The following is a 110,180-nucleotide window of genomic DNA, read 5'->3' on the forward strand; positions in this document are numbered from 1 at the left end:
CGAACTGTTCTCCGCACTGTGGGCATTCGAACTCGAATTCGTCTGCTGTTATCCCGGACATCATCAGTCCACCTCTGGAGATTCGAGTGCGTCTTCCATTCCGGTCTCACGGACCGTCGTCGCGATCTCTTCCATCAGTTCGACATCTTCTGCTCGGAGTTCGGTGACGACACTGGCGATGGCGTCTTGCGGTTCGGTCAACGTCGTCTGACCAGTGAGTTCGACGAACAGTTCACCGAAGTTCCGTGTTGGGGAGCGTTGGACGGACATCGGCCTCAGCGCTCCGTACCGTCTTGGCCGCCGTCGGTCGCGACCTGTCGGAAGTCCACCGAGACACCGGTTTCACCGAACGAGAACGAGAGCGTGTCGAATCGGGTCGAGAACTCTCGTGGGTGGTGTGCGGCAGTCTGAATGCGGCGTCCCTCGTCGAGGAGCGACGCCTCGGAGAGTTGTCCGAGTTTGCGGTAGACACTCGACAGTGGAATATCGCACACTTCGGCGCACTCCTGTGCGGTCCGTGGCGCGTCGTCGCACGCGGCGAGGAGACGCCGATTGTCGTCGTCGCTGAGGGCCGAGAGGACGACAGACGTGTCGGCGACGTCTTGGTGCTGAGAGTCGACACCTGGAATTCCGTTTGCGGCGAGGGTACTCGACGTGTTCATACTACAATAGACGGCCGTTAGTCGGAGGTATTCAGCACCGCGCTATCTGGGGTGGTTTAAATAGGTCGCTCGGATGACCTGTCGAAAACGGGTGACTCGCTCAGGAGCTGGTCGGTGCCACCGCGTCGAGTAACACGCCGTCTTGGCCGACGGGTTTTCCAGTCCGAACGTGGTCTTCGAGCCCTTCGAGAACGCCTGCGAGCGTCCGTTCCATTCGCGACTCGGCCATCAGTTTCGCCATGACCCATCCGAGCGGCCCGTATTTGGGGACGAACCGTGAGACCATCTCCACGTCGGTCGTCTCTGCGTCGACTTCGTACACACGAATCGACGCGCGCATCTCTTTCATCGGGAACGAACCAACGTCGACGAAGTCGACGTCGTAGCCGACTCCCGGCTCGTACGAGGTGATTCGTTCCTGAATCGACGCTCCGCCGTAGAAGTCACACTGGCGGGTCGCGCCCTCACCAGTCTCGACGTCGTTCGTGATGAACGACCGCTCGATGCTGGGGTTGTAGTTCGCGACGCCGCCAAAATCGTCGAGGACGGCCCAGACGTCGTCTAGCGGTGCATCGATTGTCCGTCGTTGAGTTACGGTGTGCATATCGTCAGTCGCCGGCTGTGGCGTGTACGAGGGAAGCACGCCCTGAAACAAAATGTGCGCCCAGTCGTGCGTGGGTCACGCCTCGCTGCGAGTGGTCGGCCCACCATCTTCGAGTCGCTCCAGACGCTCACGAACTGCCGCGTTCGTCGTCGGTGCGAGGATGAAGTGACCTGCACCCATGGAGAGACTCTTGAGATACCACCGAACAGCACGTTTGACGGGGCCGTACCGGCCATCGGTCAGGACGACTGCCCCTCGCCAGGCGTTGCGTCGCCCCTCGCGCAGTGTGAAAAACGAGAGCGTCTCGTCGAGTCGGCCAAGTGATTCGTCGACGTCGGCGATTCCGCCGGCGTAACGCTCTGCGATGAGGTCCTGTTCTTCGTCGACGAGGCTGCGCAAGACCCGATTTATCCGCCGGTGGTCGTCGTACTTCGCTCGTCTGTCGGGGTCGATACCGACTTCGGAGAGTGCCAACGCCAAGTCGTAGTTCACGTGTGCGTTGATGCCGAGGAGGATATCTTGGGACACGAGCGCGTCCCCTCGTACCGACGTCTCGAACGAGAGACGCCACGGGTCGGGAACCTCGTCGACGGTGCCGCGCTCGAATGCACAGAAGGCCCGGCGGTAGTGGTCGGCGAACGTGACGAGGTAGTCGGCGACCCACGCCGGGTCGTTGAACGCGTCGCGTGAGAGTCCCTCGTCGACCTCGGCAGTCACGCGCGCGTAGATGGTCAAGAATGCGGCGCGCCGGTCGTCACGCTCGTAGAGGAGCGATTCGAGAGCCGACAGTCGCTCGTGTGCGTCGGCGACGTCACGAAACGGGTCTTCGACGAGGTCCAGAACCGCCGCCGACGACTCGGGGCGGACACCGGACAACGAGGGGTTCGGCGTTCGCACTGCCGTCGTGAGTTTTCGCCCTTCGTCGAACGTCATCCGGCGCATCAGATGAGCTATCGATACGCGCGTTGGCTGCATAATGGTACCGTCGCCGAGATACTCAGAGCGAGCAGAGTGTCAGCCACGTCCGCCGGCTAACTTCGCCGCACCGGGGTGTCTCCGAAGTCGCCACATCGCGAGCGTTCCGACGGCCGGGCCGAGTGCGAGTGGGGCGAACGCCCACTGCCACCCCACGAGGGAGGCGACGATGGGCGTGAGTTGAATCGAGACGACGGTCAGCAGGAACCCGAACGCAGTCTGGAGTGTGAGCGCCGTGCCGAGATAACTCGAGTCCGCGAGTTCGGAGACGGCCGCGGAGAACTGTGCGGAGTCGGCGACGATGACGAATCCCCACCCGAGAACGAACGGAACGACGACGAGTGGGGAGGCGCCGAAGACGAGCCCCACGAGGAGGCTTGCGAGTCCGCTCACGACCAGACTTACCGCGGTGACGGTCGTCCGGCCCCAGATGTCGGCGGCACGTCCGGCGACCAGCGCACCGACGCCACCGATGGCGATGGCACCGAACGCAGTCAACGCGGCCGCTCTGGGCGTCGCCAGCGGGTGTGAGGAGGCGTCGTACGAGAGCGTGAGAAAGACCGGGAGCCACGTCCAAACGGCGTAGAGTTCCCACATGTGACCGAAGTACCCGGTGTTGGCGAGGAGCGTCGGTGGGTCACGGAGGATACGCCGAACTGCCGCCGGGTCGAACGGGGCGGCAGGAGATTGGTACGGGCCGGGACGCACACGGAGTACGACGACAGCACCGACCGTCGCGAGTGCTGCTGCACCGACCAAGACGAGCCGAGGTTGGTCGATACCACCCACAGCACGGAGGAGGTGTGGCAGTGCAGACCCGACGGTGAGAGCTCCGATGAGCGTCCCGATGGCCAATCCACGCTCTTCGCGGAACCACCCGGCGACGAGTTTCATCCCCGGCGGATAGACCCCCGCGAGGGCGACACCAGTGAGGAACCGGAGTCCAAGCGCGACGGTCGGTGACTGGACGACGGTGCCGAGAAGCACCGTCGCGGCAGCGCCGACGAGCGCCGACCCGGCAAAGAGGTAGCGTGGTTGGACGAGGTCAGAGAGCGTGAGTGCGGCAGATGCGAGCGCACCGACGACGAAGCCGAGTTGGACGGCAGTCGTCAACCACGCGGCTTGTTCGAGTGAGAGTCCCCACGCGACGGCGAGTTGGGGCGCGACGGCGCTGGCGCTGAACCACAACGACATCGCGAACAACTCCGCCACGGCGACGATTCCGAGGACCCGCCACTTCGAGGTCTTCACGGATGAACTGACGGGAGAGGAGACAAAAGTGGAATCGCGGCCGTGCATTCGAGTTGCGCAGGCGCGATACTCACGAACCCCGGCGCTTGAGACCAGACCGGTGGTCGATACGGAGTTCCCACCCGAGCATGTCCTGCATCGGTTCGGTCTCCGAGAAGAGACTCGGATACCACGCGTTGTCCTCGAGCGTCTCGTTCACGCGCGGCCACTCCTCGTCGGCGATGGGCAAGAGTTCGCCGTCGACCACGACGCTCTTCCACTCGTAGCGCGACGGGGAGTCCCAGACCGCGAAACTCGCCCGAACCGTCCGTTCGGCGAAATCTTCCTTCCGTGACAGCTCGCCGGGCCGGAGGAAGATGAAATAGAGGCGCCCCAGTTCGGCGTCGTACCCGAAGGAAATGGGAATTCCGTACGCGACACCGTCGTCCGCGAGCGAGAGGACGCCAACTCCTTGCTCTCGGAGGAGATTGTCTACCTCCTCATCAGACATCCCAACTCGATTACTTTCCGGGTATTCAGGGGCCATGGTATAGATACGCACGGGAAGAGCATAAGCCTGCCAGCGAACCGGAATATTCCGCCATCCACGACGCGGGTCTTATACCCGACGGCCACGAATCGCGTGCCGACACCCGGATGACGGTGAACACACTCCACCGGCCGACGCACCGCGACGCGCTCGTCCACCTCGAAGCGGCCTTCGAGCGCGACGACATGATTACCGTGTTCGGACGGTGTACCGTGGACTACGACGGCCGCGCGACGAGCGAACTCGGCCCCGGCGACCGACTGGTGATTCTGAAACCAGACGGCACCATCCTCGTCCACACCGACGAAAAACGGACGCCAGTCAACTGGCAACCACCGGGGTGTACGCACTCCGCGAGCGTCCGAGACGGCCGCTTGCGCATCCGCAGCACGCGGTCGAACCCGGACGAACGACTCGACGTCCACTTCGAGCGCGTCGAACAGTGTTCTGCCTACGGCGTGAACGACCGAAGTGACCTCGAACTCACCGGCAGCGAAGAGGACCTTCGACAGCACATCCTCTCGAACCCCTCGACGCTCGAATCCGGGTTCGACCCACTCGAAACGGAGCGCCAGAGCGACGCCGGGCCAATCGACATCTTCGGAGAGGACGCCGACGGCGTTCCCGTCGTCGTAGAGTTGAAGCGGCGGCGCGTCGGTCCCGCTGCAGCGAGTCAACTCCGCCGATACGTCGATGCACTCCGTCGGGAGTTCGGCGACGACGAACCGGTTCGCGGTATCCTCGTCGCACCCTCGGTCACCGACAGAGCAGCAGACTTGCTCGAACGGGAGGGATTAGAGTTCGTCGCCCTCGACCCCGAGACGGGAGCACCGCCGGTCGAAGACGAGGCCAACGAAGACGACACTGACGAGAAACCTGACGGCGAAACCGGTGACGAAGCGGACGGCGAAACCCGCGACGAGTAATCAGTCGAGCCCGGCGAGAGCAGCGAAGTTCTCGACGGTGTTCACGGCCGTCACGTCGTCGAAGTCGCGGTCCGAATCGTCCTCCGGCCACCCGAAGTCGTCGGCGATGCGGTCGAACAACGCCGCGGTGAACTCGGGATGGTACTGGACCGTCCAGACGGGTGCAGACTCGTGACGGGTCGCGAGATGGTCGTAGTAGTCGGCCGAGGCAATCGTCTCCATTCGCTTCCCCGGTTCGACCACGTAGTCACCGTGGACCATCGGAATCGTGCTGGCTATCCCCTCGAACACTGGGTCGTCGGCGAGGTCGACGTCGACGAGACCACGTTTCTGGTCGCCTGCTTCGACAGTTCCGCCGAGTGCGTCGTTGACGAGTTGGTGACCGAAGCAGACGCCGAGAGTTGGAATCTCTCGTGCGACGAGTTCGCGGACGAGACGCCGGCCATCGTCTATCCACGGCCGCTCGTCGGCCTCGTAGACGCCCGCGGTACTCCCGGTGACGACGACGGCGTCGACGTCCGAGAGCGACGGGAGGCCGTCACTGGGAAGCGAGTGGACGACCCCGTCACGGCCATCGAGGGCGAGGTCGGCAAGTGCGTCAGTGAAGTACGACGGCCCATCTAGGGCCATCGTATCGCAGACGAGCAACATCGTCTATGCTGAGGTGAAGGCATCTCATAAGGATGTTCATCGATACCGAAACCCACGCTTCTGCGGTATCCAACGGTGCTGGTCGTGTGAGTGGCACACACACGCAGTTTGCCGAGTGAAGCTTCGAAGCGTTTTTAGCCCGCCTGACCCTTCGGTTTCACAAGTAACCATGTCAGACAAACCCGCCTCTATGTACCGGGAAATCAAGAACCCGGCGTACACGCGACGCGAGTACATCACGGGAATTCCCGGTTCCAAGATCGCACAGCACAACATGGGCGACCTGCAGGCGGACCCCGAGGACTACCCTGTCCAGATCTCCCTGAAGGTCGAAGAAGACGTTCAGATTCGACACGGTTCGCTCGAATCCGCACGTCTCTCTGCTAACCGCCTGATGCTCAAGAACGCAGGCGAGAAGCAGTACAAGATGATTCTGCGCAAGTTCCCGCACCACGTCATCCGCGAGAACAAGCAGGCAACCGGTGCAGGTGCAGACCGTGTTTCTGACGGAATGCGCCAGTCCTTCGGGAAGGTCGTCGGGACCGCAGCACGCATCCCCCGTGGCGAGACCGTCTTCACCATCTACTGCGACGTCGAAGACGCAGCGATTGCGAAGGACGCCTTCCGCCGCGCCTACAACAAGATGTCGCCGCCGTGCCGCATCGTCGTCGAACGCGGCGAAGAACTGCTCGTCGCGTAAATTCGCACGAGTTTCCGCGAACCACCCCACTTTTGACCACACACATCGCCTCGTAGCGTATGCTCCGTCTGGCGGTGACGACCAACAGCGAGACGTTCGAGCGGATGCGCGAGCCGCTCGCCGCGCGTGGCATCGACGTCGGACACCTCCGCGCCAAAGAGTTCGCACTCGACCTCTCGACGCCGCCGAGTGACGAGTTCGACGTCGGATTCGTCTACCCCACTCGGCCGATGGAGGGAGGCGTCGTCGCGGCGAGATACGACATCCCGTGGGTGAACACGCGCGACGACGTCCTGACCTCGCGAAACAAGGCGGGTGTCATCGCAGCACTCTCGCGAGCGAACATCCCCGTCCTCCGAAGCGTCTACGTCTCGAACCCGACTACCGACGCGTCGCTCATGGAGGCCATCGACCGGGCGAACTTCGACTACCCCGTCGTCGTCAAGCCGAACTCGACGACCCGCGGTGTCGGCATCGCAAAAGCCCACGACCCCGACTCGCTGTCGGGCCTCGTCGACCACCTGAACCTCGTCCACGACTACCGAGCGACCGGCGACAAATCGTATCTCGTCCAAGAGTGGCTTCCGGACGCTCGTGATTACCGCGCGATGGTCGTCGACGGAACAGTGGTCGGTGCAGTCGAACGTCGTCTACCCGAGCGCGCACGCGCAGACGGGCGATGGAAACACAACGTCCACCGCGGGGCCGACGCAGTCGGCGTCGACCTCCCCGAAACACACCGACGCCTCGCGGAGTCGGTCGCCGAGGAACTGGGCATCCGCTATCTCGGTGTCGACCTCCTCGAGTCGGGAGACCGTCTCGTCGTCTCGGAGACGAACGCGCGGCCAACCATCGACGACGACACGAAGTACGACGACGACTTCTTCGACCGACTGGCAGCGCTGGTCGAACAGGTTGCGAAAAACTCGTAATGCTGCCGTCTCGGTCGCCGATTACTCGACGTCGATAGCGGCAGAATCCTCAGCGCGGTCGAACGTGACCTGCAGGACGCCGTTGTTGAAGGTGGCTTTCGCGGAGTGTTCGTCGACGCGTGCCGGGAGGCGGATGCGTTCGTCGAACTCGCGGCGGTCACCGGCGGCACTAATCGTCAGCGTTTCGCCATCGCACTTGAGGTCGATTGCGTCTTTGTCGACGCCTGGGAGGTCCGCGACGAGTCGAAGTGTAGAACCCTCATCATATACGTCGATGTGGGTTTCGGAGGCGAATCCAGCGTCCCCTCCGGTCATGTCATTCATCATCCGTTCGATTTCATCGAAGATGTTGTCGAACGGGTCGTCACGGTCGTCTCTGACCATGGGGGCCGCTATGAAATCGGAGGATAAAACGTTTCTGCCTGTGACAGTCACTTGGCAACGAATCGCCACAAATTCGCCGTGTGACGGCCTCTCCCCACCGCCTCGCTTCTCGACAATCCCGTGCGATATTGACCGGTTGTGATTGTTTGTGTAGCTATTATGACCGAGTATGAAAGGTAACGTTCGATTTGGTCGGATTTACCGAAACAGATATACTGCTTGCACAGTGATTTGGAGGTAGGAACTACTCAAATATGAGTGAAAAATCCTACCTCAGCGCGGGCGAGAACGTGGACGAGTCGGACGTGGTGCGGGTGGCACTCAACGGCTTCGGCCGAATCGGTCGGAACATCTTCCGTGCCGTCCTCGACAACCCGACGGTCGAACTGGTCGCAATCAACGACGTCATGGACTTCGACGACATGGCGTACCTCGCAAAGTACGACTCCGTCATGGGTCGTCTCGATGGCGTCAAGCGTGAAGGCGACTCCCTGACCATCGGCGGCACGTCGGTTGGACTCTACAACGTTCAGTCCCCAGCAGAACTGCCGTGGGGCGAACTCGACGTCGACGTCGCCCTCGAATGTACCGGCATCTTCCGTACGAAGGAAGACGCCTCGTCCCACCTCGAAGCAGGTGCAGACAAGGTCGTCATCTCGGCACCGCCGAAGGGTGACGAGCCAGTCAAGCAGCTCGTCTACGGTGTCAACCACGACGAGTACGACGGCGAAGACATCGTCTCCAACGCCTCCTGTACGACGAACTCCGTCACGCCGGTCGCGAAGGTTCTCGACGACGAGTTCGGCATCGAGAACGGTCTCATGACGACCGTCCACGCCTACACGGGGAGCCAGAACCTCATCGACGGCCCACACGGCAAGCAGCGCCGTGGCCGTGCTGCCGCCGAGAACATCGTCCCGACGACGACGGGCGCCGCACAGGCCGCCACCGAGATTCTGCCCCAGCTCGACGGCAAACTCGACGGCATGGCGATTCGCGTCCCCGTCCCGAACGGCTCGCTCACCGAACTCGTCGTGAGCCTCGAAGAGAAGCCGTCGGTCGAAGAAATCAACGACGCCTTCCGCGCGGCTGCTGACTCCGGCCCGCTCGCCGGTGTCCTCGGCTACACCGACGACGAAGTCACCTCCCGCGACATCCTCGGTCTGCCGTTCTCCAGCACCGTCGACCTCAACACGACCAACCAGGTCAACGACGGTGGCCTCTACAAGATTCTGACGTGGTACGACAACGAGTACGGCTTCTCCAACCGGATGCTCGACATGGCGTCGTTCATCAAGCCCGAGTAACCGACACACTCGCTTCGCCCCCTCTTCGCCTCTCTTCGTTTTTGGGCCGGCTAGCCTGTTGGCTACGTCGCGCCGTCGTTTCCTCACCGTCGACCGACGGCCAGCGCAAGAACGATACAACAGGCGCATGACGTCCACGTGATGCGCCGCCGACAGTTCCTCCCCGCACTTGTTGCGACGGTCGTTCCCCTCGCTGGGTGTGCCGCGCCGACGACGTCGACGCCGACGCCGCTCTCTGACCCCGGAGAAGGAGACATTCGTGGCCAGTCGTCTCTCGTCTACCGCCGCGACGGGGAGCGCCTCGTCGAGTTCAGCGTCAACGCATTCGATACCGGCGACGACGTCTCCGTGAACGACGTGGCTCCGTTCGACGTCTACGTCGAACGTGGCGAGCGGGTTTCGTTCGACTCGGTTCGGTACGCGTTTACCACGAGTTCCCCCGGCATGCACCCCGTCGTGTACGTGCAGAAAACCGGGACGACCGAATTCCCGCCGTTCACGTTCGTCGAGTCCGGACAGAGGAACGCGACGATTCTCCAGATAGACGAGTTCGACGAGGTCGACTTCGCCCAGTTCCCCTTGCACTTTCTCTTGTCAGACGACGAGTTGCCGACGGAACTGACGGTCGCGGCCCGAATCGTCGTGGCCGAACGCGACGGCGGTCGTCGATACGTCGCCGAACCGACCGTGACGGTCGAACTCGACTAGCGGGGCGGCCCTCGTCCGTTTTGCCCACGACTAAGTGACTCGCCTACGTTCCCTCGCGTGATGACCTTCAAGACGCTCGACGACCTCGAACCCGGCCAGCGTGTCCTCGTCCGCCTCGACCTCAACTCCCCCGTCGAGGACGGCGAAGTACAGGACAACCGCCGGTTCGACCGACACGCGACGACGGTGAAGGAACTCGCCGAACGTGGCGACGAAGTCGTCCTCATGGCACATCAGGGCCGACCCGGTGGCGACGACTTCGTCTCGCTCGAACAGCACGCCGACATCCTCGCTGGTCACGTCGGGAAGGATGTCGAGTTCGTCGCCGACACCTACGGTGACGACGCTATCGACGCCATCGAGTCGCTCGAATCGGGCGAGATTCTGCTCCTCGAAAACACACGGATGTGTGACGAGGAACTCCCCGAAGAAGACCCCGAAGTCAAAGCAGACACCGAGTTCGTCCAGACGCTCGCACCACACTTCGACGCGTACATCAACGACGCCTACTCTGCTGCACACCGCTCGCACGCCTCCCTCGTCGGATTCGCGCTCGAACTGCCCGCGTACGCGGGGCGCGTGATGGAGACCGAGTACGAGGCGAACTCCTCCATCGCAACCCGTGAGTTCGAGGGGCAGGTCACGATGGTCGTCGGTGGCACGAAAGCGACCGACGTCATCAACGTGATGAACAACCTCGGCGACAAGGTCGACCAGTTCTTGCTGGGCGGCATCGCGGGTGAACTGTTCCTCCGCGCCGCCGGCAACGACGTCGGATTCGACCTCGAAGGCATGGACTTCTTCGACGACCAGTGGGAGGCAAACCGCGAGACCATCGAGTCGCTCCTCGACGAGCGTGGCGACCAAATCAAACTCGCCGTCGACCTCGCCTACGAGGACGATACCGACGAACGCGCCGAAATCGCAGTCGCCGACATCGACGAGAAAGACCGCGCCTACCTCGACGTCGGGTCGATGACTGTCGACGAGTACGACCCCATCATCCGCGACTCCGAGGCCGTCTTCGTGAAGGGCGCACTCGGACTGTTCGAAGACGAGCGCTTCTCGGTCGGCACTGTCGGCGTCCTCCGCGCCATCTCCGAGACCGACTGCTTCTCGGTCGTCGGCGGCGGCGACACCTCGCGCGCCATCGAGATGTACGGCATGGACGAAGCTGACTTCGGCCACGTCTCCATCGCCGGTGGCGCGTACATCCGTGCGCTCACGGGTGCGCCACTGGCCGGCGTGGAAGTGCTGAAGCAGGACTAAGCACCGACTGTTGCGTTTTTTCGGTGACGACACTGGCGGAGAGACACAGCTCTCGTCTGCGCCGAGCGTGATAGCACACAAACAGTAATGAGGGGGCGACCTGAGCACGGTACTATGCAGGATGCGTATCTCGTGGACGCCGTCCGGACCCCGTTTGGAAAGCGAAAGGGGGCGTTCAGTGACGTGCACCCACAGGACCTCGCTGCGGAACCACTGCTCGCGCTGGAGGAACGTGTCGGGTTCGCGGGCGACGAAGACCCAGAGGACGTCATCTACGGGTGTGTCACCCCCATCGGCGAACAGGGGATGAACATCGGCCGCTTGGCACCGATGGTCGCTGGGTGGGGAGACCGCATCCCCGGAGTGCAGCTCAACCGAATGTGTGGCTCCGGCCAACAGGCCATCAACTTCGCGGCGGGACAGATCCGGGGTGGGATGCACGACGTGCTCGTCGCCGGTGGGGTCGAACACATGACACGAGTCCCGATGGCGTCGGACTCCGCCGTCGACCGACTGACGTTCGCCGACCCAGCGAACGTGTCTGAGACGTACTTCGACCACTTCGACGAACTCACCTCGCAAGGAGAAGGTGCCGAACGAATCGCAACGCAGTGGGAACTCTCACGAGAAGCCGTCGACCAGATTGCCGTGGACTCGCAGTCACGCTGGGGACGTGCCGCAGCGGCCGGAAAGTACGACGAACAGGTCGTCCCGGTCGAAGTGGAAACAGACGGCGAGACACGCGTCGTCACCGAGGATGAACATCCACGACCGAACACAGACATGGAGACGCTCGGAACCCTCCCGCTCGCGTTCCGTGAGGAAGGCGATGGCGTCATCCATCCCGGGAACGCCTCCGGTATCGTCGATGGCGCGGCGGCCACGCTCGTCGCATCCGGAAACGCGTGCGAAGAATACGGCTGGGAGCCGATGGCGCGAATCGTCGATACACACGTCGTCGGCGTCGACCCGAAGACGATGCTGACGGGTCCGATACCCGCGACGAACGAGATACTCGCCGATAACGGCCTCGAAATAGACGACATCGACCGATTCGAAGTGAACGAGGCGTTCGCCTCCGTCATCGGTGCGTGGCTCGAAGAAACCGGCGCGGACTGGGAGAAAACGAACGTCTGGGGTGGCGCAATCGCTCACGGACATCCGCTCGGTGCCACCGGTGCGGCGCTTCTCGGAAAACTCGCGTATCAACTCGAAGACTGTGGAGGGCAGTACGGCCTCTGTACGATGTGTATCGGCTTCGGACAGGGAATCGCGACGATTATCGAACGGGTCTGAGGACGACTCTCCCGTCCGAATCGGTATCGACCAAGTTTGAAACCCGATGCCGACGAATCGTGAGCCATGAAACTCGGCGTCGTCTCGGACACACACGACAACCTCGACTATGTCGAAGCAGCAGTCTCACACTTCGAAGCAGAAGGCGTGGACGTCGTCGTCCACTGCGGCGACATCGTCGCGCCCTTCTCGGCAACACCGTTCGACGCTGACTTCGAGTTCCACGCCGTCCGCGGCAACAACGACGGCGAGTGGAAACTCCGCGAGATAGTCGAATCGTTCGGAACCTACCACGACGACTTCGCGCACCTCACTCTCGACGGGCAGGATATCGCGGTCTACCACGGAACCGAAGCGGGCCTCGTCGACGCTCTCGTCGACTCGGCGACCTACGACTACGTCCTCCGCGGACACACCCACGAGAAGACGCTCGACGACCGCGGTGGGACGACACACATCAACCCCGGTGGACTGCCGATTCCGGGCGCAGACGAGGCGTTCCACGTCGCCGTCGTGGACCTCGGTACTGGAAACGTCTCGTTCGAGTCACTCTAACGCGGTGAATCGAGAGAGGGGGAACGAAAAAGTGGGGGTGAACAGACGATTCGCCGATTAGTCGTCGGCGAACTCCGCACGCGCCTGCTCAGAGAACCCAGAAGGGTCGCCAGAGATGCCGACACCGATTTTGCGGTCGGTGAGTTCCATACTCGTCTTCTGGTCTTCGAGTTCGAACATCGCGCGAATCGCGTCGACGTTCTCGGGGATGACGTCGGACTCCTGGTGGATGGCCTGGAACAAGTAGAGGTCACGGCCGTTCACGCCGATAGACTCGCCCCAGACACAGTTCTCCCAGAGGTCACCACGCGGGCGTTCGGCGTCGAGTGCGAGGTCCTTGAGTTTGCCAGCGCCGTCGATACCGAGGCCTTCCGGAATGACGTAGATTCGGTTTTCGCCTTCGAGCAGTTGGCGGACGTGGGCACCCGTCACGTCGTCTTCGAGGGTGACGTTGAGGGCGTGGACGTGCATCAGGGTCGCCGGCACCTTCAGCCCGAGCGTGTCGATTTCGAGGTCGGGGAAGATGGTCTTCACGTCGGGACCGTGGTGCGATGGTACCTTGATTGGGTCCGGGAGGATGTCGTTGATTGGTCCCCGAGAGTTCTGGCCGGGGTCGCCACCGCGGCGGACGAGCGTCGCGCGGACCTTCTCGACACCGTACTCCTCTTCGAGGGGAGCGATGATGCGGGAGAGGCCGGTCGTGTTACACGAGACGACGCGGACGTAGTCGGCGTCGCGGGCGGCGTCGTAGTTCGAACGTGCGTTGAAACTCACTTCGGCGACATCAGCGTCTTCGCCGCCTTGGAAGATTGCAGGCGTGTGGTGGGTCTCGTACAGTTCTCGGTTCTTCGCACCGATGCCAGACGGCGTACAGTCGACGATGACGTCCGCTTCGGCGACGAGTTCGTCTACTTCACCGGCGAGTTCGATGCCGGCCTCGCCAAACAGCGGTGCACGCTTGGGAATTGCTGCGTACATCGGGTACCCGCGTTTGACGGCAGTGTGCGCTTCGAAGTTGGGTTGCGTCTTGGCCACGCCGATAATTTCCATATCGGGTTGCGCCTCGACCGCGTCGGCGACGCGCTTCCCGATTGTACCGTAGCCGTTGACACCCACTCGTATCATAGATTACAGACGACTGTCGTCAACCATAGTTATTTCGATGGTTAATCGGCAGAAATTAACTCTCGGGCGAGTGAGTCACGGGATTATCTCTGAGGCGAGTGAAGTTGCTGAGACTGTAGTACGCGAACGCGAGTAAACCAATAACTGGCCGGTGGCGTCGAGATGGGAACGCCTAACCCACACGGTATCGCAGAAAACCACATGACGACGGACGACTCCGACCTCCGTGCCGCCAGCGAGACAGCAGTTCTCCAGTGTCTCGAACTCGACGCCGACGAATCGCTGCTCGTCGTCACCGACGACAAGCGCCAGCGCATCGGTGAGGCGCTCTACGAGGTTGCGTGCGAGGTGACCGACGACGTGTCGATTATCCGCTACCCGCCGGGGAACCAACACGGCGAAGAACCGCCAGCACCCGTCGCCGCGGCCATGGCCGAAGCTGACGCCTTCCTCGCGCCGACGACGAAGAGTCTCAGTCACACTCGCGCACGCGGTACCGCCTGCGACGCCGGCGCTCGTGGGGCGACGCTCCCCGGCATCACCGAAGACGTGTTCGTCACCGGCCTCGACGCCGACTACGACCTCATCTACGACCACAGCAAGGCGATGTTGGAAGCCGTCGGCGACGCCGACGAGGTTCGTGTGACCACCGAGAAGGGCACGGACATCACGTTCGTCCGCGGCGACCGCGAGTGGCTTGCAGACACGGGTGACATCTCCGAGTCCGGGTCGTTCTCGAATCTCCCCGCAGGCGAAATCTTCCTCAGCCCTGAATCCGCCACCGGCACGTACGTCGTCGACGGGACGATGATGCCTCACGGCCTCCTCGACGAGGGGCAAGACCTTCGCTTCGAAGTCAAAGACGGCTACGTCACCGAGATTTCGGACGACGACATCCGCGAACAGGTCGAGGCCGCCGCCGAGGAAGTCGGTCGAGACGCGTTCAACCTCGCCGAGATCGGCATCGGAACCAACGTCGGTGTGACCGACCTCGTCGGGTCTGTCCTCTTAGACGAGAAGGCCGCCGGCACGGTCCACATCGCCATCGGCGACGACGCGGGCATCGGTGGCGACACCGACGCACCGCTCCACCTCGACGGCATCATCCAGAACCCGACGGTGTACGCCGACGGCGAGGAAGTCGAACTGCCGCAACCGTAGACTGTCACTCGAGCACCGACCGCTTCGTTCTTTCTTCACCTACCGAAACAGCGCCCGCCCACCGAGAACCCACACGACTCGAAACACACCAACTCCCCACGACCCAGCGCGAGGTAGGCCGCGCCATCGACCACCGCCAACCCAGCAGTGTCAGGTGAGCCCGGAATCCGCCCTGAGCCGCGGACGCGTCCAGTCGAACGGTCCAGCACGTAGAGATAGTTTGGTGACCCAGATTCGGTCGTGCGCTCGGCGACGAAGTAGACGTTCGACCCGGCGACGATGGGCGTCCAACTGAGCGAGACGACCGGAGTCGGACCGAACGACCAGACGAGTTCGCCGGTGTCGAGCCGTCGCGCCACGAGCAGTCTATCGGCGCAGTAGTAGACGAGTTCACCAGCGACTGCGACCGCCGATTCGGTTCGTCTGGTCGCCGGTTTTCGCCAGACGATGTCGTGAGTGCGCCGGTCGAGGGCCACGATGGATTCGGAGTCGCCGCCGAGTGGCACGAGCAACGTGTCACCGGCGACCGTCACGGGCCCATCGACTGGAAGCGAAAGCGCCCACTCCTGTGCTCCAGTTTCGATGTCGAGCGCGACGAGACCCGCATCACCGTCCAGAAACGGAGCGTACACGGTCCCATCGGCGGCCGAGAGTGTCCACGGCACCTTCCGAGAGTTGAACCCCGCTCGCCACCGGGGCCTACCGTTCTCGGCATCGACAGCGACGACGCCCGCAGGTGGAGTTCTGTCGCCGTACGTCGCCGTCACGGCCATGTCACGGGAGATGACCGGTGGCGCGACGACAGGGTACGATTGTTCCGTCGTCGGAACTGGGTGCGACCACAACACCTCGCCGCCGGTCGACAGTGTGTGGAGTCCTTCGAAAGTTCGCGCGTAGAGGAAGTCGCCGGAGACCACCAGTGAGTCGTGGTGATACGCAATCTGGTCGACAGCGGTGGTCGAAATGGTCGTCTGCCACGCTTCTTCGCCGGTTGCAGCGTCGAACGCCGAGACGGCTGTCTCGTGTTGCCCGTCCTGCCCACCGCGTGTGTGGAGGGAGTAGACGACACCGTCGGTGACGACTGGCGAACTCGTCGGAAACGCGTCGAACACCGGCGCACGCCACGCGACGGTGGGGTCTCCAGTCGGACCCATCACCGGCGAGAATCCGGTTCGAGCGTCGTCGAATCCGCGGCGCGACCACGTGCCTTCGTATGTTGGTTGGTCACCGCTGCCGACGCACCCGGCAGTCGCCGCGAGGGCAGTCGTTCCGACTGCGGCGAGGAACTGGCGACGACTCGAAGTGGGCACGGCAAAGAAGTACGCTGGCTACGAGCAAAAGCGTCTGCCGTGGGTTAGCCGACCAGACAGTGGTCGAGGACGCCGGCAGTGCAGTCTTCGAGGCAGATGAGTTCGTCGTAGGTGTGAGAGATACATCGACCAGGTGTCTCGGCTTCGCGTGTACAGCATCCTCGTCACCACACCCCGACACCGACTCTCACGCGGACGAAGAGAAAGGCGGCTTTTTACCGCCTGACGGGTTACCGAGGCGTATGAGCCTACCCGACGCCGGTGAACGCGTCCCGCTCCCTTGTCCGTCGTGTTCACCCGACGAACCTACCGTCCACGAGGTGCTGAAGCCCGGCGGTCACTCGACCGTCCGCTGCACCGAGTGCGGTCAAGTCCACAAAGAGAAAGTAGAGATTCCCGACGAAATCGACATGGACGTCGTCGTCTCGCAGGACGGGTCCTCCGTCTCGACGACCGTCTCGGCCCCCAAAGAGGCAGACATCGCGCTCGGCGAGGAGTTCATCGTCGACACCCCCGAAGCGATTCAACTCGTCCGCATCACGGGCATCGAAGTTGGCCCCGACGAGCGAGTCGACGAAGCAGTCGTAAACGACGTCCAGACCGTCTGGACCCGCGTTGTCGACAACGTCGCGGTGAACGTCACCGTACACCCGAAAGACGGCAAGCGCGAAGACACGCGCAGTATCACCGTCAACGTCCCCGGTGACTACGAGTTCGTCGTCGGCGAGACCGAGTCCTTCGGCGACGAAGAGGTCAAAATCGAGGGCCTCGTCGTTCGCGCCGACGCCCCCGAGTACCGTCACGGGAAACTCGACCACCCCGGCGACATGGTGTACGCCAAAGACGCAAAGCGCGTCTACGCCCGCGACCAGACCTCCACCGCGTGGTCTGCCTGGTAGTCGAATCCAGCGAGACACGCTAAGAACACGACAGACGCGGAACACGACGCACACGGAACGAACTTTTCTTCTCGTATCCCGTCGGTGCTGCTATGCCTACCCGCGACCGGTCGCAGTTCTCGGTCGAATCGCTCGCACTCCTCTGGGCCGCCCGCGAGAGCGGCGTCATCGACGCACTCACGACCACCGCTGGCACCGCCAAGGACGTCGCCGACGTTGCCGACATCGACCCCCGTGCAGCGCGAATCACCGTCGAAGCGCTGGCGTCGATGGGGTTCATCAAACGCGTGGGCAGTGAGTACGAGATAACGAACCGGGCGCTCGGCTTTCTCGCAAAGCGTGACGTTCGGTCCATCGGCCGTCTCCCACACACTCTCGATTTCTTCTCGTTGTACACGGAGCTCCCGGAGACGATGGCGAACGGCGACGCCCCTTCCCGCCCCGACGAGTGGGTCCGCAACCGACTCGGGGCACACGACGCCACCGACGAGTCGGTCGTCCGGGCTTGCGTGACCGCGGCAGTCCGCGAAGCACCCGATTCGACCCACGTCCTCGACCTCGCGGGTGGGTCGGGTGTCTTCGCTCGTGAGTTCGTCGAACGCGGGTACGACGTGACGTTCGTCGAGGTCCCCGAGACGGTCGACGTGGTCCGACCACTGCTCTCGCGGGCGGGTGTCGACCTCGTCGCTGCCGACCCGACGAATCCACCAGTCGATGGCTTCGACCTCGTCTTCGTGGGCGATGCCTTCGCGGGACGAAACGCTGAGGAAGCGGTCTCGTTGGTCCAAGGAGCATACGACGCCCTCGAACCGGGCGGAACTGCCGTCTTCGTCGACGCACTGCACGGGCAGTGTTCGACGGCCACGACGACGCAACGAGCAGTCGATGCGCTCGCACTCGGACGCGGCGACCTGTACGGCGAAGCGACGGTCCTCTCGTGGACCGAATCGGCCGGATTCTCGCGTCAGATGACCCACGACATCCCCGGAACCGACCTACGGGCAGTTGTCGCCGAACGTGCGGTTGATTAGTGACCATCTCTGAGTTCCCCTATGGACAACTCGGTGCTGCGCCACGACATGGTCGATGGATTAGAGGAATCCCTCGACCGGTTCCCCGACGCCGTCAGCGTCGCGATGCGCAGCGTCCCGCGACACGAGTTCGTCACCGACGGACCGTACCAAAATCGCCCGACTGAGCACCGGAAGACGAACACGACGATTCTCGCACCAACGGCAGTTGGCCGGCTCCTGTCGGCACTCGCCGTCGAACCGGACCACGACGTGCTCGTCGTTGGCGCTGGCGTGGGCTACACGGCCGCCGTCATCGCCGAAATCGTCGGCGACTCGAACGTCCACGCCGTGGACATCACCCGGACGCTCGTCTACGAGGCCCGCGAGAACCTCCAGCGAGCAGGGTATGAAGGCGTACTCGTGGACTGCCGCGACGGCGCCGACGGTCTCCCCGAGTACGCACCGTTCGACCGCATCCTCGTCGAAGCTTCGGCGGTCAAGCCACCGCGTCGCCTCCTCGCACAACTCGCAGACGGTGGCCGACTCGTCATGCCGATGGGCGTGGGCGAGCAGACGCTCGTCGCCATCGAAGACGGCGACGTGGCCGAGAAGTTCGGCCCACTCTCGTTTAAACCGTTGCTCGTCGACGGCGAACAGACGGGGAGCATCGTCCGCAACCGGACGAAACGCGAGGACCCGGAGTACGAAGGCCGTGGATGGCACGCCGGCCACGGATGGGAACAAGACTGGATCGACTGGGAAGCGCACCACTGACTCGAAACGGCGTTGCTGGGACGCAGGTCTACCCCTACTGGATTTTACCTTCGAGATAGCCGACCCGGAGCGCCTGAAGCACCGTCACGAGCGTCCAAACTGCGAGTGCAGCGAATGCCGACCCGAGCAGAAGTCCTGCTGAAGAGAAGCCAGTCGCGACGAGGTAGATGACCAGCGTGAGTGTGAGAAATCGACCGATTGGCTCGTCTTCGCCGGGGAGGACGTAGGAAACGCGGGACATACGCTATTTGTCAGGTCCGTCCGTGATAATTGTGTTGTCGAAGACACATGTTCTGTCGGCGGATAGTCACGGTTCCTTCACGGCGAGAAGCGCCTGCACGGCCTATCCCGGTGTGACACCTATTTTCACACGGTGTACCACTCATGGAGAAGAACGTCGGCGGATACGACCGCATCGCTCGATTCATCGTCGGACCAGTACTCATCGTCCTCGGCGCAGCAGCGCTCGCTGGTGTCCTGACGATTGCAACAGGCACGCTCGGACTCGTCGTCGCGGGAGTTGCACTCCTGCTCGGAGCAATCCTGACGACCACTGCAGTGACGCAGAAATGCCCGCTCAACAGGGCACTCGGCTTCAACACCTACAAGGGCACCACGAAGACCGACCCAGAGACGATGGGCAACGCCCGAGCGCAGTAACTACTTTTTCAGACTTCAGGTCTTGAGTCCACTGCCAGTCAGCGGAACGACCACGTCGTCGTCTTCGTCGACGACGCCGGAGATGCGCAGTTCACGAAGTGCGGCGGGTGCGACTGCGCAGGTCGGTTCGGTGTAGAACCCGTGGCGGTGGAGTCTGTCGAGTTCGTCTTCCACCGCGTCGGCAGAGAGCGCGATGGCGTCGCCACCCGTCTCGTCGAGTGCCTCGTGAATCTCCGACTCGCGGACGGGGGAGAGAATCTGGATGCCGTCGGCGACGTCGTTCGTCTCGTCTGCGGCGGTGTAGTGGCGGGCCTCGGCAATCGGGGCGTAGCCAGCGGCCTGTGCGCCGTACAGACGCGGGATGCTGTCTATCCACCCTGCTTCGTAGAGGGCGGTGAATCCGCGGTACGCACCGAGGAAGAGCGTGCCGTGCCCGAGTGGTGTGACGACGGCGTCGGGCACGTCCCAGTCTCGTTGCGCGGCGACTTCGTAGGCGAACGTTGCTGTCCCAGCGAAGAACGCCGGGTTCCACGCGTGACTCGCGTACCACGCGTCGTCGGCTTCGACGGCCTCGACACAGGCGTCGGTCACGGCCTGTCTGTCCCCTTCGATGCGAACGGGTTTCGCTCCGGCGCGTTCGATGGCACGAAGTTTCGAGGGCTTGACCGACGCGGGAACGTATATTTCGGCGTCGATACCGGCGCGAGCGGCGTAGGTGGCGATTGCGGCACCGGCGTTTCCAGAGGAGTCTTCGACGACACGTTCGACGCCGAGTTCACGTGCCACCGAGAGTGTGGTCGTCGCCCCGCGGTCTTTGAACGAGCCGGTCGGAAAGACGTACTCCAGTTTGAACGACGCGTCCCACTCGTCTGCATCCACGAGTGGGGTCATTCCCTCACCGAGCGTGGCGAGCGGGTCGGTCGGGAGGAAGTCCTCGAACGCCCAGAGGCCGCGTCGGTAGTCGAGTGCGGCGTCTTCGGGAGTCGTGGCCGAGGGAACGAAGTCGGCCGCGAAGTCGAGCGGTTCGCCGCAAGTACACCGCCAGCGCCAGACGTCGAACGTCGACCCGCACTCGTCGCACGCGAGACGGAGGTGAGACGGGAGAGTGTTCGGTGTCATCGTCAGTTAGTACGTATCGATGTCGATGCCGACCGAACAGACGTATTCGCCGCTGGCGACCTGTGGAAGTCGTCGGGAGCGCCAGAAGATGCCGGCGTGGTCGGCGGTGACGCGGGCTTTGAGCGTGCCGAAGACGTCGGTGACTTCGAAGAGAACGTCACCGGACGACACTTCGTCGCCGAGGTCACACTTGAAGCGAACGAGGCCGCCGACTGGCGACCCGTACTGGTCGAATCCACGAGCGCGAGTCTGTGCTTCGAGTTCGGCCTCGCCGTCGACGAAGCCGTAGCCTCTGAGGACGTTGTGGACGCCTTGGACACCCTTCTGGATGCTCTCTTCGTCCCAGCCGACGCACCCACCGAGTTCCGGGTCGATAGTCGGGATTCCCGCGTCCGGGCCAGCGCGAGCGAGTTGGCCGTCGGGACCCTTCTGGTCGAGGACGTACCCGCATCCGAACGTCTTGGCGAGACGCAGGCACTTGGCGTGCATCCGGTGGTGGCGACCACAGCGGACGCGAACCTCGTTTATCATCCGACTGGTCGACCCCTGATGGAGGTCCAAGATGAGGTCGGCGCGACGGGCGGCCTCGAACGTCGCGGCCGCGATGCGCTCCGACGACGTTCCTCGTTCGTCGCCGGGGTACGCGCGGTTCATCTTCGTATCGTCGATGGGGTTGCGGTGCTGTGCGACCTGGTACGCGTAGTAGTTGACGATGCCGACGACGAGAATCGTGCCGGAGAGTTCGGCCGGGTCGATCTGCGGGACCACTCGTTGGATAACGCCGACGCCGTTGAGTTCGTCACCGTCTGAGGCGGCCTGTATGTAGAGCGTCTTGCCGGGAGACGCGCCGTTGATGACGGCGACAGGCAGACCGACGGACCCGCCGTCGCGGGACTCACCCACCTCCAGGCGGCCCACGTCCATCTCCCCGGGGGCCGCGCTTGCCGTTCCCAAGGTAATCATATCGCGAAACTCGGACCCACTTCCCTTTAGGGGTTCGGTCCGGCGAGAACCACCGCCACCGCGGTGGGTATCGAGTGGGTACCGAACGCGAACCGATGTCCACCCACCACAGCACCCAGAACGACATCGAACTGCCACGAAAAGCGGTGCCGCTTTGGTCTCCGGGTCGTAACGTCGGATTGTGACAGACGACGTTCCCGACCGCCCGCCGGCAGGCGGTCTCGTACAGGCACTCGACGTGCCACGAAACGCCGCAATCGGTGCCGTCGTCGGCCTTGGACTCGCCGTCGTGGCCTACCTGTTCCGGGTCCTCGAACTGTTCGGTCCGTTCGCGGGCACGCGTGAGTACCCGGTCCTCGGCGCAGAAGGATGGTTCCTCATCCTCGCGTTCGTCCTCGCGTCTTCGACGGCACTCCTCGTGGCGACGGTGCTCACGCTCGTGTCGGCGTATCGGCTGAGCCAAACGCTCTGATTACTCGTCGAACTCGCGTTCGTCGCCGACGAGTTCACCGAGTCGCTCAGCGCCCGCGCGCGTCCCCTTCGCGATGATGAGGTCGCGGCCGTGCAGTCGGGTGTTCGACCCGGGCGAGACGACCCATTCCTTGTTTCCGGCGCGGCGAACCGCGATGACGCGCATCCCGGTCTCGGTCTTGACACGCCGGTCACCGAGCGTGGAGTCTGCGAGCAGACTTCCGGGCGCGACGCGCAGACGAATGATGACCTCGTCGGACTCTTTGACGGCTGCAGCGACGACGGGGTGAGCGTCGATACCCCGGAGGACGCCCTCTGCGATTTCGAGGGCGGCGTCGCTTATCGTCTCGGTCGCACTGGCGAGTTGGACGAGACCGCGGAGGGAGACCGGGTCTTCGACACGACTCGCCGCACGAAGCGTCCACGCCTCGAACCGTGACTTCAGGGCGTCCACCTCGGCTTCGAGTTCTTCGACCTCTTCGGCGACACCTTCGCTGTCGAACAGCACCGCCCCGTACGCGAGGTCGACCGCGAGTTCGCTCATATCCTTCATCAGGACGATGGAGTCGACGGCGCGTTCGAGGTCTTCGATGGTCGACTCTTCGACCTCCGGTGGGTCGTACCGGATGCCAGTCGCTGCTTCGTGGACGGTTCGGAGGCCGTCGTCGCGGCCGCGGAGGAGGAGCACGTCGCCTGCACGGAGCGTCGTCTCGTGGTCGGGGTTCGTCACCCACTCACCCGCGCGGTGGATGGCGACGACCCTGACACCCGTCTCCGTCTCCATGTTGATTGACCCGAGTGACTGACCGGCGTAGGGTGACGTGGGCGTGAGTTCACACCGAATCGTCGTCTCGACGGCCTCGGGGAGCGCCGCGCGGATGGCGTCGGGGAGGCCGATATCTTCGATGACGACCTTGGCGATGTCGCCTGCGGCGTCGGAAATCTTCTCTGCGGCACCGACGACTCCGAGGACCGGTGCGAGTTCTTCTGCGTCCTCGGGACTCCGGGCAGCCATCATCAGACTCATGCGCGCCTGCAGTTGCAGGATGTCCATCCGCTCTTCGAGGTCAAGCACCTCGGCCGCGAGTTCCTCGTTCGCGTGGAGGACAGACGAGTACGAGAGGTCGATGAGTAGCTCTGCCGTATCTTTCATCTCTGCGAGTACGGCTTTCACGCTCACCGGTTCGTACTCGACGTCCTCCGGATTCATGCGCCCGCCTTCACGACGTGACGGGAAAAGACTTGCCAGGAATATCGGTGCCACCGTTTCTCGACTAGACCTACGACGCCATTGCATATGACATAGGTGGGCGACCGAACTGCACGCCACACAGAGCCACGACTGCGGGCGCGACGACAGTGGCGTATATAATGGACACCGTATGTCGACAGTTGTCGATGTATTGTGTCGACGCTCCATCAGAGAAGAATCGCATGACAGCGTTCGTATCCTATGTGTATGTCGGTCGATAACATATGCAGGGAAACGATAACGCTTTTTTGATATGGTAAGCAACCTTCTGGGTATGTCAGGCGAACTGAAGCGGGGGCTGGAAGGTGTGCTGGTCACCGAGTCGGAGCTCAGCTTTATCGACGGCGACGCTGGACAACTCATCTATCGCGGGTACGATATCGACGACCTCGCACGCGACGCGAGTTACGAGGAAGTACTCTATCTCCTGTGGCACGGGAAACTTCCGAATCGCGAGGAACTCGACGACTTCTCGGCAGAACTGGCGGCGCACCGTGACCTCGGCGACGGGATTCTCGACGTGGCACGCGAACTCGCCGAGCAGGACGAGTCGCCGATGGCGGCACTCCGAACGCTCGTCTCGGCGATGTCGGCGTTCGACGAGAACGCGGACTTCGAAGACGTGACCAACCGCGAGGTCAACCTCGAAAAGGCAAAGCGCATCACGGCGAAGATGCCGTCGGTACTCGCGGCCTACGCGCGATTCCGACGTGGCGACGACTACGTCGCACCCAACGAGGACCTCGACCACGCTGCAAACTTCCTCTACATGCTCAACGGCGAAGAGCCGAACGACGTTCTCGCCGAGACGTTCGACATGGCGCTCGTCCTGCACGCGGACCACGGTCTGAACGCCTCGACGTTCTCTGCGATGGTGACGGCGTCCACGCTCTCGGACATGTACAGTGCAGTGACCTCGGCAGTGGGCACGCTCTCGGGGTCGCTCCACGGTGGCGCCAACGCGAACGTCATGCGGATGCTGAAAGATGTCGACGACAGCGACATGGACCCCACCCAGTGGGTCAAAGACGCCCTCGAGCGCGGCGAGCGTGTCGCCGGGTTCGGCCACCGCGTCTACAACGTCAAAGACCCACGCGCGAACATTCTCGGCGAGAAGTCCGAAGCGCTCGGTGAGGCCGCCGGCGACATGAAGTGGTACGAGATGTCGGTCGCCATCGAGGAGTACATCGGTGAGGAGAAAGGCCTCGCACCCAACGTCGACTTCTACTCTGCGTCGACGTACTACCAGATGGGAATCCCGATCGACCTCTACACTCCCATCTTCGCCGTCTCGCGCGTCGGCGGGTGGATTGCACACATCCTCGAACAGTACGACGACAACCGCCTCATCCGCCCCCGTGCCCGCTACGTCGGTGACAAGGGTCTGGAGTTCCCGGGTCTCGACGACCGGTAACGACGGCGAACCACCCGTTCTTTTTCATACGCGCTGACACCAACACCGGCTGGTCAACGTCCCAGAGAGTTTACGTTAGTTTATCGACACTGGCACGACACCTGAATGACGAGCGTCATACGCCGCGATTAGGTCGCCGCTGTCTTGCGATTTCACTTTCACTGCGGGTGGGAGACGTTTATATACCTAGGGGTCAGAAAAACAGTTGCACGTCACACGCGTGCATTCCCCCTTTCCCCCACATTCACATCGAAGAGCGACGGCTCCTCGCAGTCGCCGTGTGAGTTGACAACACGGGGGTGATTGGAATCTATCCCGAACGATTAAACACGAATGGCAGTGATTCGTGACCATGCTCTCTCTTTCCGACGTTCAAGACGCCCGCGAGCGCGTCGAAGCGGTCGCTCGACGGACACCGCTCGAATACTCGCACACGTTCTCTGATATGACTGGCGCAGAGGTCCACCTGAAGTTGGAGAACTTCCAGCGGACCGGCTCGTTCAAGATTCGTGGGGCGATGAACCGCATCACGACGCTCTCGGAGGAGGAACAACGCGCAGGCGTGGTGACGGCGAGTGCCGGCAACCACGCACAGGGTGTCGCACTCGCGGCGACACGGGCGGGCGTGGACTCGAAAATCGTGATGCCGGAGTACGCCCCCATCACGAAGGTAAAAGCGACAGAGCGCTACGGCGGTGACGTCGTCCTCCACGGCGCCGACTACGACGAAGCCCAAACGAAAGCCCACGAACTCGAAGCAGCAGAAGGACGCACCTACGTCCACGCCTTCGACGACGAGTACGTGATGGCTGGACAGGGAACGATTGGTCTCGAAATCGTCGAAGACTGTCCTGACCTCGATACCGTCGTCGTTCCAATCGGTGGGGGCGGCCTCATCTCCGGCATCGCCACCGCCATCAAAGAACAGCACCCCGACGTTCGCGTCGTCGGTGTGCAGGCAGAACAGGCGTCCAGCGCTGCCGACTCGCTCACCAAAGGCTCCGTACAGGAGATCGACGAAGTAGACACCATCGCCGACGGTATCGCAGTTCGCCGGATGGGTGACAAGACGTTCGAGGTCATCCAAGAGCGTGTCGACGAGGTCGTCACCGTCTCTGACGAGGAAATCGCCGTCGCGCTCATGTACTTACTCGAACGCTCGAAGACGTTGGTCGAAGGCGCCGGTGCGGTGGCACTGGCGGCACTCATCTTCGAGAAATTCGACTACGAAGCAGACGAGGTTATCGTCCCGGCGCTGTGCGGTGGCAACATAGACATGAACACGCTCACAACCGTCGTGATGCGTGGTCTCGTCGAGACGGGGCGGTACCTGAAGATTCGCACCGAACTCAAAGACCGCCCGGGGTCGCTCGAACAACTCATTCAAATCATCGCCGAGAAGAAGGCGAACATCTACGCCGTCCGGCACGACCGGACCTCCCGGAAGATTGCACTGAACGCGACGGAAGTCGAAATCGACCTCGAGATGCGTGGCCCCGAGCACGTCGATACGCTCCTCGCTGCACTCCGCGGCGAAGGCTACGAAGTCGAAGTCCTCGACTGAGGTCACGGGCGCGTCGTCGGACAACCTGAACGGAAAGCAGAACGTCGCCCCGACGCGACTGCCCCGACTGTTCCCGCCTATTTTATCACGTCGTGGCGAAACTTGCCGGGTATGAAGCGCGTCATCTCGACAGACGAAGCGCCGGCTGCAGTCGGTGCGTACAGTCAAGCAACGACGAACGGGTCCCTCCTCTACACTGCCGGCCAGATTCCCCTGACGCCGGACGGTGAACTCCTCGACGACGAGGACATCGCCACCCAGACCAAGCAGTCTCTCGACAACGTGATAGCCATCCTCGACGAGGCGGGCGCAGACGCAGGCGACGTGCTGAAGACGACCGTCTTCCTCGCCGACATCGACGACTTCGACGAGATGAACGAGACGTACGCGACGTACTTCGACGACGAACCACCGGCACGGTCGGCCGTCGAGGTGGGTAACCTCCCGAAGGGCGTCGGCGTCGAAATCGAAGCGGTCGCCGTCCTCGACGAGGAGTGAACCGTCGGGTTCGGTCGGCCCTCGCGTGGGGTGCAGTGAGCCTCCTCCTCGTGGGCGTTCTCGCGCAGGGTGCGACCCTCTTCGGCCTCGGTATCGAGGCGTCGTTTTGGGCGGTGGCAGCAGTGGCACTCACCGCAGGCATCGTCGTCACGTCTGTGACATACGTCACCGAGCCACGGCTCGAACGGAAAGGAAGGGCTTAAATTATCGAGGCAGAAACGTTGCGTTGTAAGCCAGCCAGGATGGCCGAGCGGTAAGGCGCACGCCTGGAAAGCGTGTTCCCTCTGGGATCGGGGGTTCAAATCCCTCTCCTGGCGCTTCTCTGAAAACTACACCTCCGAGCGATGCGTCTGGGCGCATCGCAGACAGCCGTTTTCGTGAAGCGCCCCAGTGGGATTCGAACAAGCGAGCGAACGAACGTGAGCGAGTGAGGTTCAAACCCCTCTCGTGGCGGACTGACTCCGCTTTTCCCCTGAAGTCTCGCTTCTCAGTTGGCCGCGCTAGTACACACGGAGGCGGCAAAACACCGCTCGTGTTTTCTCGCTCCCCGGGAATCCCGAGTGGCGTATATTCTCACCGCAGTGCAACTGTCACTCACAGGCGACACGGCTACGTCGCCGGTTTCGGGAGCGTCGTCAGTCGGAGTTCGACGGCTCCTGTATCAGCATAGCGTCCAAAACATTCATCACCATGCGAAACAATACCACGTTTGACAATGCCTGACACCAAAAGCGGCCGTGAGAAGAAGGGCCTCAACAAGCGGACCCAGCTTACCGAACGGCTGTACGAACGAGAGTTAGCGGTGTTAGACGGCGAAGACGACGAGCCCGAGCTCGACGATCTCTCCGGGGAGTTCATCGCGGAGGAGCTTCCAGACGAAACCTGACGACTCGGTCTGTATCGAATATCTCGGCGACTCGAATTTTTTCGGCGGTATCGAACTCGGTGAGCGTGCCACACCGTGGGACTACCCGTGTGTATCGGTGCGCACCGCCACCCGGCGGACGTATTCTCCCTCGACTGGGTAGACGACAGCGGCGATTCGGTTGCCGTCCGGTAGTGACTGTGCTACTGAAACGGCAGGTGAAATACAGTATATAAACTATGTCGAAACAACACCGATTGTGCCATATGGTGTCGTGGACCATGGCCGGTTGAAACCCGGGGAAGGTCGGTGCAGTCTCTCGATTCTGTGCAATTGCTGTGTCGCTGATGCAAATTTCTCTCCGACACGTCGGCGACAGGTTTTTATAGAATCACAAACAATCAGGCGATGACTATGAGCCAGCGAATGCAACAGGGTCAGCCGATGATCATTCTCGGTGAAGACTCCCAGCGCGTCAAAGACCGCGACGCGCAGGCGTACAACATCCGCGCCGCACGAGCGGTCGCCGAAGCAGTACGCTCCACACTCGGTCCGAAAGGGATGGACAAGATGCTCGTCGATTCGATGGGCGACGTCACCATCACGAACGACGGTGTCACCATCCTCAAAGAGATGGACATCGACAACCCGACGGCCGAGATGATCGTCGAAGTCGCCGAAACGCAGGAAGACGAAGCCGGCGACGGGACGACGACCGCAGTCGCGATTGCGGGTGAACTCCTGAAGAACGCCGAGGACCTCCTCGAACAGGACATCCACCCGACGGCCATCATTCGTGGCTTCAACCTCGCCTCGGAGAAGGCCCGTGCGGAGATTGACGACATCGCAGAGCACGTCGAACCCGACGACGAAGAACTGCTGAAGAAGGTCGCCGAGACCTCGATGACCGGCAAGAGCTCCGAACTCAACAAGGAGCTTCTCGCAGAGCTCATCGTCGGTGCCGTCAAGCAGGTCACCGTCGAAGCTGACGACGGTTCCTACGTCGTCGACCTCGAGAACATCGCCATCGAGACGCAGACCGGCCGCTCCGCGTCCGAGTCCGAACTGCTCACCGGCGCTGTCATCGACAAGGACCCCGTCCACGACGACATGCCGGTCCAGTTCGACGAGGCCGACGTCCTCCTCCTCAACGAGCCTGTCGAGGTCGAAGAGACGGACATCGACACGAACGTCTCCATCGAGAGCCCCGACCAGCTCCAGAAGTTCCTCGACCAGGAAGAGGCGCAGCTGAAGAAGAAGGTCGACCAGATCGTCGACTCCGGCGCAGACGTCGTCTTCTGCCAGAAGGGCATCGACGACCTCGCCCAGCACTTCCTCGCGAAGAAGGGCATCCTCGCGGTCCGCCGCACGAAGAAGTCCGACATCAAGTTCCTCAAGAACATCACGGGCGCGTCCATCGTCTCGGACCTCGACTCCATCGAGTCCGCCGACCTCGGCACGGCCTCCATCCGCCGTGACGACGACGACGAACTGTTCTACGTCGAAGGCATCGGCGAAGACGTCCACGGTGTCACGCTCCTCCTCCGTGGCTCGACCGACCACGTCGTCGACGAACTCGAACGCGGCGTGCAGGACGCCCTCGACGTCGTCGCCTCGACGGTCGCCGACGGCCGCGTTCTCGCTGGCGGCGGTGCCATCGAAGTCGAACTCGCCTCGCGCCTCCGCGACTACGCTGACTCCGTCTCCGGCCGCGAGCAACTCGCCGTCGAAGCGTTCGCCGACGCGCTCGAACTCGTTCCGCGCGTCCTCGCAGAGAACGCTGGTCTCGACTCCATCGACACGCTCGTCGACCTCCGCTCGGCCCACGAGAACGGTCAGGTCCGCGCTGGCCTGAACGTCTTCACTGGCGACGTCGAAGACGCGTTCGAAGCTGGCGTCGTCGAGACGGCCCACGCGAAGGAGCAGGCAATCGCCTCCGCCTCCGAAGCTGCGAACCTCGTCCTCAAGATTGACGACATCATCGCTGCTGGTGACCTCTCCACCGGCGGCAACGACGACGAGGAAGGCGGCGCACCCGGCGGCATGGGTGGCATGGGCGGTATGGGCGGCATGGGCGGTGCGATGTAAGTCGCGCCCAGTTAGGCCACCATACACCCCATCCGACGCCTGCACCGCACGACAGACCGATTCTTTTTCGACAGACTGAGTCGACCTGAGTAGCGACAGCACCGCGTCTCACACCCTACCGAGTCAATCAGTCACATTCCGAACAACTTGGATGATTCTCTCACTTTCAGAGTAAGACTTGGATTTGCATCCAGAAATAGAACAAACTAAGTAGGTGCTACGGGAACGTGGCCCCATGCGCAAGACGCTGCTGCTGAACAAAGACGACGTCCACGAGAACGTCCAGATGCCGGAACTCATCTCGGCCATCGAGGACGCCTTCGCCGCCTACGAGTCTGGCGACGCCCAGATGCCACCGAAGTCGTACATCGACCTTCCCCAGTACAACGGTGACTTCCGGTCGATGCCCGCATACCTCGACGCAGGCGACTGGGACGCAGCAGGCATCAAGTGGGTCAACGTCCACCCCGACAACGGCGACAAGTTCGACCTTCCCACCGTCATGGGAACGATGATTTACTCCGACCCCGAGACCGCGTTCCCCCTCGCACTCCTCGACGGGACGGAACTGACGATGCTCCGCACGGGTGCGGCCGCGGCCGTCGCCACCGACTACCTCGCCGTCGAAGACGCCTCGTCGATGGGTATCGTCGGCGCCGGTGTCCAGTCGTACACGCAACTTCGCGCCATCAGCGAGGTCCGCGACATCGAGGAAGTCGTCATCTCCGACCTCGACGAAGAGCGCGTCGCCGACTTCATCGACGCCTTCGAGGACGACTTCGACATCCGCGCAGGCTCTATCGAAGAGGCCGCCCAGTGTGACGTCCTCTCGACGGTGACGCCCGTCGAATCACCCATCGTCCCGCGCGACGCCGTCGGCGAGCACACCCACATCAACGCGATGGGTGCCGACGCCGAAGGCAAACACGAACTCGCCGACGAGGTGCTCCTCGACGCGAAACTCGTCATCGACGACCACGCCCAGACGACCCACTCCGGCGAAATCAACGTCCCGTACCACGAGGGCGTCCTCTCTGACGACGACATCTACGGCGCAATCGGCGAAATCGTCGTTGGTGACAAAGACAGCCGAACCGAGGCAGACGGCCTCACCGTCTTCGACTCGACCGGACTCGCGATTCAGGACGTCGCGGCCGCTCACGTCGCCTACGAACACGCTATCGAAAACGACAACGGCTACGCCTTCGACCTGCTCGGCCTCGCCGACGAGTAACGACGGCGAACCCCTGGCATTCTCTTTACTCTTCTGTCCCGCGTTCTGGCGTGACGTACTCGAACACCTTGGACACCACGTACACGATAGCGATGAACGGCAGGAGTGGAATGAAGAGCATCACGAGGATGAGAAACATGACCCACCCGATAGAGTCCATCTCCATGTCGGGCCGCATGCCTGTCCGCGGTGTGACGGTTCGGTAGGCCTTCTGTGGCAGGGAGAGTGACTCCTCTTCGCTCATAGGTTCCTGTACGTTCGCCGAAAGGATAAGATGACCGGCGAGCAGGGACTCGCGGTTATTCGAGGTGGACTGCGGGGCGGAACGGAATCGCCTTCGACGCGCGGTCGGCCGGGTCGACGATGTCCGCGTCGTCTTCGACGTACACCTCGACGTCGGCGTCGAACTCACGCGCGAGGAAGTCGGCAGCACGCTCGTAGGTCGCCGCCTCGTCGAGGTCGATCTGGGCGCGAAGCGCCGACTCGTCTCGGCCACGCGTCTGACTCACGAGGTCCTGTACGAGGTCGTTGACGGCGTTCCCTTTCTCGCGGAGGTCGGGGTCCTGCATGACCTGTCCCATGATTGCGCCGACGTTGTCGCCGTTGTCGACGACCGTCTCGAACACGTCGCGCTTCCAGTCAGCGGCGACGTAGACACGGAGCGTCTCGGGGTCCGAGTCAGTAACGTCGATGATGTCACGGATGTCTTCGGTCAGGCGTTCGACCTGCTGTTCTTCGAGTTCGACGGTCTCGTCGTCGAACTCCGCGTCCGGTTCTGGCCACGGTGCGTCCTCGGCCGGCGTGCCGGTCAACTGCTCGTGGAGTTCGTTCGTCATGAACGGGATGAACGGTGCGAGCAGGCGCAGACGTGTCTCGAGGACGGTTCGAAGCGTCCACTTCGCGGCGGGGCGGTCGAGGTCGGTCCGACGGCGGTACCAGCGCAGGTCCTCTTCGAAGTTGTAGAAGGCGGCCTGACTGGCCGACCGGGTCTCGGATTCGTCCATCGCCTCGGTCACGTCACGGACCGTGTCCTGAAGCTTCGACAGGAGCCATCGGTCGATGGTCTCCAGTTCGGGTCGGTCTTCTGGACCGGGGTCGGCGATAATCTCCTGTGCGCGGTTCCAGAAGCGTTCGAGCTGGTTGTGGACCGACCCGACGAGGTCGTCGCGCCAGTCGTAATCCTGCCACGGTTCGGCGGAGTTGAGCAGGAAGAAGCGCACGGTGTCCGCACCGTACGTGCTGATGGCCTCGCCGGGGAGGACGACGTGGCCCTTCGAGGACGACATCTTCTCGCCTTCGAGCAGGCCCATACCCATGATGACGATGCCCTGTGGCCACTGTGGCTGGTCGAACAGTTCTCCGTGGTGGAACTGGTAGAACGTCAGGTGGTTCGTGATGAGGTCGTTCGCGGAGAACCGGTAGTCCACTGGGTACCAGTAGTCCCACTCTTCACGCAGTTCGAGGGCGCGCTCGTCGGCCTCGTCGGCCGCTTCGGGGCCGTAGAACAGCGTGTCGAAGAAGTCCTGCGTGAGTTCTTCGGTCGGGATGTCCTGCAGGCGGTGGGCGATGGTGTAGTACGCCATGTAGATCGTCGAGTCCGAAAGCGGCTCGATGACGAACTGGTCGTCCCACGGCAGGCGAGTGCCCAGACCGTAGTTGCGGATACACGGCCACCCGTTCAGCCAGTCGATGGTGTGGTGGTACTCGTCGCGAGTGTTCGACGGGATAGCGTCGAGGCCGTCGGCCACGTCGTGTGCAATCTGCTTCCAGTCTTCGTCGTCGTACGACAGGAACCACGTGTCCTGTTCGGCGACGACGACGTCGCCACCACAGCGGCAGACGACTTCCTCGGAGAACTCCTGCATCACGTCGAACTGGCCGGCGTCGACGCCGTCGGCCTTGAACTCGTCGCGAACTTCCTCGACGAGGCCGCCGGCATAGTCGCCGTAGAACTCTTTCAGGCGACCAGCGTGGAACTCCTTGTTGTAGAGGTCCTTCGTCGCCTTCTCCAGTGCGGGGTCGTCAGACGACTCGATGCCGCGGTTCTCGACTGCCGACTTCGCGGGAATCTCGCCGTACTCGTCGTCCTCGGAGTCGATGTCGAGGATTGGAATCGGCTCGATGTCGGCCACGTCGGCGGCGTCGATGCCGAACGATTCGAGGTAGTCCGTGTCGGCTTTCGCCTCTTGCAGGGCGACGTAGTCGTCGGGGCTGTGTGCCGGGACGGACATGACGACACCCGTCGCGTTGTCGGCGTCGACGAACTCTGCGGGCAGGACGAGTACCTCGTCACCAGTGACGGGGTTCTCGACGAACTGGCCGACGAGTTCGGAGCCTTCGACAGTGTCCAGAATCTCGACGTCGCGGGCCTGGTACTCCAGTTTCGCCGCTCCGTACTCGGAGAGGAACCACGTCTCGCCTTCCACGTCGGCGAAGACGTAGGTCGCTTCGGGGTCGATGTAGGCGTTCGTCACACCGTGGACCGTCTCGGGGCGCAGCGTCGCCATCGGGACGACGACGGACTCGCCGTCGCGCTCCCAACCGAAGCGGACGAGCGTGTACTCCTGGAACTCCGCCTCTTCGCCTTCGAGCAGGTCGTGGGTCGTAACTGGCTGTTCTTCGTTCGTACAGAACTTGACGGGGTGGAGGCCTTTCTCCAGTCGGCCGCGCTCGCGCAGTGTCCGGTACTGCCACTCGATGAACTTCGAGTAGCGCTCGTCGTTCGTCGTGAACTCACGACGCCAGTCGACAGAGAGACCGAGCGACTGCATCCCCTTCTTGTAGTGCTCTTCGATGAAGTAGCGTGCCCACCCCATCGGCGTCTCCAGGTCAGAAAGCGTGTCTTCCGAGACGTTGTAGGTGTCTTTGAGGACGGACAGCTGCTTCTCTTCGCCCTTCTTCAGTCGCTCGACCGCGCCGATAATCGGCGTGCCGGTGACGTGCCAGGCGATGGGGAACAACACGTTGTCGCCCTGCTGACGCCGGTATCGAGCGTACACGTCGGGAACCGTGTAGGTTCGTGCGTGCCCGATGTGCATCCCTCCGCTCGGATACGGATACGGAACTGTGACGAACGTCGCGTCGTCGGCATCTGCGTCCGGGTCGGCCTCGTATCGGCCGGACTCGGACCAGCGCTCCCGCCAACGCGCTTCGAGTTCCTGCGGGTCGTAGTCCATATCCGTGGTAGTGGTACGCCGACCTAAAATAACTCCTATACTCGACTTCCCGCTCTGTCTGATTGCGGCACATATTGCCACAAGTTAGCACGTGTGAAAGGGCATGAATACTTCGCAGTGAAACGTCGAGCGTCGGCCAGCGAGCGTCAAACATCGGTGTGACGAGAGAAGCGTGACGACAGAACAGCGACGACAGCGTCGAAAAGAACAGAGACGACAGTCTCAGAAAATTGAACCCCCGTTCGGCGCGTCCCAACCTGAACGAGCAGAACGACCCACCTCGTCTCAGTCGATGTCGATGCGGTGGGAGTCGTCGGGCGTCACGTCCATCTTTGGAAGCTCGACGGTGAGGACGCCGTTGTGGTACGAGGCCGAAGCGTTCTCTTCGTCGACCATCTCGGGGAGACGGAGCGTGCGTCGAGCGGACTGCTGGCGGCGTTCGCGGCGGAGGTATTCGCCCTCACCACGTTCTTCGGTCACTTCGCGCTTCGCGTCGATGGTCAGCGTGCGGTTGGCGATCGAGAGAGAGATGTCCTCTTTCTCGTAGCCGGGGAGGTCAGCAGAGAGCACGAGTTTGTCGTCGTAGTCCGAGATATCGACGGCCATGTCGTGCATGCGTGGGGTGGGCATCATGCCCGAGCGGTCGAACTGGTGGCCCATCTCGTCGAATTGGCGAGAGAGTCGTTCGAACAGTTCTTCGATGTCTTCGAATGGGTTAGTGCGGCGCATCATCGGTAATTCACCGAGAGATAGTGACGCCATCTGAGGAGATAACCATTTCCGGAAATAGTATAGCAAATAGCACGCTCAGCACCGCTACCCCTCGTTTTCAGAAAAACAGCGTCGTTATTCGATGTCGATGCTGCGCGAGTCGTCGGCATCCGGTTCCGCCTTCGGCAGTGTGACGGTGAGAACGCCGTTTCGGTACGAGGCGGTGACCTCGTCGCGCTTGACTTCTGCCGGAAGGGTGAGCGACCGGGAAACCGACCGCTGGGTTCGCTCGTGTCGGATGTAGTTTTCTTCGTCCACGTCGGTGGATGCCTCGCGTTCGGCGGCGATAGAGAGCTGTCGGCCGCGCACGCTCACGTTGAGGTCGTCTTTTTCGAATCCGGGTAGGTCGGCGACGACTTCGATGGTCTCGTCGGCGTCGAGGACGTCGATGGAGATGTCTTGGAATCGGGTGAGGCCGGAGTCCTCGAAGGAGCGGCCCATCCGGTCGAACAGGTCTTCTATCTCGTCGAATGGATTTCGTTGCATACGTCTCAGTGTACGGCTGGGACGGCAAAGAAAGATGTGGCCACCCTCACATGTTGGAGGCAAGCCAACGGATTGGGGAGACCACGCCACGGGAGCGAACACCGCGAGCGATATCGGTCGCGTGTCAGTACAGGACGTGCCGCGTATCGTACGACCCGAGGACGCGAACCCACCCGTTCCGGGCGATACCTTCGACTTCCTCGACTGCCTTCTGCAGTCGTTCTTCGTAGAGCCCGGCGTCGGCGTCGATGTGGAAGAGATAGTCACCGAGACGGTTGCCGCTCGGCCGTGACTCGATTCGCGAGAGGTTGATATCTCGCTCGGCGAACGCTTCGAGGAGTTCGAGGAGCAAGCCGGGGTAGTTGGCGTTCGGGTAGACCACGAGCGACGTCTTCCCACCGGCGTCGGACCGTGCGGACTCGGGGGCGACGACGAGGAAGCGCGTCGCGTTCGACGACCGGTCCTGGATGTCTTCTGCGATAATCTTCAGGTCGTCGCCAGCATTATCAGGGTGGCCGATACCCGCGACCGTCGGGTCGGCACGTGCGCGTTCGACGCCACGAGCGGTACTCGCGACTGCTTCGAGCGTCACGTTGGGGTAGTTCTCGTCGAGGTAGGTGCGACACTGGGCGAGTGCCTGCGAGTGACTCGCGACGACGTCGAAGTCATCGCCCTGCGCCAAGAGCGCGTGGCGAATGGGCGTCACAATCTCTTGGACGACACTCACGTCGGAGTTTGCGACAGCGTCCAGACTCTCGGTGACACTGCCTTCGATACTGTTCTCGATGGGGACGACGCCTCGCTCGAACGAGCCATCGGCGACTGCATCGACGATGGAGGTGACCGATTCGCGGAAGGCGACGTCGTCGGCGACGGCGCGGGCGGCGCGGTGAGAGTAGGTGCCCGCCGGGCCGAGCGTGACTGCCTGCATGGTGCCACCTTCACGCACGGACGACAAAAGGCCGTCGGGGGAGGCAGATTCGACCGACGGCCCTCACAAAAGGCAGATTCGACCTATCGGTCGGCGCAGAACTCGACGAAGTTGCGGAGGATAGTCAGTCCGGTCTCACCGGACTTCTCGGGGTGGAACTGGGTCCCGAAGACCGTCCCTTCCTCGTTGGCGACGACGGCCGGGAACTCGACGCCGTAATCTGTCGTGGCGACGATGGCGTTCTCGTCGTCCGGGTCGGCGTAGTAGGAGTGGACGAAGTACGCGTACTCGCCATCCACGCCCTCGACGATGGGGTGGTCGCGCTGAACGTTCAGTTCGTTCCATCCCATGTGCGGTACCTTCTGGCCTTCGGCGAAGCGGACGTTCCGGCCGGGGATGAAGTCGAGGCCTTCGACTTCGCCCTCGCCCGCGTGGTCTGCTTCCTCAGAAGAGGTGAGGAGCATCTGCATCCCGAGACAGATGCCGAATATCGGCGTACCAGCGTCGGCGGCCGCCGCGAGCGGTTCGCGGAACGGACCTGCGTTTTCCATCCCTTCAGAGAAGGCACCGACGCCGGGGAGAACGATACCGTCTGCGTCTTCGAAGTCGGCCGGGTCGTCCGAGATGACGACGTTCGCGCCCGCACGTTCGAGGCCGCGCATGGCGCTTCGGAGGTTGCCGAGGCCGTAGTCGACCATCACCACGTCGGCGAGGGTCTCCTCAGACGCCTGTGTCGTGCTCATACTCGTCTTTCGGAGGGCGTGGGCAAGTGAGTTTCCGTCTCGGCGACCGTCGCGGATTCGGCAGAATCGACCGACAGTTCTCTGTTTTCTTAGAGAGCAAGCGCTAGAATGTTGTATTTACATATTTATACGTAGAAAAAATAGGAAGACTTAACCTCAAACTAACTGAGTTTCATCACGAACAACATGTCTTCACGGCGAAATTTCCTCAAGAAGGCTGGTGCCGCAGGGGCACTCGGCATGGCGGGGCTCAGTGGGTGTATCGGAAGCATCGGTGGCGGAGAAGACTCTGTGACGTTCCTTCTGACGCCATCAGAGTCGGACGTCGACATCAAACAACAGTACCAACCGCTCTTCGAGTACCTCGAAAGTGAGGCGAGCGTCACGGTCGAATCCGAAGTCGCCGCCGACTACGCCGCCGTCTATCAGGCGTTCAAGTCCGGACAGGCAGACCTCGCGGACTCGTCGCCGACGATTGCTATTCAGGGCGGAAACGAAGGCGTGACCGAGGTCATGGGCATCCGCGTCGCATACGGTGCGGCGAAGTACTTCTCGCTCATGACGACGACACCCGACAGCGGCATCGAAGAACTCACCGACCTCGAAGGAGAGACAGTCGCGTTCGCAGACCGACTCTCGACGAGTGGGTCGCTCTTCCCGCTGTACATGCTCAAGGAAGCGGGTCTGGACACGGGCAGCGCACCCGACGGCGAACCGGTCGACTTCACCGGCCAGTGGTCCGACCACTCCACTGCACGCGAGACGCTCGTCAACCGCGACGAAGTCGTCGCAGCGGGTACCGGCGCGTTCTCCGTCGCCCCACACGTCCCCGAAGACCAGTTCCCACAGCAGTTCCTCGACATCTCCGCCGAAAACGACGGCGACCTGGGGACTGCCGAACCGCAACTCGACCTGCTCGCGGCATCTGACCCGATTCCACGCGCACCCATAATCGTCCGCTCGGAACTCGAATCGGGGATGAAGTCGACCCTCACAGACGCCCTCACGAGCGTCACGCAGGACGACCTCATCAACGAGGATCTCGGCGAGGACCAGCAGCTCTGGTTCACCGGCGTCGAGCCTGGCACGGTCGAAGACTACGAACCGATTCAGAACGTCATCGACACGCTGGGCATCACGCTCGGACAGTAGTCAACAGACCAGAAATTCAATTGCAGTATTATTTTGGCGACTCCCCACCCACGATGGGAGAACGCGGGAAGTCCGCCGGCACACCATGAGTACCATCGAAGTACGTAACCTCACGAAAGCGTTCGGCGACGTCCGAGCGTTGGACGACGTCTCCTTCACGATCGAGGACGGCGAATTCGCCGTGCTCCTCGGTCAGTCCGGGGCAGGGAAGTCCACGCTTCTTCGTTGTCTGAACGGGATAACAAAGCCCACGTCGGGCGAAATCCGAATCGACGGTGAACCAGTCTCTGGCCCACGCAACGACGTTGCGATGATTTTCCAGCAACACTACGTCCTCGGGCAACTGAGCGCGTACGGAAACGCGCTCACTGGCGCACTCAACCGCACCTCGTTCCTGCGCAGTCTCGTCGGGTGGCACTCCCGACCCGACAAACTAGAAGCGCTCAACGCACTGGAGACGGTTGGACTGCTGGACAAGGCCAACCAGCGAACTCGAAACATGAGCGGTGGACAACAACAGCGCGTCGGCATCGCCCGTGCGCTCGTCCAACGACCGAGTCTCCTCCTCGCAGACGAACCCGTCGCCAGTCTCGACCCAGCGAGCGCCGAGACAGTGATGGGCTACATCCGAAGCGCTGCCAAAGAGCGTGACCTCTCGACGCTCGCGAGTCTCCATCAGGTCAACCTCGCCCGCGAGTTCGGCGAACGGTTCCTCGCCCTCCGTGACGGGAAACTCGTCTTCGACGGCTACCGAGAAGACCTGACGGTCGACATCATCGACCGCATCTACGGCGACGTCCAGACACAGGACATCCGAGAAGGCACGGAGGCACACGTATGAGCGACCGAGACACCACCAACTCGGGCGCTCGAACCGATGGCGGAACTGCGACGAGCAGACTCGACAGCGCACTTCGAAACATCACACTCACGAAGCGCATCAAGTGGGGGATGGCGTTCGTCCTCTCGCTCGTCTTTGGGTTCTTCTTCTTCCAAGCGCTCGCCGAGGTCGGGTTTTCGATCGCAGAGATCATCTACTACTGGCCGGAGTTCCAGGAAGCACTCGGCGAGTTCTTCCCGCGAACGTCGCTGTTCGGCGTGCTCCCGTTCGTCGACTTCGGTTCGTACTGGCAGTTCATCCAAGAGCGCAACCTGTTCGGCGCGGCCATCGTCACGCTGGCGATGGGCTTTGCCGGCACGATTCTCGGCATTCCCGGCGCACTCCTCCTCGGCGTGCTCGGGTCTGAACGCGTGACACCCTACCCGTTCAACTTCATCTTCCGCGGGACGATGAGCGTCATCCGCGCCATCCCGGCACTCGTCTGGGCGCTCATCTACATCCCACTCGGCGGTGTCTCGCCGTTCACGGCGACGCTCGCCATCGGCACCGACACGATGGGGAACCTCGGGCGACTGTTCACTGACGCGCTCGAAGAGGTGGAAGACGGCCCCATCGAAGCAATCGAATCGACCGGTGCGAACCGCCGACAGACCGTCGTCTTCGGGATGCTCTCGCAGGTGTTCACGCCCTTCATCGCGTGGACGATGTACATCCTCGAAATCAACACCCGGATTGCGGTCACGATGGGTCTCATCGGCGGTGGCGGTATCGGCTACATCCTGCAGACCCAGCGGAGTCTGTTCAAATACACGAACATGATGGCGACGATTCTCGTCATCTTCCTGCTCGTGGTCTCCGTCGAGTTCGTGAGCCAGCGCGTCCGCTCGTACATCCGCGGTGAAGAAGAAGGAACGAGTTTCCTCAAACTCGTCGTGGAGTTCCCACAGCGGATGGCCCGTTCGCTCTGGGAGTAACCTCGCACGACGAGAATCACCTCCCATCTCGCGGTACAGTTTTTTCGTCGTTGCGTACGTCACCGAGCGTATGTCGTGGTCACCACGTGCTGTCTCGTCGCCACTCGCACTCGCGGCGTTGGTGGCCGCAAACGTCGTTCCGCTCGTTGGCGTCGTCTGGTTCGACTGGAGTCTCAAGGCGCTCTTGGTCGCCTACTGGCTCGAAAGCGGCGTCGTCGGACTGCTGAACGTCCCGAAGATTCTCGCCGCCAGCGGGTCCGGCGAAGGCGGGTCATCGATAACTGCGACTATCAACGGGCGACAGGTGGACCTCTCGCCGCCCGAGAACCCCAGAGACGAACTTCACTTCTACGTCTCGAACGCTCCCATCGCGGGCTTCTTCGCCATGCACTACGGCGTCTTCTGGGTCGTCCACGGCGTGTTCGTCTGGACGTTCGACGCCTTCGCCGTCGGCGACGTGGGCGGTGTTCCGCTCGTTCCCGTCGGCATCGCCGCGGGTGCGACGCTCCTCAGCCACGGCGGGTCGTTCGTCGTCAACTTCGTCGGTCACGAGGAGTACCGGACTATCTCACCCGGGGCACAGATGTCCGAACCGTACCGCCGCGTCATCGTCCTCCACCTGACGATTATCCTCGGCGCGTTTCTCGTTGCCGCCTCCGGCGCACCCGCGGCGGCGCTCGTCGTCATGGTCGTCGTCAAGACAGCACTCGACGTTGGGGCACACCTCAGAGAGCATGCTCGGGCGAACAAACGGGCGGAGAAGCGAGAACGAGGTGGGACGCCGACCGACCGGGACGCACGCGACGCGTCGGCGTGAGACTGGGGTCCGAAGAAGTGAACGTTCTCAGAAGTCGTCGAGACTGGCCTGTCCGTCTGTTGAATCCGCGAGACCAGAAAGGTCGGCAGCGCGGGCGATGGTCTCGAAGAAGCCTTCGCGTTGACTCCGGTCGTAGAGCGTCGCGGCCGGGTGAACAGACAGGAGTACGCGGTACGATTCGTCGCCGAGGCGGGCATCGACGATGGACCCTGCCTCGTTCGTGATGGCGACGTTCCGGTCGAGTAGATGCTGTGAGGGGACCTTCCCGAGCGTGACGACGAGTTCGGGGTCGACGAGTTCGAACTCTCGGGCGAGGTAGCCACGGCAGTTGGCCAACTCCTCCGTCTTCGGGTCGCGGTTGTCCGGCGGGCGGCAGCGAACGCAGTTGGTGATACGAACGTCGGCGCGGGCGAGGCCTGCCTCGCGGAGCGCATCGTCGAGGACAGAGCCAGACCGCCCCACGAACGGTTCGCCGCCTTCGTCTTCTTTCGCGCCGGGTGCTTCGCCGAGGAAGAGCAGGTCGGCGTCGTCGGGGCCGACCCCGTTGACGATGCGACTTCGTGACTCGACCAGTTCGGGACACTGCTCGCAGTCGGTCACGCAGAGGCCCTCCATGTGTTCCATACCCGCTTCGAGGAGGGCGACGGCTTAATTCCCAACGAACTGCCGCGCGGCACGGGCAGCCATCCGCGCTACACGAATCGGTTCGGGACGGCCCCCGGTCGGTGTGAACGCGCGAAGTACTCGAACCGCCTCGTCGTCGTCACACCCAGCGGCCCGCACGAAGAGCCGCTCGCCGTTTACCTCGACGGCATGCCGGGGTGGCGCATCGCGATAGACGTCGAGGCGGTGCGTGAGCGCGTCGCCGGAGAAGTGTTCCGAAAGCGCAGGTTCGAGGCCCTCACTCGCTTCGAACGAGACGGAGAGAACAGGCCTGTCGAGTTCGTCCGCGAGACGACCGATGTCGACGAGGTTGAACCACGCCGGTGCGATGCCCGAGACGAGGAGGTACCGAACGTCTTCGCGGCCGAGCGACGTGTACAGCGAGGCGATAGCGTCGGTTGCGTCGACACCGCCGACAGTGCACGTCTCGAAGGCCAGTCCGTCGACGACGCGGTCAGCGCGGACGACGGCACCGCAGAGGATGCTCTCTGGCGGTGAATCTCCCGAAAAATGAGTCGAGTCAGTCGGTCCGTCTGTTGGTACACGCGCCGTCCCCGGGTACGACTCTGCAATCCCGAGCGCGCGAGTCCCAGACTTCACTCGTCTTTGATTTCCTGCAGGCGGTCGAGTAACTCGTCGTTCGATGCGCCAATCTCGAAGTCGACTTCGCCCTCGTGTTTCTCTTTACTCGTCTCTACGCCGTCCTCTTCGTCGAAATCGACGTTCTGGTCGCCCTGCTCAGACTCGTCGTAGCTCCCGAATCCCATACATTCACTACTACACGACCGAGACTGAAAAATGGTTTGCCGCACGAATTCCGGCGTTCGTGCGTCGTTACGCTGTAACAACGTGGAGTTCGTCCTCCAGAACCGGTCGTCTCTCCACTCGAAGGGTCGTCGCTCGCGTCGGCGTCCGTCTCTCTCCCCTCCGGTTTTTTTCGTTCGGACACGTACTGTGGCGCATGGAAGTCATCTCTGTCACCGAAGACGCCGACGTCTTCACCTGTAACGCCTATCTCGTCCTCGGCGACCGGACCGTCCTCGTCGACGCCGGGACGATGGACGGCGTCGAAGCTGTCGTCGCCGAACACACAGACCATCTCGATGCCGTGGTCCTCACACACCAACACTCCGACCACGTCGGGGAGTTAGCTGCAGTCGTCGAGGAGTTCGACCCGGACGTGTACGCCTACGCGGACCATCCGTTGCGGACCCACGAAATCGAAGACGGCGACGAAGTCGCCATGGGTGACGAGACGTTCGAAGTGGTCTACACGCCGGGGCACGCCGCCGACCACGTCTCGCTCGTGAGTGGTCGTTCGCTGTTCTCGGGCGACGTCGTCGTGTACAACGACGGCGCGTTCGACGACGGGAGTTTCGGCCGGACCGATCTCCCGGGACAGTCTCGCGAGCGCCTCATCACGAGCCTGCAGACGCTCCTCGACAGACTCCCGGAGACCGTCGAATCGATGTACGCAGGACACGGTGACGTGTTCGAGAACGAGACGGGCGGAGACACCGTCCGCGACGTCGTCGCGCGGGCCCTCGAACGGGCCGAGCGACGGAAACCAAAGTACCCGGAGGACTGAGATGGCGACATCGGCCGCGCGACCCGACCTGACGCGACTCGATTACCTCGGTGTCGTGCTCGCAGCCATCACCGGCCTCCTCCACCTCGTCCTCGGTGCAGTCGCCCTCTCGTCGAACCTCGCCGACCCGTTCGGTCTCGCCTTCATCGCGGCGGCTGCAGGATTCGCAGCAGGAATCGTCACCGTCCTCCGCGGGTCCGAACAGACCCGTCGGCGAGCGATTCTTCTCGGGATTCCGTTTACTGCCGGGCAAATCGTCCTCTACGTCGCGCTGAACTGGCCAAACATCTTCGGCGTCACTGGCGTCGTCGACAAACTCGTCCAGCTCGCGCTGGTCGCAGTGCTCGTCGTGCTATACCGGCGAGAATCGTAGAAGAAAACGGGCGATTTTACGCAGCGCGGCGCTCTTTCGACTTCGGTCGAAGGTGCTTGTATCCGCACTTGCGGCACGATTTTGCTTTCTTCGGGTTTCGCGCGTTGCAGCGCATGCAAATCTGCTTCTCGAGCGTCCGCTTCGTCGCAGCGTCACTAGCCATGCATACGAGTCCCGTCTACGCCTGTATAACGCTTGCGAGACACATCGCTGCCGCTCACGGTCGATACGGTTCGGTCGAAGAAACGCAGTAGGAGTGTGCTTACGCGCCTGCCTGCTTCAGCGCTGCTTCGATGTCGTCACGCTGGGTCACGCCCACGAATCGGTCGACGATTCCGTCGTCGTTCTCGATGATGAGCGTGGGAAGCGAACGCACCTGGTACTGGTTGGCCACGTCTTGTTCTTCGTCGACGTCGACCTTCTCGAACTCGACACTCTCGTAGTCGCCTTCGAGGTCGTCGAGGATTGGGTCCTGCGTCTTACACGGGCCGCACCAGTCTGCGTAAAAGTCCAAGAGTCGAACAGTCATCGTATCCCGACGCACCTTGCTTGCCCCCGCGCATAAGGATTACTCATGCGGCGGACGACCCGTGGATTTCCCTGCTCCAAACGGACGCCATACACGTCGCTGCTGGGTACGAGCCGAAACGTTTAGGCGGCGGACGCACAGACGGTGGGGTATGAGCAAGGGCCAGAACAGTGGCGGTCTGATGTCGAGCGCAGGTCTCGTCCGCTACTTCGACGCGGAAGACCGCAATGCAATTCGAGTCGACCCGAAGACCGTCGTCGCGTTGGGAACGCTGTTCGGCATCGGTATCTTGGTGCTGAACGCCCTCGCGTTCTGACGACAGCGCACCGAACGAACGGTCGATTTTTCTTCTCGCATTCCCGAGACTCGTCTATGGATACGCTACGCGCCGGTGTCATCGCCGTACAGGGTGACGTCACCGAGCACGCCGACGCCATCGAACGGGCCGCCGACGCCCACGGCGTCGCCGCGGAAATCGTCGAAATTCGACAGGCTGGACTCGTCCCCGACTGCGACGTGCTTCTCATGCCCGGCGGCGAGTCGACGACGATTTCGCGCCTCCTCAAACGTGAGGGTATCGACGACGAAATCAAGGCACACGTCGACGCTGGAAAACCGGTTCTCGCCACCTGTGCCGGCCTCATCGTCGCATCCAGTGACGCAAAAGACGAACGTGTCGAGACGCTCGACCTCGTCGACGTAACTGTCGACCGCAACGCCTTCGGCCGGCAAGTCGACAGTTTCGAAGCCCCACTCGACGTGGCAGGCCTCGACTCGCCGTTCCCGTCGGTGTTCATCCGCGCACCACTCATCGACGAGGTTGGCGGCGGTGTCGAGGTTCTCGCCGAGTGGGATGGCAACCCGGTCGCGGTCCGCGATGGCCCCGTCGTCGGAACGTCGTTCCACCCCGAACTGACCGCAGACAGTCGAATCCACGACCTCGCGTTCTTCAGCGAACTGGAAGTCGAGGTCTGAGGCGTCTCGAACCAGCACGACGAATCGGCACGGCACCCGCGACGGCCGCCGGAATCAGAGGGTCTTTTTCCGTTCCCGTCCGTCGTCCGACCATGGACGCGGACACGCCGACCGACGAGGTTCTCGACGAACTCTTTTCGACCATCGAGTCCCGGAAAGCCGAGCTGCCCGAGGACTCCTACACGACGACGCTGTTCACCCACGAGAAAGGCGAGAACTACGCTCTCGAAAAACTCGGTGAGGAAGTGACAGAGACCATCCTCGCCGCGAAAGACGACGACCGAGAGGAACTCCTCTACGAGAGCGCGGACCTCGTCTACCACTTGCTCGTCGTGCTCGCGATGAACGACGCGTCGCTCGACGACTTGCGCGACGAACTGAAAAACCGATTCTGAGCGGCGAGCGCGGGCGAGCGCGCTACTCGGCGGCCTACTGGAACCGGACGCCGAGGTCGTTCAAGCCCTCGTTGTTGTTCGCGACGTTGATGAGAAGCGGCGTGAGCGCCTCGATTTCGGCCGCGTTTGCGAGGCCACCGCCATCGAGCGCACGGAGTCCGTCGATTCCCTCGGCGAGGAGGCGGACCGTCTCTTTGGCGTCGGGGTCGTCGGCGACGAGGAGGGTGTCGACACCGAGTTCTGCGTCGAGGTCGGCGAGGCGACCGGCCGCGAGGTTGTGGAAGGCACCGACGATCGGGATATCCTCGGGTGCCGCCTCGGTGACGAGCGCCGTCACACTGCCAGCCTTCGGCGGGTGGTAGTGGAACCCGTCGTCGTCGCGTTTGATACCGGTCGCGGGGGTGACGAGGATGTCCCCCTCGTCCAACGAGTCGGCGACGGCTTCGATGGTGTCGGCGACGTGGTACGGCGGCACGGCGAGGACGACGACCGAGGCGCGGTCGGCGGCCATCTCGTTCGTGAATCCGTTTACCTTGACGTCACGTCCGCGACTGGAGAGTTCGGTCTCGTACTCTTCTGCCTTCGCGCGAGCCTTCTCGGGGTCGCGCGAACCGATGATGACCTCGTGGTCGGTGTGGTAAGCCCAGCGGAGGGCGAGTCCTTCGCCGATGTCACCAGTCCCACCGAGGAGTGCGATTCGCATACTCACATGTGCGAACTGCGGTGACGTAAAGGGTTACGCGACCGGTGGGTTCTGCCTACTATCCAACGACAGTGGCGCGCTTCACTCGTCGTCGGGTTCGAAGAGGTTCTGGACCTTCACGAACCCGTCGAGGTAGACGAGCCACCACGCCACGGCCGGCGCGAGCAACAGCGCGGGACCGACCAAGAGGAGTTGCGTGAACGGGTCCGGCGGGGCGAAGACCGACCCGACGACGAACACGACGGCATCGAGCGCGAGCAGCGTGACGATGAACGCGCGGAAGTCACCCATCAGCGACCCTCCATCAGTCGAGCAGTCCCGGCACGTCGTTGACGTCTTCGACGACCGCCGAGGCACCGATTTCGGCGAACTTCTGTCGTCCGTCGTCGCCGGTCAAGCCACCCGAGAGGACGCCGATACCGTAGTAGACGCGGTCTGGGTCGGCCGCGTCGGCGTTCAGCGCCGTCTTCACGTCGTCGAGCGTGTCGCCGACGAAGACGATGGACCGAGCGTCGAGTCGTTCGGCGACGGTCACGAGTGCCGCTGGGTGCGGCTTTCCTTCGTCCCAGTCGTCCATCGTAAAGCGGTGGTCGTCGTCGACCTCGAGTGCGACGCGGTCGAGCGCGATGTCCGCCTCCGCCGACGGTCGGCCGGTGACGACGCCGATTTCACGGTCGCCAACTGCGTCGAGTGTCTCGGGACGGAGGATGACGGGTTCGTCGTGGATGTAGCCCGACGCCTCGAACGGCGGGTCGCCACCTTCGAGGTCACGGTAGAGGTCAGAGCCGAGGTAGAGTGCCTGAAACGTCTCTCGAAGCTGTTCGGGGTTCCACTGGTCGAAGACGACAGCAGGGTCGTCGAGCGTGGCTTCGACCACGGCCTCGGCCGCGTCGAGGCCGCCGCCGCGTTCGGCAATCTCGTCTGTGAACTCGCCGAGCGAGAGGTCGGCCTCACGGGCGGCGAGAACGTACAGTGCCGCCGCGTAGGTCAGTTCCCAGTCGTTGTTGAACCCGCCGGCGTCCTTGAACTGCTGGACGTCGTCACGGGAGATGGTCGTGCCGTAGGTTCGGTCGACCGACTCGACGATGGCGCGCCGATAGGAGTCGGCGACGTCTACGAGTACCCCGTCGATGTCGAAGACGACAGCGTCCGCGTGCATACGTGAACGGTGTAACGGGGAGGCAAGTGCCTTACTCTTATCGACGGGAACCCGGTCCATCCTCGGCGACGAAGACCGTATCTCCGGGAAGCGACTCGCGACGGACCGGAATCGACGGTTCGTCGTACCCGAGTGTCGTAAAACAGAACGCTGCACCGGCACGGCGTGCGACTTTGGCTGCCGAGCTGTGCAGTTCGACCGGAAAATTCAGTGCATAGACGGCATCGACACCCTCGTAGGGACCGAGGTCGGGTGCGTCCGACCGAGCGACGACGTCGTCACGAACGAACCGTACCCCGTCGGGAACTGGAACGTCGTAGACGTCGACAGCGACCACGTCGACGCCACGGGCGGCGAGTTCTGCGGCGACGTCAGTTTCCCGACCGATTCCGACTTCGACCACTCGGTCGTAACCCGTCAATCGAGTTACGAGAGCGTCGCGCAACGAACCTCTCACGTCGGGATATTTATGAAGCGCCACCGCTTAATCCCTCGCATGCTTGTCGATATCGTGCCTATCGGGGATATCTCTGCTGCAGTTAAGCGAGAGGCGTCCGCGGGGCTGCGGTCCGTCTACGATTGCGACGTGACCGTGCAGTCGAATCAGGCCATCCCGGAAGGTGCGTTCGATAGAAGCCGAAATCAGTACCGCGCTGAACAATTTATCGAACTCACGAGTCGGGTCGGGCGCGGCGAAAAGAACATCGGCATCACGGCGCAGGACCTCTACTACCGCCGCCGAAACTACGTCTTTGGTCTCGCCTACCTCAACGGGAACGGCTCTGTCATCTCGACGTACCGACTCCAAACGTCCACCGACGGTGGCATCACGAACAAACCCGCCGACGAAGTGCTCTCCGACCGCGTGCGAAAGGAAGTCGTCCACGAGATCGGGCACACACTCGGCCTCGAACACTGTGACAACAACAAGTGCGTGATGTCGTTCTCGCCGACGGTGCGAGAAGTCGACGTCAAAGAAGAGAACCTCTGCGGAACCTGTAGCCGACTCATCCACTAATTCTCCCGGCACGATAGCCGTCTCCTCCCTTTTTCTCGTCACGGCACGTGTATTCGTACATGAACTTTGTCGTTGCAGTAGATGGGTCTGAGGCCGCTGGTCGCGCACTCGACTACGCACTCACTATGCTCGAACCACTGGGCGCGACGGTCACCATCGTGCACTCTGTGGAACCACACGTCGTCGTGGAAGGAGGGACCGAACCGGTGACTGGAATCGGTGACACGGGTGACCGACTCACCGCCGAGAGTCTCGAAGATGCAGAAGCACGCGGCGAACGTATCCTCGAAGAGGCGCTCGAACACGTCACGTCGGCCGGCATCGAGGCGACGACGGAACTCCTCTACGGCGACCCCGTCGAAGCACTTCCCGAGTACGCTACGGACGTCGGTGCAGATGGCCTCTTCGTCGGACACCGAGGTATCTCGAAGCGCTACGAGGGCCTCGTCGGCAGCGTCGCCAAAGAAATCGTCGAGCGGGCAACCTGCCCAGTCACCGTCGTCCGCTGAATGCTCCACCTCGACGGGGGCGCAGGCGGCGGCCAACTCATTCGAACGGCACTCTCACTCTCGCTCGTGACTGGCGAGGCGTTCGAGATGAAGAACATCCGCGGGAACCGTTCGACGCCGGGACTCAAAGCACAACACGTCGCGTGTGTCTCCGTCGCCGAGTCAGTCGCCGACGCCGACGTGGACGGCGGGGTCGAAGGCGCGTCGACACTGCAGTTCGACCCCGGACCGGTGACGAGTGACCCCGTCGACGTGGCGGTCGGAACGGCCGGGAGCACGACACTCGTCAGCGAGACGCTTCTCCCCGTCGCCGTCGCCCTCGACGACTCGCTCACGCTCACCGTCACCGGCGGGACCGACGTTCGGTGGTCACCGCCCGCAGACTACCTCCGATACGTGAAACGCCCACTGTGCGCGACGTTCGGCGTCTCGTTCGACGTCGACGTGAATCGCCGCGGGTTCTACCCCGCAGGTGGTGGACGACTGGCGGTTCGCATCGACCCTGCAGACCCGAACCCAGTCGAGTTCCTCAGTCGGCCGCCGCTCGATAGCCTCGACGTCTACTCCGTCGCCGGAAAGGCACTCGCCGACGCGTCGGTCGCCGACCGACAGGTCGAAGGCGTCCGCGACGGTCTCGCGACGGCAGGCATCGACGTTCCGATTCGGACGTCTGCGACCTACGCCGAGAGCACCTCTCCGGGCACGGCCGTCGTCCTCGTTGCCCGATGTGGTGAGATTGTCGCGGGGTTCGACGCATACGGGGAACGTGGCGTACGCGCAGAAGCAGTCGGGGCACAGGCCGCCGAGGCGTTCACCGACTGGTGCCGCAGTGATGCGCCCGTCGACCGCCACATGGCCGACCAACTGCTCGTCTGGGTGGCCCTCGCCGGGGGCCGTGTCCGGATTCCGGCGGTGACAGAACACGTCCAGACCAACCTCGACGTGATTCGAGCCTTCGGCTACGATATCGACGTGCGAGAACGCGACGACGGTTCCGTCGTCGAGCGAATCGACTAGGTCACCCGACCGCTTCTTGCGCGAACAGTTGATAAATGTTAACACTACACACGACCAAGAGAACATCGTAGACGCTCGTCGACACCGAGTCGAGAAGCAGTGCTGAGTTGGGCAAGGTGGTCAGGGTGGGATACGTCACAACGAGCGATATCGGTGAGTTGGTCGAGAGTCCTCCCTCGAACCGGTGGCAAGTTCTCGTGGTTCTCTCTGCCGGCGTCCTGCTCGCGATGTCGCTGTGGTTCAGTGCGACCGCTGTCGCACCCGAACTCGCCGCGGAGTGGAATCTCACCGCATCTGAAACAGCGTGGTTGACGACGGCGGTACAGTTCGGTTTCGTTACTGGGGCACTGCTGTCGGCGATTTTCACCGTTGCGGACGTGGTTCGGCCACGGCACCTATTTGCGGGATCCGCAGTCGCCGGGGCCATCGCAACGAGCCTGATTGCCGTTGCTGTCGACTCGTTCGTCCCCGCGGTCTTCCTCAGGTTCGTCACCGGGATGGCGATGGCTGGTGTGTACCCACCCGGAATGAAGCTCCTTGCGGGGTGGTTCAAAGAAGACCGTGGGCTAGCGATTGGGATACTCGCGGGGGCAATTGCCGTCGGGTCAGCCTTGCCCCACCTGATTCGTATCGGTGGTGGAATTGGCCGTCCCAGACTCGTCCTCATCGCAGCATCCACGATTGCAGTCCTCGGCGGACTCCTCGTCATCCGTGTCGACGAGGGGCCGTATCAGTCACCTGTCGCGCCATTCGACCCGGGAGCAGTGCGGCGAATCCTGCGCGACCGTGGAACACTGCTCGCGAATCTCGGCTATTTCGGACACATGTGGGAACTGTTCGGTGTCTGGACGTGGATTCCCCTCTATCTCGTCGCGAGCCTTCAGCTCTCAGGAACCGTTGAATTCCCGGCGGCCGCAGCGGGTATCCTCACGTTCGGAACGATTGCAATCGGTGGTGTGGGGTCAGCGGTTGCAGGCTTCGGTTCCGACCGCTGGGGGCGAACGACGGTGACGAGCCTCAGTTTGATAGTCAGTGGCCTCTGTTGTCTCGCTGCTGGGTTCGTCTTCGGTGCGTCGCCACTCCTGTTAGTTCCGTTCTGTCTCATCTGGGGATTCGCAATCGTCGCCGACTCGGCCCAGTTCTCCACGTGTGTCACGGAACTCGCCGAGGTGAGTTACGTGGGAACCGCGCTGACGCTCCAGACCGCCCTCGGATTCCTCCTCACGACGGTTTCGATTCAACTCGTCCCCATCCTCGTCGATACCGTCGGGTGGCGGTGGGCGTTCGCACCCCTCGCAATCGGACCAGTGGTCGGAACACTCGCGATGCTCCGACTTCGCTCACTTCCTGAATCCCAAAAACTCGCTGGGGGACGGGGATAATCGTCAGTCGCCGCGACGGGGAAACCGGTCGTGCGCATCCTAGAAGCGTTTTTACGGCGCGTACGTCCCAGTCAGTCGTGTCTCCGCGACGACGTGCCCGTCGATGAACCGTTCGAGGTGGGCTTTCGTCGCGCCCGGTTCGAGGTCGAGTTCCGTGTCGAGTGCGTACAGCGCGAATCGGTAGGTGTGTTCACCGTCCGGTGGGTTCGGACCGCCGTACCCACGTGACCCGTAACTGTTCGTCCCTTCGACGGCACCGGCAGGCACGTCTCCGTCGGCGATATCGGTCGTGTCGGGGTCGATGTTCCAGACGACCCAGTGGTCCCACACCTTCCCCGCCGGTTTCATCGCGTCGGGGTCGTCCATCACGAGCGCCAGCGACGCGGCGTCCGCCGGGACGCCACTTATTTCGAGTGGAGGACTCCGATTCTGCTTCGTGTAGCCGTACTGTCGTGGAATCTCCGTTCCGTCGTCGAACGCCGGACTCCGGAGAGCGAACTCGTCCGACGCGTCGCGCTGTTCGTCGGGTGCCATACACAGTACTTGGTAGAGTAGTGACAAAACGATTCGTTCAGGTGACGCGACTGGTTTCGCGCTCAGTTACGCCGCGACAGTCACGTGAATCTCGATTCCGTCGGGGTCAGAGACGACGAGCGTGTCGCCCGACGCCTCGACGGTGTGACCGGCCTGTTCCAGCGAGTCGCGGACGCCATCGAGTGTGTCGGTGTCGGGGACGACGACTTCGAACGACTCGATGCCGCGGCTCTTGCCGGCCGGTGCGGTTCGCTCGTTCCAGCGGTTCAGTCCGACGTGATGGTGGTACTCGCCCGCGGCGACGAATGTAGCGCCGGGATAGCCGTCGTCACGGAGGTTCATCCCGAGCGCATCGGTGTAGAAGTCGACAGAGCGAGCGAGGTCAGCCGATTCGAGGTGGACGTGCCCGAGGTCGGTTCCTGCTGGCGCGTGGTCGTCACCGTGAGCGGCGATGAGGAGTGGTTCGAGGTCTAGATGGAGCGTGTCCATCGCTACGCGACCATCGTGTTTTCGTGGCCACTCTTCGCGCGGTCGGTCGCGATAGATTTCGACGCCGTTGCCTTCTGGGTCGCGGAGGTACAGCGCCTCACTGACGAGGTGGTCCGACGCTCCGGAGAGCGACGCGCCGTCTCGGATTCGGGTGAGCGCGTCACCGAGTGCACCCCGGTCGGGGACGCGGATGGCGAGGTGAAACAACCCGGCCTGCTCTCGTGTCCGACGAGGGGCGTCCGGGTCTTCGTCGAGGACGACGAGTGGGTCGCCACCGGCAGAACAGACTGCTCGTGACCCATCACGGTCGACGCTGAGTCCGACGATATCGCGATAGAACGGGACGACACTGTCGAGTGAGCCAACGCGGAGCGTGACGCGTCCGAGGTGTGTCGCATCCGAGAGCGCCGCCGTCTCGGAGGATGTGTCAGTCATCGTCTTCACTTCGAGCGTGAGCGTCAAAATGGTCGTAGTATCACCGGTGTAACCAATCGCATGCGTCGGTGGCGAGCGAGGCAGAGACGTGTCGGTGACGCCCGAGGTGTGAGAAAAGGACGGAAACGCGAGGGTTGTCTACTCGGCGTAGTAGTACTCGCCGGAACGCTTCTGTTCGCGGTCGAGTTGCGAATCAGGCTTGTTGATGCGCGGGCGCTGGGTGCGCTCGTCGCGGCGGAACGTGATGTCGAGGTCCGACAGGAAGTCGTTCATGCCGTCGCGCATCTCCTGTGGTTTCGAGGCGTGACCCTCGATGGAGGGTTCGCCGTCGAACACCATCAGGCGGTCTGCGAGCAGGTCCATCATGTAGATATCGTGGTCGATGACCATGACCGTCGCGTCGTGGTTCTCGGCGTAGCGGCGAATCGCCGACGTGGCCTGCACACGCTGTTCGACGTCGAGGTGGGCCGACGGTTCGTCCAGCAGGTAGAGGTCGGCGTCCTGCGAGAGACACGCCGCGATGGCGACGCGCTGGCGCTCACCGCCGGAGAGGTCGGTGAGGTTGCGCTCCATGATGCGGTTGAGTTGCAGCGGGTTCGCAATCTCGGTGTTCCAGTACGACGACCCGAACTGGTCGGTGATGGACGACAAGAATGCGTCCACACGCATCGGTTGGTCGATATCGATGTACTGGGGCTTGTACGAGATGTCGAGTGCGAAGTCGAGTTCGCCCGTGTCGGGCGTCAGGTCGCCCGTGAAAAGCTGAGCGAGCGTGGATTTACCAATCCCGTTCGGACCGACGATACCGAGCACTTCGCCGTTGTAGATGGTCCCCGCGTCCACGTCGAGGGAGAACTCACCCTCGCCGTAGGACTTCCGAATCTCGGGGTACTCGATGAGCGGTTCGGCCTTCGACGTCTCACGAGGTGCGTGTTCCTCGAAGGTGATCGCCCCCGGACGGATACGCATGTTCTCGTTCGTGAGGTACCCTTTCAGGTACTCGTTGATGCCGTTCCTGACGGATTTGGGGTCGGTGACGACACCGTACGCCCCGGGTTCACCGTACGCGACGTGGAGCGTGTCGGCGAGTAAGTCGAGAATCGCAAGGTCGTGTTCGACCACGAGGACCGCTCGGTCCTCTTCTTCGGCGAGTTCGCGGATGAGACGCGCCGCGGTGACGCGCTGACCGATGTCGAGGTACGGCGAAATCTCGTCGAGGAAGTAGAAGTCGCGGTCACGAGCGAGCGTCGCTGCGAGCGCGACGCGCTGGAGTTCACCGCCGGAGAGCGTGTCGATGTCGTTGTCGACGACGGGTCCGATGTCGAGGCGGTCGATGTAGGAGTCGAGTGCGCCGCGTTCGTCGGTGGCCTCCAGCAGTTCGCGCGCCTTCCCGTCGAACTGCTTGGGAATCTGGTCGACGTACTGCGGTTTCCGTGCGATAGAAACGTCGCCCGTTTGCACGCGCTCGATGTAGTTCTGAAGTTCGGTGCCGCGGAATCGGTCGAGGACGGCTTCCCACGATGGTTCGTCCTCGTAGTTGCCGAGGTTCGGCACCATCTCGCCAGCGAGGGCGCGGACGGCCGTCGTCTTCCCGATACCGTTCGGTCCGAGGATACCGGTGACAGCCCCGGGTTCGGGGACTGGAAGTCCGTACAGCGAGAAGGCGTTCTCACCGTACCGGTGGGTCGGGTCTTCGTTGAGCTCAGACGGGAGGTTGATGATTTCGATGGCGTCGAACGGACATTTCTCGACGCAGATACCACAGGTCTCACCGAGACAGATCTCCTCGGAGATACGGACCTGGTCGGGGCCCCCCTGTTCGGCGTCCTCGCCGCGGAGCGTGATGCACTCTTTTCCCGTCCGGTTCGGCGGACAGAAGTTCGAGCACTCGTAGCTACAGCGGTCCGGAGAACACCGGTCTAAGTCGACGACTGCGATACTATCGTCCGCCATGATTAGAGCTGAACACCCGAGGTCAGCAGGATCGCGTACGAGATGAACCAGAGCGCGAACGTCATGAAGACGACGTAGAGGTAGTCTTTCGCCCCGGAGATGTCGATGCCGATGACGCTGAGCACCGGGAACTGGACGAGGACGAACGCGCCGAGGATACCCACGGCCAACTGATTGGTCGCGGCCTCGACCGTCGTCCCCACCACCACACCGGAGATCATCGCCGCGGCGATGCCGGAGAGGCAGGCGAGTGTCGTGACCGTCACTCCGCGAAGGTGGCCGGAGAGTTCGGTCTGCGTTTCCGTGGCCATGTGTCTCCCTGCGATAGCCGGCATCAAAAGGCGTTCGTTCCTCCGGCAGCGCCTGGCGATAAAGCGTTGTCGGCTAATCACAGCCAACAAGGTTTATGCTGGTCGCGCGTCTCGATTCGTAACGATGGCTGGAACAGAAGAGGAGAGTCTAGACGACCTCCCACCGAGTGCGAAGCTCGTTTTCAAAGTACTCGAATACAACGGCCCACTCACCCAGAAAGGCATCGTGCAAGAGTCTATGCTCTCTGCGCGAACCGTTCGGTACGCGCTCGAACGACTGGAGGGCATCGGAATTGTCGACGAAGACGTCTACTTTGCTGACGCTCGACAGAATCTCTATCAGTTGACGGACCTTGCGCCCCAGCAAGCGCAGGCGAAAGCCGACGGCGGAAAAGAGAAAGCCTGCTGCGCCGAGTAGGGACGAACCGCACACTGCTTCGCAGTTGGTCTTTTCAAAAGCCCCGTTGCGACGTGTCGAAACAGTCGAACCCCCGGGACGGTTCAGTCGCGCGCCAACGTCAGGCCGGGACGACCGTGATTTGCTGCTTTTTGTCGATCGCGTTCTCGAGTTCCTCAGCGATTGCGCTCCCGCGTGAGACCTGAATGTCGCCGCCGCGGCTGACGGTCGCCGTGAACAGATACTCGTCGTTCGCTCGGACTTCGACCGTCTCGCCGACGTGGCCGTCCATCCGGACGACGACGTGCCGAGAGGTCACTTCGGGCGTGACGACGACACCCTCTTTGGACTGACCGCCAGCAGACTGTCCACCGGAGGACTGTCCAGTTGCCCCGCCTTGCGACGGTTTCTCGTCGTGGGTTCGCACGTCGATGTCGATGCCGAGGCGGTCTTCGACGTCCGAGATACGACCGCCGCCTTTCCCGATGACGTACGAGATGTCGTCTTCTTCGACGTAGACGACCGCGCGGTTCTGCCCCTTGAGGTCGACGTCGACGTGGCCACGGGCGATGGAACGAATCTCGCGCTCGATTTCCTGTTTGGCGAGACGGGAGACGCCGCTTTCTTTCTTGTCGCGTTCCTTGCCGAGCGGAACCGTGACGACCTGCCGGTTGAACGTGTAAATCTCGTACTTCGGCGTACCGGTCTCGAAGTCGCGAATCTGGATGACCGGGCGGGCGAGGTCCTCGGCGAAGAGACCCTCGGGGACCTTCACCTCGGTACTCACGTCGTACACCGTGTGAACCGCACCGTCTTCGATGTAGACGACGGTGTCGACCACCTGCGGAATCATCCCGAGTTCGACGCGGCCGACGAGACGCTGGAGTGCGTCGATAGCACGAGTCGCGTGGACGACGCCGACCATACCGACGCCGGCGAGGCGCATGTCGGAGAAGACGGAGAAGTCCGCGGTCTTTCTGACCTCGTCGTAGATGGTGTAGTCGGGGCGGACGAGCAGGAGCGAGTCGGCCGTCTTGGCCATGTCGCCACCGAGTGCCGTGTACTGCGTAATCTCCGGACCGACCTGCAAGTCACGCGGTTTCTCCATCGTCTTGACCGCGTAGTCGCTGTCGTTGAGGAACTCGGCGACGGCCTGCGCGAACGTGGACTTCCCAGCACCGGGCGACCCGGCGATGAGAACACCGCGCTGGCGCTCGGCGAGGCGGTCACGGAGTTCGTCGGCGAACTCGTAGTCGTCGAGTTCGGTCTTGACGATGGGCCGAACGGCCGTGATTTCGATGCCGTCGGCGAACGGCGGGCGAGCGACGGCGATACGGTAGTCGCGGAACTGGACGATGTTCATCCCGGGCTCCGAGAGTTCGATGAAGCCGTCGGACGACGCGCGAGCGGAGTTGACGATGTCGTCGGCCCACTCTTTCATCGTCGCCTCGTCTGTCACCTCGTCGTCGATAATCTGGTAGTGCATCTCGCCGACTGCGCCCCGTTTGGCCTTCGGCTTGGTGTCCGTCTTGAGGTGGACGGACATCGTCTCGTCGTCGAAGAACTGCTCGATGATGAGGCCGCCGGACCCACGGATGGCGGGTTCGACGTACTCGACGGAGAGGCCCTTCGCCTTGGCCACTTCGGCTTGGACGACGTCGCTCGTGAGGAGCGTCGCCGAGCGTTCGGCAGCGATGTCGCGGATGAGCGCGTCGATGTCGCCCTCGTGGGCGCCTTTCGTCTCGCCGGAACTCGGCCGGCGACCGATGTATCTGAGTTCGATGACGCCGTCGTCGGCAAACTCGGCGAGACGCTGGAGTTCGGAGAGTCCCTCCCACCCCGTATCGCGGCCATCGTTGGCCTGCGATTCGAGTTCGCTCACGACTGCTTCGGGGACGAGTACGTCGGCACCGTCGTAGGTGCCGTCGTCGACTCGCTCGGACACACGGCCGTCGATGACCGCGCTCGTGTCCGGCACTATCTTCATGCGCGGATTTTCGCAGTGGGGACGGATAAGGATATAGATGGAGAGGGTCGCTCGGGATGCGAATTAGTGGCACGTCGGGGCGCCCGTGACCGGGAGACGTGCGCTCCGTGGCACGAGCCGAGGGCTATAGTTAATAGAATGACACGAATATAATACAGTATGTCAGGCGAACGCTCCAGTCGGGCCATCCGACACGCAGCCGAAGTGTACGGCTTTACCCTCGACGATGAGGGGGTCGAACGATACGTGGCGGAACTCGAAGCGACGGCCGATGCACTCGGTATGCTCGACGCAACCGACCCCACCGACGAACCGGCGGTCGACGTAGCGGAGGCAGACGACGCGTACAACGCCCTCCTGTACACGTTCTCCATCCCCGGAAACGACACAGCTGGCGGGGCGCTCTCGGGGTACCGACTCGGCGTGAAGGACAACCTCGCCGTCGCTGGCGTTCCGATGACCTGCGGGTCTGCGGCGCTGTCGTACACTCCCGAGTTCCACGCGACGGTCGTCCAGCGTCTCGTCGACGCCGGCGGCGACGTCAGCGCGACGACCAACATGGACGAGTTCGCGTACTTCACGACTGGTGAAACCTGCGCACACGGGCCCATCAGGAACCCCGCCGTCGATGGAGCGGTTCCCGGCGGGTCGTCGAGCGGCAGTGGTGCGGCCGTCGCCGCGGGAACCCTCGACGCTGCGCTCGGCAGCGACACAGGCGGGAGCGTCCGCATCCCCGCGTCGTACTGCGGCGTCGTTGGTCTGAAACCAACTCATCGGTCCGTCCCCCGGTTCGGATTCGTCGACCTCGCACCTTCGCTCGACCACGTCGGCGTCCTGTCGAAATCGGTCGCACTTGCAGGAGAGGTATTCGAGACGATTGCCGGGCCAGACCCCAGAGACCCCTCGACGCTGGGGATGCCAACGCCAGACGTCACCGTCGCGGATACCGTCGATGGTCTTCAGGTAGGCGTCGTCGAAGAGGCGATGGACGACGCCGACGAAGGCGTTCGGGAACAGGTAGACGCCACCATAGAGGCACTCGCAGACGCTGGCGTGGCCGTCGAGCGTGTCTCACTCCCGACGTTCAGAGTCACACCGTTAGCGCTCCTGGCGACCTCTAACGTCGAATTCGCCCGCCTCATCGCTGACGACGGACAGGTGTACGGGACCGGAACTGGGTACAGTGAGGGCCTCCGGACGGCACTGAGTGACCTCGACCCCACCCGACTCGGTGACAACGCGGCTGGTCAACTTCTCGTGGGAGGTGGACTGCTCGAAACGACGGGCGGAAACCACTACGTGGCCGCCCAGCGTATCCGCGAGGCATTCACCCGAGAGGTCGACGAAGCACTCGCGACGTACGACGCGCTCGTGCTCCCGACGACACCGACGACCGCGCCGTCGTTCGGAACCGTGACTGACCAAGAGGCGTTCGTCCGAACGATTTCGCACACAGCACCGTTCAACTTCACGGGGAATCCCGCGCTGTCGGTCCCCTGCGGAAAGGCGGACGGCCGGCCCGTCGGGTGTCAGTTCGTGACCGCCCGCCACGACGAGTCGACCGCGCTCACGCTCGGATCGGCCGTCGAGCAGTCATCGTAACAGCTGCGGTCTCCACCAACGACTGGTTCAGAAAGTCAGTCGTCGGCTGGCGCTGTGTGCATCGCGTCTTCGTCGATGACTTCGAACGACCCGACGAGGTCCTCCAAATTCGCCGCCCGCGACGAGAGAATCGTGGCCTGTTCTGAGAGATCTCCGATAGACGCTGACTGAGTGTTTGCTGTCTCGACGACCGTCTGTGACTGGCCAGCGGTCTCTTCGGAGATGTTGGCAACGTCGTCGACTCGGACGGCGATGTCCTGTGCCGACTGCGCTTGTTGGTCCGTCGCGTCGCTCACTTCGGCCACGCTCGCGTCGATGTCGGTCACCATGTCGACGATGGTCTCGAACTCCTCGATTGCCTCGCTGACGGTGTCGAGACTGTCGGTGACTTGCTGGTTCATGTTCCGGACGTCGGCCAGCGTCTCCTCGGAGTGGTCGGTGATGTCGGCGATGAGCGTCGACACTTCGTCGGCCGAATCCCGAGTCTCCTCGGCGAGCGACTTGACTTCCTCTGCGACGACGCCGAATCCGTCGCCTGCCTCACCGGCGTGGGCCGCTTCGATGGCCGCGTTGATGGCCAACAGGTCTGTCTGCGACCCGACGTGGTCGATGAAGGCAGCAATCTCGTCAATCTCCTCGATTCCATCTGCGAGTTCTGCGACCGCTGCTGCGGTGTCGTCGATACGCTCTTCGACGGCGTCTAACGCTTCCATCGCTGCCGTGGCAGCGTCTCGTCCGACTTCGCCGCGTTTGGAGGCCGTCTCCGCCGTTCGGGCAACTTCGTCGGCGGACGCAGCAATCTCTTCGACCGTCGCCGAGAGCGTGTTGAGTTCGGTGGCGACCGTCTGGAGGTGGGCCGTCTGCGTGCTCGCGCCGTCGGAGATCTCGGTGACAGAGGCGGCGACTTCTTCGCTTGCCGCGTTCGCCTGTTCGACGTGTTCTTGCGCAGATGCGCTCATCTGTGAGACTTCCTCGGCGAACCGCTGCACCTCTCCGAGCGTCGTCGAGAGCGTGTAGACGAGGTCGTTGTACGTCTCGGCGACCGCCTCGTAGCGCTCGTCGTCGACGCCCCACTCGCTCGTGTCGATGGTCGCAGTGAGGTCACCACTCTGTGCTTGTGCGGTCGCCTCGGCGAACGCGTCGACCAAGTGTTGGAGGTTACGCGTGTAGTCAGCGAGGTCCCGCTGCATCCGATCTAAGGCGTCACCGAACTCGCCCGGGAGTTCTTCGTCGAACGAGTGGTGGTCGAAGTTCTGGTCGGCGAGTGCCGTCGCCTGCGAGGCGACGGTACAGAGGTGGTCGTGCATCGAACCGAAGTCCCCGGCGAGTCGTGCGACTTCGTCGTCGCCGTCGACGGTCGGTGGTGTCGCAGAGAGGTCTCCTGCGGCGACGCCAGCGGCCGACGTAGAGAGTCGCTCGATTGGTTCGACGATGTCTGTGCGAGTGATGAGAACGGTGTTCACGAACGCGAGGGTCGCGCCGAGGAACAGGGCGCCCGACAGAACGAGGCGCGTGGTTCCGGTCGCAACCCACGGTAACGCGGCCTGCCCGAGTGACACCACGAACTGGATGCCGACCGCCGCGACGATTTTTCGTTCGACTGAGTCCGAGACACCGAGTACGTCCATGCTTCTCCAGAGCAACCGTTGGTACGCCGAGACGAGTCGCATACACGAACGTTCACAGAATCTGGTATAGTCCTGGTACTGTATTCCCGAGAGCTGAGAACAAAGTTGTCGAATCAGTGGAATGTGACCGCCTCGTCGCCCGTCGTCACGATACACGCTTTTCTAGTGGTACCGTGACAGGGCGTCATGAACGAACTCGACCTGCTGACGGCTGACCTCGTCTCGATTCCTAGCCACGAGGACGAAACCGCCGCTGGCGACTTCATCGAGGCGTGGCTTCGCGACCAGACTGACGCAGACGTGACCAGAGACGACGTAGGAAACGTGCTCGCCCGTGTCAACGCCGGCGTCGGTGAATCACTCGCACTCGTCGGCCACCACGACGTCGTCCCGCCAGCACCCCGACAACTGACCGACGACGGCGAATACATCGTCGAGACGGCGGATGGCCGCCTCTACGGGCGCGGGAGCGCAGACATGAAAGGTGCGGTCGCTGCGTCGATGCTGGCCTTCAGAGACGCCGCGGAATCAGCATCGCAGGAAGTCGTCTTCGCCTCGTTCGTCGACGAAGAACTCGGAGGGAATGGTGTCCGTTCAGCACTCGAAGAAGGACTCTCGCTCGATTACGCCGTCGTCGCCGAAGGGTCGACCAACTACTCGGGCCCCGACCGAACTGACGTCGTCGTCGCCCACCGTGGTCGTCGCGCGAGCGTCCTCGAAGTCTCTGGAACTGCGTGCCACGCCAGCGAACCTGAGCGGGGTGAAAACGCAGTGTATCGCGCGTGCGACGCGGTGGACGTGGTGCGCGAACTGACGTTCCCCGAAACTGAGGTGCTGGGACACACCGTCTCGGGAAGCATCGCAGTCACCGAGATTGACGGCGGGAGCGCGTGGAACGTCATTCCCGACTACTGTGAAGTGACCATCGACGAGCGAACCGTCCCCGGTGGGTACGCCGACCTCGCCCAGACTGAATCCATCGACGGCGTCGAGTGGGTTGTCGAACAGGACCTTCCGCCGATGGCCTGTGACGACGCCGACTTCGCCGAGCGAGTGTTCGAGGCGGCCCAGCGAGTTCACGAGGACCGCGGTGACGACGCGCCCGAACAGGTGACGAAACCACACGCTACCGACGCAGGGTGGCTTGCTCAGGAGGGAACGACCTGTATCGTCTACGGTCCATCAGAGCCCGGCGAGGCCCACACGAAGAACGAGAGCGTCTCACTCGACGTGCTGGAGCGGTGTTACGAGACGTACCGTGACCTCGTGGAGGGGTGGTAACGAGAGACCTGAAAGAGCGTCCGTCTCGAAGACGAGAGTGGTGGGAGGAAGTAGAGTCTTCTTCTCTGTCCTGTCCGGGTTTGACTCGTCAGAAATCCCACCGAAATCACCGTCTCCTGCGATTTAATACGCACCCGACCCGACCCGACATCATATGGCACAATCCTCCACAGAAGAGGCATCGGCGTACGACCGACTACTCGCGAAGTACAAGCGAATCGCCAACGTCGAAAACGCCGGTGGCATCCTCTCGTGGGACCAGCAGGTCATGATGCCCGACGAGGGGACGCCCGCGCGGTCCCAACAGATGTCGGCGCTCTCGGCGCTCAGTCACGAACTGCTCACCGACGACGAGTTCGGTGAACTCCTCGAAGCGGCGGAAGCGGACGACCCGACCGACGAACAGGCCGACGTGCTCCGCGAACTTCGGCGTGACTACGAACGTGCCGTACGCGTCCCGAACGACCTCGTCGAGCAGATTTCGGCGGCGGCGTCCGAGGCGATTCCCGCGTGGAAGCAGGCCAAGGCCGAAGACGACTTCGAGACGTTCGCCCCGCATCTGGAGAAACACGTCGAACTGAAGCGGCAGTACGCCGAGCACATCGACCCGGACCGCGACCCCTACGAAGTGCTGTTCGAAGACTACGAACCGTGCCTGCCGCTCGAACAGGCCGAAGAGATTCTCGACGAAGTTCGCGAGGTCCTCGTCGAGATGATTGCAGACATCCGCGAATCGGAGACCGAACTCGCCGTCGACGCCTTCGAAGGCGAGTTCCCGGCCGACGACCAGGAAGCACTCGTCCGCGACGCGCTGTCGACGCTCGGCTATCCGTGGGAACGTGGCCGTCTCGACACCGCACCACACCCGTTCTCGTCGGGGACGCAGTTCGACGCTCGCGTGACCACCCGCTACGACGAGTCCGACCCACTCGGGTCGCTCTTTTCGACCATCCACGAGTTCGGTCACGCGCTCTACACGCTCGGCCTGCCGGACGAACACTACGCGACGCCGCTCGGTGAGGACCGAAACCTCTCCGTCCACGAGTCGCAGTCCCGTCTCTGGGAGAACCACGTCGGCCGTTCGCGTGCCTTCTGGCAGCACTTCCTTCCCACGTTCACCGAACACTTCTCGGACGTCGATGCGACCGTCGAGGAGGCGTACGAGGCAGCGAATCAGGTGTACGAGGACAACCTCATCCGCGTCGAAGCGGACGAACTGACCTACCACCTGCACATCGTCATCCGGTTCGAACTCGAACGCGCGCTCATCTCGGGTGACCTCGACGTCGAAGACGTGCCGGAGGCGTGGAACGACAAGTACGAAGAGTACCTCGGCATCCGCCCGGAGACCGACTCCGAAGGCTGTCTGCAGGACATCCACTGGGCCTACGGCAACTTCGGCTACTTCCCGACGTACTCTCTCGGGTCGATTATGTCCGCGCAGTTGTTCGACGCGGCCGACGACGACATCGAGAACCTCGACGAGAAGATTGCTGACGGTGAGTTCGCCGACCTGCGCGAGTGGCTCCGCGAGAACGTCCACCAGTACGGCCGTCGCTACGAGACGAACGACCTAGTCAAACGCGCCACCGGGAAGGACTTCGCCGCCGACGACTTCCTCGACTACGTCGAAGCGAAGTACACCGAGCTGTACGACCTGTAAGTTCACGAGAGAGTCTGAATCCCCTGTTCTCAGGGATTCGCAAGCGCCGCAGGAACTAAATACAGCCATGGCATAGCATACCATGTATGGCCTCAGCACCCAGTGACGACTTGTTCGACCAGTTCTTGGCCGACCGCGGTCACGAGACAGAACCGGCACGCTGGGATCGATCCTATAACAAACTGCAGTGCCCCGATTGTGGGGCGTTGCACGACATGGGCGCGGCGACATGCTCCGTCTGTGGGTGGTCGCCGGAGGCCTAACGCGTCCGTAACGTACTGACCAAGCCACAGCACCTGTTCTCGACGCACCCACACAGGAGGGTGCGCCCGCGAACGCCCGGCACGTCGAATCGACTCCGGGCGCGTTCGCCCTCGTCGGAAGCACGTCGCTTATCACAGAGAAGGCCGTGAACGTCCACAATGAGCGAATCCGACGTGACCGTCACCCGCCTATTTGGGGGTCCGGGTAGCGGGAAGACCACGGCCTTACTCAACAAGGTCGAGGAAATTCTCGAACAAGACGACGTCAGTATCCGCGATATCCTCGTTGTCTCGTACACTCGTGCCGCAGCGGCAGAGATTCGGGACCGACTCGCTGACCGACTCGACATCAATCCGCGTTCGTTGAAAGGCAACGTCTCGACGATGCACGCGAAGGCGTACGAACTACTCAGCCTCTCGCGCAACGACGTCGTCGGCGAGAAGGACAAACAGGAGTTCTGTGAAGAGTACGGACTGGAGTTCCAAGACGAGTACAGCGGCGCCGGCCGTCGAACGGCCCGTTCGACCACCATCGGGAACAAGGTTATCGCTACGAGTCAGTGGCTTCAGCGGACCCGCCGCGATGTCGCCGACTGGTACGACGTCCCGTTCCAGTGGAACGTCGAAGAGGTTCGTCTTCCGCCAGAAATCGACCCCAACGCACAGGAAGGCAACAAGTACACGCCGACGTGGCCCTCTGACGACGACCGAATCGACATCCCCGAAGCCATCCGCGCGTGGCGCGCCTACAAGGGAGAAAACGGACTCGTCGGATTCGCAGACATGCTCGAACGAGTCAAGCAGCGCGCTCTCGTCCCGAACGTCGACTACCTCGTCATCGACGAGTTCCAGGACATCACCACACTCCAGTACGACGTGTACGAAGAGTGGAAACCGCACATGACGGGCGTCCTCATCGCCGGCGACGACGACCAGGTCGTCTACGCGTGGCAGGGTGCAGACCCGAACCTGCTCCTCGACGCCGAGCGTGACCACGACGAGGTTCTGCCGAACTCCTACCGTCTCCCGTCGAACGTCCTCAACGTCGTCAACCGTGAGATTCGACACATCGACAAGCGGCAGGAGAAGGACCTCAAACCCCGCAAAGAAGGTGGGTCCGTCGAAGCAGTCGAGAGTCCGTCGATGCTCGAACTCGCCCGGAACGTTCGCTACACCGTCGAACAAGACGACGGGACCATCATGGTGCTGTTCCGTGCCCGGTACCAGATGTTCCAGTTCATCGACGAGTTCCTCCCCTCGGGCATCCCGTTCTCGACGCTCACTGACCAGCGCATGTGGACCGACCGCCTCACGCAGTACGTCCGCGCCGTCGAGGCGATGGAGGCCGACGAACCCGTCGATGGGTTGCAGGCTCGCCGCCTCGCCGACATGCTTCAGGACTCGGCGTTCGGGACCAACGACCGCGACGACCTGTTCGACGCGATCGACGAGCGGAAAGAAGAACAGGGTGCCGAGGACATCACGGAACTCGAGTTCACCCCGAAGGAGATCAAGAACTTCGCCCCGTTCGCGCCGAACGGAAGCGCCGCTTCGGACATGGTCCGCAAAGTGACCAGTTTCCAGCGCAAGTCCGTCGACGCGTACTTCTCCGGCGACTACGCCGGCATGGACCCGAGTCGCGTCCGCGTCGGAACCATCCACTCTGCGAAGGGTCGTGAAGCAGACCACGTGTTCATGGCGACCGACCTGACCGAGAAGGTCGTCGAGCAGATGGCCGCCTCCGTCTCCGAAGAGGAACTCGAAGCCCGCGGCATCGACGAGTTCACCTCGGCGACGAGTCCGGTCCCGCTCATCACGGACAACGAGCGCCGTGTCTTCTACGTCGGGATGTCCCGTGCGCGTGAGCGCCTCATCATCCTCGAAAACCTCGTCAACGGAGCACCGACGCTCCCAATCAGCGTCCTCCTCCACAACGAGATTCGCGACGAAGACACCCAAGCACTCGTCGAGGCAGCCCAAGAACCACCCGCGCCCGAACCCGAGGCGTAATCCGCCCGTGCCGTCCGGTCCCCGCGGCGGTTCGGCCATCGACGCCGCCATCGACGAGAGAACTGCGGTCGGATTCGTCGCCATCTGCCGCGCTGACGACCCACTCGGCAGGTATCTGACCGGCCGCGACCTCGGTGTCGATGTCGTGTACGTCCGCGTCGCCGGCGAGACGCATCTTCGCGTTCCCTCGACGGTCGACGTTCCAGAGGTTCCAAACGCGTCTGTCCGCGTGGACGACAGACCAGCAGGCCAAGCCGCCGCGGCGATTCTGGCCGACCACGCACCCGATGGAACGGTGCTGGCACCGCGAACGATTCCCCACGACACCGCACTCCACCTCGAATCGGCGGGCTACGAACTATCGTCGACGACAGCAGTGCGAGACGCTCGGGCAATCAAGGACACCGAAGAAATCGATGCTATCGAAGGGGTTCAGCGGGCCGCAAAGCGCGGCATCACCGCCGCCGCCGTCATCCTTGCCGATGCGCACGTCGAAGACGAGACGCTCGTCTGGGGCGACGCACCCCTCTCGACGGAGCGTATTCGGCGGCAAGTGAACGCGACACTCGCCGTCGAAGGTGTCGACTCGGTGGGAGCGACGACAGTGACGACAGGCACTCGCGGCGGACGAGACGCGGCGGTCGAACTCGTGCCGGGCGAACCAATCGTTGTCTCGGTGTCGCCGCGTGGTCCCGCAGGATACCGCGGGGCGCTCGCGCGAACCTTCGTCGTCGACGCGGACGGCGGATGGGAACGACGGGCTCACGTGGCCTGTGACGCCGCCCGAGACGTTTCGCTCGTGGAGGCGAACGCCGGTGCCGATGCCGGCTTCGTCGGGAGCGAGATTCGCGCCGAGACGGCCGCGTTCGGCTTCTCGATGAACGACGAAGTGACGAGAGACGTCGGGGGCGGCATCGGACTGGCCGCCCGAGAAGCCCCACAACTAGACGGAGACACCGAACTCGTCGAAGGAAACGTCGTCAGAGTTCGTGCTGCAATCTCCCACGCAGACAACGGCCGGGTAGAACTGACCGACGTGCTCGTCGTCGGTGAAGACGGCCCACGGATGCTCGGTGACGCGCCGACCGGTCTCGACCCGTCTCGCTGGAGCGAGTGACGCCGCAGACCGGGTCGCTACTCTTCTTCGTCTGGCTCTTTTGCGATGCCGCCCATGACTTTCTCGGCCGCGAGCATCGGAATGTCCTGCGGCGTGGTGAGATACTTCGGAAGCGCGACCATGAGGACGGCGAGGAAGACCATCGCGCCGCCGAAGACGGTCCGACCGTCCATCAGGAGTGTGAGACCGAAGACGCCGAGCGGAATAGCGAAGATGAGCGACGCTCCGAGTCCGATCATTTCTAAGATTCCGAGTCGCATCGAGCGCGGATAGTCTTCGGGTGGACAAAAGCGTCGCGGCATCGTCGGTGAGGCGCGTCGAGAGAGGTGCCCCACCGACAGTGAGTTCGTCGTGCTCTCGCCGACGTGACAATCAGCCAAGGAACCATTAAGCCGTCTCCGAATCGACGTGCCCTATGGTCGCGGTTACGCCCGGCATGCTCGTCGTCTTCGCCCTCGTGGTGGTCACGATGACGTTGTTCGTGACAGAGGCGGCACCGCCAGACGTGACTGCAATCGGCGTCATCGTCGCACTCATCGTCCTCGAACCGTGGACACAGGTCGACCTCCAGACCGGTCTCTCGGGGTTCTCGAACGCTGCGACCATCACGATTCTCGCGATGTACGCGCTCAGCGAAGGAGTCAGACAGACCGGCGCGATTCGCGTCCTCGGAGACGCACTCGCCCGATTCACCCATGGGAGTGAGAGTCGACTGCTCGGCTCGATTGTCGGACTCACGGGGCCGATTGCCGGCGTCATCAACAACACACCGGTCGTCGCGGTGTTCATCCCGATGGTCTCCGACCTCGCAGACCAGACGAACGTTTCGCCGTCGAAACTCCTCATCCCGCTCTCGTACGCGTCGATGCTCGGGGGGACGCTCACGCTCATCGGAACCGCCACGAACCTCGTCGCGAGTGAAGCCTACGCCACCGCCACGGGCAACCCTCCCTTTTCGATGTTCGTGTTCACACCCCTCGGAATCATCGTGTTCGGCGTCGGCGCGGTCTACCTGTTGACGATTGCCCCCCGACTCCTCCCCGAACGAATCGAAGCGGGGAACCGGACGGCTAACTACGGTGTCCAACCGTTCCTCGCCCGTGTGTTAGTCCCCTCGCGGTCCCCCCTCGTCGGCAACCCGGCGCGAGAAGTCGCTGACGACGCCCACCGGGACCTCAACATCGACATCCTCGACGTCCTCCGTGGGGGCGAACACTTCGTCGCGGCCGACACAGACCGCGACATCAAAGGCCGTGACCTCCTCACGATTCGCGGCGACCCGGCGACGATTCGGCAGTTCTGCGACCTCGTCGACCTCCGGTATCTCCCACGAACGGCCCTCACGGACATCGAACTCGACCAGCCAGACCGCGTGGCACTCCTCGAAATCGTCGTCCCACGCGAGTCGGGACTCATCGGCGACACCATCGGCGAGACGCGACTGCGAGAACGGTACGACGCGACAGTCCTCGCTGTTCGCCGCCGTGGTGGTGGACTCATCCGCGAACACTTCCGCGACGTCGACCTTCGCGCCGGTGACTCGCTCCTCCTCCAGACGACCTACGAGACGGCCCAGTATCTCAAGGAGACGGGTGACTTCATCGTGACGAGCGAGGTTTCCGAGAGGGTGATGAAGCGAAACGGCGGGCTGTCGCCGACGGCGTTTCGGGCGTTCGCCATCATCGCAGCGGTCATCGGATTAGCCGCACTCGGCGTCGTCCCAATCGCCGTCGCCGCCCTCGGTGGCGTCGTCGCCATGGTTGTGACGGACTGCCTCTCGGTGAGTGACGCCTACGACGCCGTGAGTTGGAACGTCATCTTCCTCCTCGCAGGCGTGATTCCGCTGGGTCGCGCACTCCAACTGACCGGAGGTGTCGCGCTCATCGGAGACCTCGTCGGTGAGGCCACCGTGTTTCTTCCACTCGTCGCCGTGCTCGCTGCGTTCTACCTCTTGACGGGGCTCTTGGCGAACGTCATCACGCCCGTCGCGAGCGTCGTCCTCATCTTACCCATCGCTATCGACACGGCACAGCGACTCGGGGCAGACCCGTTCGGATTCGCCATCGCCGTCACGTTCGCGGGGAGCACGGCCTTCATGACGCCCATCGGCTACCAGACGAACCTCATGGTGTACGGCCCGGGCGGCTACCGCTTTTCTGACTATCTTCGGGTGGGCGGGCCACTCCAACTACTCTTGGCCGTCGTCACGACGTTCGGAATCGTGTTGCTGTGGGGCCTCTGACGAGGCGGCCATCCCGGGCTGAAAACGCACTCAGTTCGAGCTTTGTTCGTGTTCGCCGCGAGTGTCGACATCCGTGTTCGTCTGGGCGCCATCGACACCGTTTGCGGGGTCGTAGCCTGCCGGACCAGACGGCAACGTTTCGGGGTCGTTCACGCTCAACCCCGTGGTGACGAGGAGACGCAGCCCGCGACGAACCGGCATGTCGAGTTCGCGGATTTCGTCCGGCGAGAGCATGACGAGTGCGCCGGCAGTCGGATTGGGACTGTTGGGGACGAACACCGTGTACAGGTCGTCGTCGGTCGCTTTCGACACCGATTCGGGCGCCTCGTTGGTGACGAACCCGATAGAAAACAGTCCCTCACGAGGGAACTCGACGAGAACGACACGGTCGTACCCAGCAGTGGGTTCTGTGAGCGACTCGGAAACTTGCCGGACGCCGAAGTAGATGGTTCGGACGAGCGGGAGGAGTTCGACGCCGCGCTCGAAACTTCCGAAGAGGCGCTGACCGAGACTCATCGATGCGAGATAGCCGACGAGTGCGATGGTCACCGCGATGATGAGCGCCGCCAGGAGTTGTGAGATGAGCACGATATCGCCCGAGTAGTTGAGCGCGTCCGCGAGGAAGGGGGTTATCTCTCGAACTAACGGGCGGAGCGCTGCCGTGATGCGGTTGAAGAGAAACTGGAGGACGAACACGGTCACGGCGAGCGGTGCGACGAGAATGAGACCCGTGACGAAACTACTTCGAAGCCGAGCGAGCACGTCCATACGGCTTTTGAGTCCGACGGCGACTAAATTGTATGGGCGACGGAAATCATCACGAAATCGTGATGGTGACCACAAACGATAGCCATTAAGGCCCACCTCCCGAAGCCGTCGGTATGTTCACAGGAATCGTGGAGGGGCCGGGCGAAATCGTCGGTGTGACCGACACCGCGAGTGGTTTCTCCGCAGGAGAGATTACGTCGGATGACTCATCCGACGGTGGTCGCCGCCTTCGAATCAGAACCGACCTCGAGTTCGACGACCTCCACCACGGCCAATCTATCGCCGTCTCTGGCGTCTGTCTGACGGTCGAGGAGTTCGGCGACGACTGGTTCGAAGTCTTCCTCGCCGCAGAGACGGTCGAGAAGACCTACCTCGGCGAGGTCGGTGAAGGCGACCGAGTCAACCTCGAACGCGCGCTCGCGGCGAGTGACCGCTTCGACGGACACATCGTACAGGGTCACGTCGACGGGACGACCACGGTCAGCAACGTCGAACAAGTCGGTGACGACTGGTTCTTCGAGTTCGACCTGCCCGAGTCGCTCGCGAAGTACGTCGTCCAGAAAGGCTCTGTCTGTCTCGACGGCATCAGTCTCACCGTGGCCGACCGCCGTGACGACTCGTTCGCCGTGGCAATCATCCCGACGACCTACGACCTGACAACGCTCTCGGAGAAAGACCCCGGCGACCCGATTCACGTCGAGGTCGACGTGGTTGCAAAGTACGTCGAGTCGATGCTCGACGGCTACGTCGACGGGTTGCGCGCGGAGTAGAAAACGACTCGTTCTGCGCCCCGACGCGCCTCAGTCTTCGAACTCAGTCACTTCCGACGTGAACGACGACGCGGGCTGGCTTGGTTCGTATGCCGCGTGGTACGCCTGACTGTAGCGACGAATCTTCCGGATGAGGTAGAGGCCGAAGATACCGTCGTAGATGAGTACGTACACGAGGAACGACGGGAGGGAACCCAGTCCCGTCAGCGACGCGATGGCGAACGACCCGATGCCGACCGTCGAGTTGTACGTTGCGTGGACGACCGACGCGAGGATGAGGCCCTTGACGACGATTGGGCCGGCGTTTTCTTTGTTGAACTTCGCGAGGCCAAGGTAGTAGCCTGCGATAGCAGAGTAGATGACGTGACCCGGGCCGGCGAGTGCGCGAACCGCCGTGATGGTGCTGCCAGCACCGATGATCGCGGCGCCATCGGCGACACCGACGTCGAGTCCCGACATCATGATGTTGCGAGTGATGTAGAGGGCGTTCTCGATGGTGGCGAAGCCGAGACCAGCCATCGCGCCGTAGACTGCGCCGTCGACGACGGAGTTGAAACTACTGTTGGAGTACGCGTACAGACGAACCGCGAGCAACTTCACCGTCTCTTCGACGGGGCCGACGACGAGGAAGAAGAAGATAATCGACCCGAAGAACCCGATGCTGAGCGATAGTTCGGTCGCAATCGTCTGCCCGACGTTGCCCAAGAGCGAGTTGAGAACGGCCGCAAACGTGGCCGTCAGAACGCCGAGGAGGAACGTGACCACGAGAACCGAGAGTGGTTCGTTATCGGTCACGTCGGTGTAGTAGACGTACCCTGCGAGGCCGAGTGCCGGCAACGCCGACAGCAACGTGAGTGCGCCAATCTGTGGGTCGGTAATCGCTGTGAGTCCACCGATACCGACGAGAATGAGGAGCGCGGTGAGGATGACGATTGCGCGGGTAGACGCGACCAACAGTCGGTAGAGTGCGACGGCTAATCCGTCGACGGACGTCCGTTCCTCCCACGTCGCGATGTCGTAGAGGTCCGCCTTTCCATCGGACCCACGTTCGACCGGGTCTCGGCTCTGGTCCATCACCTGACGAATAGAGGGCGTGGGGCGTAATTCCTTCGGCGAGGGCTGTTGCTGTGCCCGACCGAGTGAAGTTAAACCCTCCACGCCGAAGGGCCGATATGCATTTCGACCCACGCGAACAGGCGGCGCTCCGCGAGGTCGGTCTCGACACTGACGACCTCCGTGAAGCGTCCGAGCACGTCAGCGCGGCCGTCGACGCAGACGCCGACCGTCTCGCAGCGTTCTTCGGCGACGGCGGAACGTTCTATTCGGATATGGAGATGGCACACAGTGCCAGCGACGTACAGGAACACACGGTCGACCACATCGACCTCTACACGCACGGGGCGTCACTCCGTGGCTACCTCAAGTTCGACTCGTGGGGCGTTCCCATCGAGGGTGGACGCATCCTCTCTGAGGAGACGGTCGAACTCTCGCTCGGCCCGACCGTCGACGCGCGCGTGAAGTTCGCCCGCGACCCCGACGACCTATGAACGTCCGCGTTCGCGGCATCTACACCACGGCACTGACGCGGTTGTTCCTCGAATCCGGACACGACGTGGTGCAGGCGTCCGGCCCGATTCGAGACCGGTTCGACGCCGAGTTCGAGTCTGCCGACCACGACGTCGCCATCGAGACGACGCGCGACCGACAGGGTGTCGGCGTGGCCGGAACGCCCAGCGCAGTCGAAGCGGCCACCGAACACCTGGTCGACCTCGGTCTGGACACGTTCGACTGGGACGACCCCGCCCCGACGGGCGCGGTGTTCGACGCTCGCGTGACCGAGACACTCGGCGGCGGTGCAATCTGCGACCTCGGTGAGACTGACGGCTACCTCTCGTACGGCGACATCGACGGTCGAGTCGAAGTCGGCGACGAGGTCAGAGTCCAAGTCTCCGAGTCGTCTCCACCGTGGGCGGACCGACGCCCCGACCTGACGGGGGAGATTCGCGCCATCGCCGGCCTCGCCACACTCGAACCGGGTGCAGAGGGCGTCCGTGTGGACACCAGAGACGAGGCGGCCGCTCGCGAACTCGCCGGGATGACCGACCTCCTCGGCGGCGACCCACCAGACGGGTGGGGCATTCGCTGGCACCGAGACGCCGTCGACGCCGACATGAGCGCACTGAACGACGCTCTCGACCGAGCGGCGGATATCGCCGCCGAACTCGACGGGGTCCTCGACGAACCGGTCGACGCACCGCGGGCAGTCGCATCACCGACGGCGACGACGTGGGTCTGGTTCGGGCGCGAGACACGCTTCGAACTCGACGAACACCGTCGTGCTGTCGAGACGACGATGCCCGGCCACCACCGGACGAAAGCAGCATCACCGAAAGCATCCGCGGGTGTGGACCTCGCAGAAGCGCTCTGTTCGTCGGCCGAAGACGGCGAGTTCCCCTTCGACGTGGTGACCGCACAGTTCGGCCCGCTCGAAGGCGACGACGTGGGTATCGGCCACGGGAAACCCGACGGCCGACTCATCGAACTCGGGTCGGGTGAAGTCTCAGAACGAGACCCGGATGGGACCATCGAGGTTCGCCGACAGATGAGCGGCGGCGGCACCTACGACGCCCTCGGCGTCGAACGCGATTCGGGCGACGTCGCAGTCACAAAATTCCGCGAAGGCCGCTGGTGGTACCCGACGGTCTACCGCGATTCCGAAGGACAGGTCAAAGGCACCTACGTCAACATCTGCACGCCGGTCGAGTGTTTCCCGGACCAGATTCGCTACGTGGACTTGCACGTCGACGTGGTGAAACACGCAGACGGGACGGTCGAACGCGTCGACGACGACGAGTTAGACGAGGCGGTCGACGCGGGGAACATCTCTGAAGAACTCGCCGAGAAAGCGCGGTCGGTTGCGTCGAGTCTGGAGTCGGCGCTGTCGAATTAAATCAGAGTCACTGCCGCGGTACGAGGTCACTGACCGAACCGAGCGAAGCGAGGTTCGGAACTTTTTGGTCCAGCTTTTTCGAGGATGGTTCCCGCAGGACAGCGAAGCTGTCCGAGGAAACCGGACGACGAAAAAGGTGGTTTTAGAAGTGCCCCGGACCTTCGTCGCCGAACTGCAACTCGCCGCCGCGACCGCCTTCGACGGTGCTGCTCCCGTGGTCGCCGGAACTGGGGACTTTCACCTGCACGTCTTCGATTTCGTCGAACGTCATGATGAGGTCCGACTGGATGTTCTGGGCGGTGATGTTGCTGATGCCGCACCCTGCGCAGGCCCCACCGAGTTCGACGACGACTTCCCCCGATTCGGCATCGGCCTTGCGCACGACGCTGTTGCCACCGTGCATCTGGATGATGGGCATCTGCCCGACCATCCACGTCTCGACGCGCTCTTTGAGGCTCTCCGACTCGTCGCTCATACTCCGACGGTTCGGGACCCACGGATTAGAATGAAACGGTTCTCCCCACGCATCGACGGGCGAGAGAAAGGCTGTTTCGGTCGTTCGTGACAGATTCATCGCGCCACCACGTGGTGGCGGGTCACTCCCGCTGAGCGCGACGACGGTACCACCAACCGGCGGCACCGAGGGCGGCGGCACCGGTGCCGATTCCGAATCCCGGAACGTCGCTCCGGGAGACGCCGTCTGTCGATGGTGTCTCGGCCGTCCGCGCAGTCGAATCGGTCTGCGTCGGCGTGTTGACGAGCGATTCAGTCGTCGTCTCGGGACCGAGTGTCGGCGGGTTCAGTTGGTCGCCGCTGTGGTCCGGGAAGGTGTAGAGCGCACCAGAAACGTCGTCGAAGCCCCAACTCGACGCGACGAAGACGCCCTCGTCGGCGAATGGGTAGGCGTACTGCGCGCTCCAGAAGTTGGTCCGTCCGGGGTCGCGCCACCACGCGAGTTCGACCGGGTCAGCCGGGTCCGAGATGTCGTGTCGTTTGACGCCACCGCGGTACCACGACGTGTAGAGGCGGCCGTCGTGGAAGTCGAAGTTGTGCGCGGTGGTCCAGACGCCGCCGACCGTCGGGTCGGGACTGGCTGGTGGGTCGATGGTCGAGAGGTGTGTCGGATTCGAGAGGTCTGAGATGTCCCACAGTTCGACGCCGCTCGGTCCGCCGACGAGTTCTGTCGTCTCGTCGTCGCGCTCGACTTCGACTGCCCACGACTCGATACCGATACCGAGGAGGTCACCAGAGTCATCCGTCGCGGCGGAGTGGTGGTTCCCCGGCGCTGTCCGTCCTGTAGTGCGACGTTCTCCCCCCGAGAGCGCGGCGAGTTCGTCGGGGTCACCGGGTCCGATAGAGGCGAGTACCGACGGGGCTTGCGGGTCGGTGAAGTCGACAATCCACGTCCCGCCATCCCACATCGAGATGTAGGCGACACCGTCTCGAACGAACACGTCGTGGACGGCCCGAAGCGACGAGTGGACCTCCGCCCACTGCTCGTCCACCGAGACGAGCGACCAGCGGCCGAGTTCTGTCCCTGTCTCGGTGTCGAGGACGACGAGCGGGTTTTGGTCGCCGTCGTTGGCGGTCAGATACGCGCGTCCGTCGGCGGCGAAGCAGTTGTGGATGGGGTACTCGGTTTCGTGAAAGGTGACTTCTGTCGGTGACGCGGGGTCGGAGACGTCGACGACGAGGACACCGGCGGGGGTACCTGGAAGTGGGTTCGCCGGGCCGACGACGAGGAGCGTCTCGCCGTCCAGTTTTGCGTCGTAGACGTTCCGAAACGGACCGTCTTCGTGGTCAGACAGGAGGTTGCGCCGTTCTGCGAGGACGCGCGGCCGGTCGGGTGACGAAACGTCGACGGTGGCGTATCCACTCGTCGCGGCGACGAACGCCGTCTGTCCGTCGGGAGAGACGACAACCTCCTTCGCACCCTCGATATCGACCCGACCGAGTGGTTCGAAGGGACCGGGATGGGCAGCAGCGACACGAGTCGTGCCAGCGACACCTGCGAGAACGGTGCCACCGGTCACACGGAGGAACTGGCGACGGTCCACGGTTCTAGTCAGGGTGGAGAGGACAAAAGTCGGACGGCGCTTCGCGTCCTCGGGTCGGTGATATCGCGTGAGAATCGAAGTGACGCCGACGTGGGGAATTCGGGTGGGTGGGGTGGGTGGGAGATTCCCCATCGGCGTCGACGGACGAAAGTCCGTCTACCCGCCGAAGAGACTTCGGCGAGGTCGATCGGTCGGTAGTGTGGTGGGGGGGTACCGACCAGTTCCCGTTCGTCGCTTCCGGTGGAACGCCCGTGCACCGACTGAGTCGACGCGAACGGGAGGCGTCGACCGACGTGCCCACGAGGTGGGCACCGCCGGGTGCACGTCATCGGATTTTCTGAGGACCACTATAAGAGTACGCAACCGAATATCATGCGAGATAACCAAGTAGTCACGACAGTCAGTTCGCAGTGCAGTCTTTCGAAGTAAAATCAGGATTCGAGTATCTGATTTGCGAATCGTCGTCAGTATCGACGGTGCAGTGACCGTCGAATCGTCTACGGACAGAAAGCCGAGACTGGTCGCCGGTTCCAGAAACGCCGAAACTGGTGAATCCTCGCGACCTTACAGTCGCGACCGGTCACCAGTTCCGGCGGTCATCGCACTCGCGAGCGCACCCTCGACGACGACTTCGTCGCCGAGCGTGGTGAGTTGAATCTCGGGAATGTTCGACATCACCATGTCACTCATCTGCTCGCGGATTGGTTCTAAAATCAGTTCGGGGTTGTTGAGAGCGACGGCGCCGCCGACGTAGATGATGAGCGGCGCGTACGCGTGGACGATGTTGGCGACACCCATCGCGTTCCAGTGGCCCAGTTGGGCGATGACGTGGTCGGCGAACTCGTCGTCGCCGGCGTGTTCGAACACGTCGACCGCCGAGAAGTCAGCGTCGTCGATGGGGAGTGCAGTCTCGACGGGGTCTTCTTCGTGGAGTTCACGGGCGTACTTCGGGATGTTGTTCCCCGAGCAGTAGCCTTCCCAATGACCGTCGTGGCCACACCCACACGTCATGAATCCGTTCGGGTCGAGCGTCATGTGACCGACTTCACCGGCGTTACCGTCCCATCCGGAGATGACGTGCCCATCGACACAGACGCCCGCACCGACACCCGACGAGATGGTGAGATAGACCATGTCGTCGGGGTTCCGGTCGGAGTGGAACCGCTCGCCGATGACACCGGCGTTCGTGTCGTTGTGGAGGTACACGTTGTCCGTGTCCAAGAGGACCGAAATCGGACCAGTCAGTGGAATGCGGTCGATGGTGTCCGGAAGGTTCGCCGGATTCTCGACTGCACCCTCGGCTAGGTCCAACGGTCCAATCGCGCCGATACCTGCCGCAGTTGCGTCGCTCGGTTCGATACCCGCCTCCTCACATGCCCGCCTGACGACGCCGAGAACCGCCTCGGTGACCGCGATACCGGTCGGCCCGCGGGGTGTACCATCCCGGGCCTGTCCGAGGATTTCTCCCTCGTCGTCGGCGACGACCGAGCGGACGTTCGTCGCCCCAAGGTCGACACCCACGTAGTACGCCATTGTCACCATAGGGATTCGCACGCCACTTAACTAAGCGGGATTTGGTGCTGATTTACTCGCTCGGCGGTAGCGATTCCCACGCTCACTGGGGCGAGTTCGTCGTCGGGAGTTTGGGGATGAGCCACGACAGGAACGAGTCCATACTCCGAGACTGTAGCCAGACGGTTCCCGGTCCCGTGAACGTGCAGACGAGTCCTTCACCACTGAACAGCGTCGATTTGAGTCCGCCCACGCGCTCGACGGTGAAGTCGGTCGTCCCGTCGAAGGCGACGATGTGGCCAGTGTCGACCGTGTAGCGCTCGCCTTCGGTGAGTTCGACTTCGTGGATAGCCCCGTAACTCGACAGGAAACTGTCGCCGGTCCCCTCCAGTTTCAAGAGAAAGAGCCCTTCACTGCCGAAGAACGTCTTGGCGCCGCCGAAGGAAGTGTCGAGGTCGAGGTCGACGGCGGATGCGAGGTACGACCCGGATTGGACGTACATCGTCTCGTCGTCGAGAGAGTGGTGGACGATGTCGCCCGGGAGGGGTGGTGCAAACGAAACCTCACCCGCTTCTCTCGCGTTGAACGTGTTCTGGAAGAACGACTCGCCACCGAGGACGCTCCGTTTGAGCGACCCGAAGATGCCACCCCGTGCGGTCGTCTCGATGTCGATACCGTCGGCGTAACTCACCATGGCGCCAGCCTCAGAACGTATCGACTCACCTTGGTCGAGAGAGACGGTGAGGAGGGCAAACGACGGGCGATATTCGATGGTGTGGTCCATACCGGCTAGAACAACTCACGGCAGTATGAACATATTCCACAGAGAACAGTTCGCACACGCTCGTTACTTCGTGTCGGCACGAACGAACGTCACAGGGCACGGCGATTCGAGCATGACTTCTTGGGCGAGACTCCCGAAGACGGCCTTCCCGGCCGGCGAGCGCTTGCGCCCACCGACGATGAGACGGTCGGCATCGACCTCGTTCGTGAGTTCGACGAGTTTCTTTCCGTGGTCGCCGACGGGGCCGCGGACCTCGTACGTGAGGCCTGCCGCGTCGAACTTCTGGGCGAGTTCGCGGACCGACGCGTGTCGGCGCGCGACGTCGTCGCCTGATACCTCTTCGGCCTCGATGTCGAAGTCGAGGTTGTCGAGCGCGTCGGTGTACTCGTCTTTGGTGAAGACGTGACCGATGACGACGGTCGCACCAGTCGGTCCGGCGACGTCGATCGTCTCTTCGGCGAGTCGGTCGAGTCGGTCGGCGTCACCCGCGCCAACGGCGAGTAAGATGGTTTCGATGGCCATAGCAGGCCGTTCGGCCCGACGACACTTAACGATGGTGGAAGATTTACTCAATTTCGAAAAAATATTTCTGCAGTATCGAACGCTGTCGCTCGTGTGTCGTGACACGCGTTGCCACATTCGCTCCGCCGAAATCGCGGGTGTCCAGGGAAGCATGCACGACGAAACGGCCGAGCGCCCCGCTCTGCGTGTGGTGGGTACACGAGAAAAAGCCGAACTGCGATGCTGACGCTCTAGTAGTCGGGTGCGTCGTCTTCGACTGCGCGCTTCATCGAGTCACGGCGCGACTTCGCGTCGCGGCCCGTCGCTTCGAGCAGGAAGTCGTTTTTCGCGCTGACGGCCTCACCGGCCGCTTCGAGGTCTTCAGGTGCGAGGTCCGTCGGGTCGGCCTCTTCGAAGTTGACCGCGAGACGGTCCTTCTTCCCGCTGTACTTGACAGCGCCGACGACGACGCGCTTGAACACCGGGTTCTTCGGTTCGCCGACCACGAAGAGGTCGCTCCCCTTGAAGTCCTCGGTGCCCGTGATGGGTCCGAAGTACTCTTCGACGGTCGCTTCCATGTCTGGTATTCGCTCTTCGAGCGTCTCCCCACGACGCATCTTGTACTCCTTCATGCGGGCACTTTCGATAGGGGATGGTTTACCTGTTTCGCGACTCTACCACGCCTGTGATGGCGTGACGCGGTTAGGCTTCGCGCTCTGCGATGTATCCCTTTTTACACTCGGGGCAGATGTCGCCCGCCCGCATCGACGAGGAGGACGCACCGCGCGAGTGCCCGCAGTTCGGGCAGTAGTACTCGATGGCTTCGTCGGGCGCCTCGCTTCCGAGGTTCGCCTCGTCGGCACGAACGAAGTCGTCTGCGTCGTCCGCTTCGATATATTCGCCATTCGCCGCCGCGTTCACAGACCCGTTCGACTCGGGCGTCAGTCCGCCACCGAACGAGACGGAGGCCGGTTCACCGTCGTCAGGCTTGGCATCCCATCCGTGGTCTTCGCCGGGGGCCTCGGGCCATGCACCGTGTTCGCGCGCTGGCTTGGATTCGCTCTCAGTGCCGGCCGCCGCGTCGGCGTCGATGAACTCCGCGTCGTCGGCGTCGCCGGTCGGGGCGGGTGCCGGGTCTTCCGTGTCGACGTCGGAGACGTCGTCGGGCCACTGCGTCCGGTCACGCGGGGCGTCGTCGTCCGCATCGTCTTCGAGGATGATGCCGTCGTCGGTGACGGCGGGTTCGGGTTCGAGTTCCTCGTCGGCGTCGTCAGTGGCCGGGTGGTCGGGCGCCGGTTGTGCATCCGAGGCGGCCTCGGTCTGCGGGTCCGGAGCCGTCTCGATGTCGGGCGCGGCCTCGGCATCTGGTGCTGGTTCCGCCTCGACAACTGACTCGTCAGAGTCGGTCGCACCCGGTTTCGGGTCGGCGGGTTCGAATCCGGCCGCGGCCGTCTCGACTTCGCCTTCCGTCATCCCGACTTCTTCGGGCGTCCGGATGGCCGTCACTTCCTTGTTCTCGCTGATTACCTGCTCGTGCCCGCATCGGCTACACACTTGCAGTTCTCTAATCGACACAACCACCTCGTCACCGCGTTCCTCGCGCTCCCGTTCCGTCTCGGGGTCACTGTACGAGTGCCCGAGAAGACGGCAAGTAAGTCCCATTACGCGAGGATTCCGGGATTCTGCACCAAAAAGCTACCCCCTGACCGTCGGACGTCTGTCAGACGGGCGGTACAGGTAAACGGGAGGCGAACGATGTATCGACTATGAGAGCGAGGCGGGAGTTTCGGAATCGCCGCGACATCGAAGTCGCGGTACTCGACGCGCTCGTCGACCGCCACGACGAAGGGATGACGGTATTCGAACTCCGTGCTGCCGTCGACGCCGACATCGACACCATCGAAGACGCCCTCTCGGTGTTGAAGTCGGAAGACCTCATCGTGGTCGAAGAGGCGCAACGGCGCGTCCTCATCCACCCAGACGAGCGAGTCGTTCCAGATCCGAGTGAAGAGATGAAGCCCGATGCAACGTTGATAGACCGTCTTCGCAAACGCCTCGGACTGTAGCCAGACCACCGAGTGAATCGCGGAAGCGTGACCGCGGAGTGTGAGGGTTTTACCCGCTGAGGCCAAACGGGGAGTTATGACACTCGTCGCCGACATCCACGAGGCCCACGGTGCGACGTTCGAGACGCGCGGTGGAGTCGAGGTTGTGAGCCACTACGGCCGACCGGACCGGACGCACCGCGCCGTCCGCAACGGTGTCGGAGTCATCGAACACGGCTACGGCGTCGTCGCCGTCGAAGGCGAGGACCGAATCGAGTACGTCGACAACGCGGTGACGAACAACGTCCCTGCAGACGACGGACACGGCGTCTACGCCTTCCTCCTCGACCCCGATGGCCGTATCGAGACCGACATGTACATCTACAACGCTGGCGAGCGACTGCTCCTCTTCACGCCGCGCGACCGTGCAGAACCGCTCGTCGAAGAGTGGCGCTCGAAGACGTTCCTCCAGCGCGTCCGCATCCGCGACGCCTCCGAAGAGTTCGCCGTCTTCGGTGTCCACGGGTCGAAGTCGACTGAAAAAGTCGCGAGCATCCTCTCGGGGGCGGGCGCGCCCGAACCCGAACTCACCTTCGTCCGTGGCTCTATCGGCGGCGAGTACGGTGTGACGGTCATCGCGTCGGACAACCCAACTGGTGAGGAAGGCTACGACCTCATCTGCCGGGCCAAAGACGCCGAAGACGTGTTCGAGGCGCTCTTGTTCTACGGGAACCCCGCGATACCCGTCGGCTACCAGACGTGGGACAGCCTCACCGCCGAGGCCGGAACACCACTGTTCGAGACCGAACTGCGCGGGAACATCCCGAACGTCGTCGGCGCACGCAACGCACTCGACTTCGACAAAGGCTGTTTCGTCGGGCAGGAAGTCGTCTCGAAGGTCGAAAACCGCGGACGTCCGTCGCGTCGCCTCGTCGGCTTCCGTGCCGACTCAATCCCCGACGCGGGTGTGGACGCGTTTGGCGACTCCGAGGTCCGCGCGGACGGTGACGCCGTCGGAACGGTAACGCGCGCTGTCGAGAGTCCCCTCGTCGAGTCACCCATCGGGTTCGCACTCGTGAACTACGACCTCGGAGCCGACGAGCTCACCGTCGCCGTCGACGGAGAACAGATTTCGGCCACCGTCGAGTCACTCCCGTTCGTGGACGGAACTGCTCGCTCGGCACGGATTCCGTCGTACCCAGAGTAAGGAGTGACGAGCACGGTCGTTGGACCGTACTCCCGGTCAGAACAGTTTCTTCAGGTGTTCGCGCGAGAAGAACGAGCTCGGCTTGTCCATGTGGACACCAATCTCACCGGAAAGCGACCGGAGGCCGACGTGCTGGAGCCACTCGGGGAACGAGTAGCACTTGCGGACGAGATGCCCGAGTCGAATCTCCGTCGAGAGTTCGTCACGCCACGCAGACTCGTACTCCGAGAGGCTCTCGGGGTCGTCGGGGTCGATAGTCTCGGCCGCGATGTCCGCGGCGGTCATTCCGTAGAGGATGCCGCCACCGGTGAACGGCTTCGTCTGCGCGGCGGCGTCACCGACGAGGAACGCGCGTCGCGTCGTCGTGCGCGCCGGTGGACCGATTGGAATCGCCCCAGAGCAGAAGTGCTCGGTCTCCACGTCGTAGGTGTCGGTGAGCGCGTCGAACATCTCGTTGACTTCCGCACCCGGTGGGGCCGCAAGTCCGTACTCGACACCTGCATCGCCGCGCGGGATACGCCAGGCGAAGAACCGCGGGACTGTGAGGTGAACGTCCACGAAGTCACCGTGGTCAGGTTCCGGGTCGAACGCGAGGACGCCGTGGAGCGTCTCTGACGGTTCCGGGAGGTCGAGTGAGCGGCGGACCCGTGAGGTTGGGCCGTCGCACCCGGCGACCATCTTGGCGTCGAACGAGACGGTTCCAGACTCGCCCGCGACACTCACGGTCAGTTCCACTCGGTCGTCGAGTTCCTCGATTGCCGTGACCGTGTGGCCTTCGCGGACGTCCGCGCCGGCCTCGCGCGCGCAGTCGGCGAGCGTTCGGTCGAGTTCGACACGGTCGATGACGTTCGAGACTTCCGTCTGTTTGTAGAACGGATACGCCTTCGAGTTCGGGCCGCCGACGTGGAAGTCTGCGCCGTAGATACGGTTCTGGAAGAGGTGGTCACGTGCCTCGTCGGGGACGTACTCCCAGATGTCGGTACTCACGTGCCCAGAGCACGCGAGCGGCGTTCCGACTGTCCCCTTTTCGAGGGCGAGCACGTCGTATCCCGCTTCGGCCGCACGACGGGCGAACCGCGCGCCGGCAGGACCAACGCCGACGACGGCGAAATCGTACATACTCGGGCGTTGACGCGACGGCCAATGAATCTTCTCGCTTCGGTCGAACGGGCCGGAACCAGACCGGGGTTACCCGACGACGGCGAGTCCTGCTGCGGTTCGCCGCGCTTCACCCCACGGGATATCGAGTTTGGTCCACGAGTCGCCGAAGTCGGCCGTTCGGAAGAGCCCGTGGTCGTTGACTGCGTAGCACTCGCCACCAACCAGGCCGGATGCCAAGACGGCGCGCGTCGCACCCGCTCCCGTCGGCAGGCCGATGTCGTCGAGGCGCTCCCACGGGTCACCGTCGCGTGAGCGGTACAGGTAGCTCTCCGCAGCCCCAACGTTGTGGGCCCGCATCGGACTCCGTGCGGAAGTCAAGAGGACCGACCCGGGGTCTGCCGGGTCGACGACGACGCTCCAGCAGTACCCGTGGCCGAGTCCCTCGGTCGGTGTCGTCCACGACGTACCGCCGTCGTCGCTCTCGGCGTAGCCGTCGCCAGCGGCGTCCCAGACGTGTCCCGGTCGGTCGGGGTGCGTCGCCATCGAGTGGGTGTCTCGTTTGCTCCTGGGGACGCGGTCCTGCCACGTCCCGCCGCCGTCGAGCGAACGAACGAGCGCGCCCGCCTCAATGGCGACGAAGAGTCGGTCCGGGTCCACGGGGTCGACTTCTATCCAGCGAACGTGGTGGGTGTGTGGCCGCGGCGGGAACGCCCACGACGACGCAGAAGGGAGGTCCGTCAGCGACGGGAGTTCGGCCCACGTCTCTCCGCCGTCAGTCGACCGAAACACCGTCGACGGTTCCGTGCCGGCGTAGACCACGTCCGGGTCGGCGGGTGAGATTGCGAGACTCGTCACGGAGTCGATGACCGTCTCAGCCCCACTCTCGTGCCACGTCTCACCGCCGTCTGTCGTCCGGAAGAGACCAGCGTCGAAGGTGCCACAGAAGGCACGCGCTGGGACACGCGGGTCGCCCGCGACACACTCGATTCGGTGGTCGCCGAGGCGACGACGAGTCCGAAGGTCATCCGGTGGGCCAGTGACGGCGAGTACTGCGCCGTCTGCTGCTGCGTAGAGATGCATAGGGAAACTACGGCCTCCACACGCAAAAGGACGACAGCGCGTCGTAGGGCGCGTCGTGACTCCAACGGGGCGAAGAGGCCTACGACAGGTCGCGGCGCTCGAACACCTCGGCGGCGAGCACCACGAGGACACACGCAGTGACGAAGAGGACGGCCACGCCACCCCAGTCGACGTCGCCAGCAACGAGGAGTTCGCCGGGGTCGATGTAGCGCGTGAGCGAGAGCGACCCGAGGAACTCGTAGTCGGTGTCCGTCGTCAGCGAGTCGAGGAGGAACGTTCCGAAGATGACGCCGATGGCGGCGCCTTGGGCCCGGCGGACTCGTTGGAAGAACGCCGATGCGAGCAGGCCGACGGCGACGCAGTCCACGAGGTAGAGCGCGCCAACCGCGTGGACCAAGACGAGCCGAGACACCCGAATCTCCTCGTCGATGAGGCCAGCACCGAGGATAACGGATGCGAAGACGACGATATTGACGAGTGCGATTGCCGGGAGCATCGCGAGGAACTTGCCGATGACGAACCGGGTTCGAGAGATGGGGCGGACGAGGACGAACTCGATCGACTTGCGGTCGACCTCACCGGCGATGAGCGACCCTGCGGCGTAGGCGAAGTAACTCCCGACGATGAGCAACCAGACGAGTTGGTAGAGTTCGATGACGAGGTAGCCTTCGAGCGACGAGATGTCGGTGACGCTCCCGACGAACGCCGTTCTGAACTCTTCGGGATACGACTCCAGCAGTTCGTTGAAATCGACGTCTGCCTCCCCGAACGAGGGGAACACGGCGATGGTGAGACCGACTGTCGCGACGAGTAGCGCGGTGACGATGAGAATCCCGCGCCGGCGCTGGTCGAACTCGAACAACGCGATGTCGAGTTCACGCATCGGCGACCTCTTCGGGCAGGTCTGTCTCTCCAGCCTCCTCGCTCTCGTCCTCGTCGGCGTCGTAGAAGTGCATGAACACGTCTTCGATGGCCGTCTCGCGCACTTCGAGGTCGTCGATACGATAGGCTTCGAGTGCGTCCACGAGGCCGTCGTAGTTCCCCGAGATGACGAGGCGAAGTGAGCCGTCGGGTTCGAGTCTCGCGTCGATGGTCTCGTCGAAGTCGAAGTCGGCGAGGTCGATGGCGTCGGGCGACTGGAGCGTGACGACCTTCCCACTCCGTTCGAGGAGGTCGTCGATGTGTTCGACGGCGACGAGTCGGCCGTTTCTGATGATGCCGACCTGGTCGCACACCTGCCGAACCTCGCTGAGGATGTGGGTCGAAAAGAACACCGAGACACCCCGGTCACGCTCCTCGCGGAGGAAGTCGTAGAACTCCTGTTGGACCAGCGGGTCCAACCCGGACGTGGGTTCGTCCATCACGACGAGGCGCGGTTCGTGCATGAACGCCTGGACGATGGCGAGTTTCTGTCGGTTCCCTCGTGAGTAGCCTCGAACTGGGCGGTCGAGTGGAACCGGAAAGCGTTCGAGGAGTTCGTCGCGTCGTTCGTCACCGGAGAGACTCGCAAGGTAGTCGAGGGTCTTCCGGCCCGTCACGTCGTCGTAGAACTGGGGGTCTCCGGGGATGTGCCCAATCTGGTCACGAACGCCGAGGAAGGCGTCCCGGTCGTCGATTGGGACGCCGAGAATGCTCGCGGTTCCAGCAGTCGGCGTGAGAAATCCCAAGAGAAGTCGGATCGTCGTCGACTTCCCGGCCCCGTTCGGCCCGAGAAAGCCGAACAGCTCGCCCTCGGGAACCGTGAGGTCGAGTTCTTCGATGCCGCGAACGTCCCCGTAAAATTTGGTCAACCCTTCGATGTTGATGGCGGGGACAGTCATGCTACGAGGTAGGCGTGCCGCCAACCTATCCCTTGCGTGCAATTACCAACTGATGAGAGTTGGAGCGGCGGTTAATATTACAGCCGACTAATATGAATTGACCGAGCGAGGTACCGCCCCGCCGGTTGGTACCTACCATGATTCGACGTACTCGGCGACTGAGCGCTGCACTCCTCGCGACACTGCTCGTGCTGTCGGCTCTCCTCGGAGCGACAGGGAGCGCAGCGACCGCAACACGCGTCTCAGGGAGTCCCGACCTCACGCTCGTCGCACCGGAGAACCGCCTCGTTGCCGGCAGCGAGACGGTCGTCGAGGTGTTCGTCGTCAATACAGGGACCGTCACTGACGACGGTCCCGAGCAGTACGAAGCGCTCGTCCAGACTGCGCGGGCGCTGACGTTCGAAGCGGAGTCGGAAGGACCGATAACGGTCGCCAGTGGTGAGATACCAGTCGGAACCGTCCCCGAGGGCGTCTCCGGGCCGGTGTCACTCAGACTCCGGGTCGCAGAAGGTGCCAAACCGGGAACCTACGAAATCCCAGTCAAGTTCTCCTACGACTACACGTCGTCTGTCTTCATCGATGGCGAGTCTGTCCAGACGACACACCGAAGTCGGACCATCACGCGAGACCTCGAAGTCGTCGTCGAGCGCCGCCCCGCGTTCGACGTCGAGGCGGTCGACTCCGAACTCGCCGTCGGCGACACCGGAACCATCGCGCTCAACGTGACGAACGTCGGCCCCGTCGATGCCGAAGACGCCACCGTGACGGTCACCTCGACCGACCCAGAGATTTCCTTCGGAGATGGCGTGCCGACCGCCGAGAGTTTCGTCGGGGACTGGGAAGCCGGAGAGACCCAGCGCGTCGAGTTCCGGACCCGCGTCGCCGACGACGCCATCGTCCGGAACTACTCGGTGGACGTGACGGTGACGTACCGAGACGAAGACGGACAAGAACGGACCTCTCGTACGCTCGTCGCAGGCGTCAGTCCGACTCGTGGCGCAACCTTCGAACTCGTAGACGTCGATGCGGCCGTCGCCGTCGGAGATACCGGAACACTGACACTCGAACTCCAGAACGTCGGCGACGCGACGGCCACAGGAACCACCGTCGGCATCGAATCGACGGACTCCGAGATTACGTTCGGTGCCGGTGCACCCGCCGCAGAGGCGTACGTCGGCGCGTGGGAACCCGGCGAGACGAAGCGCGTGAGTTTCCGGACGCGTGTCGCCGACGACGCCCTCGACCGTCCCTACTCGCTCGACGTGGGTGTCACGTTCCGCAATCCCGGCGGCGACCGAAAGACCGAGTCGCTCGTCGCCGGCCTCGACCCCGGCGCTGGGCCAGCGTTCAGCATCACCGTCGAAGAGAGTGACCTCCGCGTCGGCGGCGTCGGCCGTGTCTCCGGAACTGTCCAGAACGTCGGTGAGAGCGAGGCCCGTGACGTGGTGCTTCGCCTCGACGCGAACGGAACGGGGATGACACCGACCGACCTCGAAGTCACCCTCGGCACGCTCGGCCCGGGTGAGTCAGCCGAGTACGAGTACGCGATCGCACTCGCCGAAGGGACGACACCCGGACCACGGCGACTCCCGTTCGTCGTCGAGTACCGACCGCCGGGCGACGAGATGCGGGCGTTCGACCGAACCGACGTCCTCGCCACGGTGAGCGCGCGCAATCCCGCGATTGCAGTCGAACCGCGAGATGCGGTGTTCGAAGTCGACTCGAACGGCCGTCTCGTCCTCGCGGTGACGAACACCGAAGACACACCGCAGACTGACGTGACGGTCCGACTCGCCGCCGAAGAACCACTCTCCAGCGAGGACGCCGTGGCGTTCATCCCGCGGATGGAAGCGGGCGAGACGAGACTCGTCGTCTTCGACCTCGAAGTGAGCGACAACGCCGTTCCGAAGACACAGGCCGTCGTCGTCAACGTGAGTTATCAGGACGACGCTGGCCGGCAACTGACAACCGGACCCCAACAGGTCGCTGTCGAAATAATCGAACCGTCGACGACGTTCCCCATCATTCCGGCCGCCGTCGCCATTCTCGCACTCGCCGGCGTTGGCTACTGGTGGTACCGACGGCGGTAATCGGCGTCTCGACTGGTGGTACCGACGGCGGTAACCGGTGTCTCGAACGTTCTGGTCAGGTGTGAATTCGAGCTATTGTCATGGGGTGAGTGTGTCTATCATGGATCTCCCAAGAACGATAACGAGTCCAGTCACCGGTGGACGGCGCGAGTTTCTGAAACTCCCGGAGGAAACAGACGGCGCGTATCTGCAGTTCGAGACGACGTTGCAAGCGCAGACACCAGGTCCGCCGATGCACTATCACCCGACGGCGACAGAGCAGTTCGAGATTCGAGCAGGGTCACTGTACGTCACCATCGACGGCGACGACGACGTTCTCGGGAGGGGTAAGACAGTCGTCGTTCCTGCACGAACACCGCACACGTTTCGCATCGGCCCTCTCGGCGTGCGAATCATCGTGACGGTCACCCCGCCGGGTCGATTCGCGGAGTTCCTCGTGAGTGAGTACGCGCTGATGCACGCCGGGAAACTCGAGAACTGGAGCGATGGTGACATCCTCGCCGTCGCACCGTGGCTCCACGAGTTTCGAGACGTGACGCGACCAGCCAGTCCGATACAGTACGTCATCTGGATGCTCGCACCAGTCGGACGCGCGTTCGGGAACCCGCCGGTACCAGCGTATCCGGTCGGCGACGAGAGAGAAACAGGGGAGACAGCCGAAACAGCGGAGTGAGAAACGAACGGCTCAGTCGTCGTTCGGCACTTTCGCCGGTTTGCGACGGTCCGAGCGCGGTCCCTCTTTGTCAATGTCCGGGAGATAGTCGCGGAGGTACCGACCCGTGTGTGAGTCGGGGTTCGTCGCAATCTCCTCTGGCGTTCCGCTGGCGACGATGGTCCCACCGTTTTCGCCGCCCTCGGGGCCGAGGTCGATGATGCGGTCTGCGTTCTTCACGAGGTCGAGTTCGTGTTCGACCACGAGGACCGTGTTGCCGTTATCGACCAGGCGCTGGAGCACGTCGATGAGTTTCCGCTCGTCCTCTTTGTGGAGTCCCGTCGTCGGTTCGTCCAGCAGGTAGAGCGTGTCGCCGGTCTGTTTCTTGCCGAGTTCCTCTGCGAGTTTGACACGCTGGGCCTCGCCACCGGAGAGCGTCGTCGATGGCTGCCCGAGTTGCATGTAGCCGAGGCCGACGTCGTGGAGCAGTTGGAGGCGACGGCGAATCTGCGAGTTCGCCTCGAAGAATTCGAGCGCCTCGTCGACTTCCATCTGGAGCACGTCCGCGATGGTCTTGTCCTTGTAGCGAACGTCGAGCGTCTCGGCGTTGTAGCGGGCGCCGTTACACTCCTCACAGGGGACGTACACGTCCGAGAGGAAGTTCATCTCGATTTTGACGTTCCCTTGTCCCTTACAGGCCGCACAGCGGCCGCCCTTGACGTTGAACGAGAAGCGACCCTTCTCGTAGCCACGTTGCTTGGAGAGTTTCGTCTGGGCGAACAGTTCGCGGACGTAGTCGAAGACGCCGGTGTACGTCGCGGGGTTCGACCGTGGCGTGCGACCGATGGGTGACTGGTCGATGAGGCGGACCGTCTCGATTTGGTCGTAGCCGTCGATTGCGTCGTGTTCGCCGGGGTCCACGGAGGTGTTGTCGTTCATCCGGCGGGCGAGTCCCTTGTAGAGAATCTCGTGCATCAAGGTGGACTTGCCCGACCCGGAGACACCGGTGATGGCGGTGAACGTCCCCAGTGGGATGGGTACGTCGAGGTCTTTGAGGTTGTGCTGGCGCGCGCCGCGGACGACGAGTTCGCCGTCGCCCTCGCGTCGCGTCTCGGGCACGTCGATGTCTTTGCGACCGGAGAGGTAGTCGGCTGTGATGGAGTTGTCCGCCGCGACGATGTCGTCGAAGTCACCCTGTGCGACGACTTCACCACCGCGCTTGCCCGGACCGGGACCCATGTCGATAATCTCGTCTGCCCGGCGCATCGTCTCCTCGTCGTGTTCGACGACGATGAGCGTGTTTCCGAGGTCGCGCAGGCCTTCGAGCGTGTTGAGGAGTTTGTCGTTGTCGCGCTGGTGGAGGCCAATCGAGGGTTCGTCGAGGACGTAGAGGACGCCCACGAGACCCGACCCGACCTGCGTGGCGAGACGGATACGCTGTGACTCGCCGCCGGAGAGGGTCGCCGCTTCGCGGTCCAGCGTGAGGTACTCCAGCCCGACTTCGGTCATGAACCCGAGGCGGGCGCGAATCTCTTTGAGAATCTCCTGTGCGATGGTTCGCTCGCGGTCCGTAAGTTCGGCTTCGAGACCCTCGAAGTGCGAGAGCGCGTCGGCGATGCTCAGACGGTTCACTTCGGGGAGCGTCGTCCCGCCGACGCGGACGTGGCGAGACTGCTCTTTGAGGCGCGACCCGTTACACGCCGGACAGGTCGTGACGGCCATGTACTCCTCGATGTGGTCGCGCGTCCGGTCGGAGTCGGTCTCCACGTGCCGTCGTTCGAGGTTCTCGACGACACCCTCGAACGGGTGTTCTTTGTGTCGCGTCCCGTTCTTCGTCGTCCACTCGAACACCACGTCTTCGGTGGTCCCGAAGAGGAAGGCGTGCTGGACCTCCTCGTCGAGGTCTTCGAACGGCGTACTCACGCTGACGCCGAAGTGGTCGGCGACGCAGTCGATTTGTCTTCGGTAGTACGTTCGGTTGTAGCTCCACGGTTCGAAGACGTGTTTGAGCGGTTTCGACGGCTCCGTGACGACGAGGTCTGGGTCGACCTCTTTGGCCTTCCCGAGGCCCTCACACTCCGGACAGGCCCCGTGGGGACTGTTGAAGGAGAACGACCGCGTCTCGATTTCGGAGAAGCGGAACGAGGAGTTCGGGTTGCCGAGTTCTTCCGAGAACTCGACGACGAGTCGGTCGTCTTCCTCACCCGCGAGCGACCCCGTCGAGCGCGTGTTGGACGCGAAGGGGAGGTCCTTCGGTGGGTCGGGGACGATGAGTTTGAGGACACCGCCCGCCTCTTCGAGTGCCGTCTCGACGGAGTCGGCGATGCGAGAGCGCGCTTCGGTCGAGACTTTCACCCGGTCGACGACGACGTCGATGGTGTGGTCGTAGTTCTTGTCGAGTTCGGGGGTCTCGAACGAGAGGTCGTACTCCTCGCCGTCGACTTCGACCCGGGCGTAGCCGTCGGAGACGAGGTCCGAAAACAGGTCTTTGAACTCGCCTTTCTGGTCGCGGACGACCGGGGCGACGATTTTCGCTTTCGTCCCTTCGGGGAGTTCGAGAATCTGTTCGACCATGTCCTGTGCAGACTGCTCACCAACTTCTTCGCCCGTGATGGGGTCGTACTGCGTGCCGACCCGCGCGTACAGGAGGCGGAGGTAGTCGTGGAGTTCGGTGACCGTCCCGACGGTCGAACGCGGGTTGTTCGCCCCGTTCTTCTGGTCGATGGAGATTGCCGGAGACAGACCCTCGACGGCCTCGACTTTCGGCTTGTCCATCTGGCCGAGGAAGTTCCGGGCGTACGCCGACAGCGACTCGATATAGCGGCGTTGGCCCTCCGCGTAGATGGTGTCGAACGCGAGGGAGGACTTACCCGACCCCGACAGGCCGGTGACGACAGTGAACGTCTCGCGAGGGATGCGGACGTCGAGGTCCTTGAGGTTGTGCTCTTCGGCACCGCGAACCTCGATGTGGTCCTTGCTCATTCGGACGTCTCTAGGGACGAGGGGACCGAATAGGCATCGGTTCGGGCCATCCGAACCGCATGTTGCGGGCCTCCCACCCGCAGTGAAAATTCGGCGTTAGGAGTTGAGTTTCGAACGTGCGACCGAGACGTTCGTCGGAGTGATGATAATCTGGTCGTCACCCTTCTGGACGATGTCGCCGTCGACTTCTCGTGCGACCTGTCGAAGGTCGTCGATGATGTGTTCCATCGTGCTGTCCGACGTCGTGTGTCGAGTGATGTCTGCGATGACCATGTCACCGTCGTAGACGGCGTCTTTGATCGCGATGACGTCCTGTTGGCCACCGATATCCGCGATGTGGACCGAAATGCCGGCCGTCCCGCGGGCGGTATCGAAGTCGTCGAGGTCGAGTTCGACGTAGTCCTCGGTCGTTCTCGAGCCACCACCACCGAGAATCTTGCTCATGATGCCCATAGGACGTAGAGAGGTCACGACAGGGTTAGTTCTTACGTCAGACGACTATCAGGCATCAGATACATTCTCGGCGGTGAGACTCCCCTGAGCGCCCCGACAACCGGCGTTCCCGGCCGATTCCGTCGGGTGTTTTTACTGCGCTTACCCTGTGACACACCATGACCTTCAGCATCTGCGTCCACGAAGCGTACACCGACAGCGACGGGACAGACCAGCATCGCTTCGGTGTCGCCGTGACGACCCGACTGCCCGGCGTCGGCGCACTCTGCCCGTTCGCGAGCGAACACGGTGCCATCGCGACACAGGCGCTGACGAACGTCGAACTCGGCCGAGCGGGAACCTCGTATCTGGCAGACGGGCTCGCGATCAACGACGCCTTGCAGGCGCTCTTGAACGCCGACGACGGGCGCACACAGCGACAACTCCACGGCGTCGACGCCGACGGAACCTTCGCCTTCACGGGCGACGACTGCCACGACTGGGCGGGACACCGTACAGGTGCCGACTTCACTGTCGCGGGGAACTTGCTCACGGGTGAGTCAGTCGTCGACGCCGTCGCCACGTCCTACGAGAAGAGTGGCCGCGACGACCCGTTGGCCAAGCGCCTCATCGACGCACTGGGCGCGGGACACGCCGAGGGCGGCGACAAACGCGACGACCTGACGGTCCAGAGTGCGGCAGTCGTCGTCGCGACGACCGAAGACAGGGAGATGGACCCCTACTACAACGATCTCCGCGTTGACGCGACGGAGACGCCGCTCCGGGACCTCCGCGAGACGTTCGCACTGGCACGTGAGGGCTACGAAGCAGCCATCGAAAAGTACGCAGACGCGTGAGTTAGACCGAGAAGTTGAACAGGTCGTCGCCGACGTGGTGGATGGATTCGACGACTTTCCCGGAGTCGCCGACGAGGTCGACACCGTCTTCGAGCGCGCGCCCGATTGCGAGGATTTTGCCGTGGTTCTCTTCTGCGATTGCGACGAGGTCACCGGCGGCGATGCTCTCGTCCGCTTCGGTGATGCCGGGGCGCATGACGTCGGCACCACTGGAGACGAAGGAGACCGCACCCGCGTCGACGGTGACGACGTTCTTCGTCGGTGGGAACTGGTTCGCACCCTTGACGGTCAGGAACGGTTCGCCTTCGACGTAGAGGACTGCCGGTTCGCCGTCGACGAGGACGACCTCGTAGTCCGCGTCAGCGAACTCGACGCCCTCGAACGCGTCGCCGTCGATTTCGACGCCGAGGAGCGACTCGATGGACTCTTTGACCGCTCGGATTTCGTCGTTCCGGAGATGGTGACGAGATTTGACCTTCATATCGGTTCGTGGACGCTCACGGCCGATAAATCGACCGCTCCACGTCGAACGATTGCACCACATCGGCGACGGGTGGGTCGTCCACACCGAGCGATAGCGGGTCGACCATACCGAGCGACCGAGGCCACCTCGGCGGGTCGTACGACGCGCGTCGCACAGAACCGGAACAACAGATAAGTACGGTTGGGTCCACCTCATCCATATGTGGCGCTCCCGGACCAACCGGGACCGGAAGTCGGTCGTGTGCATCGCGTGCGGCGACTCAGTGCTCCGGTCGGCGGCGCGTGAGTACGACAAAGAGGGGAACCGCTGGGAACGACACGGAAAGCGGTTCGAACACCTCTGTAAGGAGTGTTACCGAGACCTCTGTCACCAACCACGCGAAGAACTCGAAGGCCTCCTCGTCGACATCGAAGAACACGGCATCTCACAAGAGGAGTTCCTCATTCGGTACTTCGACGCCGTCGCCGAACGGTACGAGTCGCCGGGAGAGCGCGGACGGTAGTCGACGAGTCGCTGACTCCACTGCACGCGGCCGACCAGTGACTTCGTTTTGCAGTCTCGACGCCGCGTCCCCGACACGCATTTCTCCCTGCCCCGTTTAGACGGGTCCATGTCAGACGACGCGCAGGCGTACGCCGGAACTGCCGAAGGGCAAGGCCCGGTCGAAATCGACGCCGAACTCGCGCGACACCTCCAGAACAAGCGCGAGGAACTGTTCGAGGAGTTCGAGATTCGCGACAAATTCCCACCGGAAGTTCTCTCGGAGGCACGCGCCCGCACCGAGGGTGTCCACGAGGAGATCGAAGACGAGCTCGAACACCGTCAGGACCTTCGGGACCTGACGACGTGGACGACCGACCCTGTGGACGCACAGGACTTCGACGACGCCATCAGCATCCGCGAGAACGACGAGACGTACACGCTGTGGGTCCACATCGCCGACGTGACCCACTACGTCCACCCCGGCTCAGAGATGTGGGCCGAGGCCGTCAAGCGCGGGAACACCGTCTATCTCCCCGCCTACACGATTCACATGCTCCCGCCGGTCCTCGCCGAGACGGTCTGTTCGCTCGTCCCGAACGAGGACAGACTGGCACACACCGTAGAGATGGAAATCAAGAAGGACACGCTCTCGTTCGAATCTATCGACATCTACAAGTCCGTTATCCACTCCGACGAGCGCCTCACCTACACGCAGTGTGAGAACCGCCTCGACGACGAGGACGCGCCGCTGCACGACGAGAACGCACTCGTCTACGACCTCGCAGACCAACTGCACGAACAGCGCAAAGAAGACGGCTCGCTCGTCCTCAACCCGAGTCGCGACCGCGCACACACCATCATCGAAGAGTGCATGCTGAAGGCCAACAAGGCGGTCACGCACGAACTCATGTGGAGCCGTGGTGTCGAAGCGATGTACCGCGTCCACCCGCAGCCGACGCCCGACCAGTGGGACAAGGCGCTCCGCGAGATTACCGAACTCGACGGCGTGAGCATCAAGTCCACGTCGTGGGACGAACCCCGCAAGGCCGTCAATGACGCCCTCGAGAGTGCGAACTCCCGAACCCTGAACAAGATTCAGCGCGCCGTGCTGAAGGTCATGCCTCGCGCGAAGTACATGAACGACCCCTTCGGCGGCCACTACGCGCTCAACTTCGACATCTACGGGCACTTCACCTCGCCCATCCGCCGTCTCTCGGACCTCATCAACCACTGGATCGTCCACGAGAACGACGTCCCAGAGGACCTCGTGGAACTCTGTGACCGTGCCTCTGACCGCCAGAAGGACGCCGAGACGGCCGAGCGACTCTACAAGCAGTTCCTGCAAGAAGTCGGCCTCGACCCCTACGCAGTGAACAACCGCGGTATCGTCACCATCGACGACGATGGCGACGTCATCGACGAGAACGGCCTCCCGCCGCGCGAGTAGACGCGCTACCTCGCTTACATTTTTCGTCACGCGCAGCGTCGTGGACGTATGAACAGAGTCCAAACGACCGTCGTAGACGGTCTCTTCGCGTTCCTCGTTGGATTCCTCGTCGGCACGGCGACGAGCGGCTGGAGAACAGGGCTTCGTGCGGGCACGACGGCCGCCATCGCCTCGGCAGTCGTGACGTGGGTCGTCTACGGTGTCCTCGAAGTGGAGACGCTCGTCGAAGAGACGACTATCGACACCGAGCGAATCGTCGGCGAGTGACCGCCTTGCGTCGGTCCGTGAGCAGCGTCGCTACTGCTTGTGCGTGAACAGCAGGATGTCGTTGTCGTGTGCGGTCACACAGAGGTCGAGCATCATGCTCAGTTCGAGACTGTTGTAGTCGTCTTCGCAGACCACCAGGTCGTCGAACGGTTCCTTACAGGCCGGACAGGCGATGGCAACGGTGTTCTGGTAGGTGGTGACGCCGCCGCTGGACTCGTAGGGAGTGAGTGACGACCGAAGTTCGTCGAGTTCCTCGTCGTTCATGAGAGTGTTGTGTGTAGGGCGAGCGTATAATTCTTCACGGTTGGACATCCGTCACGTTCGAACTCGGTCGTCGCCGTCCAGTCCACACGCCCAGCGGAAGTGTGGGTGAATCCACGCCAACTCTGCGACGTTCCGCTCGACCCACGTCGCCGGGTCGCTCAGTCGACGTGAGAGCACTTCGGCGTCGTCCTCGTGTGTGCCGTCACGGTCGAACGGAACCGATTCCAGCGTCTGCGAGGCCGGGTTGAAGAACACTGCTCGTTCGCTGTCCTCACCGAGTGCGACCAACCGCGACCCGCTGGCGTCCTTCTGGAGGAGCGCCTGCGCCATACGGTGTTGGTAGACCCCACGACGCGTCTCACGGAGCGTCGAGACGACGTCTCGAAACAGCGCGGTTGGGTCCGACGGTGGGACGCCGTGTCCTGTTTCCATACCCCTGTCGTCGGAGTGGAGTGTAAAGAGGGTCCGCCAAGGGCGGAGTGAAAGTGGTTGGTTTAGCGAAAGTGGAATCGAGGGACTACGAGTCGGTGCCGGGAACGTACCGTCTGAAGAGCGGAACGAACGGTTTGAGGAGGAGGACAGCGACGCCGACGAAGACGTACAGCGTCCACGCTGCAGGCATCCCGAGTTCACGGAGTGTAAGCGTGAGACCGAGTACGAGGAGAACGTAGACCCAGAACACGAGGACGACAGGGACGTACCCGTGAGTGGGCGATGGGGTCTCGAACACAGTCTCCCTTCGGGTCGAAGCGACGAAATCCTTCTGGGGCGACCACGGAGCGTGTGCGCTCAGACTGGTACGGAGTCAGTCACCCAGTCGTCACGCTCGTCAGTCACCCAGTCGTCACGCTCGTCAGTCTCAGTCGCCGCCGAGTTGCTCGAGTTTTACCCGCGCGTGGTCGACGAGGAGTTCGGCGAACTCCTGGTCGTACTCGTCGAACGCGCCGACGTCGCTTGACACCGCTTGGAACGTTCCGAACGTCCCGATGGGGACGGTCATCGCCGACCGATAGTCTGTGTCTGCCGGCGTGATGTCGGACTCTCGAAGGTCGTCGACGATACTCGTCTCCTGACTGTTGTACGCTCGCACCGCGAACGTGTCGTTCGAGTCGAGCGACGTTCGCTCGTAGTAGCCGCTGTCGTCGTCTTTGAGCTTCCACGCTTCCTGAACGAGGTAGCCGTCCTGTTCGATGTCGACCGCGACGAGGTCGAAGTTCAGCACGTTCTCGGCCGTCTCGACGAGCGTCTCGTAGACGGTCTGTTCGTCGCTCGACTGCTCCATCGTTTGCGCAGCGCTGTGAAGTGCGGTCAGTGTCTGTTCACGCTCTTTCCGCCTCGTTATGTCGACGGCAGCGCCGGCCGTGGCAAATGGCTCTCCATCGTCGTCGAACAACGGTGTGATTCTCGCGAGATAGACGCGCGTACCGTACGTCGTCTCGAGTGTTTCTTCGACTTCGACTGGTTCACCCACCGACAGCGCGTGCTTGTCGTGCGCTTTGAACAGTTCGGCGATATCCGCACCGAGCAGGTCGTCAACCGGCGTGCCAGCGACGTCGAGGTCGCTGTCGATATCGAACAACTCCCGGTAGTTCTGATTCATCAGCATGAACCGGTGGTCCGTGTCGCGCATCCAGAGTGCTGCCTGCACGCTATCGAGGATTCCCTGCAGTTGTCTGGTTCGCGTCTGGAGTTGTCGTTCTCGGCGTTTTCGCTCTGTAACGTCGGTGAAGTAGACGTAGATGCTCTCGTCGGTTTTCGCCGGGAAGATTCGTTCTTCGATCCACCGAGTTGGCTTGATGTCGGACTTGGCTTCGATTATGCGTGGTTCGCCCGTCTCGATGACCTCCTTGTACCCCTCGACAGACGCGTTCGAGTCGTCGACGGCCATGAGTCGCTGATAGTTCATCCCGACGAGTTTCTCACGCGAGAGTCCCGTCAGTTCGACCGTCTGTTCGTTGACGTCCGTGACCGTGAGGTCGGCATCCATCTCGACGAATCCGTCGGTGATTCGCATGAGCGTCTGGCGACGCCGGTGGTTGGCACGTTCCGAGCGACGGCGAGCGCGGTCCTGCGCGACGCTGTTCGTGATTCGGTTCGCGAGAACGGTGTACTGGCTGGTGCCGGTCTCTTTCTGGATGTACTCGGTCGCACCGGCCGAAATTGCATCGGCCGCGATTTCCTCTGAGCCCTTCCCGGTGAAGAGGATGAACGGGAGTTCGGGGTGCGTCTCGCGGACCGCCTCCAGAAACTCGATGCCCGTCTGGTCGGGCATGTCGTAGTCGCTGACGATGCAGTCGACGTCGGTCTCGGACAGTCGAGCGAGGCCGTCTTCAGCACGCGTGGCCGACACGACGCTGAGATGTTCGTTCGTGCGTTCGAGATAGGCTGCCGTCAGCTCCGTGAAATACGGGTCGTCGTCGACGTGCAATACTCGAATCGTGCCAGCCATGTGTCTGCTGTTCTGGATTGGCTGTTATAGTCATTCTGCTCTACCTGTCCGGGTGTTGGCCTTTCGTCGCAGCGTTTGCGTCGTCCGAAAAAGCAGTTCTACCGCCGAATATTTCGGTCTGAGCGTGGTTCCAATGGGCTGCCACACAAGACACTTATTATTAGTATGACACGTTTGGAGTGGCCATGCCCTCCAACTGGCGAGCGCTCTTCGTGATTGGTGTCGTGCTCCTTGCGGGGTGTAATGGGAGTTGAGCTCATTCCCAGATTCAAATCCCCCACTCGGACATTCACGACTTGACACCGAAGTGTTGAGACGGAGTCTTGACGGACTCACGTCTCTGTGGGTAGCGTCGCGAAAATGGTAGTGGACTCGCGGGGTCCCCGTGAACGAAGTGAACGGGGGCAAGCGAGTCCATCGACTAAGGGAGTGAAACGACCGAAGGAGATGGACTCGCGGGGATTTGAACCCCGGGCCTCTTCCTTGCGAAGGAAGCGATCTGCCACTGATCTACGAGCCCTCATTCCCACGGAGTCGTGGGATACACTTATACCCTATGTTTCGCTGGTCACTGGGCGTGCGATAACAGCCCGTTCCGTCTGGCGATTATGGGCGTGTGTGTCGGCGTGTCGAATCGAAGTGAGATGACACGCGCCTTAGCGCTGATACCAGCTCGGAGGCAGAGTCCTCCGGACGCGCGCCTCGACAGCCGCGAATGTGACGGAATGCGTCACGAACGGTGTGTCCGAAGTGGACAGACCGTGTGGGTTAGTCTTCGAGGACGATCTCGATGCTGACGTCGTTAGGGACCTGGACGCGCATCAGCTGGCGCAGCGCGCGTTCGTCAGCGTCGAGGTCAATCAGACGCTTGTGGACGCGCATCTCCCAGTGCTCCCACGTCGCCGTCCCTTCGCCATCAGGCGATTTGCGGGCCGGGATTTCGAGCGTCTTCGTGGGCAGCGGGATCGGCCCGCTGAGGTTGACGCCCGTCTTGTTCGCGATTTCGCGGACGTCGTCGCAGATTTCGTCGAGGTCTTCCGGACTCGTGCCGGCGAGCCGAACGCGTGCCTGTTGCATCGTTATCGCTCGTTGACTTCGAGCACCTTGCCGGCCGCGATGGTCTGACCCATGTCACGGACAGCGAAGCTGCCGAGTTCGGCGATCTCGGAGGACGGCTCGATGCTGAGCGGCTTCTGCGGACGGACCGTCACGATAGCAGCGTCGCCGGACTTGATGAAGTCCGGGTTCTCCTCAGCAACCTCACCCGACGCGGGGTCGAGCTTCTGGTTGATCTCGGTGATGGTACACGCGACCTGCGCCGTGTGGGCGTGGAAGACCGGCGTGTAGCCAGCGGTGATGACCGAGGGGTGCTGCATGACGACGACCTGAGCCTTGAACGTCTCGGCGACCTTCGGCGGGTCGTCAGCCGGGCCACAGACGTCGCCACGGCGGATGTCGTCCTTGCCGACGCCACGGACGTTGAACCCGACGTTGTCACCGGGGCCCGCGCTGTCGACTTCTTCGTGGTGCATCTCGACCGTCTTCACTTCGCCGCCAACGTCAGACGGCTGGAAGGAGACGTTGTCGCCGGGGTTGAGGGTACCCGTCTCGATACGTCCAACAGGGACGGTACCGATGCCGGAGATGGTGTAGACGTCCTGGATGGGGAGACGGAGCGGAGCGTCCGTCGGTGGGGACGGTGCCGGCAGGTTGTTGAGTGCTTCGAGGAGGATGTCGCCATCGTACCACGACGTGTTGTCGGAGCGCTCGGCGATGTTGTCGCCCTCGAAGGCGGAGATCGGCACGTAGGTCGCGTCGTCGGAGTTGAAGCGGACCTGCTTGAGGAGCTTGCCGACCTGCTCCTTGACTTCCTTGTACGTGTCTTCGCTGTAGTCGACGACGTCCATCTTGTTGACCGCGATGATGAGTTCGCCGATACCGAGCGTACGTGCGAGGAAGACGTGCTCGCGGGTCTGAGGTGCGACACCGTCGTCAGCAGCGACGACGAGAACCGCGTTGTCAGCCTGCGAAGCACCGGTGATCATGTTCTTGACGAAGTCGCGGTGACCGGGACAGTCGACAATGGTGAAGTAGTATTCGTCAGTGTCGAATTCCTGGTGTGCGATGTCGATCGTTACACCGCGCTCACGCTCTTCTGCGAGGTTGTCCATGACGTAGGCGAATTCGAATCCGCCCTTGCCTTTCTCCTCGGCCTCTTCTCGGTGCTGCTCGATGACGTGTTCCGGGACGGAACCGGTCTCGAACAGGAGTCGGCCGACGAGCGTACTCTTACCGTGGTCGACGTGGCCGATAATGGCCAGATTCTGGTGGGGTTTGTCGCTCATTGGTGTATTCACGCGCTAAGGCGCTCTGTGGGGAGTGTTTTTGTTGAAACCCCTAAAACGATTTCGATACGGTCTACGGGCCGTCTAAGCGCCGTACTGCGATTTGCGGAACCATACCACAGTCACAAACCGGTGAGTCTCTTCGACTGGTCGAGACGCCACGAGATGGCCTGTAAAGGCCGAAAATCGGGTTATTCGAGTCGGGAGACGTCGGACAGGACCGCCGTTGCAGTCTCCGGACCACCGGCACCACGGCCGCTAACGTTCAACTGGCCAGCATGTTCCGTCTCCAGTTGGACGATGTTCTGCGTCCCCGTGACAGCCAGCGCGGCACCCTGTGGGACCAGTCGCGGAGCCACGCGCACGCCGTCGGAAGTCGCCTCACCGATGAGACGGACCGTGCGCCCGTCTTCCGCAGCGAGGTCCAGCGCCGTGCCGGGAACGTTCCGAATCCCTTCGACCTCCGCGTCGTTGAGTCGGTACTCTGCCTCGCCGTCGCTCAGCACGTTGGCGAGGATGACGAACTTCAGCGCGGCGTCGATGCCGTCGACGTCGAACGACGGGTCCGCTTCGGCCACGCCGAGGTCCTGCGCCTCCGCGAGGACGTGCTCGTAGTCGAGTCCCTCTGCGGCCATGCGCGAGAGGATGAAGTTGGCCGTGCCGTTGAGCACGCCGCGTGCGGCGGTCACGTGGTCGGCGCCGAGGTCAGATATCGTCGAGAGGACTGGAATCGCCCCGCCGACGGTCGCTTCGAACTGGACGCGGCCTTCGCTCTCCGCTTCGAGTGCGCGCAGGTCCGCGTAGCGCTCTGCGACTGGCCCCTTGTTCGCCAAGACGACGTGTCGGTCGTCGGCCAGTGCGCGCTCGACGTGTGAGAAGCCGGGCTCGGCGTCACCGAGCGTCGTCGGCGTCGCCTCGACCAGCACGTCGTAGTCGGTGTCGAACAGCGCCTCTGGGTCGTCGTCGCCGACGACGCCCTCGCGTTCTTTCCGGTCGTGGACCGTCTGCGGGTCGAGACCCGTCGGGTCAGAGACCGACGACGACGAGTCGGCGAACGCGACGACTTCGTGACCGTACTCGCCGGCGAGGTCCAGGACGGACCCACCGACTGCACCGGCACCGAGGACCGCGAGTCGGAGCGTCATGCTGACTCCTCCGTGAGCGGTTCGATGACGTGCAACTCTTTCTCCGCTGCAATCTCGCGGACGACGGCGAGCGCCTCCTCGGTCTTGCCTGCCCGTGCAGCGAGCCTGAGGCGCGCGCTGGACGATTCTTGCGTCCCGTCCGGTGCGGACAGCGAGAGGTCCTTCACCGTCGCGTCTGCGCACGCCTCGACGCGATGGAGCGTGTCGGAGAGGTCGGAGTCGACGAGGTCGCCGACGAGGATGAGCGTCACCTCTTCACCGAAGTGCTCCGCACCCGCGCGGATGACGTTGACACCGGCCTCGCGGAGGGCGTCGACGATGCCCGCGAATCGGTCTGGCGGACACTCGAGGTCGACTTCGACCGGGATGTGACCACGCGGGGTGAGGTTTCCGCGTTCGTGGAATATCGAAAGCAGGTTACCCCCGTTTTCGGCGATGGGCTGGAGCGCAGCGAGGAGTTGGCCGGGTTCGTCGACGAGTTCGAGTCGAACCGTGTGTGGCTTCGGCATCTCGCCACCGCCGTCGGTTTCGGCCTCTGCCTCGGCATCGCGTTCGCTGTCGATGTCTTGTGTGCTCATCGTCCCACCTCCGTGGGCCGTCCCGACAGTGTTGTCGGCGACGCGTTGCTCAGCCGTGGTTCCGCGTCGACGCGCCAGGAGTCGGGATACGTGCCCCTACGCATATGTGATGGTCATTCGGCCACGAGGTATAAGCCTTCGCAGGTGACACGCCTTGCCGACGACGCCCGCGTGATGGCACATCACACGGTGAAGACGCGACCCGTCGTGTATGACATGCTGAAGGTTCGACTCGCCGTGTTTCAGATGCAGGACGAGTCACGAATGGGCGAACACGAGGGCAGACAGACGGACGGCGACAGCGGACAGACGGCCAGTTAGCGAACAGACGCGAGCGACGAACGTGGTGCCAACTGACGCACCGGAACTCGTGACGGTGCAGTCGCTGGCGGGCCGATAAACGAAAGAAGGCGCTGGAGTGCGCTGTTTAGATGTAGTCGATTGCCTGCGAGAGCTCGAGCTTCATGCCCTTGCGCTCGCGAATCTCCATAATCTTCTCGCGCTGGAGGTTGTCCGAGAGCACGCGGAAGCCAGCGTTCTCCGTGTTCCAGGAGGCGCGACCTTCCGTCGCGGAGCGGACGTCGGAGGAGAATCCAATCATCTCTTCGACGGGTGCGATACCCTCGATGACCATGAGGTCACCTTCCTGGTACATGTCGTCGACGCGGCCACGGCGACCCTGAATCTCGCCGGATGCCGAGCCCATGTAGTCGGACGGAACGTCGATGCGGACGTTCTGGATAGGTTCGAGGAGCTTCACCTGACCCGCGATGAGCGAGCGGTGGACCGCGTCACGCGTTGCAGGGATAACCTGTGCGGGACCGCGGTGAATGGTGTCCTCGTGGAGCTTCGCGTCGTGGAGACGGAGGAGCGTACCCTGAACGGGTTCCGCGGCGAGCGGACCGTCGTCGAGTGCCTCTTCGAGACCCTCGATGACGAGTTCCATCGTCTCGTTGAGGTGCTGGATACCCTTCGTGTCGTCGATGAGGATGTTCGTCCCGTGGATGTGTTCGACGTTCTGGGACGTGTCCTTGTCCATGCCGGCTTCCTGCAGTGCCTCACGGCGCTCCAGTTCGGGCATGTCCATCGAGATTTCGCCGAGCTTGATGGAGTCGACGATGTCCTGCGAGAGGGGTTCCGCCGTGATGTAGAACTTGTTGTGGCGGTTCGGGGAGACACCCTCGACTTCGTGGGACTGACCCTGGACCTGCTCGCGGTAGACGACAATCGGCTCACCGGTGCGGACCGGGATGCCCTGGTTGTCGCGGATACGCTGCGTGATGACTTCGAGGTGGAGTTCACCCTGACCGGAGATGAGGTGCTCGCCCGTGTCCTCGTTAATCTCGATGCGGATGGTCGGGTCTTCCTTCGCGACCTGCTGGAGCGTCTGGATGAGCTTCGGCAGGTCGTCCATGCGCTCTGCCTCGACGGACTTCGTGATGACAGGCTCGGAGATGTGCTCGATGGACTCGAACGGCGTCATCTCGACGGACGAGACGGTGGAACCGGCGATGGCGTCACGGAGACCCGTGACTGCTGCGATGTTCCCTGCGGGGACACCACGGTCGAGTTCCTCGCGCTCGCCACCCATGAAGACACCCACGGACTGGACGCGGTTCTTGCCTGCGGTACCGGAGACGTAGAGCTCCTGACCCTTGCGGATGGTACCGGAGAACAGGCGACCCGTCGCGATTTCGCCCGCGTGGGGGTCCATCGAGATGTCGGTCGCCATGAAGACGACTTCGCCGTCGTCGTCGACTTCGCGCATCTGGCGCGCGAGGTCGGTCTCGGAGTCACCACGCCAGACCGTCGGGATACGACGGGGCTGGGCTTCGAGCGGGTTGGGGAAGTGCTCTGCGACCATGTCGAGAACGACGTCCGAGAGCGGCGTGCGCTCGTGGAGTTCCTGCCGCTTGCTGGCGCGCTCGAGGTCGATGATGTCGCCGAAGGAGATACCGGTCTCTTCCATCGACGGCATGGAGACACCCCACTTGTAGAGGGCGGACCCGAAGGCGACGGTCCCGTCTTCGACGGAGACAGTCCAGTCGTAGTCCTTCTCTTCGGTCATCCCACGGATGAGTTCGTTGACGTCGGAGATGACGTCGAGGAGACGCTGCTGCATCTCCGCAGGACCTTCCTGCAGTTCGTTGATGAGGCGGTCGACCTTGTTGATGAACAGGGCCGGCTTGACGCCCTCGCGGAGTGCCTGACGCAGAACCGTCTCGGTCTGCGGCATGGCGCCCTCGACAGCGTCGACGACGACGAGTGCACCGTCGACAGCACGCATCGCACGCGTCACGTCGCCACCGAAGTCGACGTGGCCCGGCGTGTCGATGAGGTTGATGAGGTGGTTCTGGTCGTTCCACTCGTGGGTCATCGAAACGTTTGCTGCGTCGATGGTGATACCGCGTTCCTGTTCGTCTTCTTTCGTGTCCATCGCGAGCTGCTGACCAGCAGTCTCGTCAGAGATCATGCCGGCACCCGCGAGGAGGTTGTCCGAAAGGGTCGTCTTCCCGTGGTCGACGTGAGCTGCGATGGCAATGTTCCGGATCTGTTCCGGCTTGTCCATCAGTTTCTCACATTCCTGGACGATTTTCTTTCGTCGGCCCATTATACAGAGGCCTACCGGCAGGAGGGTCAAAAGAGTAGTGTTTTTGCCGAGCGGATTTGCCCTTGTCAACCGTTCTACTGCCGGGGTATGAGCATTTCTGTCACGCTAGCGTGAGTGTCGTTAACACTGTCTCGTCCGTGGTCACCCGGCGGAAGAGTCATGTTGGTTGATAACATTACACACATACGAATGGACCTCCGTGTGCTCGGAGGCGCCCCTGCAGACCCGTTCTTGAGCGCCGCCGACCTGTTCGAAACCGAGTTCGACCTCGAATACCCAGTGTTCGTGCACGTGCGTGACGACCCAGACTCTCGCACGTGGGCCGCCCACTATCAGGACCACCACGTCCTCAACATCTCGCGACAGGTCGCGACGAGTGCGATGAGTCGAGAACTCGCCCTCCACGAACTCTCACACATGGCCCGCAACGAGGAAGGCCACGCCTCCCACTACCAGTCCACACGAGAAGCCGTCTTTCTCGCCCTCACCGGACGCACGGTCGAACGGCGAAAACTCGCTCACTGCTACCAGATTGCGAACCACTGCAAGGACATCTACGCCGACGACCTCACGCTCGCCGTCGCGCCCGCGGACAAACTCGTTCAGTTCCTCGAATCACAACTCGCGGCCGCACTCGCGGACCGCCCACGACCGACTGGACGACCGGGGTCACAACTCGTCACCACCGGGTCGGACCCAGAGATTACGGCTGTGAACGCGGCGTTCGCGCTCGCATTAGCTGAACGCCACGACCTCATCGCCCCAACCCACCGACTCTACGACCTCGCGCACGCCGCTGCCGACGACGCGCCGTCGGTGTCGTTGGAGACGTTCAAAGAACACTTCAGAACCCTCGCGACCGACCCCTCGAAGAGCGAGTACCGGCGCACGCTCGTGGACGTGGTGAAGAACTACGTCGTCGGGTCGAACGTCGCGGCCGACTGAGAGAGAACCGCGAGACAGAACGAGTAAACGGTCAGACGAAACGCGAGCAGGCGACCAGACTGAACGCGCAGACGGCCAGACAGCGCGGCCGCTCGAGCGGAGTGAAAAACGAAGAGGGAGAGAGATTATCGGGCCGCTTCTGCGACGCGCTCTTTCTCTTCTTTCTGCGAGATAGCGTACGCCTGCACGTCGTAGTCAGCGGCACCGATGAGCTGCTGCGCGAGCGCCTCGGCGGCGCTCGTCTTCGACTTGTAGGAGCCCTTGAGGGTGCCCTGTGCGATGAACTTCAGTGCTTCGTCGACACGGCGCTGGGGTGCGACGTCGACGGCCTGCGGGACCGAGATGCCACCGTACTTGAGACGGACGGTCTCCTCGCGGGGACCGGCGTTCTCGACGGCGCGGATGAGGACCTGAACCGGGTTCTCCTCGGTCTGCTCGTTGACGATTTCGAACGCTTCCTTGACGATCTTGCTCGTCTTCTGCTTGTGGCCCGTGTTATCTTCCGTCTGCATCAGACGGTTGATGAGGCGCTCGACGATGCTGATTTCGCTCTTCTGGAACTGCTTCGAGGCGTGACGGCCCATCGTGTGGGCAATCGGCGTCGCCTTGATGTAGCGGCTCATGCTGGGGTCGGTGAACTCCATCTCGGAGCAGTCCCAGACACCGAACAGAAGCGCGTTCTGGTTCGCTTCCTCGCTGCTTGCGGGGGAGTCGGGTTCGGGGGCGTCGCTCTCAGACATGGTTAGCGCACCGGCTTCTCAGCGTTTCCACGGACGAGTTCGATCATCGAGACACCGTTGACCTTCTCGACCTTGTAGTTGACACCCGAAAGGTCACCCATCGCGCGACCCTTCGCGCCACCGATACCGGCGATGGTCACTTCGTCGTGCTCGTCGATGAACGAGATTGCACCGTCACCGGGACAGAATGCGGTGACCTGCTTCCCGTTCTTGATGAGCTGAACACGGACACATTTCCGGATTGCCGAGTTCGGCTGCTTTGCTTCGATACCAACCTTCTCGAGGACGATGCCACGACCCTGCGGGGCACCCTCGAGCGGGTCGGACTTCTTGCCGAGACCGCGCTCACGGCGCGCGTACTCAGAGTCGGACCAGCGTCGCTTCTGCCGGTCTTTCTTGAGCTTGCGCGCGGCGTATTTGCCGTTCGCCATAGTGAACGTGATTTCCAGATGGAGCTACTTAAGCCTCCCTTTTCGAATCCGACGAGACGGGTTCAGCGCCGATTAGCGACCCCTAAGAACGAATCTGAGGCCGTTTCGTGAGTTCAAACGACGGCCGCTCGTCTGCGAAGAGGGACTGAACTGCCCGGAGAGTGAGTTGTTTCGCCTTCGTGTGTCAATTACCCACGAGGTCCACGTCGAGGCGGCCACTGACCTCTCGACCCGACGCCGGACCGAGTGTCAGACCAACCTCGTCGAACCGCAACTTCACACGCCGCCTGAACTGTGACCGGACGTCGATGAGATTCACGTCCATCGGTGAGGCGACCCAGAACTCAGCTTTGACGGCGACAGAACTCTCCGCAAATTCGACGATGCGTGAGTTCGGCGACGGGTCGTCCAACACTCGCTCGTCTGCTCGCGCCACTTCGACGAGTTCGCGAAGCGCGCGTTCGACGTCGTCACGGTAGGCGATATCGACTCGTTCGGTGACTCGGTAGCGCTCTCTTCCGTACGGTCGAAGGAGCGCGTTCGTCGTGAGTTCGGTGTTCGGGACCGATATCGTCTCGTTGTTCATCGTCCGTACGCGTGTGACGCGAAAGTCGACTGCCTCGACGACACCTTCGCCACCGGACCAGGCAATCCAGTCACCGACGTTGAAATCCGGGTCGGCGACGAGGAAGAGACCGCTGATGAGCGCGCCGATGACCTCCTGTCCAGCGACGCCGAATACGAGCGTCAACGCCGCGATGATGAGCGCAGTGTCGGTCAACAACGACCCGTAGCCTGCGCCGACGAGACCCGCGAGGCCAGCAGCGAGGACGACCAGTGCGTGTGTGTACGTCCGCGTCGCCGTCTCCAGTGTCGGGTTGTTCTGGTTGCGAGCGCTCACGATTCGCGTGACGGTGGGGACGAAGACGAGTCGCCCGAGGAGGTAGACGACGACTGCGCCGAAGACGAATCCCGCGCCCGCACCGGCGACGTCTTCGTACACCGTGAGCTCCCCGAGGCCGACCTGCCCGAAGAGAGCGGCCACTACTGGTCGAAGTGTCAACATATCTACTCCGCCGCACGCGGCGGACAAAAACGTGTGGTCGCCCGAATGCGTGGCCGCCCTACGTCAACTGGATGTCGTCGATGTCGTAGTGACGACGGGCCAGTTCGCGCGCGGTGTCGATGGTCTTCCCGTGAGCGCCAATCGCGACCCCGCGGTCTTCTTCGGCGACTTCGACGTAGGCGACGACGTCGTTCTGTTGTGAAATCGTCACGTGTCGAACGGCGGCCGGAGCGAGCGCGCTCGCGACGAACGCTTCCGGCGTGTCGGCGTCTTCGACGAGTTCGACGGTCCGGCCGATGCGTCGTTCGACCGACTGGACGGTTCGACCGCCCGGACCGATTGCTGTCGCCATCTCCCCCGCCGAGACGAGGAAGACGACGCGGTCGTCGAAGACGAGACAGTCGGTCGCCGTCGCGCCGGTTTCGTCCTCGAAGAGGGCGATGTATCGGCGTGCCGTATCCGACAGCGTGACTTTCATCGTTAGTCGTCCGACGGTTCGGGTGCGGCGTTGGCCTCGGCGTCTTCGACGTCGAGCGAGCCCATCCGCAGGTCGACGTCACCGGTACCGATGGCAATCGGCTTGCCGACGATGACGTTCTCGATGACGCCGTCGAGGTCGTCCTCTTCGCCGTGAATCGCGGCGTCGAGCAGGTGGTTGACCGTAACCTCGAATGCGGCACGGGCGAGGACGGAGTCCTTCGACCCAGAGATACCGTGACGACCGATGGACTCGATGGTGCCGTCGTTGGTCATGATGTCGGCGACGAGCATCAGGTGACGGATGTTCACGTCGTCGAGACCCTGCTCTTTGAGCGTGTTCATCGTCTCGTTGATGATTGCCTCGCGAGCGGCCTCGATACCGAGCTGCTTGTGCACCTCGTGGATGTTGTTCGAGGTCGTCCGAGAGGCGTCGACGCCCTCGATGGAGAGGACGTCACCGAAGGCCGACCCTTCGGTGTAGAGGACGAACTCTTCGTCGTCCGTCTCGTCGTTCTGCTCCTTGCGGATGACGACGCGCGAGACTTCCTCGATACCCTTGAACACGATGTCGCGCAGTTCCTCGACGAGTTGGAGGAGACGGCGGTAACTCGGGCTCTCGGGACCGAACTCGATGAGCGTGCCTTCGCGGCGCGTCTTGACACCGAGGGCGTCCTCGATGGTGTCTGCAATCTCGCTCGCGACGACGCCTTCGTCGTCGTAGGTTGGCCACCGTTCGAGCAGCGTCTCGTCGTTCAGGTTGACCTGCACGACCATGTCGGCGACGTTCGTCGAGATATCACCGAGTGCGAGAATCTTCGTCGACTCGATGTCCCAGACGACCTGGTGGGCGAGACTCCGGTCTTGAGCGTACTCGCCGTCGAGGTAGACCGTCATCATCGGCGTGTCGGGCGTCTTGCGCGCGTCCACGAGTTCGATGAGACGGGGGAGCCCCTGCGTGACGTCGATTTCTGCGACACCCGCGTAGTGGAACGTGTTCATCGTCATCTGCGTTCCGGGCTCACCGATGGACTGCGCGGAGACGGTCCCGACGGGGTCGAGTGGGTCGACGCGCGTGTCGATGTAGCGCGTCTCGACGGCCTGTGCGATTTCAGTGGCCTGCTCGGGCGAGACGCCTTCGCGGTCTTCGATGGTCTGGTAGATGCGGTCCTTCAGGCGTCGAGTCAGTTCTTTCGACTCGACGACGTCGGCGATGTTCTCGTCGACGTACTCGTATTGGGAGATGTCTACGTTCTCAGTCATCGGATTCTACCTCCGCACCGGCGCTGACGCGCGGTTCTGCGTGTTCGGAGAGGTTAGTCGGCGGTGCGCGTTCCCCGAGGAAGCGTTCTTTGTCCGCTTCGGACTTGAACTCGGATTCGAGGACGCGGTCGGCGATGGCGTCAACGTCGATCGGCGTGTCCTCGCTCGACGACACCTTCACCGGACTCGTTCCGTCTTCACCGAACTCGAACTGGACGATGGTGCCCGACGTGTCGCGGACAGAGCCGTCGTACTGCGCTTCGAGTTCGGACAGTGCGTTGATGAGACGACGCTGCAGGTATCC

123 protein-coding genes and 2 tRNA genes (2 of these 125 cut by a window edge) are annotated in these 110,180 nt (G+C 62.8%); 56 read left to right on the top strand and 69 right to left on the bottom strand.

Translation table 11 applies throughout. The features are described 5' to 3' along the window. The 7 genes from GJR98_RS01180 to GJR98_RS01210 form a co-directional block, all read right to left on the bottom strand. Positions 1-61 carry the beginning of a DUF7560 family zinc ribbon protein gene (locus GJR98_RS01180; RefSeq protein ID WP_151134656.1) on the bottom strand. It extends 101 nt beyond the left edge of the window, so only the first 61 of its 162 coding nucleotides appear in the window; the start codon lies at positions 59-61; its stop codon lies off the left edge, out of view. 2 nt (positions 62-63) lie between these two features. Next, positions 64-270: a hypothetical protein gene (locus tag GJR98_RS01185; protein WP_151134658.1), complete on the bottom strand. Its 207-nt coding sequence runs from the start codon at positions 268-270 to the stop codon at positions 64-66. Positions 271-275: 5 nt separating this feature from the next. After that, complete coding sequence (locus GJR98_RS01190; protein WP_151134660.1) at positions 276-662, bottom strand: winged helix-turn-helix domain-containing protein; 387 nt, start codon at positions 660-662, stop codon at positions 276-278. A gap of 100 nt (positions 663-762) precedes the next feature. Further along, positions 763-1,266 carry an SRPBCC family protein gene (locus GJR98_RS01195; protein WP_151134662.1) on the bottom strand — a complete coding sequence of 168 codons (504 nt, stop codon included), beginning with the start codon at positions 1,264-1,266 and terminating at the stop codon, positions 763-765. A 75-nt stretch (positions 1,267-1,341) separates the two neighbouring features. Beyond that, positions 1,342-2,241 (bottom strand): DUF5995 family protein, encoded by a 900-nt coding sequence (locus tag GJR98_RS01200; protein ID WP_225316349.1) that lies wholly within the window; start codon positions 2,239-2,241, stop codon positions 1,342-1,344. Between the two features lie 39 nt (positions 2,242-2,280). Further along, on the bottom strand, positions 2,281-3,540 hold the full coding sequence (locus tag GJR98_RS01205; RefSeq protein WP_394349857.1) for an MFS transporter: 1,260 nt from the start codon (positions 3,538-3,540) through the stop codon (positions 2,281-2,283). A gap of 22 nt (positions 3,541-3,562) precedes the next feature. Continuing rightward, positions 3,563-4,018: a pyridoxamine 5'-phosphate oxidase family protein gene (locus tag GJR98_RS01210; protein WP_151134666.1), complete on the bottom strand. Its 456-nt coding sequence runs from the start codon at positions 4,016-4,018 to the stop codon at positions 3,563-3,565. 110 nt (positions 4,019-4,128) lie between these two features. On the opposite strand from GJR98_RS01210, the gene nucS reads away from it, so the two are divergent. After that, a complete protein-coding gene (gene nucS / locus GJR98_RS01215) occupies positions 4,129-4,947 on the top strand; it encodes an endonuclease NucS (RefSeq protein WP_151134667.1) in 819 nt (272 codons plus the stop codon). Here nucS and GJR98_RS01220 read toward each other — a convergent pair whose 3' ends face one another. Then, on the bottom strand, positions 4,948-5,598 hold the full coding sequence (locus GJR98_RS01220; protein WP_151134669.1) for a type 1 glutamine amidotransferase: 651 nt from the start codon (positions 5,596-5,598) through the stop codon (positions 4,948-4,950). Positions 5,599-5,767: 169 nt separating this feature from the next. Between GJR98_RS01220 and GJR98_RS01225 the strand changes: the two genes are divergently transcribed. Both GJR98_RS01225 and GJR98_RS01230 read left to right on the top strand, forming a co-directional pair. Beyond that, a complete protein-coding gene (locus GJR98_RS01225) occupies positions 5,768-6,298 on the top strand; it encodes a 50S ribosomal protein L16 (protein WP_151134672.1) in 531 nt (176 codons plus the stop codon). A 59-nt stretch (positions 6,299-6,357) separates the two neighbouring features. Continuing rightward, positions 6,358-7,230: an ATP-grasp domain-containing protein gene (locus tag GJR98_RS01230; protein WP_151134674.1), complete on the top strand. Its 873-nt coding sequence runs from the start codon at positions 6,358-6,360 to the stop codon at positions 7,228-7,230. 21 nt (positions 7,231-7,251) lie between these two features. Here GJR98_RS01230 and GJR98_RS01235 read toward each other — a convergent pair whose 3' ends face one another. Continuing rightward, entirely contained in the window at positions 7,252-7,614 is a 363-nt protein-coding gene (locus tag GJR98_RS01235; RefSeq protein WP_151134676.1) for an Hsp20/alpha crystallin family protein, read from the bottom strand. Positions 7,615-7,868: 254 nt separating this feature from the next. On the opposite strand from GJR98_RS01235, the gene gap reads away from it, so the two are divergent. From gap to GJR98_RS01260, 5 genes are all read left to right on the top strand, one after another. Continuing rightward, positions 7,869-8,921 carry a type I glyceraldehyde-3-phosphate dehydrogenase gene (gene gap, locus GJR98_RS01240; protein WP_151134678.1) on the top strand — a complete coding sequence of 351 codons (1,053 nt, stop codon included), beginning with the start codon at positions 7,869-7,871 and terminating at the stop codon, positions 8,919-8,921. Positions 8,922-9,062: 141 nt separating this feature from the next. Continuing rightward, positions 9,063-9,629 (top strand): hypothetical protein, encoded by a 567-nt coding sequence (locus GJR98_RS01245; protein WP_151134680.1) that lies wholly within the window; start codon positions 9,063-9,065, stop codon positions 9,627-9,629. 60 nt (positions 9,630-9,689) lie between these two features. Next, positions 9,690-10,898 carry a phosphoglycerate kinase gene (locus GJR98_RS01250; protein WP_151134682.1) on the top strand — a complete coding sequence of 403 codons (1,209 nt, stop codon included), beginning with the start codon at positions 9,690-9,692 and terminating at the stop codon, positions 10,896-10,898. A 114-nt stretch (positions 10,899-11,012) separates the two neighbouring features. Beyond that, positions 11,013-12,194 carry a thiolase family protein gene (locus GJR98_RS01255; protein WP_151134684.1) on the top strand — a complete coding sequence of 394 codons (1,182 nt, stop codon included), beginning with the start codon at positions 11,013-11,015 and terminating at the stop codon, positions 12,192-12,194. A 66-nt stretch (positions 12,195-12,260) separates the two neighbouring features. After that, the gene (locus tag GJR98_RS01260; protein WP_151134686.1) at positions 12,261-12,749 is read left to right on the top strand and encodes a metallophosphoesterase; all 489 of its coding nucleotides are present in this window, start codon (positions 12,261-12,263) and stop codon (positions 12,747-12,749) included. Positions 12,750-12,806: 57 nt separating this feature from the next. Here GJR98_RS01260 and GJR98_RS01265 read toward each other — a convergent pair whose 3' ends face one another. After that, positions 12,807-13,874, bottom strand: a complete 1,068-nt coding sequence (locus GJR98_RS01265; protein WP_151134688.1) for a type II glyceraldehyde-3-phosphate dehydrogenase — start codon at positions 13,872-13,874, stop codon at positions 12,807-12,809. Positions 13,875-14,075: 201 nt separating this feature from the next. On the opposite strand from GJR98_RS01265, the gene GJR98_RS01270 reads away from it, so the two are divergent. Then, the gene (locus GJR98_RS01270; protein WP_151134690.1) at positions 14,076-15,035 is read left to right on the top strand and encodes an aminopeptidase; all 960 of its coding nucleotides are present in this window, start codon (positions 14,076-14,078) and stop codon (positions 15,033-15,035) included. A 35-nt stretch (positions 15,036-15,070) separates the two neighbouring features. Here the strand turns inward: GJR98_RS01270 and GJR98_RS01275 are convergent, their stop codons facing one another. Further along, positions 15,071-16,345, bottom strand: coding sequence for an outer membrane protein assembly factor BamB family protein (locus tag GJR98_RS01275; RefSeq protein WP_191965402.1), 1,275 nt, complete (start codon positions 16,343-16,345; stop codon positions 15,071-15,073). Between the two features lie 242 nt (positions 16,346-16,587). Here GJR98_RS01275 and GJR98_RS01280 point away from each other — a divergent pair, with 242 nt between their 5' ends. The 3 genes from GJR98_RS01280 to GJR98_RS01290 all read left to right on the top strand — a co-directional run bounded on the left by GJR98_RS01280 (position 16,588) and on the right by GJR98_RS01290 (position 19,031). Further along, the gene (locus GJR98_RS01280; RefSeq protein ID WP_151134692.1) at positions 16,588-17,244 is read left to right on the top strand and encodes an HVO_0476 family zinc finger protein; all 657 of its coding nucleotides are present in this window, start codon (positions 16,588-16,590) and stop codon (positions 17,242-17,244) included. 92 nt (positions 17,245-17,336) lie between these two features. Continuing rightward, on the top strand, positions 17,337-18,275 hold the full coding sequence (locus GJR98_RS01285) for a class I SAM-dependent methyltransferase (RefSeq protein ID WP_151134694.1): 939 nt from the start codon (positions 17,337-17,339) through the stop codon (positions 18,273-18,275). Between the two features lie 21 nt (positions 18,276-18,296). Further along, positions 18,297-19,031 (top strand): protein-L-isoaspartate O-methyltransferase family protein, encoded by a 735-nt coding sequence (locus tag GJR98_RS01290; protein ID WP_151134696.1) that lies wholly within the window; start codon positions 18,297-18,299, stop codon positions 19,029-19,031. A gap of 34 nt (positions 19,032-19,065) precedes the next feature. Here GJR98_RS01290 and GJR98_RS01295 read toward each other — a convergent pair whose 3' ends face one another. Beyond that, positions 19,066-19,272, bottom strand: coding sequence for a hypothetical protein (locus GJR98_RS01295; protein ID WP_151134698.1), 207 nt, complete (start codon positions 19,270-19,272; stop codon positions 19,066-19,068). 143 nt (positions 19,273-19,415) lie between these two features. Here GJR98_RS01295 and GJR98_RS01300 point away from each other — a divergent pair, with 143 nt between their 5' ends. Next, a complete protein-coding gene (locus GJR98_RS01300) occupies positions 19,416-19,691 on the top strand; it encodes a YgaP family membrane protein (protein ID WP_151134700.1) in 276 nt (91 codons plus the stop codon). A gap of 15 nt (positions 19,692-19,706) precedes the next feature. Here GJR98_RS01300 and GJR98_RS01305 read toward each other — a convergent pair whose 3' ends face one another. Both GJR98_RS01305 and GJR98_RS01310 read right to left on the bottom strand, forming a co-directional pair. Beyond that, the gene (locus GJR98_RS01305) at positions 19,707-20,810 is read right to left on the bottom strand and encodes a pyridoxal-phosphate dependent enzyme (RefSeq protein WP_151134702.1); all 1,104 of its coding nucleotides are present in this window, start codon (positions 20,808-20,810) and stop codon (positions 19,707-19,709) included. Between the two features lie 6 nt (positions 20,811-20,816). Beyond that, complete coding sequence (locus GJR98_RS01310) at positions 20,817-21,773, bottom strand: succinylglutamate desuccinylase/aspartoacylase family protein (RefSeq protein ID WP_151134704.1); 957 nt, start codon at positions 21,771-21,773, stop codon at positions 20,817-20,819. Positions 21,774-21,954: 181 nt separating this feature from the next. Between GJR98_RS01310 and GJR98_RS01315 the strand changes: the two genes are divergently transcribed. Continuing rightward, positions 21,955-22,245 carry a DUF7536 family protein gene (locus GJR98_RS01315; RefSeq protein ID WP_151134706.1) on the top strand — a complete coding sequence of 97 codons (291 nt, stop codon included), beginning with the start codon at positions 21,955-21,957 and terminating at the stop codon, positions 22,243-22,245. Here GJR98_RS01315 and GJR98_RS01320 read toward each other — a convergent pair whose 3' ends face one another. Continuing rightward, positions 22,246-23,454 carry a potassium channel family protein gene (locus GJR98_RS01320; RefSeq protein WP_151134708.1) on the bottom strand — a complete coding sequence of 403 codons (1,209 nt, stop codon included), beginning with the start codon at positions 23,452-23,454 and terminating at the stop codon, positions 22,246-22,248. Positions 23,455-23,770: 316 nt separating this feature from the next. On the opposite strand from GJR98_RS01320, the gene citZ reads away from it, so the two are divergent. The 8 genes from citZ (at position 23,771) to GJR98_RS01355 (ending at position 31,159) form a co-directional block, all read left to right on the top strand. Further along, entirely contained in the window at positions 23,771-24,910 is a 1,140-nt protein-coding gene (gene citZ, locus GJR98_RS01325; RefSeq protein ID WP_151134710.1) for a citrate synthase, read from the top strand. 352 nt (positions 24,911-25,262) lie between these two features. Further along, the gene (gene ilvA / locus GJR98_RS01330) at positions 25,263-26,474 is read left to right on the top strand and encodes a threonine ammonia-lyase (protein WP_151134712.1); all 1,212 of its coding nucleotides are present in this window, start codon (positions 25,263-25,265) and stop codon (positions 26,472-26,474) included. Positions 26,475-26,585: 111 nt separating this feature from the next. Further along, a complete protein-coding gene (locus tag GJR98_RS01335; protein WP_151134714.1) occupies positions 26,586-26,972 on the top strand; it encodes a RidA family protein in 387 nt (128 codons plus the stop codon). Further along, a complete protein-coding gene (locus GJR98_RS01340) occupies positions 26,969-27,175 on the top strand; it encodes a hypothetical protein (RefSeq protein WP_151134716.1) in 207 nt (68 codons plus the stop codon). The genes GJR98_RS01335 and GJR98_RS01340 overlap by 4 nt, the downstream gene beginning before the upstream one ends. 33 nt (positions 27,176-27,208) lie before the next feature. Continuing rightward, positions 27,209-27,289: transfer RNA gene (locus tag GJR98_RS01345), tRNA-Ser, on the top strand. 398 nt (positions 27,290-27,687) lie between these two features. Next, the gene (locus tag GJR98_RS17390; protein WP_191965403.1) at positions 27,688-27,858 is read left to right on the top strand and encodes a hypothetical protein; all 171 of its coding nucleotides are present in this window, start codon (positions 27,688-27,690) and stop codon (positions 27,856-27,858) included. Between the two features lie 423 nt (positions 27,859-28,281). Next, the gene (gene thsB, locus GJR98_RS01350) at positions 28,282-29,925 is read left to right on the top strand and encodes a thermosome subunit beta (RefSeq protein WP_151139361.1); all 1,644 of its coding nucleotides are present in this window, start codon (positions 28,282-28,284) and stop codon (positions 29,923-29,925) included. Positions 29,926-30,160: 235 nt separating this feature from the next. Beyond that, complete coding sequence (locus GJR98_RS01355) at positions 30,161-31,159, top strand: ornithine cyclodeaminase family protein (protein ID WP_151134718.1); 999 nt, start codon at positions 30,161-30,163, stop codon at positions 31,157-31,159. 25 nt (positions 31,160-31,184) lie between these two features. On the opposite strand, the gene GJR98_RS01360 is transcribed toward GJR98_RS01355, so the two are convergent. The 6 genes from GJR98_RS01360 to hisH all read right to left on the bottom strand — a co-directional run bounded on the left by GJR98_RS01360 (position 31,185) and on the right by hisH (position 37,266). Further along, entirely contained in the window at positions 31,185-31,403 is a 219-nt protein-coding gene (locus GJR98_RS01360) for a DUF7535 family protein (protein WP_151134720.1), read from the bottom strand. 55 nt (positions 31,404-31,458) lie between these two features. Then, positions 31,459-34,335, bottom strand: a complete 2,877-nt coding sequence (leuS, locus tag GJR98_RS01365) for a leucine--tRNA ligase (protein WP_151134722.1) — start codon at positions 34,333-34,335, stop codon at positions 31,459-31,461. Between the two features lie 285 nt (positions 34,336-34,620). Next, positions 34,621-35,067 carry an Hsp20/alpha crystallin family protein gene (locus GJR98_RS01370; protein WP_151134724.1) on the bottom strand — a complete coding sequence of 149 codons (447 nt, stop codon included), beginning with the start codon at positions 35,065-35,067 and terminating at the stop codon, positions 34,621-34,623. A gap of 114 nt (positions 35,068-35,181) precedes the next feature. Further along, entirely contained in the window at positions 35,182-35,592 is a 411-nt protein-coding gene (gene hsp14, locus GJR98_RS01375) for an archaeal heat shock protein Hsp14 (protein ID WP_151134726.1), read from the bottom strand. A gap of 124 nt (positions 35,593-35,716) precedes the next feature. Continuing rightward, a complete protein-coding gene (gene pheA, locus GJR98_RS01380) occupies positions 35,717-36,523 on the bottom strand; it encodes a prephenate dehydratase (RefSeq protein WP_151134728.1) in 807 nt (268 codons plus the stop codon). A gap of 83 nt (positions 36,524-36,606) precedes the next feature. Continuing rightward, the gene (hisH, locus tag GJR98_RS01385; protein WP_151134730.1) at positions 36,607-37,266 is read right to left on the bottom strand and encodes an imidazole glycerol phosphate synthase subunit HisH; all 660 of its coding nucleotides are present in this window, start codon (positions 37,264-37,266) and stop codon (positions 36,607-36,609) included. 186 nt (positions 37,267-37,452) lie between these two features. Here hisH and GJR98_RS01390 point away from each other — a divergent pair, with 186 nt between their 5' ends. The 4 genes from GJR98_RS01390 (at position 37,453) to GJR98_RS01405 (ending at position 41,050) form a co-directional block, all read left to right on the top strand. Continuing rightward, entirely contained in the window at positions 37,453-38,418 is a 966-nt protein-coding gene (locus GJR98_RS01390) for a phosphate/phosphite/phosphonate ABC transporter substrate-binding protein (protein WP_151134732.1), read from the top strand. Between the two features lie 85 nt (positions 38,419-38,503). Continuing rightward, positions 38,504-39,259: a phosphonate ABC transporter ATP-binding protein gene (locus GJR98_RS01395; protein ID WP_151134734.1), complete on the top strand. Its 756-nt coding sequence runs from the start codon at positions 38,504-38,506 to the stop codon at positions 39,257-39,259. Next, positions 39,256-40,233: a phosphonate ABC transporter, permease protein PhnE gene (gene phnE, locus GJR98_RS01400; protein WP_151134736.1), complete on the top strand. Its 978-nt coding sequence runs from the start codon at positions 39,256-39,258 to the stop codon at positions 40,231-40,233. Before GJR98_RS01395 ends, phnE begins: the two co-directional genes overlap by 4 nt. Positions 40,234-40,303: 70 nt before the next feature. Beyond that, on the top strand, positions 40,304-41,050 hold the full coding sequence (locus GJR98_RS01405; protein WP_151134738.1) for a DUF6498-containing protein: 747 nt from the start codon (positions 40,304-40,306) through the stop codon (positions 41,048-41,050). A 27-nt stretch (positions 41,051-41,077) separates the two neighbouring features. Here the strand turns inward: GJR98_RS01405 and GJR98_RS01410 are convergent, their stop codons facing one another. Genes GJR98_RS01410 through GJR98_RS01420 form a run of 3 tightly spaced genes read right to left on the bottom strand, consistent with a single transcriptional unit; the run spans position 41,078 to position 42,480 of the window. Continuing rightward, positions 41,078-41,674: a uracil-DNA glycosylase gene (locus GJR98_RS01410; protein ID WP_151134740.1), complete on the bottom strand. Its 597-nt coding sequence runs from the start codon at positions 41,672-41,674 to the stop codon at positions 41,078-41,080. Positions 41,675-41,698: 24 nt separating this feature from the next. Continuing rightward, positions 41,699-42,313: an endonuclease dU gene (locus tag GJR98_RS01415; RefSeq protein WP_151134742.1), complete on the bottom strand. Its 615-nt coding sequence runs from the start codon at positions 42,311-42,313 to the stop codon at positions 41,699-41,701. Further along, complete coding sequence (locus GJR98_RS01420; RefSeq protein WP_151134744.1) at positions 42,310-42,480, bottom strand: DUF5786 family protein; 171 nt, start codon at positions 42,478-42,480, stop codon at positions 42,310-42,312. Before GJR98_RS01420 ends, GJR98_RS01415 begins: the two co-directional genes overlap by 4 nt. Positions 42,481-42,674: 194 nt before the next feature. Here GJR98_RS01420 and GJR98_RS01425 point away from each other — a divergent pair, with 194 nt between their 5' ends. Together GJR98_RS01425 and GJR98_RS01430 are read left to right on the top strand one after the other, a co-directional pair. Further along, positions 42,675-43,301: an MBL fold metallo-hydrolase gene (locus GJR98_RS01425; protein ID WP_151134746.1), complete on the top strand. Its 627-nt coding sequence runs from the start codon at positions 42,675-42,677 to the stop codon at positions 43,299-43,301. A gap of 1 nt (position 43,302) precedes the next feature. After that, a complete protein-coding gene (locus tag GJR98_RS01430) occupies positions 43,303-43,674 on the top strand; it encodes a hypothetical protein (RefSeq protein ID WP_151134748.1) in 372 nt (123 codons plus the stop codon). Between the two features lie 16 nt (positions 43,675-43,690). Here GJR98_RS01430 and GJR98_RS01435 read toward each other — a convergent pair whose 3' ends face one another. Both GJR98_RS01435 and GJR98_RS01440 read right to left on the bottom strand, forming a co-directional pair. Beyond that, positions 43,691-43,837, bottom strand: coding sequence for a 50S ribosomal protein L40e (locus GJR98_RS01435; protein WP_151134750.1), 147 nt, complete (start codon positions 43,835-43,837; stop codon positions 43,691-43,693). Positions 43,838-43,936: 99 nt separating this feature from the next. Beyond that, positions 43,937-44,218 carry a thioredoxin family protein gene (locus tag GJR98_RS01440; RefSeq protein WP_225316350.1) on the bottom strand — a complete coding sequence of 94 codons (282 nt, stop codon included), beginning with the start codon at positions 44,216-44,218 and terminating at the stop codon, positions 43,937-43,939. A gap of 136 nt (positions 44,219-44,354) precedes the next feature. On the opposite strand from GJR98_RS01440, the gene GJR98_RS01445 reads away from it, so the two are divergent. The 3 genes from GJR98_RS01445 (at position 44,355) to hisE (ending at position 45,573) form a co-directional block, all read left to right on the top strand. Further along, entirely contained in the window at positions 44,355-44,519 is a 165-nt protein-coding gene (locus GJR98_RS01445) for a preprotein translocase subunit Sec61beta (RefSeq protein WP_151110704.1), read from the top strand. Positions 44,520-44,575: 56 nt separating this feature from the next. Beyond that, entirely contained in the window at positions 44,576-45,178 is a 603-nt protein-coding gene (pdxT, locus tag GJR98_RS01450) for a pyridoxal 5'-phosphate synthase glutaminase subunit PdxT (protein ID WP_151134753.1), read from the top strand. Between the two features lie 92 nt (positions 45,179-45,270). Further along, on the top strand, positions 45,271-45,573 hold the full coding sequence (hisE, locus tag GJR98_RS01455) for a phosphoribosyl-ATP diphosphatase (RefSeq protein ID WP_151134754.1): 303 nt from the start codon (positions 45,271-45,273) through the stop codon (positions 45,571-45,573). A 34-nt stretch (positions 45,574-45,607) separates the two neighbouring features. On the opposite strand, the gene npdG is transcribed toward hisE, so the two are convergent. From npdG to GJR98_RS01475, 4 genes are all read right to left on the bottom strand, one after another. Then, positions 45,608-46,276: an NADPH-dependent F420 reductase gene (npdG, locus tag GJR98_RS01460; protein WP_151134755.1), complete on the bottom strand. Its 669-nt coding sequence runs from the start codon at positions 46,274-46,276 to the stop codon at positions 45,608-45,610. 81 nt (positions 46,277-46,357) lie between these two features. Continuing rightward, on the bottom strand, positions 46,358-46,567 hold the full coding sequence (locus GJR98_RS01465) for a DUF7534 family protein (RefSeq protein ID WP_151134756.1): 210 nt from the start codon (positions 46,565-46,567) through the stop codon (positions 46,358-46,360). Between the two features lie 13 nt (positions 46,568-46,580). Beyond that, positions 46,581-47,435, bottom strand: a complete 855-nt coding sequence (locus tag GJR98_RS01470) for a TIGR01548 family HAD-type hydrolase (protein WP_151134758.1) — start codon at positions 47,433-47,435, stop codon at positions 46,581-46,583. Positions 47,436-47,472: 37 nt separating this feature from the next. Continuing rightward, the gene (locus GJR98_RS01475) at positions 47,473-47,892 is read right to left on the bottom strand and encodes a UPF0146 family protein (protein ID WP_151134760.1); all 420 of its coding nucleotides are present in this window, start codon (positions 47,890-47,892) and stop codon (positions 47,473-47,475) included. Between the two features lie 39 nt (positions 47,893-47,931). Here GJR98_RS01475 and GJR98_RS01480 point away from each other — a divergent pair, with 39 nt between their 5' ends. From GJR98_RS01480 to GJR98_RS01495, 4 genes are all read left to right on the top strand, one after another. Continuing rightward, entirely contained in the window at positions 47,932-48,453 is a 522-nt protein-coding gene (locus GJR98_RS01480) for an archaemetzincin family Zn-dependent metalloprotease (RefSeq protein WP_151134762.1), read from the top strand. A 59-nt stretch (positions 48,454-48,512) separates the two neighbouring features. Next, a complete protein-coding gene (locus GJR98_RS01485; protein ID WP_151134764.1) occupies positions 48,513-48,962 on the top strand; it encodes a universal stress protein in 450 nt (149 codons plus the stop codon). After that, positions 48,963-49,979: an RNA 3'-terminal phosphate cyclase gene (gene rtcA / locus GJR98_RS01490; protein ID WP_151134766.1), complete on the top strand. Its 1,017-nt coding sequence runs from the start codon at positions 48,963-48,965 to the stop codon at positions 49,977-49,979. A gap of 227 nt (positions 49,980-50,206) precedes the next feature. Continuing rightward, positions 50,207-51,361 carry an MFS transporter gene (locus GJR98_RS01495; protein ID WP_151139362.1) on the top strand — a complete coding sequence of 385 codons (1,155 nt, stop codon included), beginning with the start codon at positions 50,207-50,209 and terminating at the stop codon, positions 51,359-51,361. A 51-nt stretch (positions 51,362-51,412) separates the two neighbouring features. On the opposite strand, the gene GJR98_RS01500 is transcribed toward GJR98_RS01495, so the two are convergent. The 4 genes from GJR98_RS01500 to GJR98_RS01515 form a co-directional block, all read right to left on the bottom strand. After that, complete coding sequence (locus tag GJR98_RS01500; RefSeq protein ID WP_151134768.1) at positions 51,413-51,895, bottom strand: YbhB/YbcL family Raf kinase inhibitor-like protein; 483 nt, start codon at positions 51,893-51,895, stop codon at positions 51,413-51,415. Positions 51,896-51,961: 66 nt separating this feature from the next. After that, entirely contained in the window at positions 51,962-52,819 is an 858-nt protein-coding gene (locus tag GJR98_RS01505; RefSeq protein ID WP_151134769.1) for a VOC family protein, read from the bottom strand. A 138-nt stretch (positions 52,820-52,957) separates the two neighbouring features. After that, positions 52,958-54,772 carry a ribosome biogenesis/translation initiation ATPase RLI gene (locus tag GJR98_RS01510; RefSeq protein WP_151134771.1) on the bottom strand — a complete coding sequence of 605 codons (1,815 nt, stop codon included), beginning with the start codon at positions 54,770-54,772 and terminating at the stop codon, positions 52,958-52,960. A gap of 2 nt (positions 54,773-54,774) precedes the next feature. Then, positions 54,775-55,083: an EMC6-like membrane protein gene (locus GJR98_RS01515; protein ID WP_151134773.1), complete on the bottom strand. Its 309-nt coding sequence runs from the start codon at positions 55,081-55,083 to the stop codon at positions 54,775-54,777. Between the two features lie 124 nt (positions 55,084-55,207). Here GJR98_RS01515 and GJR98_RS01520 point away from each other — a divergent pair, with 124 nt between their 5' ends. Beyond that, positions 55,208-55,501 (top strand): MarR family transcriptional regulator, encoded by a 294-nt coding sequence (locus tag GJR98_RS01520; protein ID WP_058571267.1) that lies wholly within the window; start codon positions 55,208-55,210, stop codon positions 55,499-55,501. Between the two features lie 100 nt (positions 55,502-55,601). Here GJR98_RS01520 and GJR98_RS01525 read toward each other — a convergent pair whose 3' ends face one another. Next, positions 55,602-57,467: a PINc/VapC family ATPase gene (locus GJR98_RS01525; protein ID WP_151134775.1), complete on the bottom strand. Its 1,866-nt coding sequence runs from the start codon at positions 57,465-57,467 to the stop codon at positions 55,602-55,604. Between the two features lie 159 nt (positions 57,468-57,626). On the opposite strand from GJR98_RS01525, the gene GJR98_RS01530 reads away from it, so the two are divergent. Next, on the top strand, positions 57,627-59,069 hold the full coding sequence (locus GJR98_RS01530) for an amidase (protein ID WP_151134777.1): 1,443 nt from the start codon (positions 57,627-57,629) through the stop codon (positions 59,067-59,069). Positions 59,070-59,104: 35 nt separating this feature from the next. Here the strand turns inward: GJR98_RS01530 and GJR98_RS01535 are convergent, their stop codons facing one another. Further along, entirely contained in the window at positions 59,105-60,739 is a 1,635-nt protein-coding gene (locus GJR98_RS01535; protein ID WP_151134779.1) for a methyl-accepting chemotaxis protein, read from the bottom strand. Positions 60,740-60,883: 144 nt separating this feature from the next. On the opposite strand from GJR98_RS01535, the gene GJR98_RS01540 reads away from it, so the two are divergent. From GJR98_RS01540 to GJR98_RS01555, 5 genes are all read left to right on the top strand, one after another. Further along, positions 60,884-61,978 (top strand): M20 family metallopeptidase, encoded by a 1,095-nt coding sequence (locus tag GJR98_RS01540; protein ID WP_151134781.1) that lies wholly within the window; start codon positions 60,884-60,886, stop codon positions 61,976-61,978. A 154-nt stretch (positions 61,979-62,132) separates the two neighbouring features. Next, positions 62,133-63,641: a carboxypeptidase M32 gene (locus tag GJR98_RS01545; protein WP_151134783.1), complete on the top strand. Its 1,509-nt coding sequence runs from the start codon at positions 62,133-62,135 to the stop codon at positions 63,639-63,641. Between the two features lie 86 nt (positions 63,642-63,727). Then, on the top strand, positions 63,728-63,904 hold the full coding sequence (locus tag GJR98_RS17900) for an HVO_0416 family zinc finger protein (protein WP_305037515.1): 177 nt from the start codon (positions 63,728-63,730) through the stop codon (positions 63,902-63,904). Positions 63,905-64,063: 159 nt separating this feature from the next. Next, on the top strand, positions 64,064-65,914 hold the full coding sequence (locus GJR98_RS01550; protein WP_151134785.1) for a UvrD-helicase domain-containing protein: 1,851 nt from the start codon (positions 64,064-64,066) through the stop codon (positions 65,912-65,914). A gap of 7 nt (positions 65,915-65,921) precedes the next feature. Beyond that, positions 65,922-67,031, top strand: coding sequence for a M24 family metallopeptidase (locus tag GJR98_RS01555; RefSeq protein WP_151134787.1), 1,110 nt, complete (start codon positions 65,922-65,924; stop codon positions 67,029-67,031). 17 nt (positions 67,032-67,048) lie between these two features. Here GJR98_RS01555 and GJR98_RS01560 read toward each other — a convergent pair whose 3' ends face one another. Then, the gene (locus GJR98_RS01560) at positions 67,049-67,291 is read right to left on the bottom strand and encodes a DUF7533 family protein (RefSeq protein WP_151134789.1); all 243 of its coding nucleotides are present in this window, start codon (positions 67,289-67,291) and stop codon (positions 67,049-67,051) included. 155 nt (positions 67,292-67,446) lie between these two features. Between GJR98_RS01560 and GJR98_RS01565 the strand changes: the two genes are divergently transcribed. Beyond that, entirely contained in the window at positions 67,447-69,273 is a 1,827-nt protein-coding gene (locus tag GJR98_RS01565) for an SLC13 family permease (RefSeq protein ID WP_151134791.1), read from the top strand. A 30-nt stretch (positions 69,274-69,303) separates the two neighbouring features. Here the strand turns inward: GJR98_RS01565 and GJR98_RS01570 are convergent, their stop codons facing one another. Next, positions 69,304-70,041 carry a DUF502 domain-containing protein gene (locus GJR98_RS01570; protein WP_151134793.1) on the bottom strand — a complete coding sequence of 246 codons (738 nt, stop codon included), beginning with the start codon at positions 70,039-70,041 and terminating at the stop codon, positions 69,304-69,306. A 113-nt stretch (positions 70,042-70,154) separates the two neighbouring features. On the opposite strand from GJR98_RS01570, the gene GJR98_RS01575 reads away from it, so the two are divergent. Then, positions 70,155-70,811 (top strand): riboflavin synthase, encoded by a 657-nt coding sequence (locus GJR98_RS01575; RefSeq protein WP_151134795.1) that lies wholly within the window; start codon positions 70,155-70,157, stop codon positions 70,809-70,811. A 30-nt stretch (positions 70,812-70,841) separates the two neighbouring features. Here the strand turns inward: GJR98_RS01575 and GJR98_RS01580 are convergent, their stop codons facing one another. After that, a complete protein-coding gene (locus GJR98_RS01580) occupies positions 70,842-71,885 on the bottom strand; it encodes a PrsW family intramembrane metalloprotease (protein WP_151134797.1) in 1,044 nt (347 codons plus the stop codon). A gap of 98 nt (positions 71,886-71,983) precedes the next feature. Between GJR98_RS01580 and GJR98_RS01585 the strand changes: the two genes are divergently transcribed. Next, entirely contained in the window at positions 71,984-72,358 is a 375-nt protein-coding gene (locus GJR98_RS01585) for a DUF7532 family protein (protein ID WP_151134799.1), read from the top strand. Beyond that, a complete protein-coding gene (locus tag GJR98_RS01590; RefSeq protein ID WP_151134801.1) occupies positions 72,355-73,761 on the top strand; it encodes a DUF402 domain-containing protein in 1,407 nt (468 codons plus the stop codon). The genes GJR98_RS01585 and GJR98_RS01590 overlap by 4 nt, the downstream gene beginning before the upstream one ends. A gap of 142 nt (positions 73,762-73,903) precedes the next feature. Here the strand turns inward: GJR98_RS01590 and GJR98_RS01595 are convergent, their stop codons facing one another. The 7 genes from GJR98_RS01595 to GJR98_RS01625 all read right to left on the bottom strand — a co-directional run bounded on the left by GJR98_RS01595 (position 73,904) and on the right by GJR98_RS01625 (position 80,277). Then, positions 73,904-74,236 carry a NifU family protein gene (locus tag GJR98_RS01595; RefSeq protein WP_151134803.1) on the bottom strand — a complete coding sequence of 111 codons (333 nt, stop codon included), beginning with the start codon at positions 74,234-74,236 and terminating at the stop codon, positions 73,904-73,906. A gap of 121 nt (positions 74,237-74,357) precedes the next feature. Next, positions 74,358-75,818 carry an LVIVD repeat-containing protein gene (locus GJR98_RS01600; protein ID WP_151134805.1) on the bottom strand — a complete coding sequence of 487 codons (1,461 nt, stop codon included), beginning with the start codon at positions 75,816-75,818 and terminating at the stop codon, positions 74,358-74,360. A gap of 564 nt (positions 75,819-76,382) precedes the next feature. Continuing rightward, positions 76,383-77,351, bottom strand: coding sequence for an ROK family protein (locus GJR98_RS01605; protein WP_151134807.1), 969 nt, complete (start codon positions 77,349-77,351; stop codon positions 76,383-76,385). A gap of 82 nt (positions 77,352-77,433) precedes the next feature. Next, complete coding sequence (locus tag GJR98_RS01610) at positions 77,434-78,114, bottom strand: TIGR00266 family protein (protein WP_151134809.1); 681 nt, start codon at positions 78,112-78,114, stop codon at positions 77,434-77,436. 63 nt (positions 78,115-78,177) lie between these two features. Continuing rightward, positions 78,178-78,636, bottom strand: a complete 459-nt coding sequence (locus tag GJR98_RS01615; RefSeq protein ID WP_151134811.1) for a universal stress protein — start codon at positions 78,634-78,636, stop codon at positions 78,178-78,180. A gap of 230 nt (positions 78,637-78,866) precedes the next feature. Further along, positions 78,867-79,247, bottom strand: a complete 381-nt coding sequence (locus tag GJR98_RS01620; protein WP_151134813.1) for a DUF5611 family protein — start codon at positions 79,245-79,247, stop codon at positions 78,867-78,869. 70 nt (positions 79,248-79,317) lie between these two features. Continuing rightward, positions 79,318-80,277 carry a DUF7093 family protein gene (locus GJR98_RS01625; RefSeq protein WP_151134815.1) on the bottom strand — a complete coding sequence of 320 codons (960 nt, stop codon included), beginning with the start codon at positions 80,275-80,277 and terminating at the stop codon, positions 79,318-79,320. A gap of 104 nt (positions 80,278-80,381) precedes the next feature. Here GJR98_RS01625 and GJR98_RS01630 point away from each other — a divergent pair, with 104 nt between their 5' ends. Beyond that, positions 80,382-80,681: a DUF6432 family protein gene (locus GJR98_RS01630; protein ID WP_151134817.1), complete on the top strand. Its 300-nt coding sequence runs from the start codon at positions 80,382-80,384 to the stop codon at positions 80,679-80,681. A gap of 76 nt (positions 80,682-80,757) precedes the next feature. Continuing rightward, the gene (ygfZ, locus tag GJR98_RS01635) at positions 80,758-81,867 is read left to right on the top strand and encodes a CAF17-like 4Fe-4S cluster assembly/insertion protein YgfZ (RefSeq protein ID WP_151134819.1); all 1,110 of its coding nucleotides are present in this window, start codon (positions 80,758-80,760) and stop codon (positions 81,865-81,867) included. A 36-nt stretch (positions 81,868-81,903) separates the two neighbouring features. Here the strand turns inward: ygfZ and GJR98_RS01640 are convergent, their stop codons facing one another. From GJR98_RS01640 to GJR98_RS01655, 4 genes are all read right to left on the bottom strand, one after another. Continuing rightward, entirely contained in the window at positions 81,904-82,986 is a 1,083-nt protein-coding gene (locus GJR98_RS01640; protein WP_151134821.1) for a geranylgeranyl reductase family protein, read from the bottom strand. A gap of 69 nt (positions 82,987-83,055) precedes the next feature. Beyond that, positions 83,056-84,048, bottom strand: coding sequence for a WD40/YVTN/BNR-like repeat-containing protein (locus tag GJR98_RS01645; RefSeq protein ID WP_151134823.1), 993 nt, complete (start codon positions 84,046-84,048; stop codon positions 83,056-83,058). A gap of 79 nt (positions 84,049-84,127) precedes the next feature. Beyond that, complete coding sequence (locus GJR98_RS01650) at positions 84,128-84,931, bottom strand: ABC transporter permease subunit (protein WP_151134825.1); 804 nt, start codon at positions 84,929-84,931, stop codon at positions 84,128-84,130. Then, the gene (locus tag GJR98_RS01655) at positions 84,924-85,868 is read right to left on the bottom strand and encodes an ABC transporter ATP-binding protein (RefSeq protein ID WP_151134827.1); all 945 of its coding nucleotides are present in this window, start codon (positions 85,866-85,868) and stop codon (positions 84,924-84,926) included. Before GJR98_RS01655 ends, GJR98_RS01650 begins: the two co-directional genes overlap by 8 nt. A gap of 137 nt (positions 85,869-86,005) precedes the next feature. On the opposite strand from GJR98_RS01655, the gene GJR98_RS01660 reads away from it, so the two are divergent. Continuing rightward, a complete protein-coding gene (locus GJR98_RS01660; protein WP_151134829.1) occupies positions 86,006-87,958 on the top strand; it encodes a COG1361 S-layer family protein in 1,953 nt (650 codons plus the stop codon). A gap of 100 nt (positions 87,959-88,058) precedes the next feature. Further along, a complete protein-coding gene (locus GJR98_RS01665) occupies positions 88,059-88,631 on the top strand; it encodes a cupin domain-containing protein (RefSeq protein ID WP_151134830.1) in 573 nt (190 codons plus the stop codon). A 12-nt stretch (positions 88,632-88,643) separates the two neighbouring features. Here the strand turns inward: GJR98_RS01665 and uvrA are convergent, their stop codons facing one another. Further along, on the bottom strand, positions 88,644-91,592 hold the full coding sequence (gene uvrA / locus GJR98_RS01670) for an excinuclease ABC subunit UvrA (RefSeq protein ID WP_151134832.1): 2,949 nt from the start codon (positions 91,590-91,592) through the stop codon (positions 88,644-88,646). A gap of 96 nt (positions 91,593-91,688) precedes the next feature. Then, positions 91,689-92,045 carry a cell division protein SepF gene (locus tag GJR98_RS01675; RefSeq protein WP_151134834.1) on the bottom strand — a complete coding sequence of 119 codons (357 nt, stop codon included), beginning with the start codon at positions 92,043-92,045 and terminating at the stop codon, positions 91,689-91,691. Between the two features lie 158 nt (positions 92,046-92,203). Between GJR98_RS01675 and GJR98_RS01680 the strand changes: the two genes are divergently transcribed. Then, on the top strand, positions 92,204-92,881 hold the full coding sequence (locus tag GJR98_RS01680; RefSeq protein ID WP_151134836.1) for a DUF1028 domain-containing protein: 678 nt from the start codon (positions 92,204-92,206) through the stop codon (positions 92,879-92,881). Position 92,882: 1 nt separating this feature from the next. On the opposite strand, the gene GJR98_RS01685 is transcribed toward GJR98_RS01680, so the two are convergent. Continuing rightward, on the bottom strand, positions 92,883-93,362 hold the full coding sequence (locus tag GJR98_RS01685; protein ID WP_151134838.1) for an RNA-binding protein: 480 nt from the start codon (positions 93,360-93,362) through the stop codon (positions 92,883-92,885). A 202-nt stretch (positions 93,363-93,564) separates the two neighbouring features. Here GJR98_RS01685 and GJR98_RS01690 point away from each other — a divergent pair, with 202 nt between their 5' ends. From GJR98_RS01690 to GJR98_RS01700, 3 genes are all read left to right on the top strand, one after another. Then, positions 93,565-93,867, top strand: a complete 303-nt coding sequence (locus GJR98_RS01690) for a DUF7562 family protein (protein ID WP_151134840.1) — start codon at positions 93,565-93,567, stop codon at positions 93,865-93,867. Positions 93,868-93,975: 108 nt separating this feature from the next. Continuing rightward, the gene (locus tag GJR98_RS01695; RefSeq protein ID WP_151134842.1) at positions 93,976-95,295 is read left to right on the top strand and encodes an RNB domain-containing ribonuclease; all 1,320 of its coding nucleotides are present in this window, start codon (positions 93,976-93,978) and stop codon (positions 95,293-95,295) included. Between the two features lie 48 nt (positions 95,296-95,343). Continuing rightward, entirely contained in the window at positions 95,344-95,562 is a 219-nt protein-coding gene (locus GJR98_RS01700; protein ID WP_151134844.1) for a hypothetical protein, read from the top strand. Between the two features lie 30 nt (positions 95,563-95,592). Here the strand turns inward: GJR98_RS01700 and GJR98_RS01705 are convergent, their stop codons facing one another. From GJR98_RS01705 to GJR98_RS01745, 9 genes are all read right to left on the bottom strand, one after another. Further along, positions 95,593-95,826: a DUF7385 family protein gene (locus tag GJR98_RS01705; RefSeq protein WP_151134846.1), complete on the bottom strand. Its 234-nt coding sequence runs from the start codon at positions 95,824-95,826 to the stop codon at positions 95,593-95,595. Positions 95,827-95,877: 51 nt separating this feature from the next. Further along, complete coding sequence (locus tag GJR98_RS01710; RefSeq protein ID WP_151134848.1) at positions 95,878-96,258, bottom strand: hypothetical protein; 381 nt, start codon at positions 96,256-96,258, stop codon at positions 95,878-95,880. A gap of 85 nt (positions 96,259-96,343) precedes the next feature. Beyond that, on the bottom strand, positions 96,344-96,556 hold the full coding sequence (locus tag GJR98_RS01715) for a hypothetical protein (RefSeq protein WP_151134850.1): 213 nt from the start codon (positions 96,554-96,556) through the stop codon (positions 96,344-96,346). Positions 96,557-96,685: 129 nt separating this feature from the next. Continuing rightward, positions 96,686-98,275, bottom strand: a complete 1,590-nt coding sequence (locus tag GJR98_RS01720) for a PAS domain-containing protein (protein WP_151134852.1) — start codon at positions 98,273-98,275, stop codon at positions 96,686-96,688. A 448-nt stretch (positions 98,276-98,723) separates the two neighbouring features. After that, a tRNA-Ala gene (locus GJR98_RS01725) sits at positions 98,724-98,795 on the bottom strand. A gap of 248 nt (positions 98,796-99,043) precedes the next feature. After that, entirely contained in the window at positions 99,044-99,352 is a 309-nt protein-coding gene (gene rpsJ / locus GJR98_RS01730) for a 30S ribosomal protein S10 (RefSeq protein WP_151134854.1), read from the bottom strand. A 2-nt stretch (positions 99,353-99,354) separates the two neighbouring features. After that, complete coding sequence (gene tuf, locus GJR98_RS01735) at positions 99,355-100,620, bottom strand: translation elongation factor EF-1 subunit alpha (RefSeq protein WP_151134856.1); 1,266 nt, start codon at positions 100,618-100,620, stop codon at positions 99,355-99,357. Positions 100,621-100,811: 191 nt separating this feature from the next. Then, complete coding sequence (locus GJR98_RS01740; RefSeq protein ID WP_151134858.1) at positions 100,812-101,765, bottom strand: homoserine dehydrogenase; 954 nt, start codon at positions 101,763-101,765, stop codon at positions 100,812-100,814. Continuing rightward, entirely contained in the window at positions 101,762-102,343 is a 582-nt protein-coding gene (locus tag GJR98_RS01745; protein WP_151134860.1) for an amino acid-binding protein, read from the bottom strand. Before GJR98_RS01745 ends, GJR98_RS01740 begins: the two co-directional genes overlap by 4 nt. 144 nt (positions 102,344-102,487) lie before the next feature. Here GJR98_RS01745 and GJR98_RS01750 point away from each other — a divergent pair, with 144 nt between their 5' ends. Then, positions 102,488-102,664, top strand: a complete 177-nt coding sequence (locus tag GJR98_RS01750; RefSeq protein WP_154269681.1) for a hypothetical protein — start codon at positions 102,488-102,490, stop codon at positions 102,662-102,664. Between the two features lie 106 nt (positions 102,665-102,770). On the opposite strand, the gene GJR98_RS01755 is transcribed toward GJR98_RS01750, so the two are convergent. Further along, positions 102,771-104,954: an elongation factor EF-2 gene (locus GJR98_RS01755; protein ID WP_151134862.1), complete on the bottom strand. Its 2,184-nt coding sequence runs from the start codon at positions 104,952-104,954 to the stop codon at positions 102,771-102,773. A 189-nt stretch (positions 104,955-105,143) separates the two neighbouring features. Here GJR98_RS01755 and GJR98_RS01760 point away from each other — a divergent pair, with 189 nt between their 5' ends. Then, positions 105,144-105,899, top strand: a complete 756-nt coding sequence (locus GJR98_RS01760) for a DUF5781 family protein (protein ID WP_151134864.1) — start codon at positions 105,144-105,146, stop codon at positions 105,897-105,899. Positions 105,900-106,024: 125 nt separating this feature from the next. On the opposite strand, the gene GJR98_RS01765 is transcribed toward GJR98_RS01760, so the two are convergent. The 6 genes from GJR98_RS01765 to GJR98_RS01790 form a co-directional block, all read right to left on the bottom strand. Next, positions 106,025-106,639, bottom strand: a complete 615-nt coding sequence (locus GJR98_RS01765; RefSeq protein ID WP_151134866.1) for a 30S ribosomal protein S7 — start codon at positions 106,637-106,639, stop codon at positions 106,025-106,027. 2 nt (positions 106,640-106,641) lie between these two features. After that, positions 106,642-107,070, bottom strand: coding sequence for a 30S ribosomal protein S12 (locus GJR98_RS01770; RefSeq protein ID WP_004058161.1), 429 nt, complete (start codon positions 107,068-107,070; stop codon positions 106,642-106,644). A gap of 184 nt (positions 107,071-107,254) precedes the next feature. Further along, positions 107,255-108,136, bottom strand: coding sequence for a mechanosensitive ion channel family protein (locus tag GJR98_RS01775; protein ID WP_151134868.1), 882 nt, complete (start codon positions 108,134-108,136; stop codon positions 107,255-107,257). Between the two features lie 58 nt (positions 108,137-108,194). Continuing rightward, positions 108,195-108,614, bottom strand: a complete 420-nt coding sequence (locus GJR98_RS01780) for a NusA-like transcription termination signal-binding factor (protein ID WP_151134870.1) — start codon at positions 108,612-108,614, stop codon at positions 108,195-108,197. 2 nt (positions 108,615-108,616) lie between these two features. After that, positions 108,617-109,876: a DNA-directed RNA polymerase subunit A'' gene (gene rpoA2 / locus GJR98_RS01785; protein ID WP_151134872.1), complete on the bottom strand. Its 1,260-nt coding sequence runs from the start codon at positions 109,874-109,876 to the stop codon at positions 108,617-108,619. Further along, on the bottom strand, positions 109,869-110,180 hold the 3' end of the coding sequence (locus GJR98_RS01790) for a DNA-directed RNA polymerase subunit A' (RefSeq protein ID WP_151139363.1). Its footprint extends 2,613 nt past the window's final position; the window shows 312 of its 2,925 coding nt (coding positions 2,614-2,925); its start codon lies beyond the right edge, outside the window; the stop codon is at positions 109,869-109,871. The genes rpoA2 and GJR98_RS01790 overlap by 8 nt, the downstream gene beginning before the upstream one ends.

It is taken from the genome of Haloferax marinisediminis (assembly GCF_009674585.1).
GTDB classification, from domain to species: Archaea; Halobacteriota; Halobacteria; order Halobacteriales; family Haloferacaceae; genus Haloferax; species Haloferax marinisediminis.

Coding starts and splice junctions, on each gene's coding strand:
- GJR98_RS01695 (WP_151134842.1), top strand. CDS start 93,976: ATGTCAGACGACGCGCAGGCGTACGCCGGAACTGCCGAAGGGCAAGGC.
- GJR98_RS01585 (WP_151134799.1), top strand. CDS start 71,984: ATGCATTTCGACCCACGCGAACAGGCGGCGCTCCGCGAGGTCGGTCTC.
- GJR98_RS01470 (WP_151134758.1), bottom strand. CDS start 47,435: ATGCACGCGGACGCTGTCGTCTTCGACATCGACGGGGTACTCGTAGAC.
- GJR98_RS01360 (WP_151134720.1), bottom strand. CDS start 31,403: ATGAGCGAAGAGGAGTCACTCTCCCTGCCACAGAAGGCCTACCGAACC.
- GJR98_RS01560 (WP_151134789.1), bottom strand. CDS start 67,291: ATGCGACTCGGAATCTTAGAAATGATCGGACTCGGAGCGTCGCTCATC.
- GJR98_RS01655 (WP_151134827.1), bottom strand. CDS start 85,868: ATGACTGTCCCCGCCATCAACATCGAAGGGTTGACCAAATTTTACGGG.
- tuf (WP_151134856.1), bottom strand. CDS start 100,620: ATGAGCGACAAACCCCACCAGAATCTGGCCATTATCGGCCACGTCGAC.
- GJR98_RS01410 (WP_151134740.1), bottom strand. CDS start 41,674: ATGGAACACATGGAGGGCCTCTGCGTGACCGACTGCGAGCAGTGTCCC.
- hsp14 (WP_151134726.1), bottom strand. CDS start 35,592: ATGCAACGAAATCCATTCGACGAGATAGAAGACCTGTTCGACCGGATG.
- GJR98_RS01660 (WP_151134829.1), top strand. CDS start 86,006: ATGATTCGACGTACTCGGCGACTGAGCGCTGCACTCCTCGCGACACTG.
- GJR98_RS01575 (WP_151134795.1), top strand. CDS start 70,155: ATGTTCACAGGAATCGTGGAGGGGCCGGGCGAAATCGTCGGTGTGACC.
- GJR98_RS01680 (WP_151134836.1), top strand. CDS start 92,204: ATGACCTTCAGCATCTGCGTCCACGAAGCGTACACCGACAGCGACGGG.
- GJR98_RS01530 (WP_151134777.1), top strand. CDS start 57,627: ATGTCAGGCGAACGCTCCAGTCGGGCCATCCGACACGCAGCCGAAGTG.
- pheA (WP_151134728.1), bottom strand. CDS start 36,523: ATGCAGGCAGTCACGCTCGGCCCGGCGGGCACCTACTCTCACCGCGCC.
- thsB (WP_151139361.1), top strand. CDS start 28,282: ATGATCATTCTCGGTGAAGACTCCCAGCGCGTCAAAGACCGCGACGCG.
- GJR98_RS01650 (WP_151134825.1), bottom strand. CDS start 84,931: ATGCGTGAACTCGACATCGCGTTGTTCGAGTTCGACCAGCGCCGGCGC.
- GJR98_RS17900 (WP_305037515.1), top strand. CDS start 63,728: ATGGCCTCAGCACCCAGTGACGACTTGTTCGACCAGTTCTTGGCCGAC.
- GJR98_RS01310 (WP_151134704.1), bottom strand. CDS start 21,773: ATGATTACCTTGGGAACGGCAAGCGCGGCCCCCGGGGAGATGGACGTG.
- GJR98_RS01200 (WP_225316349.1), bottom strand. CDS start 2,241: ATGCAGCCAACGCGCGTATCGATAGCTCATCTGATGCGCCGGATGACG.
- GJR98_RS01205 (WP_394349857.1), bottom strand. CDS start 3,540: ATGCACGGCCGCGATTCCACTTTTGTCTCCTCTCCCGTCAGTTCATCC.
- GJR98_RS01565 (WP_151134791.1), top strand. CDS start 67,447: ATGGTCGCGGTTACGCCCGGCATGCTCGTCGTCTTCGCCCTCGTGGTG.
- GJR98_RS01745 (WP_151134860.1), bottom strand. CDS start 102,343: ATGAGCACACAAGACATCGACAGCGAACGCGATGCCGAGGCAGAGGCC.
- GJR98_RS01690 (WP_151134840.1), top strand. CDS start 93,565: ATGTGGCGCTCCCGGACCAACCGGGACCGGAAGTCGGTCGTGTGCATC.
- GJR98_RS01485 (WP_151134764.1), top strand. CDS start 48,513: ATGAACTTTGTCGTTGCAGTAGATGGGTCTGAGGCCGCTGGTCGCGCA.
- GJR98_RS01780 (WP_151134870.1), bottom strand. CDS start 108,614: ATGAAAGTCACGCTGTCGGATACGGCACGCCGATACATCGCCCTCTTC.
- GJR98_RS01435 (WP_151134750.1), bottom strand. CDS start 43,837: ATGGCTAGTGACGCTGCGACGAAGCGGACGCTCGAGAAGCAGATTTGC.
- GJR98_RS01285 (WP_151134694.1), top strand. CDS start 17,337: ATGCCTACCCGCGACCGGTCGCAGTTCTCGGTCGAATCGCTCGCACTC.
- GJR98_RS01235 (WP_151134676.1), bottom strand. CDS start 7,614: ATGGTCAGAGACGACCGTGACGACCCGTTCGACAACATCTTCGATGAA.
- GJR98_RS01405 (WP_151134738.1), top strand. CDS start 40,304: ATGTCGTGGTCACCACGTGCTGTCTCGTCGCCACTCGCACTCGCGGCG.
- GJR98_RS01370 (WP_151134724.1), bottom strand. CDS start 35,067: ATGATGCGCCGCACTAACCCATTCGAAGACATCGAAGAACTGTTCGAA.
- GJR98_RS01540 (WP_151134781.1), top strand. CDS start 60,884: ATGAACGAACTCGACCTGCTGACGGCTGACCTCGTCTCGATTCCTAGC.
- GJR98_RS01510 (WP_151134771.1), bottom strand. CDS start 54,772: ATGGCGGACGATAGTATCGCAGTCGTCGACTTAGACCGGTGTTCTCCG.
- GJR98_RS01700 (WP_151134844.1), top strand. CDS start 95,344: ATGAACAGAGTCCAAACGACCGTCGTAGACGGTCTCTTCGCGTTCCTC.
- GJR98_RS01390 (WP_151134732.1), top strand. CDS start 37,453: ATGTCTTCACGGCGAAATTTCCTCAAGAAGGCTGGTGCCGCAGGGGCA.
- GJR98_RS01245 (WP_151134680.1), top strand. CDS start 9,063: ATGCGCCGCCGACAGTTCCTCCCCGCACTTGTTGCGACGGTCGTTCCC.
- GJR98_RS01395 (WP_151134734.1), top strand. CDS start 38,504: ATGAGTACCATCGAAGTACGTAACCTCACGAAAGCGTTCGGCGACGTC.
- rpoA2 (WP_151134872.1), bottom strand. CDS start 109,876: ATGACTGAGAACGTAGACATCTCCCAATACGAGTACGTCGACGAGAAC.
- GJR98_RS01580 (WP_151134797.1), bottom strand. CDS start 71,885: ATGGACCAGAGCCGAGACCCGGTCGAACGTGGGTCCGATGGAAAGGCG.
- uvrA (WP_151134832.1), bottom strand. CDS start 91,592: ATGAGCAAGGACCACATCGAGGTTCGCGGTGCCGAAGAGCACAACCTC.
- GJR98_RS01520 (WP_058571267.1), top strand. CDS start 55,208: ATGGCTGGAACAGAAGAGGAGAGTCTAGACGACCTCCCACCGAGTGCG.
- gap (WP_151134678.1), top strand. CDS start 7,869: ATGAGTGAAAAATCCTACCTCAGCGCGGGCGAGAACGTGGACGAGTCG.
- GJR98_RS01355 (WP_151134718.1), top strand. CDS start 30,161: ATGCGCAAGACGCTGCTGCTGAACAAAGACGACGTCCACGAGAACGTC.
- GJR98_RS01525 (WP_151134775.1), bottom strand. CDS start 57,467: ATGAAGATAGTGCCGGACACGAGCGCGGTCATCGACGGCCGTGTGTCC.
- GJR98_RS01570 (WP_151134793.1), bottom strand. CDS start 70,041: ATGGACGTGCTCGCTCGGCTTCGAAGTAGTTTCGTCACGGGTCTCATT.
- GJR98_RS01515 (WP_151134773.1), bottom strand. CDS start 55,083: ATGGCCACGGAAACGCAGACCGAACTCTCCGGCCACCTTCGCGGAGTG.
- GJR98_RS01760 (WP_151134864.1), top strand. CDS start 105,144: ATGGACCTCCGTGTGCTCGGAGGCGCCCCTGCAGACCCGTTCTTGAGC.
- GJR98_RS01630 (WP_151134817.1), top strand. CDS start 80,382: ATGAGAGCGAGGCGGGAGTTTCGGAATCGCCGCGACATCGAAGTCGCG.
- GJR98_RS01615 (WP_151134811.1), bottom strand. CDS start 78,636: ATGGCCATCGAAACCATCTTACTCGCCGTTGGCGCGGGTGACGCCGAC.
- ygfZ (WP_151134819.1), top strand. CDS start 80,758: ATGACACTCGTCGCCGACATCCACGAGGCCCACGGTGCGACGTTCGAG.
- GJR98_RS01545 (WP_151134783.1), top strand. CDS start 62,133: ATGGCACAATCCTCCACAGAAGAGGCATCGGCGTACGACCGACTACTC.
- GJR98_RS01210 (WP_151134666.1), bottom strand. CDS start 4,018: ATGGCCCCTGAATACCCGGAAAGTAATCGAGTTGGGATGTCTGATGAG.
- GJR98_RS01645 (WP_151134823.1), bottom strand. CDS start 84,048: ATGCATCTCTACGCAGCAGCAGACGGCGCAGTACTCGCCGTCACTGGC.
- GJR98_RS01265 (WP_151134688.1), bottom strand. CDS start 13,874: ATGATACGAGTGGGTGTCAACGGCTACGGTACAATCGGGAAGCGCGTC.
- GJR98_RS01225 (WP_151134672.1), top strand. CDS start 5,768: ATGTCAGACAAACCCGCCTCTATGTACCGGGAAATCAAGAACCCGGCG.
- GJR98_RS01605 (WP_151134807.1), bottom strand. CDS start 77,351: ATGGCGTACTACGTGGGTGTCGACCTTGGGGCGACGAACGTCCGCTCG.
- GJR98_RS01720 (WP_151134852.1), bottom strand. CDS start 98,275: ATGGCTGGCACGATTCGAGTATTGCACGTCGACGACGACCCGTATTTC.
- GJR98_RS01430 (WP_151134748.1), top strand. CDS start 43,303: ATGGCGACATCGGCCGCGCGACCCGACCTGACGCGACTCGATTACCTC.
- GJR98_RS01465 (WP_151134756.1), bottom strand. CDS start 46,567: ATGGGTGACTTCCGCGCGTTCATCGTCACGCTGCTCGCGCTCGATGCC.
- GJR98_RS01420 (WP_151134744.1), bottom strand. CDS start 42,480: ATGGGATTCGGGAGCTACGACGAGTCTGAGCAGGGCGACCAGAACGTC.
- GJR98_RS01230 (WP_151134674.1), top strand. CDS start 6,358: ATGCTCCGTCTGGCGGTGACGACCAACAGCGAGACGTTCGAGCGGATG.
- GJR98_RS01590 (WP_151134801.1), top strand. CDS start 72,355: ATGAACGTCCGCGTTCGCGGCATCTACACCACGGCACTGACGCGGTTG.
- GJR98_RS01740 (WP_151134858.1), bottom strand. CDS start 101,765: ATGACGCTCCGACTCGCGGTCCTCGGTGCCGGTGCAGTCGGTGGGTCC.
- GJR98_RS01710 (WP_151134848.1), bottom strand. CDS start 96,258: ATGGAAACAGGACACGGCGTCCCACCGTCGGACCCAACCGCGCTGTTT.
- GJR98_RS01290 (WP_151134696.1), top strand. CDS start 18,297: ATGGACAACTCGGTGCTGCGCCACGACATGGTCGATGGATTAGAGGAA.
- rpsJ (WP_151134854.1), bottom strand. CDS start 99,352: ATGCAACAGGCACGCGTTCGGCTCGCCGGCACGAGTCCGGAAGACCTC.
- GJR98_RS01765 (WP_151134866.1), bottom strand. CDS start 106,639: ATGTCTGAGAGCGACGCCCCCGAACCCGACTCCCCCGCAAGCAGCGAG.
- ilvA (WP_151134712.1), top strand. CDS start 25,263: ATGCTCTCTCTTTCCGACGTTCAAGACGCCCGCGAGCGCGTCGAAGCG.
- GJR98_RS01220 (WP_151134669.1), bottom strand. CDS start 5,598: ATGTTGCTCGTCTGCGATACGATGGCCCTAGATGGGCCGTCGTACTTC.
- GJR98_RS01640 (WP_151134821.1), bottom strand. CDS start 82,986: ATGTACGATTTCGCCGTCGTCGGCGTTGGTCCTGCCGGCGCGCGGTTC.
- GJR98_RS01295 (WP_151134698.1), bottom strand. CDS start 19,272: ATGTCCCGCGTTTCCTACGTCCTCCCCGGCGAAGACGAGCCAATCGGT.
- GJR98_RS01620 (WP_151134813.1), bottom strand. CDS start 79,247: ATGAAGGAGTACAAGATGCGTCGTGGGGAGACGCTCGAAGAGCGAATA.
- GJR98_RS01190 (WP_151134660.1), bottom strand. CDS start 662: ATGAACACGTCGAGTACCCTCGCCGCAAACGGAATTCCAGGTGTCGAC.
- rtcA (WP_151134766.1), top strand. CDS start 48,963: ATGCTCCACCTCGACGGGGGCGCAGGCGGCGGCCAACTCATTCGAACG.
- GJR98_RS01770 (WP_004058161.1), bottom strand. CDS start 107,070: ATGGCGAACGGCAAATACGCCGCGCGCAAGCTCAAGAAAGACCGGCAG.
- GJR98_RS01250 (WP_151134682.1), top strand. CDS start 9,690: ATGACCTTCAAGACGCTCGACGACCTCGAACCCGGCCAGCGTGTCCTC.
- phnE (WP_151134736.1), top strand. CDS start 39,256: ATGAGCGACCGAGACACCACCAACTCGGGCGCTCGAACCGATGGCGGA.
- GJR98_RS01625 (WP_151134815.1), bottom strand. CDS start 80,277: ATGGGACTTACTTGCCGTCTTCTCGGGCACTCGTACAGTGACCCCGAG.
- citZ (WP_151134710.1), top strand. CDS start 23,771: ATGTCAGGCGAACTGAAGCGGGGGCTGGAAGGTGTGCTGGTCACCGAG.
- GJR98_RS01535 (WP_151134779.1), bottom strand. CDS start 60,739: ATGCGACTCGTCTCGGCGTACCAACGGTTGCTCTGGAGAAGCATGGAC.
- hisH (WP_151134730.1), bottom strand. CDS start 37,266: ATGAGCACGACACAGGCGTCTGAGGAGACCCTCGCCGACGTGGTGATG.
- npdG (WP_151134755.1), bottom strand. CDS start 46,276: ATGCGAATCGCACTCCTCGGTGGGACTGGTGACATCGGCGAAGGACTC.
- leuS (WP_151134722.1), bottom strand. CDS start 34,335: ATGGACTACGACCCGCAGGAACTCGAAGCGCGTTGGCGGGAGCGCTGG.
- GJR98_RS01610 (WP_151134809.1), bottom strand. CDS start 78,114: ATGGACCACACCATCGAATATCGCCCGTCGTTTGCCCTCCTCACCGTC.
- GJR98_RS01270 (WP_151134690.1), top strand. CDS start 14,076: ATGACGACGGACGACTCCGACCTCCGTGCCGCCAGCGAGACAGCAGTT.
- GJR98_RS01480 (WP_151134762.1), top strand. CDS start 47,932: ATGCTTGTCGATATCGTGCCTATCGGGGATATCTCTGCTGCAGTTAAG.
- GJR98_RS01495 (WP_151139362.1), top strand. CDS start 50,207: ATGTCGCTGTGGTTCAGTGCGACCGCTGTCGCACCCGAACTCGCCGCG.
- GJR98_RS01675 (WP_151134834.1), bottom strand. CDS start 92,045: ATGGGCATCATGAGCAAGATTCTCGGTGGTGGTGGCTCGAGAACGACC.
- nucS (WP_151134667.1), top strand. CDS start 4,129: ATGACGGTGAACACACTCCACCGGCCGACGCACCGCGACGCGCTCGTC.
- GJR98_RS01445 (WP_151110704.1), top strand. CDS start 44,355: ATGAGCAAGGGCCAGAACAGTGGCGGTCTGATGTCGAGCGCAGGTCTC.
- GJR98_RS01425 (WP_151134746.1), top strand. CDS start 42,675: ATGGAAGTCATCTCTGTCACCGAAGACGCCGACGTCTTCACCTGTAAC.
- GJR98_RS01195 (WP_151134662.1), bottom strand. CDS start 1,266: ATGCACACCGTAACTCAACGACGGACAATCGATGCACCGCTAGACGAC.
- GJR98_RS01255 (WP_151134684.1), top strand. CDS start 11,013: ATGCAGGATGCGTATCTCGTGGACGCCGTCCGGACCCCGTTTGGAAAG.
- hisE (WP_151134754.1), top strand. CDS start 45,271: ATGGACGCGGACACGCCGACCGACGAGGTTCTCGACGAACTCTTTTCG.
- GJR98_RS01685 (WP_151134838.1), bottom strand. CDS start 93,362: ATGAAGGTCAAATCTCGTCACCATCTCCGGAACGACGAAATCCGAGCG.
- GJR98_RS01280 (WP_151134692.1), top strand. CDS start 16,588: ATGAGCCTACCCGACGCCGGTGAACGCGTCCCGCTCCCTTGTCCGTCG.
- GJR98_RS01505 (WP_151134769.1), bottom strand. CDS start 52,819: ATGACTGACACATCCTCCGAGACGGCGGCGCTCTCGGATGCGACACAC.
- GJR98_RS01260 (WP_151134686.1), top strand. CDS start 12,261: ATGAAACTCGGCGTCGTCTCGGACACACACGACAACCTCGACTATGTC.
- GJR98_RS01755 (WP_151134862.1), bottom strand. CDS start 104,954: ATGGGCCGACGAAAGAAAATCGTCCAGGAATGTGAGAAACTGATGGAC.
- GJR98_RS01705 (WP_151134846.1), bottom strand. CDS start 95,826: ATGAACGACGAGGAACTCGACGAACTTCGGTCGTCACTCACTCCCTAC.
- GJR98_RS01300 (WP_151134700.1), top strand. CDS start 19,416: ATGGAGAAGAACGTCGGCGGATACGACCGCATCGCTCGATTCATCGTC.
- GJR98_RS01320 (WP_151134708.1), bottom strand. CDS start 23,454: ATGAATCCGGAGGACGTCGAGTACGAACCGGTGAGCGTGAAAGCCGTA.
- GJR98_RS01305 (WP_151134702.1), bottom strand. CDS start 20,810: ATGACACCGAACACTCTCCCGTCTCACCTCCGTCTCGCGTGCGACGAG.
- pdxT (WP_151134753.1), top strand. CDS start 44,576: ATGGATACGCTACGCGCCGGTGTCATCGCCGTACAGGGTGACGTCACC.
- GJR98_RS01335 (WP_151134714.1), top strand. CDS start 26,586: ATGAAGCGCGTCATCTCGACAGACGAAGCGCCGGCTGCAGTCGGTGCG.
- GJR98_RS01665 (WP_151134830.1), top strand. CDS start 88,059: ATGGATCTCCCAAGAACGATAACGAGTCCAGTCACCGGTGGACGGCGC.
- GJR98_RS01185 (WP_151134658.1), bottom strand. CDS start 270: ATGTCCGTCCAACGCTCCCCAACACGGAACTTCGGTGAACTGTTCGTC.
- GJR98_RS01595 (WP_151134803.1), bottom strand. CDS start 74,236: ATGAGCGACGAGTCGGAGAGCCTCAAAGAGCGCGTCGAGACGTGGATG.
- GJR98_RS01775 (WP_151134868.1), bottom strand. CDS start 108,136: ATGTTGACACTTCGACCAGTAGTGGCCGCTCTCTTCGGGCAGGTCGGC.
- GJR98_RS01500 (WP_151134768.1), bottom strand. CDS start 51,895: ATGGCACCCGACGAACAGCGCGACGCGTCGGACGAGTTCGCTCTCCGG.
- GJR98_RS01550 (WP_151134785.1), top strand. CDS start 64,064: ATGAGCGAATCCGACGTGACCGTCACCCGCCTATTTGGGGGTCCGGGT.
- GJR98_RS17390 (WP_191965403.1), top strand. CDS start 27,688: ATGCCTGACACCAAAAGCGGCCGTGAGAAGAAGGGCCTCAACAAGCGG.